Genomic DNA, 115,343 nt, shown 5'->3' with positions numbered 1-115,343 from the left:
CGCGGATACTGCCGTCCACCACTGCCAAGCGGATGCGTTTGCTCTCGACAGGTCGAAATGGATCGTCTTCGCAATGTAGAGCGCAGGATCCATGCCAAGGTCGCGGCCCGGACCGTAATCGCCAAGGATGCAATATTCGCTCATCCAATACACCGCTTCGCGATCGTATTTGTTCAGGTTGGAGAAGAGCAAATCCCGCAAGGTGCCATAACGGTCATCCCCGGCCTTGCTGTAATCCGACCAGTAGGAGTGAGAAGCGATATGGTGGCCCACCGCTTCCTGAAGCTCCGGATCGCCAAGCAGGTCCTTAATATATTCGCGGTATTTGCCAACGCCAAGGCTGTTGGAGCCGCCCATATATTGGTCCTGCCCGGAGAAGGTTTTGAACACTTCATTGTCCAGCAGCGCCGTAATCTCTACGCCGTCCGGAGCGCTGATTTGCGTGCTTAGTCCTTTCGCCTTCAGCTCGTTGTACAAGGCAAGAATAACCTTTTTAATATCGTCGTTGTTATAACGGTTACCTTCTTGTCCTGCTTTATTCCAATCCCAGGTTGGTTCGTTGATCGGGCTGATATAGTTCAGATTAATGCCTTGCTTCTTGAAATGTTCGATCACGTCCGTCAGGAAAGTTGCAAGCTCATCCTCGTACCCTTCTTTCAGGTTCGTAGAGCCCACGCTTGCATCCGGCTGGGCATGGCCGTTTTTGGTCATCCATACCGGCGGGCTGTTAACGAAACCGATGAGATCTTGCACGCCCCGGTCCTTGGCCGCCTTAAGGAACCACTGCTGTCCGGCCTGCTTGCTCCAATCATAGGGGCCATCTTCCGTAGCTTTGAACGTCTCGACTCGCCGCCACGGATCGGTAATAATCGTTTTATCCGTTTCCGTTGAGCCGGCTCCAATATTAAACCGCCATGCGGTCAATCCAATTCCCTTGTCTCTTGAGAAGAGCAGATCCGCAACGCGCGACTTATTCTCCTCTGTCCAGTTCTTGCCGAGCTGTTCCATGCTCCATGCGTCAGAGGCGCCGAAATTATCGATTTGCTGGAATGTAGTTGAAGCATCCAATTGAACAACGGCATCGTACGCGACCGGTGTTTGGACGGCTTCCGCCGCATAAGTCGGACCGGTTAGCGAGGTCAGGCTGATGACGGTACCTAACATCGCGGCTGCGGTTTTTTTCTTAAGCTTGAACGGTTTCAATCGTCTTCCCCCTTAGGTTGGATTAGACTGGACTTTTAAGAAAACGGTTTCATGAAACCGGTTTCTTCTTGTTCCAAAAAGGTGGAGCTCGTCATCTGATGAGGGGCTCCACGCTCTCGATTGTACTTCCTGCCACTGCCCGCCACATCCTACCTCGCGCCTAAAAAATCCGGATTCATGCCGGTTTTTTTGTCTCGCCATGGCATATTTTGTTGAATTAACAAACAGAAAAAGCAGCCGATGGCTGCTTCTCATCCGATTTCCGTTTCGGTTAATCGTGATAATTCCTTCTCTTTGCGATTTATTCCCTGCCCGTAATTCTCAATCTTAGAATCTAATCGGGCCAGTGTATTGGTCATTTCCTCGATCCGCAGACGAAGCTGTTCCCGCTGCTCGATCAGCAGCTCTTTTCTCGCCTGCGTCGTATGGTCGCCTTGCTGGAACAGGTTGACGTATTCGATTAAGGCTTCGATTGGCAGACCGGCATTCCTCATGCATTTAATAAACTCTACCCATCTGAGGTTGTCTTCCGTATATTCCCGGATGCCGTTATTGTTGCGGTTAACGGGCGGGATTAATCCAATTCGTTCGTAATAGCGGAGCGTATCCTGCGTCAGATCAAACTTCAAGCTCACTTCAGCCATTCTCATAAGGGGATGACCTCCTTCGCGATCATTTCGGGTAATTCTAATTTAACGCTTGGAGTGAACTCCAAGTCAATGAAAAAAAGCTGGAACTGCAATCAGGGCAGTCCCAGCTCCATTCCTTACAATCCTTACAACGTCGACATATCAATAACAAACCGGTAACGAACGTCACTGCGGAGCACGCGTTGATACGCTTCATCTACCTGATCGGCGTTGATTCGTTCGATTTGCGGCTTGATGCCATGCTCAGCAGAGAAATTGAGCATCTCTTGCGTCTCGCGGATGCCGCCCACAAGCGAACCCGCCAGACTGCGGCGCTGCATAATCAAGGAGAATGCGTGATAGCTGTCTGGTTCGGATGGCGCGCCCACGTTAACGAGCGTACCGTCTACGCGAAGCAAGGACAGATAAGCATTCACATTCAGATTGGCGGACACGGTGTTCAGAATCAGGTCAAAGGAACTCGCCAACTGTTTGAACGTGTCCGGATTGCTTGTCGCATAATAATGATCCGCGCCAAACGCCAATGCTTCTTCTTGTTTGCTCATCGACTGGCTCAGAACCGTTACTTCAGCTCCCAAAGCATGGGCATATTGCACAGCCAGATGGCCAAGGCCGCCCATGCCAACGATCGCTACTTTTTTACCCGGACCGGCATTCCAACGTTTCAGCGGCGAGTACGTTGTAATACCCGCGCACAATAGCGGACTTGCTACATCAAGCCCTAGGTTGTCCGGAATACGGACAACAAATCGCTCGGTCACTACGATCTTCTGGCTGTAGCCGCCATGCGTCGGCTGGCCGTCGTAGTCGAGAGAATTGTAGGTGCTGACTACGCCTTTTGTACAAAACTGTTCTTCGCCTTGAAGACAATATTCGCATTCCCCGCAAGAATCTACAAAGCAGCCTACGCCTACGCGGTCGCCAACCGCAAACTTCGTAACCGCTGATCCGACAGCTTCTACGACACCCGCAATTTCATGACCGGGCACGAGCGGGAAAATCGTCTCTCCCCATTCGCCAAAAGCGGTATGGATATCGGAATGGCAAATTCCGCTGAATTGTATATCAATCTGAATATCGTCGGGACGCAGCGCTCTACGTTCAATCGTTGTTTTCTCGAATGGCGCTTTGGCGCTAGCAACGCTCAACACATGAGATTTACACATAAGGTTCATCTACTCCTTTTTATCTAGTCATTCGAACACATTCGGAGTATACATGCTGGAGTGAACTCCAAGTCAACCTCTTGGGCAAAAAAAGAACCGCTCCCTCGCGAGAGCAGTTCCTCCAATAAACCTTACAGATTCGCATACACGATATTTCTTAACCGCGGATGGCTATAAGGCTCCTGATTATTCAGCAGATGTTGGGCATACATGACAGTCAGCCCGGAGTCCGGATCAACGATGGCCATGCAACCTCCCGCCCCGCTCCAGCCGAACTCGCCAAGCGGACTAAGCGATCCGCTAACTGCTTGGGAGACATGGGTTCTGACGCCTAGTCCATAGCCATACCCTTTCAATTGTTCCCAGCCAAAATCCCCGCGCGTACGTTCGGTCAAATGGTCGGTCCGCATCAGATCGATCGTTGCCGGCGATACGATGCGCACTCCGTCTGGACTTGTTCCTTTATTGGTAAGCGCATTGAGGAATAAGGCATAGTCGCTTACGGTCGATAATAACCCCGCCCCGCCGCTTTCGTATTCGGTGCCAAGACGGTAGCCGTTCCCGTCCTTACGCACGGGCTTGCCAAGCTCATCCTTATATTCATATTGGGGAACAAGACGGCTTAGTTGCTCGGCAGAGAGATCGAAGCCCGTATCCCGCATGCCCAGCGGCCCCGTAATCTCCTCCTGAATGTATGCGCCAAACCGCCGTCCGTCGACAACTTCAACTAGCGCCGCAAGCAGATCATGGCACAAGCTGTAATTCCAACGGGTGCCAGGCTCGAACACAAGCGGCTCTTTGGCCAACGCTTCCGCAAAAGCACGCAAAGGCAGTTTGCCTTCGGTTTGCTCCACCGCCTGTTGAATGGAGGGAGATCCAATGTCATAGGATAAGCCCGCGGTCATCGTAAATAAATCGCGCACAAGTATTGGCTTTTCTGCCTTTTCAAATACGACTCTGCCGTCTGGAAGCCGTTTGCGGACGTTCATTTGCGCAAATTCGGGAAGATAAGCTGACAACGGATCGTTCAGCAGCATCTTGCCTTGTTCTACAAGCCGAAGAGCCGCTACGCAGGTCATGATCTTCGTCATGGAATACATCCGGAAGATACGACCCTCTTCTATAGGCGTCTCCTCTTCTAGATTGGACAGACCGCTTCGATAACGGAAAACCGTCTCGTTGCGGTGTATCACCATAACCTCCGCCCAAGGAATCCGCCAGGAAGTCAGCCGGTCGATAAAGTCGCTAAGCGCTTTCATGTTAGCACATCCAATCTGCGAGATAAGCTTCTATTCATAATCAAGAACAACCATTTGGTGGCATTCCAGCTCAGGCACCGTATAAGAAGACACGCCATCTTTGGAGCTGAACGGAATCGGCGTCAATTGCGGCGCCAAGTACACTTGTTTCACGGGACTGCCCGTCTGAACGGATACCTGAACATTGCGGAGCGGAATAATATCCTCAATGACTTCAACGCCATCCCCCCTGCGTACCGGAGAAGCGTACAAGAGATGGTTCACGAGCCGCTTATGCGCCTTCTGCTCTTGGAGAGTAACAACTCCTTGCGCAGGCAGACTGGTCTCCAGCGTCTTGCCCGGCAGCAGACGATCAAGCGCGTGGAGGACGGTTTCTTTCAGAATCAGGCTGCCCTTCTTCGCGTAATCCTCGAATACGTTCCAGGCGATATAAATTCCGTTGTTGTTCTCCACCATGCCCGGCCCGCCGTCATTATGGCTGCTTGGCGTATGTTGATGGGAGCAGAAGGTAAATACATCCCGGTTAAAATACGGATCTTCCCGTTTGCCAAGCTCAGTTCCCCCTGCAAGCCCGATCTTTTGTCCCTGGGAATAAAAGATGAAGGACGCTTCTCTTAAGCTCTGCGGAGCAAAGGAAGGACGGAAATAATCCGGTTGGTAAGGATTAAGGCCTTCATACCGCACGCCGAGGTCAATGGCAAATTCGTTCCCTTCCGGATCAAGCCCGGACCAGCCCGTAGCGAGAACTTTGCCGCCGTGTTGCAGGAATCCCTCCAGCTTGCCCCGAAGCTCATCGTCAACTGCCACATAATCCGGCAGAATCATCACTTTATAAGCGTTAAAGTCATGTTCTTTATCTATCACGTCAAACAAGTAGTTCCCCTCAAGCAACATCCGTACGGCTCCCGCGTCGGAAGCTCCTTTGGACTTCCCATCCCGCGCCTTCTCATGCACGCCGGTTGCTTCGAGAGACAGTAAAGCCACATCCGCCACATTAGTCGCATGATCGCACCAGGCTTCTTTGCTCTCCACTTCGCTATACGCTGCTCCAATAAGCGCATACGTCGCTTTGTCCATATAGCCGTCCGGATGCAATTGATCTCCGATCGAGCATTTTGCTCCATTTGCAATACTCAGTGCCGCCTCATACCGGAGCGCATTGGGATGCTTATAACCGCCAAATTCTCCCCAAGACGTATGGAATTTCCCGGTCATACCAAGGAAATCAACGCCGAGGGTTTGCGCGTAACGCGCAGATAGCGGGAAGTGGTCATACCCCCAGCCGCCCGTCGGCAACGACTCCAGCTCCAGATGGGTGTTCATCATTGCCAAATCTCGCCGGCCCCGCTGAATATGACCGCCGTTATGAAAGATCGGCAGGCCCGGCTTAACCGATTCCACGGTCTCTTTCACTCTATCCGTATAGTTGGCATACGTGCGTTCCCAGAGGTCCCGCATCTCCTGTTCTTGCCTTGGATCTTTGCCTTCCCGCATCGCGCTATCGACGCAATTGTGGCAATAACACTTGCGCACGCCTACAATATCGAGGAACAAGCCGTCCGCATCATAACGGGCCAACATTTCATGAATCTGATTGATAAGAACATCAAGGTACGGAGAGTTCATGCAAAATTGATGGTAACCCGGCTCCATGAATCCTTTCACCCAGCCGGTACTGTCATTCTTGTCGCGGATCAGCCACTCCGGATGGCGTCTGGCTAGCTTCTCGTCCAGACCGGCGGATATGTAGACCGGCGTCTTGACGCCAATCTCATGCGCGGCTTCAATCTGCGCGGCAAGCAAGTCAAAGCCTAACCCCGGATGAATTTCGTTTGCTTCCGAAGGATGGTAGGCCCAGCCGTGATGGCATTTGGAGAATACCGTAATGGAATCCACATGGCCTAGCTGCAGCATCTCCTGGAATTGTTTTTTGTCAAACCGTTGACCAATCGGGTTAATGGCTTCAGAGGTATGAAAGTCTAGATGGACTTGGCGAAATCGCATAAGTTGTCATCCTTTCCGGTTCGTTTACCTTAACTATATAAGCTCCGCGGATTGCCGGACAGGTTCATTAACGACTTTTTATAGCACATTTTCTACCTTCCGCGCTTAGGGCATGATACAATCTGGTAAGCGATTACAAGGCAAAGGAGTTGTCTTCATCATGCAATGCCTGGAATTAATCATCCCTCCTCTTCCCCAATTATTGACGATTGGCCATTCCTCGTGGATGCCGGGACAACAACATGTGGCAAGATCGTTTAATGTGTATGACATGTTGTTTGTCACGAAAGGAACTTTATATATGACGGAAGACGATATTCCGTATGAAATCAAAGAAGGCTCCATGCTTGTGCTGGAGCCAAACCGTATGCATATCGGGCATCGCCCGTGCGAAGAAGTGACGGAAATCTACTGGATTCATTGCGCTCATCCGGCACCATCCCGCATAATGGACAGCGGGCAAATCTCCTGGTCCATGCCTTTTACGAAAGGAACCAACGACGATCTTGCTCCTCATCATCAAGTGATGTACATTCCGAAGTTTACGAATATTCACATCCCCGACATTCTCCCGATCCTGCAGCAAATGCTGGAGCTTCACCATGCGTTATCGCCTGCAAGCTCGTTATCGCTCCAGACCCTGTTAGCCAATCTGTTTGTTGAACTACAAACGGCAGCGCGCACCGGGTATGCTCCCAGGTCCAGACTGCTGTGCGACCAGAGCATCGCTTACTTGCAGCAGCATCTGACTCGCCCATTCGATGCGAAACATATGGAGCAAACCTTGCATTTCCATTTCGACTATCTCGCCCGCTGCCTCCGAAAATATACGGGAATGAGTCCGCTTCAATATTTGCACGACCTGCAAGTCAGAAAGGCCAAATCGCTGCTTGAGAACACAGAATTATCCGTAGCGGAGATCGGCCAGCAAGTCGGCATCGACAACGCGAATTATTTCATCCGGCTGTTCCGGAAGCTTGCCGGCATTACGCCGGGGCAATACCGGTCCGTCCGCATCGGCAGAGTATAAGCCGAAGGCCTGGCTACTTAGCCGCTTCATGAAGCGCGGACCTGTAGTCCAGCGGCGTCATCCCTTTATGTTTCTTGAACAGCTTGCAGAAATAAGGGGCGCTTAATCGGCCCGTCTCGTGGGCAATCTGCCGCACCGGCATGTCGGTACTCCCGAGCAGCGCGCAAGCTTCGCGTATTCTTCTGGCTGTTACATAATCCGTCAACGTCACTCCCGTATATTGCTTGAAGAGATGCGAGACGTAATAAGCGGACAAATGCAGCTCATCCGCGAGTTGCTCCAAGCGGAAAGGCTGCCTGAACTCCCTTTCGATCCAATCCATCATCGCTTCGATATGAACGGTTTTGGCGGCAGACCACTCTTCCGGGGAAAGCTCGGGCTGAGGGATCACCGACGTTTGAAGATAACGGAGCACGGAAATCAGCAATAAGATGCGGGATTCCTGGTCCTCCCCATTGTCCTGTAGCGACGCCATATGATGCTCCATTAATGGGAGGAACAGATCGTCCGCAAAGGCAAACTTGGGTGTCGATAGCGCTCCTCTCGACAAATAACGGAGGAAAGATCGCAGCTTTGGAAAAGAGGCCAGATAAGGCTCCAAATATCTCGGATCAAAGGTCAGATTTGTCCGGACATACCGGGTATCCTTGCGGCGGGGAATTTCCAGCTTATGAAGTTGATAGGGCTGGAAGCAATATAACGAACCGCCGCTTAGTTCGTAACGATTGCCTTCCACCTCAACCACCCCGTGGCCTTCATGAATAAATAGCAATTCCAAACCTTGATGGGCATGGAACCGAACAAAATGATCTTCCGCCAATTCATCCCGGAAAGCTAGAAAAAAGCTGCTGTGACCCGGGTCCACATGCTCGATATGAGACGCCACTACTCCCTCACTCCCAAGCTATAATCGCAATTTAGTTATATCTTAGCACAACAGAGAATAATCCGTCCGGCTATATAATGAAGGCAGCAATGAGATGAACGGCATTATCGTTGAACCTTGCTCTGCAAAGGAAACCGGAGGTGTCTTATGTACCGTTATCATTATTTGGCGCAATGCCGATCTGTTATCGATCCGGAAACCTACTTTCGCGAATGTATTCCGTTACTCCATGACCGGATGAAGGAATCCAGCATCCATCACCTCAGCTTGTTCCACTCTAATTCCCGCTTGTTTCTTTATTATGAAAGCCCTCTCAAGGACGCCGATCCCCACTATCTCTTCCAGCCATGCGAGTCCGGACTGGAGTGTTGGCCAGGTGCGGACATGCCCCGGAGATGGGTGCCGATGATGGACATTTTCCATTACCTACAACCTGTCAGCGAGGAGCATTGGCGCCGTACTGAGCCAGTATCAAAACCTTTTGCCCGGATAGCCCGGCTGAAACCCGAGCAAGTGGCCAGTTATATTTTTTACCACTATCAGTACCAGGAAGAGCGTCCCGGAGACGGCGACAAATACGGCATGATTGCTCTGCATGAGAATCTTATGTTCTTCTATTCGGAATCGCCAGCCACGATCGAACCGCCGCCTTATGAAGGCAAGTTGACGACCTCGCATACGCCTTCCGAATGGCAGGCAGCGATGGATCCCCACTTCATTCCGTGGGAAGAAGAATCCGGCCACTCCTTGATCTGGCTGGAGATTCCTCTCCTATTTCAACTGCAAGGCAACGAAACAATTGGCGGGGAGCAGGTACGATGAGAGAAACGTATAGTTTGAACGGTGAATGGGATTTCATGCCTCTCTATGAACATCAATCCGGGTTTTCGCTTCCCCAGCACATCGTCTTTGAACAACATAAGGTGCAGGTCCCTTCCAGCTGGCGGTCCTCCTATGTACGGGCATCCGGCAAAAGTTTCGGAGAAATATCCGAGCACGAATACGCTCCTTACGATCTATACGGTTACCCGAAAGAGTGGGCGCGGGCGGATGTTGGCGTCCTTCATCGGGTATTTCAAGTGCCGGACGCCAGAGATGAACAGGAGTCACGCTATTTTCTAAGATTTGACGGCATTATGCAAAAAGCCGCCATCTATCTGGACGATCAGCTGATCGCGGTATGGGAAGACGGGTATCTCCCGCTTCGCGTGGAAGTGACGGGCCGGATTCAAGCGGGAAGCAGCCATCATCTGCATGTCGTCTGCGGCAACTTCGACAAGGTGAAGTTGCCTTCCGGCCAGCTCAAGGTAACCGGGCTTGTTGGATCTTGGTTTGGCGCTTTAGCCAGGGGGATCTGGCAAGACGTTTATTTGGAAAACGAGCCCGTCATAGCGCTCTCGAATGTCACGATCCGCACTTCCGTCCGGAACGGCAGGCTTGACGTTAACGCCCAAGTCAGCAGCCCGCATGCGGATTCGGAGCATTCCTCGCTAAGAATCGAGCTCCATGTACGGGATAACGGCTTTGGGGAAGGCTCTCCTGCTCTATCGGCAGAGGTTGCTTCGAACAATTGGAAGAGAAATGGTTCGTTAAGCGTGGCTGACTTCTCTATGGATTGGCCCGATGCCAAGCTATGGGATCCGGATCACCCCCATCTGTACCTCCTTGAGCTGGTATTACTGGATGGCGACCGCATTCTCGACCGGCGGGAGGAGCGGTTTGGGTTCCGCGAGATTACTTGCGTTGGTCCAGCGTTATATCTCAACGGAATTCCGATTAACCTGCGGGGCGATTCCTGGCATTTCCAAGGCGGCATCCAGCAAACGAAGGAGTACGTCAGGAACTGGTACCGCATGTGCAAGGAAGCCGGCGTCAATTGCGTTCGCCTTCATGCGGAGCCGCATCCAACCTATTATCTGGATATAGCCGACGAGGAAGGCATGCTGCTCGTTGACGAGACCGCCATCTACGGCTCTAGCAAATCGATGCAGGCGGATCACCCTGCTTTTATAACGAACTGCAAAGATCATATCCGGAGATTGGTAGAACGGGACAACAATCATCCTTCCGTTATATTGTGGAGCTTGCAGAACGAGATGCGCTGGGTTGACGGCCGAGACGGCTTCAAGCAGCATATTCCGTCTATGATGTCGATCATTCGCGAGCTTGACCCTACCCGCCCGATTATTCTTGAAGGGGATAACCGGCTTCTGGCCCAAGAGCTGACGGAAGTAGAAAGCCGGCATTATAACATTGATGGCACGATTGACGATTGGGATCGCAAGGCGCCACTCGTATTTGGCGAACATGGCGGGTGGTGGTATATTTGCCCGCAGAACAGCAGCATGTACGTCGGGCACCTTGCTTACAAGGATACGGAAGAGTGTTCGATTGGTCTAGCGGAGAAAGAACGCTTGTTTCTTGAATATGGGAGACGGCACGGGGTAACCGGTCTGTCTACCTTCAACTTCGCCCATTATTTCATGCGAGCCATGCCCGAACGCGATATCCCGGTTCTATCGTCTACATTAGAAGAAATAAGCCCGCAACTGAAAATGATTCCGCGGTATTCCTTAACCTTGAACAACGGCCTCCTGCCGGAGGAATACCCGATGTACCGGAAAAATGCTTCATTTGATAAGCTCGCCGCTGCTTTTAAGCCTGCAACGATTATTCCGGCGGAGTATAATCACTCGTTTTTTGATGATGAGCCAATCGTTAGAAATTTCGATGTCTATAACGATACGCTGTATAACCAGCAAGCCACTGTTATCTGCGAAGTGTGGCAGGAAGGCAAGCTTATTCATAAGGAGAGGTTCGAGTTCAGCCAAGCACCGGCCACACGCGTGACGGTTGCAACAACTTGGAACCCGGAGCCCTTAAGCGATATGTCTCCGCTTCAATTCCGGGCGGTATTGCTTCACGGCAACGTAACGGTACATGAACTGGATCTGAGCTTTAAGCTATATCCGTCACGATATAAATACGAACCTATTACTCTTGCAAGGCCAGTCGCATATACGGGCGGCAAACAAGACTACCTCACCATTCGCGAGTTGATTCCGTCCTGCAAAGAGATCGCACCGGATGAGATCAAACAGCTAGACCCCGGGCATCTTCTCGTAGTGGGCAGCTTTTTGGAAGATACGGACGGACGGCTTGAGGAGGCGCTTAACCGGTATGTCGAGCATGGCGGACGGGTAGTACTACTCGAGCAGTTTCATCTGTCCTTCGGGAATCTGGCAATCTCACGGCAGGACTTCATGCGGGCCCATGCCGGCGATTACAGTCACCCTGTTCTTCAAGATCTCAATAACGATGACTTTATGTTCTGGCACGAACAATTGCGGGAAGACGGTCCGCTACCAATCATCCATGCCGCGTTCGAGAAACCCGTATTGGGCAATTTCACGATGCTTCTGGAATGCAGCTCTGGCGACTTTGGTGACGGCGGAGATTTATGGTCGCCGCTTCTGGAATACCGAAGCGGGCAAGGTCTCTTTGTTGCCAATCAGCTTGAGCTGATGGCTAATTTCTATCGCGTGCCGCAAGCTTGCCTCCTGCTGCGCAACTTGCTCGCTTATGCGGGAAGCATCAGAACCACGGCTGCCAGCCGTACTGGAGCGCTCATAGAACCAGGTGGTGCGTCTGATATTTTCCTGCGGACCATTAAACTTTCGTTTGATGAGCTCTCTAGTATTCCGACTAGCAGTTTGGATGAGTACGAACTGCTGATCGTTGAACCTAAGCTTCTGACGAGTTCTGAATTCGCCCTAGGGTTACGAGAATACGCGGCAAAAGGCGGTCAAGTTGTTATCCTACCTGTGGTAGATGGACCGGATGAAGCAGCTTTGTCCTACTTGCTTAATCGACCTGTTATTGTCACGGAACAACAGACTTATCACCTCGAAGCGGATTACTCCTCGGCTGCGATGCAAGGCTTTAGTCCGGTTGATCTGTTTGGCTATGACAAGGTTTTCTTGTCTCCGCGTGATGTTGTTAATCGCCCGCTCGCTTCGCATAACCTCTCGGCAGACGGCATTGACGTGTTGTGCCAAAGCGTTGAGGGCACCGCATGGTACGATTATTTCATAAACCAGCATACCGATGAATATAGCAGACTGGCGCTTGTAGAGCTGAATCGGGAGAAGGAGCAGCCCGCCGGCCATTATGTCCTTCAGATGCAAACGGGGCAAGGCACGGTTGTGCTTTCTCAGCTCCTAATCGAACCGGAAAGTGATAAGGCAATTCGGCTCTATACCAGATTGCTGGCTAATCTCGGCGCCGCCTTTGAGGATCAACTCCTGTCAGCCGTTAAAGGCAGCAGCGAATGGGCAGTCGAGAAGATCATGGCCATGCCGTGCCCGCCTTATGTCGATTTTGAAGCGATGAAAGCTTATTATATCGATCCCGAATTTTCGCTTAACAATCTGGGAGAAGGACTGTACGGCTGGATGCAGAAAAAAGAGCGGCGCGTGGGCGACGGCACGTTCCGTATCCTTCATCCGAATGGAGACCGCTGGTTTCTCAGCTGCTTCGTCTATTTGGTTGACCCTTCAGCGGAAACGAAGGTTGGCCAACTCGAATTAACAACAAATTGCGCGTGCGAGATTTATATGAACGGTAGTCTAGTGCCCAAGCCAGAGAAAGAGATTAGACTACAAGCCGGCATCAATCGACTGATTGCGATCGTGGATGGCGCGGAGGAACATATTCGTCTCGCCATGGTATTTAAGAACTTGGACGGCACTCCGATGAGGCATCTCGGGTACAAGCTGACTCTTGACGAAGTGCAGCCCAAATAGAACAGAAGGAGAGTATGCAAATGACCAATAAAGATCTCGCAACAGCGCCAAATGCAGCCGTTAAGACGGAACTTCTCCGCATAGCCGAGGAAAGTTTGTCCGCGAGCTGTCATGCCGTTCCCGTCTGGCATATTCCCGGCTTTTATTTCGATACCGCGGGACATTTAGCTGCCAAGCAGCTAATGGAGGCCGATGCGCAAGCTGCTTATACGACGGCTCTAGCTTACCGGCTGACTGGCCGACCCGCTTATGCGGACAAAGCGGTGGAGTTGCTGCAAGGCTGGGCTTCGGTGAACAAGGAGCTCGCGGATAAGGACGGTCCGCTAGTCTCCGCTTATTTGGGAGCCGGTTTTCTTCAAGCAGCGGAGTGGTTGAAGGCTTATCCAGGATGGCTGAAAGCCGATCAGGATCAGTTCGTCTACTGGGTCACACATGTGCTCCTGCCTTTGTGGGATCGTATCCCGCTTCGGAACAACTGGTGGAGCTGGAGCCTATACGCTCAGCTATTGTTCTATCGTTTCCTCGATGATCAGACCGGGTTCCAGGAAGAAGTTGTTCAACTGAAGTCGCATATCGATTCCTCCCTGTCGCTTAGCGGCTACATTCCGGAAGAGACGTTAAGAGGCACGAATTCGATCTGGTACCATTATTTCGCCCTTGCTCCGCTTACGGCTGCCGCCAAGCAAGTGCTGGATTATACCGGCGAAGACTTGTTCCATTGGACCTCGCCTAGCGGCAACCATATTAAGAAAGCGCTGGATACGCTATTGTATTATGCCGACGGCCGCGCCGGAGAATGGCCTTATGAGAAAGGGCAGAACTTCCCTGCCCCACTCACCTCCCAAACTTGGCCAGTAGATTTGTACGAAGCTATGTTCAACATATACAAGGATCCACAGTACGATAGATTCGTCTCCCCTTACCGCCCGATTATCGGCAACCGGAACAAAAACAGCGGTTATTTTCAATCGTACGCTTGGGTGTTCCCGGAACTTATATAAATATAACGAGGGCTATTTCGCGGTCATTTATGACGTTGGAATAGCCCTCGTTTGTTAACTGCGAGAGTTGAAAGTACTGCCATCTATTTGTTCGCTTTTGATTGGAGGAAATCCAACGTGGCTCATTAAATGCTGCTCTAAGCAGAATTCTATTGGAGAAAATCCAATGTACGCATGGAAAAAGCGGTCCAGAGGTTACCTCTGTACCGCTTTTTCCCGATTGCCCTCACGGTTAAACTACGTTTTCCGTTCCTGTCCCTTGCGAGATCCATTCAGCATCCCGCAGTAAATAGGCGGCGGCTTCCGCCTGAATATGTTTGCCGCTTTGCGCTTCGACATGATGGATAAAGGCTTCAAGGCTGTCATTATCCAGCTGCTTCGTCAAGCTGTTCGCGATTCCGTGATTGTCAATCCAGTCCATCCCGTAGAACTGAGCAACAAGCTCCTTCAGCGTACCGGCATCCGCATAAGTAGTGAAGGTGACCGTACTCTCCCCCGTATTGCCAGCTATATCCGTTACGGACAAGGTGAACGTATGAGGCCCGGCAGCCAGCGTATACAGCGGGATGGTTGTTCCGGCAAGTACCGGCTGACCGTCCAGTTGCGCGATGGTTTTCCCTTCGTCCACTCCGGACCCGGCATCCGAGACCGTCCAGGACAGATTCAAAGTTTCCGTATTGGCATACGCTTTCTCTTCGATCCCCGAAACAGAAGCTTGAGGTACTAGACTATCCAGCTTGAAACCGATCGTGTTGTTGTCCTCCCTATTTCCCGACGAGTCTACGGAATGATAGAGGATTGAATAACTCCCGTCGTCGCTGAATACAAGCTGGCTCTGGTAGGGCTGCCAAGTTGCACCGCCGTCGGTGCTATATTCCGTTCCCGTTACGCCAGTTCCTTCGTCCGCCGCTTGGAGCTTAACCGTGACGGGATGCGTATACCATTCCCCGCCTTCGCTCGATTGTTCGGAGGACAAGGTAGCCGTCGTTACCGGAGGCGTCCGGTCAATCAGCGTAAACTTAACGTCGTCAAACCAGAACTCGCTGAAGCCGCCTACATAAAAACCTACCGTTCCCGATGCGTTATGTTTGGTGTCCGTGCCGTCCAGTCTCAGTTCGCCATTCACATATACCCGGATGCTCGCCCCGTCGACCACGACTCTGATCGTGTAATCCGTGTCTGGCTGCAAATCCTGACCTGCAAAGTTTTTCGTTTGCAGCACGGTCCAGCTTGGATTGTACAATACCCATTGCGACGTGCCATCCGCCAGCTTCCGGTAGCCGACCTTGCCGGATGTTCCGGATGCGGAGCGATCATAAATATAGAAAGTACCTTGAGCCGGCATCACGGCAGGCGTCTTCAGCTTGAAGGTCAAATCATAATCGGTAAAAACCTTCGGATGAAGAGCCGAAGCCCCTGCAACAATCCGGTACATCTTATTGCCGTTTACCGTAACGATACTTCGGTTCGGATCAACCGGCCAACCGTTTGCTCCCGAATCAAAATCCGTAAATTGCAAAATATCCGACACGACTATTCGAACGGAAGCCGTTGCCGCCGGGTTGGCAACAGAGGTTACCGTAACCGTGGTTTCTCCTTTGGCCAAAGCCGTTACCTTCCCGTTCTCATCTACGGACGCAATATTGGGATCGGCGGAATGCCAGTTAACAGACCGGTCGGCGGCGTCCGACGGATCGAATTGAACCTGCATTTGCTGATTTTCGCCGATGACCATGTTTACGCTGCTCTTATCGAGCAACAAACCGGCCACGTTGGTAGTAGGTACGTTGAACATAATATCGTCAAATAACAGATAGTCAAAACCTCCGGCATAAAAGCCGACTTTACCCGAAGCATTAAAGCCCGGATCCGAAGCTTTCAGCTTCAGTTGCCCATTGGCGTAAACGCTGACCTCCTGTCCTTTTACAATAATCTTGATGTCATATGCGGTATCGGGAAGCAGATCTTGAGTAGGCAGCGTATTTTGCTTAATCGTTGCCCATGCAGCATTATATAGAATCCACGAGGAGGTTCCGTCCGCAAACTTCCGGTACCCGATTCTTCCTCCGCTGCCGCTTGGGTTCAACCGGTCAAACACATAGAACGTAGCAAGCTCGGGAATAACGGGAGGTGTCTTCAGCTTGAAGTTCAGCTCGTAATTGCTATAGTCGTTATCGTTCAGCGCGGTTGCACCTTTGAGCAGCTTATACATGTGATTGCCGCCGCCAACGTCTACAATGCTCCGGTTCGGATCGGTCGGCCAGCTGTTCCTTCCATTCTCGAAATCCGTATCGTCCATAATGCCGTCTCCGACCTCAACGGTCACTTGAACCTCATCTTGAATAAGCGGATTGTCTGCGGATACAACCGTAACGGTCGCGCTTCCCAGATTAACTCCCTTCAGGGTGCCGTTTGCATCGACCTTCACAACGGATGGATCGCTGGATGTATACTGAAGAGCCGTATTCGAAGCGTTCCAAGGAAGCACGGCCGGATGCAGATCATACGATTTGCCGATCCCGATCGTTAGATTGTCATCGTACAGCTCTACGCCTTCGACAGGAATTGATTCGGGAGCCAAGTAGGTGCCCGCTTTGTCAGTCAGTCCCATCTCGCTGAACGGGACATCCGCAAAGCCCGGGATTTGCTGGAACACCGCCGCGTCGGCCTTCAAGTTCAGATCTCCGCCAGCCAGGTTCACAAATCCGGGGTCCACATTCGTCACCCAGTTGTTGGCGTATTGAACCAGATTGCGCTTATCGGAAGCGCCGTTTGCGTTTGTTGCGCTGCTTATCGTCTTAGTCGGATTATAGATGACGTTGTTCTGGAACGTATTAGTGTCCGGATAATACCTGTTTTCCGTGAAAAAGTCCGCCAACTCCGGATATTTCGTCAAATGAGGCATGCCTACGAAATTATTGTACTTGTCGAATAAAGCATGCCACGGACCCATGTAGTTTTTCGAGATTTGCTGATCCGGCCCGTCGCCGAGGTACATATCCGAATATTCATAAGGAACCTTGGCGTCTATAAAAAGGTTATTGGTTGTGCGGATATGGGCGCCGCCATTGTTCAGAATCGCGGAATTGCCCATCCGGTAAAAAATATTTTCCTCAATCGTAATGCCCATCGTAAAATTGTCTGGGTAAACCCCTTGCACGCCGGCTTTGCCTTCGCCAATATTATGGAAATAGTTTCTTCGGATCACGGTGCCCCGTTCCTGCGGCGATGCCCCTAGATTCATATAGATCGCGCCAAGATCGGAGAATGTTTTGCACACGTCATAGATATTGTTGTATTCCACGACATGATCGTTGCCAAAGATAAGGATCCCGGGATGAGGGGCGTCATGAATTTCGTTGTGAGAGATTCGGTTTCCGGCTCCTGTAAGGATGACGGCGGGATTATAAGCTTTATGGTAATAGGCAAAATCATGAATGTGGCTGTCCTCCACCACGTTATTGCCCGGCTCCAGCGTCAGCCTGTCGCCGCCGTTTAATATAACGCCCGTTCCTCCGATATGATGAATATGCGTGCCAATAACGGCATGATTCACCCCGGACGCTTTGGCGAAATCATCGTACAACCACCGGCTTTGCGTATTGATGCGCACGCCGCCCTCGGTGAAGTTGCGGATCTCGCAATGCACGATTTGAACATGGTCGCCGCCCATAATGACCGCCGCAGAATCGCGGCCGTTCTCCATAATGAGGTCCTCAAACGTCACGTAAGACGTATTAACGGTGTTGACCATCGGCGTTTTCAGCATCGTTACCGTAATTTCGGGATGATCCTTCTGCAGGAAAGCAGCGGTAGGCATGAAATACAGAATGCCTTGGCTGCGGTCTACGTAATACTCCCCTGGCATATCGATCTCTTCTAATAAGTTCTGCGCAAAATGAAAGTCCGGGTACCAGTTCTTGAACAACCCGCTCATTTCCCCATAAGCTAACGTAATCGTTTTGTTGGCGGTATCGATCGAAGCCACCTTGTTATACGACCATTCCCAGCTGTATCCGAAAATCCCGTCCAGCCAAATATCGTCCGCTTGCGTCCATAACGACGGCCGGTCGTACGTATATTTGAACGTGCCGCCTCTTGTCTGCAGATCAGCGTCCTTGCGGGTTGGACCGGGATCAACAATATCGCCCATCTGCACCGTTCCGTTGTTTGGCCATCTGGCCAGCGTCATGCCTTGGCCTTCGACATACAGCTCCATCGGCGGGGTCTGGCTGACATCGTTCGCTTTGTAATACCCATGCCGGCTTAATACGCCGTAATCGGTAATGCCGTGCGCGCTCAAGTCTACTTGCATGACTTTCGTCCGGGCATCCGTGCTAATGATTCGGTTTAATACCGCTTCGTCGGTTACGGGCTCGAACCAGCTTTTGTCCAGATTCTGCCCGCCGCTCAGCCTGACCGCTTCCCCCGGATAAGCCTTATATGTAATTGGCTTATCCGCCGTACCCGAATCTTGCTCCTCAAGCTGAAAACTTCCGATCCGGCTGTAGACGCCACCTCTTAGATAGACCGTAACGCCGCCATCTGGCAACCCCGAGCTTTGTTTCAACTGACGAATCACGTCCCTTGCCTTCTCCAAAGTTAGAAAAGGAGCCTCTTCCGCGCCAGAATTGGAATCGCTTCCATTTGGCGAGACGTAAAAGGTCGCACCGGCGTTTTCACTCGAGCTGCCGCTTGAGCTGGAGGCTGTGCCCGTGCTCTTAGCTTCCGCCGCCTGCACGCCCATGGCCGGCAGCCCGCCTAGCAGCAACGCCAATAGACATACCATTGTCATCATTTTCCTCATCATGCTTGATCTACTCCTCCTTGGTTCTACAAATAGAAAGGGAACCTTGTGGTTCCCTTCGCTTAGCCTTTTACCGATCCAATCATCGTTCCTTTCTCGAAGTATTTCAGCAGGAATGGATAAACGACAAGCACGGGCAACGTACACACGATGACGGAAGCCATCTTTAGACTTTCCGGAGCCGGTGGCGTCAAATTGGTTGCCGTCGTAAACGGATCTACCTTGTTTTCAATTAGAATCTGCCGGACGACTTGCTGCAGCACAAACTTGGATTGGTCGGTTACATACAGCAAATTGTCCATAAACGCATTGATATGGTGAACCATCGACCATAACCCAATCGTCACGAGCGGCGGAATCGACAGCGGCAGTACAATGGTGAACAAAATACGGATATCTCTCGCTCCGTCAATACGGGCCGCTTCGATCAGAGCATCGGGCAGCGAACGGAAGAAAGACAACATAACCAGCACCTGAAACGCATTTGCCGCAGTCGGCAGCACATAAACCCAGAGAGAATTGAGCAAATGCAAATCCTTCATGAGCAAATAATGAGGCACGATTCCGCCGTCAAAAATCATGGTGAAGAGCAACAGCAACGTAAGCATCCGTTTGGCCGGAAAATCGGGGCGCGACAACGGGTAAGCTGCGCACACCGTTACGATCAGCGTCAGGAACGTACCAACTACCATGCGGAATATCGTGTTCGAATAACCGGTCCAGATAAACGGATATTGGAGCAGCTCCTTGTATGCGGTCCACTCCGCATCCCGCGGGAAGAAATGAAATCCGCTTCGGAGCGCTTCCCCGCGTCCGCTAAACGAAACGGAGATGACATGTATAAAGGGATAGACAACAATAACGGCTAATGCCGCGAGTACGAAATAAATAATGCCGGGGGCGATACGATCCTGCCATCTGGTGGCCCTCATGAACATTTCCCTCCTGTCCCTACCATAAACCGCTCTCCCCCCGGCTAGCTTTTCTGACAAGCAGATTAGCGCCGAGAATAAGCAGAAGGCCAACCAGCGATTTGAACAAACCAATCGCGGCCGTGTAGCTGTATTGGAATTGCTGCAGGCCTACCCGGTAGACATAAGTATCGATAACATCGCCGGTCTCGAACGTAACCGGGTTAAGCAAGTTAATGATTTGTTCGAAATTCGCGCTTAAGAAACCGCCCAAGCTTAGAATAAACATGATGGAAATCGTGGGCATAATCGACGGGATGTTAATCTTGATCATGCGCTGCCAACGGTTTGCCCCGTCGATAATCGCGGATTCTTGCAACTCCGGATTAATCCCCGTCAAAGCTGCGAAATAAATAATCGAGCCCCAGCCCAAATCTTTCAGAATGGCGGAAATGACAACGATGGAGCGGAAATATTCTTTTTTGCCCATATAGAAGACGGGCTTTCCTCCAAACCAGCCTACGATCTCGGCCAAAACCCCGGTCGTTGGCGATAAGAAGTAGATGATAAGCCCCGACATGATGACCCAGGATACGAAATGGGGCAAATACATCGTCATCTGAATAAAGCGCTGGAAATAGCGCGACCGGACCTCGTTCAGCAGCAGCGCCAAAATGATCGGCGCGGGGAAAGCAAAAAGGAGCAAATATAAATTAAGCAGAAGCGTGTTTTTGAGCAGTCGGTAAAAGTCGCTGTTCTGGAACAACTCTTGGAAATGCTGAAACCCTACCCACGGGCTTCCCCAAATGCCGTCTACCACTTTGAAATCTTTAAACGCAATGATCACGCCATATAGCGGACCATATTTGAAAATAAAGAAAAAGAGAAAGGAAAATAGAAATAACGAGAACAGCTCTCCGTGCTTGCGTATCGTCCTCATGCTACACTTCCTTGCAACCTTGCCCGGACCGCTCGCAAGAGCAAGCCTTTCACTCTTGCGGGACCGCGGAACAGGTTAATTTTTGAATTGCGCCTGGTACAGCTCATTGGCTTCTTTCGTTAACTCGTCGCCGCCTCTAGCCTTCCATTCCGTTACAAACTTATCGAAGTCGTCAAGCGGAATTTCGCCGCTAATAATCTGGGCGAAATATTTCTGCATAAGCGAAGTCAGGTCTGCCTTGTATTTGCCGTCGGATGGCAATACCGAGAAGAGCAGGGCATCCGTCAGGTTCGGAGCGGAAGAATAGGTCTTGATCGCTTCGTTCAGCTTCGGATTGGAATATTTCTGACGGTAGGCTTGCGTTGTAATGTTGCCGAGCGAGAAGAGACGAATGCCTTCCTGATCGCGTTGCTCCTGCTTCTCAAACGACGGAAGGAACTTCGTTGCGCCGGAAGCGGCTCCGCTCTCCGCAAAATCCCAATGCGTTCCCTTCACGCCAAGAGTCGTCATATTGATCGTCTCTTCATCGTTGCTCTCCGCGCGCAGAATTTCGAACAGCTTCGCGAGCTTCTCGGGCTGGTCTTTCACTTTGCTGCCGATGACAACGAAATTGCTCTTTACGCCCCAGTCCCATGAACCTTCGCCGCCCGGGCCTTTCGGATTTTTCGAGAAGACCAGCTCCGCGTTTGGACTTAAGGATTTCATCTCCGTGACGGTACCGCCTTCCGGCAGCGCGCCTTTCGCAATCTGCTCTTCAATTACGCCAATGCGGTTGTTGTAGAGCTTCTTGCGGTATGAATCTTGCGTATCGGTAATAAATTCCGGATCAATTACGCCATCGGCGTACCATTGCCGAAGCTTCGCCAACGCTTCCTTCGTCTCCGGCGCAACAGAGCCATTGACGATCTCGCCGTTCTTCTCATGCCACATCGTTGGCTCCACGCCAAACGCCCCGAAGATCGAATAGAAACCGGAGGACCAAGTCGAGGTGGCTGTACCGGTCAGCCCGTACGTATCTTTTTTGCCGTTCTTGTCCGGATCCTTCTCCGCAAAGGCGTATACGGCTTTCTCGAATTCATCAAGCGTCTCCGGAACCTTCGTAATCCCGACATTGTCCAGCCAATCTTTGCGCCAAAGCATGCCCAGATCGTAAGGCTTCTTGGAATCAATATACATTGGAATTGCCCATAGCTGATCATTAAAGGTAACGGTTTGGAACAGCTTGCTGTTATTCTCGATATCGGCGTAATATTCCGGCATTTGTTCCTTCAGCATCGCAGGATCAATGCTCGACAGCACGCCTTGGTTCTGATAGGCCGAGACGTTCGCCGGATCCCCTAGCATAAAGATATCCGGAACATCGCCGGACGCGATGCTGGCATCGGTTACTTTCACCGGCTTGATCTTCACGTTAAATTTCTGTTCCAGCCATTTCTGAACTTGTGTGTTCTCAACAACACCGGCTGCCTGGAAATGGATCCCCCATGTAATTTCGATCGGCTTGGCAGTTGCTTCTTTCGTCGCTGCCGGTTCACTCGCGTTGGCGCTTGGGCTTGTGTTTGATTCTTTTGTATTATTAGTTGTATTGCCGTTATTCGAGTTGGAGCTGCAGCCCGCGAGCAAGCCCGCCGCCACGATTGCCGCCAAAGCGGCCTTTCCCATCGTCTGTCGTCTCATTTGCAATTCAATCTCCCCCTATTGATTCGGTATAATGGACCGCATCCAGGCTCTGGCTCCCGGCCGGGTTATGGGAGCGGTTACAATATTTACGATAGCCTTCTCCACCGGCGTTCTCAATCCTCTATTCCGATTCTCTTTTATGTTTTTCCGCTTATTTGCCGTTTATATGGCCTTATGTTTTTCTCTTTTTTGTATGTTTTTCGCGCATCCGCTATCCATCAGGCCCAACTGTGATATAATCCCCGTATTAGCGTCTATGGCTTGGCGCTTCATTATGTAAGCGCAAACATTGAGACAGGGGGAGTATGCAATGCCGGGCTCAATCAAGCAAAATAGCATGTTTGTAAAGCAACTGCTTGCGTTAACGGCGATTGCCGTCATTACTGTAGTTCTTATTGCAACCGTTACGTATTCCATCTCGGCGGATAACAGCATTCAGAATGCGATTACATACAATGAATCTGTCCTCACTCAGCAGCAAGAACTCATCCACAAAGAATTGACCTCCATTAAATACAACGCGGCGGGCATGATTTCCACCCAGTCGTATCTTTACCAGACGAAAGGCAGCAAGTTAAGCGTCAGCTCGCTCATCGACTTAACCGGATTTGTTGCCGAGCAGAAAAAAATTAGCCCCTACATCGATTCGGTCTATGTGTATTACGAGCCTCTCGATCTTGTCCTTACTTCGCGCCAGGAAATTCGAACTTCTCCGATCTCTACTTTTGCAGACCAATCCTGGCTGGATCTCTATAAACAACCATCCGCAAACCGCTCGCTTTGGATTACGGGAAGAAAAGACGGCTTCGCGCCTGACCATCAAGCGGCCAGCCTGCTTCAAAAAATGCCGCTCATCGGCCAGGTGAACGGCGCTATTGTGATCAACTTGAAGCTGGATCTTCTGTTTAACGACTACTTGAGCCATTACCATAACAAAAAAGGCACAACTCTCGTTCTTGGCGCAAATTCCGAATTGCTGTATTCGGATTCTGCTGACGGAGACCGTCTTCTTCACGCTGTCGACCTAAATCAGCTTCATGCGGCTAACGGATCTTATGTCGACGACTCGGACCGAATTATCTCCTACACGACCTCCGAGTTAACCGGATGGAAGTTTATTGACGTGACGGAGAAGTCCGCTCTTCTTCAAGGGATGAGCCGTATCAAGACGATTGTCATTGCCGTGGCGGCTGTTTATTTGACCGCTGCGATCGCGATCTCCTTTTTCGTATCCCGAAGATTGTACCGGCCGCTGCATAGCGTCATCTCTTATATCGAGAATAACGCCGGCGATCAGCGGGAAGGCGCAGCCAAGCTGCTTGCGGCCAGTGACGAAGCCGGGTTCATCCGCCAGCGGTTCGATCAGATGATCCGCAGCTGGGAGACGCTCGCCACGGAGAAAAGGCAGGTTGACTCCCTCCTTACCGATAACCGAACGGCTATTAAAGAGAAATATTTGAACGATCTTATCCAAGGCGGCGGCGGAAACGGTCAAGCCGCGGAGCTGCTTGGACTCCGGATTGATTTCAGCCGGTTTGCCCTGTTAACCCTTGAACTCGAGGAGCCCTATCCGGTTAAAGACGATGTCTTCCATTTTCATTTGCTTCGTTATGGCTTTATGGATGAGCTTGGAGCGGATATCGACGGAGAGGTGTTTGCCAAGGACGATAAGAGAACGGTGATCCTCTTGGCCGTTCCCTCGGAATCCGAAGAGTTCCCGCTCGATTATGCCCGAAACCTCAAGCAGCATATGTTGACCCAATACGGGCTTACGGTTACGATTGCGGTCAGCCGAATCTGTTCCGGGGAACAAGCGGTGCGACTGGCCTATGAAGAGACGATTGCCGTGTTGAACCTGAAAATTTACATCGGCAAAGGCGAAGTACTGTCTTATTCCATCTTGAGCGATTGGAAATCGGAGGAAGAGGAAGCTTATTACTATCCGTATGACCTGGAAGCCAAGCTGCAGCAGGCGCTACTTCAGACGGATAAAGAGGAATGTTTCCAGACCATACGCGAGATTACCAAGGCCGCCATTGACAAGAAGCTCAGCAAAGCCAATATTCAGCAGCTCTTCTTCCAGCTTAGCGGAGAGATTGTCAAGACGCTTGTCCAGTCCCGTGGCGATGTGGCTTCCGTGTTCGGCAGCAGGTCCGCCTACGCCGATCTGTTAGCCCGCGCAGAGACGCTCAAAGATATGGAACAAGGTTTAATGGAGATGTGCGATAAAATTACCGATTACCACCGTGACAAACGTTCCAAAATGACGGATGTCACGTTGCAGCTGGCGATCGGATACATGGACGCGAACTTTAATAACAATATTTCGGTGGACACCGTTGCCGAATACGTAGAACGCAGTACTTCTTATCTAAGCCGTATCTTCAAAGAGTCGACGGGGATGACCATTAATGATTATTTCATCCAGCTACGCATGAAAAAAGCGATGGAGATGCTTGGTCAAGTCAATGTAACCATCGAGGAAATTTGCCATGAGATTGGTTATGCGAACGTCAGCTATTTCAATAAAATCTTTAAGTCCCGCACGGGACTTACGCCGGGGCAATACCGGCAGCAGCAAGCCGCCGAGAAGTTGCTCTCCCACGATCACATTTGATATGCTTTATGAACCCTTGCCTTTTGTTGGTGGTAATTCATTAAGTTAATGCTTACGAAGCATGAATCACCACAAACGGCTGAACCCTTGCCTTTTTGTAGGTGGTAATTCATTTTAGGAGGAACTGTTCATGCAACCGGTTCGTTTCGGATTGATTGGATTTGGATGGCGGGCTGAAGCCTATCTTCGGATCGCCAAGCAACTCCCGCACTTATTTGAAGCCGTTGGTATTGTCGTAAGAGATATTTCCAAATATGAGAAAGCCGCCGCTAAATGGGGCTTGAAACTGTATAGTTCGGCTGCCGAGCTGGCGCCGCATTGCGATTATGTGATTGCTGCCGTATCCAAAAACGCCGTTCCCGAGCTGCTCGAAGAGCTGGTCTCCTTGCACATTCCCGTATTGGCCGAAACGCCGCCAGCCTTTGACGAGGAAGGGATTAAGCGAGTATCTGACCTGGCTGCCCGCGGCGCCTCGGTCCAAATTGCCGAGCAATATCCGCTGCAGCCGCATCATGCGGCTCGGACCGCCCTTATCCGTTCCGGTGTGCTTGGCGAAGTGAAGCACGTGCAAGTATCCGCCGGGCATGGCATTCATGGGATCGGCTTGATTCGGCAATGGCTGTCGGTTTCAAGCGCGGCATGCGAGATTACCGCCCGACAGTTTGAGCTTCCTATTCTGGAAGTGCCGAACCGCGGCCGTGCCGTAGAGGACAAGCTCGAGACCGAGATTCATGATATTGCGATCCTTACTTTCCCTGATGGAAAAAGCGCCGTTCTCGACTTTGCCCGCTCCCAATATTTCTCCCCGATCCGGCATAACCGGATATTAATTCGCGGCTCTCATGGAGAAATCCGGGATAACGAAATTACCTATAGCCTTGGCAGCGGAGAGTTCGTTACGGATACGATCCGAAGAGTGCAAGATGGCATGGAAGGAAGTTTGGCTCCGCTTTCGCTCCGTGAGCTGCGGACAGGTTCGACAAGTCTATTCCGCAATCCGTATTATCCGGCCTCTCTCTCGGATGAAGAGATTGCAATGGCGCAAAGCATGTCGCGTATGTCGGATTACGTGCGGGAAGGCATTAGTTTCTACTCCCTCTCCGATGCTTTGATTGATGTTCGCCTCTCCATTGCGATCGACGAAGCGGTCGCATCCGGACAACCTGTTGTGATTCAAGGCGAAACGGTTTAGGCTGCATCCAAATGCAATGCTTTACTTATTGTCGCAGCGTCTCAAAAGAGGTTTGCTCGAAGCAAATTATGGGCAAGCGAAAGCCACCAGACCGGATGTTAACTATCCCTTTTAACAAGGGTCGGCTTCTTTTGGTTTGAGCATTTTATGACCAGGTTAAGGGTAGAAGGAGCATTAAATGATTCTGGAGAAGCAAAGCACATGCTTACGAAGTAGCTTTCTTTCAGAAAGCTTTGAAGCGTTCGCTTTTGTGAAGGGATGCCAACCATACCTCATTGATTCAAAGGAATCCCTGAGCAATGGCGATCGGAAGAACATTTAATGCGTAAGCTACTGTTTAACCCAAATATAAACAAAGGGGTGTCCCATCGTCATTTACATGACTTATGGGATACCCCTTCCATTTGGAAATGCTAGAATTGCAAAATAATATCGCGTCCCATCGCCCGGCAAGAGATACCTGCGTCCGGCAGGAATACCGGTGACTCTGCACCTATAACTTGAACCCGATAATCGTGATCATGAAATGCAAATTGGATTTCATCGTTGCGAAGCAGCATCTTCGGCAGCTCCGATGAATCACTCCATAATAGCTCAAGTCCCCACGCGGAACTGCTGGCAGTAAAGCAAATATTCTGCTCCGAGCAGCGGATTCGGATCGTCTCCCCTCCATCCGCGCTTATCAGAATAGCAAGCTCGCCTTCTACCGATTCATCGGTTTCGACCGACTGTACCGTCACAGGATGCACCCGGCCTTCCTGATCATAGAAGACGGGCCGCAAACCTGCCGGCTTATCCCCTTCACTCCAGCGGGCGCTATCCACGACTGGCAGCGTATCGTAGTGGCTGAACTTATTAGGACAGGTTTCGGTCAAATACCGCTCCTTATATCGCTCGTCAAACAAATGAATGTCGCGGATCCATAGCTCGCCGTCATTATTGAGCAGATTGAATCGATAAAAGCGATTATAAAACCAGACCGATTGACGCCCCTCCTCTCTCCAATCCGTAAGCGCTGCTATCGAGGAAGCCGGCGTGAGGGGATACTGCTCCTTAAACCAGCGGGCGGAGTCAGCTAGCGTCTCGACTTGCAGCTCTCCTGCCGCCTGACGTTTGGCCAGCTGCTCCACTTGATCCACAAGACCGTCCTTCATCAGGTCCCACCCGAAGGAATTTTCCTGGCCTACCTGCGTGTACCCGAAGGCTACTTGTTCCTCACGGAAATTAACATCGAGGAACCACCGGACCCAATTGGGTATGCCGCCTCCGCCTTCTGCTCCCGAATAGACGGGCTCTAGCGTAATGACGCTCTGGCCGTTACCGCCAAGCCGGGCATCATATTGGTAGATCGGATCACTGCCCAGCATGCGGAACACGGGTACCGGAATTTGGAGCTCCTTCGTCTGCGCCGGCATAAAGCCGTTCAGGCGGCTAGGATAATAAGCCTGATTATAATAGCCTCCCCAAAGCGTATAGCCGTCCGTCCCCCACTGGTCCTTGCAATTGCAGGAAGCTTGAATGCCGTATTTATCGGATAAATACCCCAGCACATGCGCGTCGAGAAACCAGGAGCCAACCGATTTCGGATAATAGCCGAACACGGATTTGAAATCTTCCATTAGTACATCGGCAATCCTCTCCCGTTCGTTCGGCGTATAACCAACCGTAAAGGCGATATGCGCATGCCAATCCCAAGGGAAGCGGCCTCTCCACGGAATGCCGGCTTTTTCCGCCAGCGGTTGCACGACCTCGAGCCATACGCCGATTTCCTGCGATTCATCTGCGCTCTGAAGAAGCAAGCTCGTAAAATCAGGATTTATTAAAGCATCATATTGAAGCAGCCAGGTCGCCGGCAGCCCGTGCTTCTGCACAAGCGCCAGCTGCTCTCTCACCGGCTCAATCAGGTCGATGGGATCTCTTGGCTCCACGCCTCGAATGAAGTTAATAATATTAACTTGATTATGCGGTTTCATGGTCAAAAATCACGCTCCAATCGTTATTCCCCAATAATAGCCGGTTCGTCACTGTAGACATTGCGAGGAAGAGTCTTCTTGATGTCTACGGTAATTTTGCCTGCCGGCGTATCGCTGTAAGCCTGATAAGCCTTGTTGAACTCGGCGATCGTCTCCTCATCGTGGCCACGAACCTTCATTTCATCAAGGAATTGGCTATAAGCGGTTTCGAACTCTTTATCGCTCTTTGCCAGCAGCATTTTTGCGTAATATTTCAAACGAATATCGCCCTGAACGGGACCGTACTTTTCAACCGTTCCGCCGATGGTCGGCTTAATGCGGGCTGCCTTTGGCGTCAATCCGAATGTCCCCTGCTTATGGTTGATTTCTTCCGCCTGGTAGAGCATCGCGTTGTAGGCTGGCCATGGCGATTCCATCGTCTTAATATGCGAACTGCCTACGCTAGCCAAGTTCTTCCACCACCAGAAGCCATATTGCGTAACGCTCGCCATTCCGCCGTTGTCTCCGCCCCAGTATTTAGGACCTCGGAATACTTCATAATTCTCAACGGCCGCGCCATCCTCCAGCTTGTACGCTCCCATGCTTTCAGGACCATACTCCATGAGAACAAACGCTTCATTGGTCTGCATCCAATCAAGCCCCTTCATCAGCCGGTCAGGATCTTTAATTGCCGTGCTGAGTCCCGTTCCGTTCGTTCCGAACGGATTATAATTCGCATATTGAGCCAATTTGACATCCGGATTCGTTGGGAGGGCTACCGGATAGAACCAGCCGTCCGGGAAGCCTTGCTTCTTCAGCTCGTTATAGGTGATCGCTTCGGCAATACCTTTGTTCTTCAGCGTTGTCACGTTCGGGTTATCCCATCCGCCAAACAGCATGGCTCCAAAGCGCAGATTATTCACTTTCTCCTTGAATAGATCCTTCTTCTGGAAGGAAGTCTCCGGGTCAATGAGTCCTTCCTGGTTAAGATGATTCAGCCATTGAAAAGCTTGCTTGAAGCCCGGAAGCTTATAATCCGGTATAACCGTACCGTCCGGCTGCTCGTTGTAACCGTTATCCGTGCTTCTAACGCCAAACATCGACATGACGATTTCCAATCCGGCGAAGTTCTCACCGCCGAGAGAGAGCGGGATCAGCTTGCGGCCTTGGTCATCCTTCAAGTCTTTTACCGCGTTCAAATATTTCTCGAAGCCGTCAACCGTCTTTAAGTCATCCGTTGTCATACCGGTCTGATCCAGAACCGTATTCTGTATCCATAAGCCTTGCGCATTGCCCTGCCAGGCAGACGGATTATCGATAACCGGCTCATAGGCAGAAGGCACGAAGTAAATATGACCATCGCTTGCGCGCCAATAATCGATAATTCGTTTGTCGATCTTGGCCAGGTTCGGATATTGATCGGGTTTGTTGAAATAATCATCAAGCGGAAGAAGTTTCTTCTCGTTTATGAGGCGCGACCAGACGAGACTGTCGGACGGCAATATGATGGCATCGGATAGACTGCCGCCAGCAAGCTTAAGGTTAATTTGCTGTGACAAATCGCCGCCGTTGCCGATCTCGACTTTATCCCAATGTACGCCGGATTGCTTCATAACCTCCTGCGTGATTGGGCCATCGAGATTAATCGGCGTCGTCATAGCCGGCGCATACAAGCTATAATGCGTCTCTTGCGCCGAATTAGTAGCTTCACTGCTCTGCTCGCTTGGACTCCCGTTACTGTTGTTGCTTATTGTACAGCCAGCGGCAAGTAAAGCGTTCAGCATAACGACCAATGTCATTGTACCGGCGTTCTTCCATCTTTTTTTCATCGGACAAAGTCCCCCTATCGGAATTTACTCTTTGACAGAGCCTATCAAAACACCCTTCACGAAGAAGCGCTGAACGAACGGGTAAACAACAAGAATCGGCAGAACGGTAATCATAATCGTCGCCATCCGGACCGACTTTGGCGTAATGGCATCCGGATTATATAGCCGGGTCTGATTAATCGTGGTCATCTGGCTGGTGCTGATCACTTGACTGGCCTCAATCGTACTGAGCATGCGCTGCAAGTAGGTCGGAAGCGGCTGCAGCTGAATATCGTTCACGAAAAAAGCGCCGGTAAACCAGTCGTTCCATTGCCCGACTGCCGTGAATAATCCGAGAGCAGCAAACAATGGCATTGAGAACGGAAGCACGATATGGAAATAAATGCGCATATAACCTCCGCCATCAAGCTTGACCGACTCTACTACACTCTCGGGAATCGTGTTCTGGAACGAGGTTTTCATCACGAACATATTCCACACGCTGAATAAGGATGGGATCACATATACCCAGAAGTTGTTGATCAGATGCATATTCATTAGTTGAATGTAATACGGAATTAGCCCGCCGCTGAACAGCATGACGATCAGAAATACGAATAAAAGCGGCTGCCTGCCCGGCAATTCCCTGCGGGATAAAGCAAAGGCGACAAATGACGTAATCAGCAAGGAGCCTGCCGTGCCTATTACTGTGCGCTGCACGGTAATCCAGAAAGCATTCAGTATGGTCATATCGGAAAACATGACGCGATAATTATCAAAGGTGAATACACGAGGCAGCCAGTAAATGCCGCCCATGCTTGTATCCCTCCCCTCATTAAGAGAGAGAATCAGGATGTACCAGAACGGATAGACGCATAACAGCGCAAAGACGGTCAGCAGTACAGCATTGCCCCAATTAAAGGCCCGTTCTCCTGTCGTAGATCGACCTAGCTCCATATCATCACCCTCTTCCTACCATAAGCTGTCGCCGCCAATACGTTTAGAGATCATATTACTAAAAATTAGCAGCACTGTAGAGATAACGCTCATAACGAGTCCAATGGCCGTCGTTTGCGAATATTGGGCCTGTCCAATACCCAGACGCAGCACATACGTATCAATAACTTCCGCTACGCCCATATTGGCGGGGTTAATCATGGCATAGATCTGATCGATGCCAACGCTAAGCAAGCCTGGCACGGTCAGAATCAGAACGATTGAAATAATCGGAACGATGCCCGGAAGCGTGATGTAACGCATCTGAGCGAAACGGCCTGCCCCGTCCATCACCGCCGCTTCGTACAGCACCGGATTGATGCCTGAAATGGCAGCTAAATAAAGAATGGTGCCCCAGCCGACTTCCTTCCACATGCTGCTGACGATAAAGATGGGACGAAACCATGTCTCCGAGCCCATAAAAGCAATAGGCTCCACTCCCAAGCTGTGCAGAAGAGAGTTGGCGCCACCTCCATCAATGGACAAGAAGGCATCAAGAAATCCGATGACAACGATCCACGATACAAAATGCGGGAGGTAGCTCAAGGACTGAATGACCCGCTTGAAGCGAGCTGCGCGTATTTCATTGATGAGCAAGGCGATGACAATGGTCGTTGGAAACACGAACAGCAGTCTTAGAAACGTAAGCAGCAGCGTATTCCCGGTCGCTTTCCAAAAATCATGGCTTGCCGTGAACTCCTTGAAATTTTGCAGGCCGATCCAAGGGCTTCTCCAAATACCGTCCGTAAAGTTGTAATCCCTAAAGGCCATCTGCAGTCCCAGCATCGGGATGTAGTTAAACAAGACGACTAACGCGATGCCCGGCAGTAAAATGATATACAGCGGCAGGAAGCCTTTTTGCTTGAGAATCCATAATCGGTTCATGGGTCCATCTCCTTTCCCAACGTAATACAGTGCTTGCTTAAACTATAATCGCTATGTAAAGCGCTTACAATTGTCCTGAGACGCTATTAATGCTGTTATGGCACGATTATAAGTAGCCGTGAATATCCCGATATTCCTTCGGGCTGAGCCCAGTCATGCGCTTGAATAATCCCGTGAAATAGCCGATATTCTGATACCCGACCTGCTCCGCTACCTCATAGAGCTTAAATTCCGGATGCTTCAGCATTTCCTTGGCCTTCTGGATCCGTATGCGAATCAACCGGTCCGTGAAGGATTCTCCTAGCTCTGACCGGAATAAGGCGCCCAAGTAATTGGGACTTAAGTATACGGATTCGGCAACGGAGCGCAACGACAAATCGTCCCTGTAATGCATACTCATATAATCGATCGCTTTCTGCACAACAATCTGACTATGGCTCTTTTTCTGTTCAGCATTTTCTTCACCGCCAAAGAGCTGCGGATTCGCTGCTCGCAGCGCGTCTATCTGCTCCTTCAGCTGCGTTTCCTCTTTGCTTTTCAGCAGCTTCGACTGCTCCTCCTCGCCAATTCGCGCTAGCGCCGCATTTAAGTCTTCGAATATAACCGGCTTGATCAGAAAGGCATCAACTCCAATATCCAGAGCGGTCTTCGCGTAGTGAAACTCTTCGTAGCCCGTAACCATAATAATACGGATGTTCGGATTAAGCCTTCTCATGCGAGAGGACAGCTCTAGACCGTCTGTTCCCAGTAATCGGATATCCGTTATCAATAGATCGGGCACGCTTTGCTTGGCAGCTTCAAGAGCTTCATTTGCCCCTTCCCAATCGCCGGTGACCTCCATCTGATATTGCTCCCAGGACACATGCCTTACAATGGAGCGGCGCTGCCTCTCTTCGTCATCCACTACAAACACCTTAATCATGGTCGACCTCCCGTTTAGCTTATCGCTTGATTTGACATCTGATTTTGAGGAATGACCAGCTGAACGATCGTCCCTTCCCCCGGCTTACTCTGGATAAGCATCTGACTATTCGGTCCATAATACCGCTTCAAGCGTTCATTGACGTTATAGACGCCAAAGCCGCCGCCCACTCTGTCACCTTGCGCATTCTCCAGCAGCCGATGGAGCTGCTCCTCGCTCATGCCCGATCCATTGTCGGCTATCGTAATGCATAACCTATCTTGCCGCATAGAAGCGGCAATCGTGAGGCAGCCTCTCCCACCGGTATGAACAAAAGCGTGAAGAAGCGCATTTTCCACGATCGGCTGTAGAGTAATCTTGATAATACTGCAGGAATAGGTCTCTTCATCAACGTCAAATTGAACGGTAATTCTACCCGGATAACGAGACTTATGAATTTCCAAATAGGCCTTCACATGATCCATTTCATCCGAGAATGGCAAAATATCGGTTCCTCGGTTCAACGCTAATCTGAAAAATTTAGCCAAAGCGTCAACCGTGCTGCTAATTTCGGAGGATCCAACGTCCATCGCCATGCTTTTGACAAGCGCCAGCGTATTATAGAGAAAATGCGGGTTGATCTGAGCTTGCAGCAGATTTAATTTCTCAATCTCCACCCGGCTTCTCGCTTCGGCTATTTCGCCAAGAGATTGCTCCAGCCGCAAGGACATCGCGTTGAATTCCTCTTCAAGATCAGCAAGTTCATCTTTACTGTGCACCTTGATCGTCAGCCCCAAATCCCCGCTTCGAACTCTTCTCATGCTACGAATGAGAGAGTTGAGTCGATTCGTTGTTCTTATCCCAAAGCCGGTCAATACGCCTACTGTCAGCACGACGAAGAGGATACTCACCGTGACCGCTGCTTTCTTGACCAGCTGAAGCTTCTGCCAAATCTCCTGCTGGCTGACGATCGTGACCACCTTCCAGTCCAGCCGATTTGTCTCGAATACGACAAGGCTTTTCGAACCGTTAACGGTTGCCCAGTACCATCCCTTGCTGGATTCATATACCTTCGCCAGATAATCAGGCCGGGCATTGCCGTCACCATCCTGCTTGTTGACAAAATTAGCGAGAACTCTCCCCTTGTTATCCAGTACGATAAATCCGCCTTTCTTTAGCGCAAGCGGATTGGAAATCTGGTCGAACAATGCCCGGTTGGATACTTCTGCGTGAATGAAGCCGTATTTCTCATTCGACAAATAATCAACCAGCCATTTGCTAATATAAAGAGTAGGCTCGGAATAATCATCCTTCCAATTGAAATACCAATAGAACGACTGGTCATTATCCAGCATCGGCGAATACCAGGCTTCCTTCTCCGCGCGTTGCAAATTCAGCACCGTTCCTCCATCCTCATGCAAGGTAGGATTCGTTTTATAGAATTGAATGGACTTCATTGGGAAATACGAACGGACTCGATTCACCGCCGCGTTCAGCTGCTGCAGCCCCATAACTTCCTCCTCCAGTGAAGAATAGGATTGCGTAAGCGTCGTTGTAATGCCGGAATCCAGAGAAAGCTGCATCAATATGTTCTGATAGCCCACAATTCGGTATTCGATGTTCTCGTTCAATTGATAGACGACTTCCTCCAGCATCTCGCGTCCTTCCTTCTGAGCAAGCGACAGGCTAGTTGAGAATAAGTAGTATCCGATCAACAAGACTGGAATAATAAGGAACAAAATAACCATGATAATAAGCTTTTGCAATAGTCTAATCCGTTTCCAATAGCCAGCAATCATTCCGCTTTGTCCCCCGATGCAAGATATAATCTAAATCAGCCGCAAATGCTTCATAACCATTATTGTAGGACGATCGGTATTTTCCAATATGCTGAGAAGACTATAAAATGCTGTTCTATTTGCCAATATCTTTGTCGTTTGTGTCGAACGAAGGCGTTATTTGAATGTTTTTGACAAAAGCAGCATCAACAAAAAAACAGCCCGCCGAACGATGCCGGCAGGCTGTAAATTTGAATTAGTGAAAATGCGAGATATATTCTAGCGCCGTTGTGCCGTAGACGCTTTTGAAATGTTTATTCATATGGGTCAAATCTACAAACCCGCATGCGGCTACCGCCGTATAAATATCTTTGCTGCTCTCGATGAGCTGCTTGGCGCGTTCGATTTTGCTATTTAGAAAATACTGATAAGGCGAAATACCCGTATGTGCCTTGAACAGGCGTATGAACTGGTATTTCGATAAATCCAGCTCCATGCAAATTTCATCAAGCTTAAGCACTTGCTCCAGATTGGCATGAATCTTGTCTTTTGCCTTCCGGATTAGAGCATGGTCCTGTTTCCTCGCGTCAGCAGACAGACTAGAATCCGCTAGCCGGTCCGTAAGCGACAGAAACAATTCGCTGCATAACGCTTCGTCCTTTTCGCCTAAGATGGCATTCGTCAGATTTAATACCCTTCGCTCCAATTCCCGGTCGTATACGATAGGGTTTGAGAAACGCATAACCTCTTTTTTCTCCATCACTTCAAGCAGCAGCTGCGGCTCAATATACAACATGACGTAATCCAATCCCGCCTTGTCATTAGCCATGCCGTCATGGGTCTGCTCCGGATTAAAGAGCATAATGCCGCTTTTATGGGATAGTTGAAGACTGCCCTCCAGGTTATATCGCTGAGTGCCCCGCAAGGTTACGCCAATCGCATATTCTTGGTGTGCGTGCTTCTTATATTTAAACTCCGTCATGCTTGCCGACAACGCTGTAATGCCGGCCGCTTTTTTATAAACAAATTTCTCCATCCTACTCACCTCGGCAAAGCTATGTCCAAATCATAACAGCAGCGTAGGCCAAAAATAAAGCCATTACCAGATTGGCAAATTTTTGATGCTTCTGTAAAAACGTCCTTAAGACGGAACCAAATAAAACCCATGTAAGAAAAGCAGAGAAACCAATCAAGGTAATAGCGGCAATATGAACGGATACCGCGGCAAATCCGCTATAAGACGGGATAATAAACGCAGGTATGACGGTTAGGGCAAACAGGACGGTCTTCGGATTCAAAAACTGCAGCAGTACACCGAATCGGAAAGTAGCCGTCTGCTCCGCGGTTGCTTGGGACGAATGGTTGCTGACGATCTTGTAAGCCAGATAGACCATATACGCGCTGCCGATGATTTGAAGAATCGTGATGACCTTCGGCATAACCGCCATCAGCATCGAATTCAGAGCAGCGGACACAACAAGCAATAATCCAAAGCCGATTGTCGCTCCGTAAGAGAACGTCATCGCTTGCCTCGCGCCGGCATTTTTTACGGTGGACAAAATCATGATATTCGTAGGGCCCGGCGTAAACGTTGCAATCATGCAATAAAACAAAAAAGATGTAGTATCCAAGAGAAGTCGCTCCTTTCGCGCTCTTCTCTTATCCTACATCCGAATGGAAATGGCCTATAGTATATTATTGCAGGAACAACGTCGAATTGATGACCACCTTCTCATCGGGACTTGTGCGTCCGAGCACCCGCCAGCCTTGGCTTGTGAGCGTATCTACCTCTATCGATTCATACATGATCTGCTTCATTCCTTCAGCTGTGCGAATCGCAACTAGAGGATTCGATGAGGTGCAGCGAATTTGCTCCAGCACCGCTTGTTTGTTTTTCACGAGACTGGCCACAAAGACCCGCCGGTACGGACCGTAATCGAACCTCGAACCATCCTCCAATACGACCTTCACTTTCGCCCCAAATCCCATATGCTCTAACAAAGCGCGGGAAGCCTCGTAGGCTGTCGCATCCTTCTCCACACAGATGACCTCCACGCCGCCAAACAGGTGCAATAGGATTGAACTTAACGGCATCGGTCCGCTTCCGACAAACACAATCGGCGATTGCTCCGATTCGCGGTTAGCCTCCGTATACTGTTGCAGCGTGAATAGTTCCTGTTTAACCAGCTCTATGTAAACAGGCCAATTAGGAAGCCATTTCACGGCATCGAGACCGGAATCTCTCGATTCGCAAGCCTTGCGGGAATCGCTCAGCTCCGTCAGGAATTCGGCTTCCGACAGCTTATCCTGCAACTGCCGCTGGTTGGATTGAATATACTCATGGCTCAGGACGGCTTGTACCTCTTCCGGCGAATAACGGGACCTCAGCTGCACGAACAAGAGGTTGATTACGCCGGTGACCGTTGGATTGGCAGGAGATAAATCACTTTCTTTCTGAAGAAGCTCATTGGTTTCGCGGATAAAAGCAATAAAATCGTTAACCATCAGCCATCTTGGCAGTCCATAACCTTCCATTTGCCCCGTTCCTCCTTCACCACTACCACTACTGAGAAATATATTCATTCAGAACGGGATGTAGAAGGGGAAGGAAGGACTCGTTAATTGGTTCCTTAAATCATGTAAATGACGATGGGGCTAAACAGCAGCCTGCGCATTAAATATTCTTCCGATCGCCATTGCTCAGGGATTCCTTGAATTAATATTTCAGAGGTAGGAAGCCCTTTACAAAAGCGAACGCTTCAAAGCTTTCTGAAAGAAAGCTACTTCGTAAGCATGAGCCTTGCTTCTCCAGAATCATCTAATGCTCCGTCTGCCCTTAACCCACTCATAAAATGCTCAAACAAAAAGAAGCCGACCCTTGTTAAACTGAAGGTACCACTGCCCAGATTTCCGCACAATTAACCGTTTCCGTTACGGATAAAGACCATTGCCGAAAGTCAGCTCAGAGATCGGGTGTGGCTTTCGATTGCCCACAATTTGCTTAAGAATGCTACAAAAGATCAAAAACGAAAAATAGCCATGCAAAAAATAGCTCTTTGCATAGCTAATTTTATTAAGAATCACTTCTTTAACTATACTGAAGCGAGCCATTCTCTAGCGAGCAAACCTCTTTTGAGAAGCCCCTTGGTCGTTCTTTTAATTGCGATAGACCTCAAACTCCCATAACGAGTATCCCCATCCCGCATTGACCCTTTGCGTTCCGTACATTCTGACATATCTTCCGCTTGCCGGGCTGAACGTGACGTCATCCACGCCGCCGTCTCCCGTGGTTGTCGAATAGACGGTCGTCCAGTCTGTTGCGTTATTGGATACTTGGATCTGATAACTTTTTCCGTATGCCGCTTCCCAGCTTAACTTTACGCGGCTAATCGATTGCGAAGAACCCAAATCCACGTAGATCCACTGGGGATCGCCGTAAGCGGAAGACCAACGCGAACCCGCATTGCCATCAACCGCTTTATCGGCCGTTCGGCTTGCGGCGTCATCCGTAGAGGAAGCCGTGGCGCTTTTGTTCAATGCCAAATTCGGTGATCCAAGATTCAAGTTCACGAATCGGGGTCTGTAATCGTTCGTATTCGTTGCTCCGCCTATCCGATTCACGTTATAGGAGATGAGCAGTTGCCCCGGGCTAGACAGATGTGGATGAGCCTTGGCATTGTAGGTATAACGCTGGCCGGCGCCGGTGCCTTCAAACTCGGGAGCGGTATAAAATTTGACCGGCGCAGCGAATGGTCCCGTTGGACTGTCGCCAATCGCATACATCATATCAGCGGTTTGCACGGCCCTTGTATAAACAGCTATATACTTGCCGGTGTATGGCCCGCTCGTAACCGGCGTAACGCTGAGTTCTGTCGAGACATTGCTTAGCAAAGACGCCGAATCGGCTATATTGGTGCTCCAGCTGCTTCCGTTCCAATACTTTAGATTAGTGAAATTAGGGAACTCCGAGCGGAGTACTCTCGACACGATCAGATCCTTCTGTCCTCCAACAAGCGTATCTCTGTACCCGTACAAGTAAATATATCCATCCGGATTCGGAGCACCTGCTTGCGTGGAATTGTTCATGATGCCTACGCCATAATCGTACAGATAGGTCGAGTTCTTGTAATAAAGCTTGGAGACGGCCGAGGTTTTCGTAAATGCCGCATAATTGGGTTCGCCGCTCACGATAGGAATCGTGATAAGATCAACCTGCTTTGGCTTCCAATCTCCGTCAAACGGAATGCCAAACACATACACATTCCCGCCAATGGCCAAAGCTTCCTGCATCCAGGCCGTATAGCCAAACAGGTTGTTGCCCCCGGCCGTACTCAAATTCGCCTTATCCCCATATTTAAAGCTCATATTTGCGGCAGTAGGACTGTTGCCCGTCAATATGGCCGAGGAATGGTTCTGATAAGCCATATTGCTGATCGTACCCGCTGCATTAGCAGAACCAAGAATTGTATCGCTAAATATGAAAAAAGTTTTGGAACTGCCAGTTGCGCTTCCTATTGAATCCAATTCATTCAGCGGCGCGGAATAAATACCGTCTGCGTTCAGCCAGGTGTTGGCATACCCTGCCCGGTTGAACAGATTCGTCCAATTGTCGGCTGCCGTTGCGGTCAATACGGGGTCAGCAGCTGCTGCCGGTTCAGAATGGTTAACCACACCTGAAGATAACAAGACCGTCATTACTATTCCTGCAGCGATCCTTCTTCTCATTGGATTTATCCCTCCAATTGTTCAGCAGCTTCAGCTTCCGTCCCCGCAATGCGTCCAAACACTTTGAATTCATATAACGAATAGCCGTACATCGTGCCTCTTTGCGTCCCGTACATTCTTACATATCTGGCGGAAACTTCATCAAAGTTCGCGATATCCGATCCTCCGTCGCCCGAAGTCGTACTATACACGTCGGTCCAGTTCTCGCCGTCGCCCGATACCTGGATCTTGTATGCTCTTCCGTAAGCGACTTCCCAATCAAGCTTCACGCGGCTGATCAAACTTGGAGCACCAAGATCGATCTGGATCCACTGCGGATCGGAAGAATCGGATGCCCATCGCGTTTGGCTATTTCCGTCATTGGCATCGGCCGCTTGATGCGCGCTTTCCGAAGAGGAAGCGGTGACCGCCTTGCCTTGAGCAAGTTCCACCAGCTCCGGTCCGGTTGGCGGCGCCAAATTGAGCTCCGGATTGGCAAGGTCAAGCTTATACATCATCTGATTATAGTTATAACGAGGCATGGCGGGAGCTTTTGTATACGAATTGGTGAAGGTCGCCTCGAAATAAAGATAACGTCCGCCGTCCTTGATGAAGTATTCATGCTGAGAAGGGTTATAGAAGGAATATTCGTTGTGGGTAATAATTTTTTTGGCTACTGTCCATGGACCGTTAGGCGCAGGCGCTTCCGCGAACCAGATTTCGCCCAGCAGCGAAGTTTTGCCAAACTTCTCTTGGCCGATCATCACATAACTGTGGCGGTATTCATTCCATTCCACGGAACTTTGGGCAATTTGAACCTCGTCGCCCGAATCCGCGTCCTTGAGCTGGAAATACCGTTCATCGCCCGCTTGAATCAAGCCTAGTCCAATCAGCTCTTTCTCCTGCTCTTGCGTTAGCTGCTGCGTGTTTTTCTTCCAGCCCCATACGAGCTTGCCGTCAGCGCCCCGTTCAAGCTGCGTGTTCGCCCCTGCATAAGTCGTCCCCGGCACCAGCGGGGTGAAATACTCGTATTGCGTGTAATCCACAATGGCATCCATCTTCGCTTCAACCCGGATATTCGGATACTCATGCTGGGTGAAAATATAATAACCTTTGCCGTTATCCTCATAGTAAGTTCCTTGACCGCCCATTCCGGCATAACGCCAGTCGCTTACGCCAGGGAATTGGACTAACTGCTCGAATTCCTGCTTCTCATCGTTAAACATCAAAATGCCAAAGGAGTGAGGGTTCGGATCATGCGTACTGTAAGCAGCCAACAGCCGTTCCTCGCCACTATTGTCTTTCACCGTCATGAGACCAAAAATCCAAGCGATACCCGCGCCATCCGATAGCGGAGGAACGAGGCTTTTGACAAAACCGTCTTCGCGCGTAATATAGTCAAGATCCACGCCTGCATCAAGGTCAAGGCCTTGGCTCGGCAGCTTCGACGTAGCGCCTGTCACGCGGAAATTGCCAAGAGGATAAGAAGGCCGGTCCGTATCGCCCCAGAACCAATACAACTTATTCTTGTAAGCAATCGTCTGAACGGAGTCTTGCCCCATCACTTTTCCATTCAGGAGAGGTTCTTCAATAGGCGGCGTTTCGCCCAGCATAACCGTATCCCTGTATATCCCTTGGCCGGTCACCCGGTACAAGCGTTCAGCGATATTGATCCGGTTCATTTGGATCGTAATGCTTCCTCCAGGGGTTACGTTAACCGCTTGCCCGCGATAGCCGAACATATCCATGGGAACTTCGTAACCATGGCTCGAGAGATGGAAAAATACCGTCTCATTCATAAGACCCGGCTCGTCAAAAGCCACATTGCCGGCACTATCCGTGTAGAAGCGGATATTATTGGTCGTCTTCAGCTCCACGGCGGGAATCCCTCTGCCGGTTGCCGCGTCAACGACGTGGATTTTGAACAATGGCTGATTGTAAATCTGCGTTTGGACCGGTTTCTTTGCTGCATTGCCGTCTGATGCGCTAACCGGCGTAATGGCACCGGGCAATAATACCGCGGCCAACATAACCCCGGCGATTACTCCCGATAATTTGCGAAGATGGAATCCCATACGGTTGATCTCCTCCATTCATAATTAATCAGGTATTGTTCGCCGAACCGTACACTTCGAAATCCCGTACGGATAAGAGAGTTTTTGGCGCACTGTATAACCGGACATATCTAGCCTCGGCTTCCTTAAAAGTGATCTCATCCACGCCGCCATTTCCGGTTTTGGTGGCGTATACGTCTTTCCATTTCTTGCCGTCGCCGGAAATTTGAATTTGATAGGCTTTGCCAAACGCCGTTCCCCAGTTCAGGACAACGCGATCCATACGGCTAGCAGCGCCAAGATCAATCTTCAGCCATTGCGGACGGTTCGAAGCGGAAGTCCAGAACGTCTCCGGATTGCCGTCATTGGCAAGTTCAGCCTGGTTATCCTTCTTGCTGGATGTCGAAGTAATCGGTTTGCCCTTTGCTAGATCCGTCGCCGGAAGCGTCAGTCCGAGGTCTGGACTAGCAAGATCAAGCTTATACATCATCTGATTGTAATTGTAACGCGGCGTAGGTTCGTGATCCGTGAAGGAATTGGTGTAGGTAGCTTCGAGGTAAATATATCTGCCTCCGGCTTTATCGAAAAATTCGTCATGAGCCGGATTATAGAAGGTGTAGTTGCTATGCGTAATAATTTTTTTGGCCGTTGTCCACGGCCCTTGCGGCGCGGGCGCTTCCGCATACCACATTTCGCCTAGTCCCGACGTCGTTCCGCCCATCTGCTGGCCAAACATAACATACTTATGGCGGTAGTTATTCCACTCTACCGAGCTGCCGGCAATCGTGACATCAGCGCCCGTATCCGCGTCCTTCAGCTGGTAATAGCGGGCATCCGTATCCTTCATAACGCCCAGATTGATAAGCTCCTTCTCTTGATCCTGCTTCAGCGGCGGCGTATTTGGCTTCCAGCCCCATACTAGCTTGCCTGAAGCATCCCGTTCGAGCTCGGTGCTCGCGCCGTTATACGTCGTCCCCGGCTTCATAGGCGTGAATGCCTCATATTTCGTATAGTCTTGAATAGCTTCGTAAGTCGCCGGGACGCGCAGGTTTGGCATCCGGTGCTCGGTAAAGATCCAATACCCTTTGCCGTTGTCCTCGTAATAACTCGCTTGACCGCCCGGGTGGCGCCAGTCGTCTTTATCCGGGAATTGGACAAGTTGTTCGAATTGCTTCGTCTCGTCGTTGAACTGAAGAATGCCAAACGCCGACAGATCCGGGTTATGCGTACTGTAGCCGGCCAAGAGACGCTCCCGGCCGCTTGCATCCTTGGCCGTCATTAAACCAAACACCCATGCGATATTCGCGCCGTCCGGCAGCGGCGGCACAAGGCTTTTGACAAAGCCGTCCTCTTGTTTGATGTAATCCAGATCGACGCCAACATCCGGATCGAGCCCGCCTTGTCCCGGAAGCTTAGAGGTCGCGCCCGTCACCCTGAAGTTCCCTAGCGGATAGGCTACGCGGTCTGTATCGCCCCAGAACCAATACAGCTTGCCTTTATACTTGATCGTCTGAACGGAGTCCGAGCCCATCACCTTGCCGTTCAAGAGCGGCTCCTCAATCGGCGGTGTTTGCCCGAGCAAAATACTGTCCCGGTAAATCCCTTCGCCAGTCAACCGATACAGCCGCTCCGCGATATTGACCCGCTCCATCGTGAGGGTAACGCTGCCGCCCGGCGTCACATCGACGGCCTGGCCATGATAACCAAAGAAATCTGCAGGTACCTTATATCCGTCGCTGGACAGATGGAAAAATACCGTTTCGTTCATCAGCCCAACCTCTTTAAAAGCTACATACCCCGCGCTATCCGTATAAAAAGTCATGTTGTTGGTCGTTCTCAGCTCCACGGCCGGAATTCCCCGTCCGGTCTTCGAATCGACAACCCGGATCCCAAAAGGCTGTTCACTGCTATATTGGCTTGGCGTTAGCTTTGGCTTAGCATTATCCGCAGACATCGTCCCCGGAAATATAGCCAAACTGAGCAGAATCGAAGCTGCGATTCCGGTTGTTCTCCGAAATTTCATCATTTATAATCCTCCAATCGCCATAATGTTGAATATCCATCGATCAACAACCACATTATTGCATCGCATCACCTCCCAATGGTCATAAAAAAAGAGCAGCATGCTGCGAAGCAAACTGCTCTTGAGGTCTCTTACTTCACCGCACGCTGCGCTGCATCATTGTAGATTTTCAGCACTTTATCGATGTCGCCCATTTTTTTGAGTTTATCTGTAAATTTAGTCCAGTCGTCGAAGTTTGCTTTGCCCGACACAAATTTGGCTTGCTCCTCCGTAACAAAGGTTTTGACCGGGTTCATGACTTCGGAGATGGTCTGGCTCTCTTCCGGCGTGAATTGAATGCTAGGCTCGGTGTAGGAAGAAGGAACGTAGTCGTTTTTCGGCATTGGCAAGCTGGTCAAGAATGGCGATTTCTCAATCGGCACCTCTTCGTATTTGCCTCCGAAGTAAGTGTAATCCTTCGCCGCAAAGTCTACGAAAGCTTTGGCATCGTTAACCATTTGCAAGCCGGGGTTATAGTTCTTGCTTGCCCGGATTCCGTATTTATCCCCTACAATCCAAGGGTCCGGCGCGCTTTTGAACTCATCGTTGAACGTCTTGACTCCGTCTGCCCCTTTCGTGTAGGTCGTGCCTTCAATCCCCCACGTAATCAGGTCCATCATCTTGTCCGTGTATTGATAATCAATGAATTTGATCAAATCTTTTGCAACTTTTGTATTGGCGTTAATGCAGAATTGCGCCCAGCCAAGATCCGGCGTATTTCCGTTGGCCACTTCCTGCCAGGACTTCCCGTAATTCGGATTGTCCGGATACAACGTGACGGCGAATACTTTCCCGTCATTTACCGTTCTCGTATACTCCGCGGGAGTCGTGAACCACTGGGTCAACCACATAAAGTTATCGCCGTTTAAAGCTTTGCGCTTCAGAGTATCGTCGGTATCGATCGTATACTCCGGATCAAGCAGCTTCTCCGCGTATAGCTTATTCGCGAACTGGAGCGCCTCTTTGTACCCGTCCTGAAGAACGCCGTATACGTATTTGCTACCGTCCCAATAAATATCGTCTTTCACATGGTCAGCGGCGAACAAGGAGCGCAAGCTGTTCCATCTTGTCGCGATCGGATATTTATCCGGGTACAGCTCTTTCAGCTTTTTCGCAGCCTGGTAAACATCATCCCAAGTTTCGGGAATTTTGATATTGTTTTGTTGGAATAGATCATAACGGTAAGAGGACGTGTTCTGAATGAGCATGCCTTTGTCTTCCGGGTATCTTGGCGTTGACGTTTCTTTGAACGTGTACATCTTGCCTTCGGCATTGGTCACCCGCGTTAATCCGTTCTTCACCTTGCCCAAGTAATTCATATAGTTAGGCATCAAGTCTTTGTATTGGCTTAACTCCAGGATTTGGCCCTGCTCCGCCATTTCGGTCGTATCATAGAACAACGGGGTTACGAAAAAGTCCGGCAGATCGTCGCTTGCGATCATCAGCTTGAGCTTCTCGTCATATTCGGAGGAAGGAATGTAGTTGAAGTCGATATTCACTTTCCTGCCCATGTAGGCTTCCATTTCCTTCTGCCATTCTTTCCCCATCATGCTGTTCTCGTTATCAACGCCATTCGATGGCAGCGCCACCGAAAAACTTAAAGGCTTGCTGTCTGCCGCGTTTGTATTTGAACTAGCCGAATTAGCCGGTGCGTTATTTGCATTGTTTGTATTGTTTGTACAGCCTGCTACTGTGAGAGCCAACATGGAAGCTAAAAGCAAAGACGTAGTCTTTCTTTTCATTGAAACCCCTCCTGATTAATGTTTGGATGACAGCATGCCATAAGACTAAACTTGCCGGATCTTGCATGAATGAAGCTTGAAGCTTGATCACCTCCATGCGGAATTGCTGCAGAGCCTATCCTTTAATCGATCCAACCAGAATTCCTTTCGTGAAATGCTTCTGGAAGAATGGATAGATGCACATGATGGGAAACATCGTGATAATGATGACGCTCATCCTTACGGCTTGCGGATCAAGGGAATCCCCCGCCTGATTAATCGCAACGTTGCCGGCGCCAACTCTTCCCGCGATCGCATTGGTATCGAGCGTGAACAAATAGTTTCGCAGAACCATCTGCAGCGGGTATTTATCTTGATCCTGCAAATAAACCAATGCTTCGAACCAGCTGTTCCAGCTCCCTACAAGTCCAAACAAAGCAAAGGTGGCAAGGAGCGCCTTCGATAACGGCAGAATAATCCGGAACAGAACAACAGGATCATTCGCACCGTCCATCAAAGCGGATTCCCTCAGCTCTGACGGAATATTCATGAAAAACGTTCGGAACAGGAATACGTTATACGCGCCGATCGCGCCCGGAAGAATCATGACCCATACCGTATCCAGCAAATGCATGCTCCGCATAAGCAAGTAGGTAGGAATCAATCCCCCGCCAAAAAACATCGTGATCATAAGAAAGATCGTTAGAAACTTTTTGCCGACAAATCCCTGAACGGTTAACGGGTAAGCCATCAAGGAAGTAAACAGCAGCATAAGGCCGGTGGAGCCAACCGCGTAAAGGATAGAGTTCAAATACCCTTTGAAAATATAGGGATCCTTGAATACCGTTGTGTAAGCTTCTATGTTGAAACCTTGCGGCCATACGGTAACGCTGCCTGTCGAAATATAACGGGAGCTGCTCACCGACGTCGCGATAATGTTCAGAATCGGATACAGGACAGCGACCAGGATTATCAGCATAAACAGAATGTTAACCGTATCAAAAACTCTAGAACTTAAGCTAACCTTTCTCATTGCAACTCATCTCCTAGAACAAACTTGTATCCGAAACCTTGCGGCTGATCCAGTTGGTCAAGTACAGAATAACGAAGGAGATCATGGACATGAACAAGCCGATGGCCGTCGTATATTCGTATTGCGCTCCCAATATCCCCTGCCGGTACACATACGATCCAATGACGTCCGCCACGCTATACGTTTCAGGCGAATAGAGAAGGATGATCTTCTGAAAGTCTGTCCCCAATATTCCTCCAACCGCGAATATAAGCAAAATGACGGTTGTAGAGCGAATGGACGGCCAGGTAATATGTACGATTTTTTTCCACCGGTTGGCACCGTCTACCTCCGCTACATCATACAGAGTAGGATCTATTCCGCTTAATGCGGCCAAATAAATAATCGTGCCGAAGCCTACCCCCTGCCAAATGCCCGATGAGATGAAGATGGTTCGGAAGTAATCCGGTTCGAGCAGAAACATGATTGGGCTTCCGCCAAAAAACGAGATGATATCGTTAAAAAGTCCGTCTCTCGAAGTAAACTCCTTAATCATGCCGGCCACAATGACAACCGATATGAAATGCGGAAAATACGATACGGTCTGAACGATTTTTTTGAATCTCTTATTTCTTAGTTCGTTAAACAACAGAGCTAGAATGATCGGTGCGGGAAAAGACCAGAACAACGTGAATAAGCCAAGCAGCAACGTATTCTTGAGCACTCGGAACGCCATCGGATCATGGAAGAACGTTTTGAAATATTTGAGTCCGACCCAAGGACTGTCCATAATTCCTTTGGAAGCGCTGTAATTCTTGAATGCAATGAGGATGCCGTACATGGGGAAGTAGTTAAAAATAAGGACCGTTAGAAACCCCGGCAAAACCATTAGATACAAATATCGATGCCTCATCATCCGCGACCACAAGCTTTTATTGGTTGTTTCCAAAAAAACACCCCTTCAAGAGCCATTTTAAATTAGTATACCAACTAACTTTTTTTCTGTACGATTCTATAATCCCGACAACTTCATTTCACAATTACGACAAACTGCATTTTGGAAAAGTCAGGTTACATCAGTACATGGAAGCGCATTCATTTTTGAGCCGATGCAACAACTCATCTCGTCCAATCTTCGCGAGGCAGCGAATAAATACTACGGTTTGCCCAGAAAAGAGCCTAGCGGTAAAGCTAGCGGCAAAGGTATCCAATTCACAAGGATCGATACTTCCTCCTCATTTCATCTTGTTATACTATGTTAAAATTAACACATACTTTTTAGGACGTCAATATAGTTTTTATCCTATAATTTTCTAATTTTATAGATGAACTTAGCATAAGTTAGTATGCAAACCCGTCCCCCGATAGAGCGGAATACGCGATACGGAAATGGCGCCTTAGGATGTCTCACCAAGGCGCCATTTCGATTAACCTTTCATTCTTTCCCAATCAAAGCCAATCTCTTGCAGCAATGCCCGCGCTATAACCAAATGGCCGGATAATCCGGGATGCACCCGGTCCGAAGCGATAGCCGTAGGATGTACGTATTCGAATAACGGAGCAAAGGCCGCTTGAACGTCGATGAACCCGGAGCCCGTGCGTTCCGCTACTCTTCTGGCAGCCTGGCCATACTCATCCATCCGTTTGCGCATCCGGTCCTCTGGATTAGGCTCCAAATAAAACGGAGTCATAATGACAAGTCCCTGCACGCCTTGCTTCGCCGACTTCACCAATTCCTCCAACGTTTGTTCGTATTCCTCGAGCGAAATATGTGACTCGCGAATATTTGGCTGATCGAATTGCCGCCATACATCATTAATGCCGATCATTACCGCCAGCCAATCCGGCTCCAAACCAAGCACATCGGATTGCCATCTGGCTTTCAGATCGCGCACGGTGTTGCCGCCGATTCCCATATTCGTCACGCGTATGGCCAGCTCCGGATAAGCGGTTTGAAGCAGCGCGTCCACTAGCGCAACATAACCTTTGCCAACTCCTTGAAACAACCCTTCCCCATGCGGGAATCTGCGCTCGCAATCCGTAATGGAATCACCAATTACAACAAATCTTTGCTCTTGCTCAAGTTTCATAATGTGAACCTCCTAAACATAATTGTTAAATACCGTTAAATGCCTATTTGCACAAGACGAATGGTCTTGACTTCAAATGGCCGGAAATGCAGCTGTATGCGATCATCCACGGCCGGCAGCTCCGCTTGATTTTCTTCCAGCATGTTCGTTTCCATAACTTTGGAATAGGACAAGCTTGCGCGAACCTCGCAACGCGTCGCGGAACCCGTGCTTTCGTACAACCGTACGATCCAATCTCCGGAACCATCCTCAGCCAGCTTTACGGTTTCCGCTAGAATACTAGACCGGTCGATCTGGATGAGAGACAGCTCTCCGTCCGGACCAGCCCCTCTTACGGCACTAAGCGGGTAATTAAGCTCGTAGGCTTCCTGAATAACCCCGCTCTCCTGGAAGGACCCCTCCCAGAACATAAAGGCGTAAGTGAACTGATGGGTTCCTAGATCGGAACTTTCGTCCGGAAAAGACGGCGAACGCAAAAGCGCCATGCTGAGCGTATTCCCTTTGACCGCTACGCCGTATTTGCAATCGTTCAGCAACGCAAAACCGCGGCCCGTCTCCGCAAGCGCCGTCCATTTATGCTGATTGACCTCAAACCGGTCCGCATCATGCGGCCTGGAAGCATGAGTAGGTCTCTTGACGTAACCGAATTGAATCTCTTGCATCGATTCATGGGCATGCAGCCGGACCGGAAAATCGACGCGCAGCATTTTGTTCTTCTCCTGCCACTCGACGGTAGTATGGAATTCGACGCGGCGGCTTCCCGCTTCAATGCGTATATCCTGAATGAGCGTTGACTGGTTAAGCCTCCGCACGACACGGACGCAAGCAAAGAGAGGGCCATTTGCCGTGACCGTGATTTCCGCCGGCTCTTCCAATTCTACTTGCGAATCCCGATAGCGGCGGTCTATTTCCCATGCATCAAAAGCCGACGGTTGGTCGCGGTACATCGCCATAACATTGCAAGGCCCCGCCGCCCATTCCATCCCCGTCTTCTTGTCCACCATATTGACGATTTCACCGCGGTTGTTCATGTCAATCGCCATAAGTTCATTCTCAAGACGCGAATTCGTGGCACATACAGCCGCCACAGAATCAACGAGTTCCGCTTGTGTTTCCGCGATAGAAGCATAAGCCGTCCATCCCATGGAAGGCGTCTCCAACCGGGCATATCCAATGCCGTCATGCCATTGAACGGCAAGCGGTTGACCGGAACGGCCAGCAATGGCACTTACCCCATTCGGCAGAGCGACTAACCCCTTCCGATTCCAGGAAAGAGGATTAAACACCGTAACCCCGTCTTGCTGTTCATCCACTAGCGAAGCTTTCGCTTCATCCGCCATTTCATAGATCGTCTCATGCAGCTTGACCAGCTCTGCTTGCGCTTCTTCGTGAACGCGGTGAATCGAAGTGCCGGGCAATATATCATGGAAATGATGTAGCAGAAGCTGCTTCCATAAACCGTCCATCTCTTTGTACGGATACGGGTTTTGCCGGAACAGCTGCGCCGCGGCTGCCCATAGCTCAAACTCGCGGAAGCCAATCTCCGTCTTGCGGTTGAACCGCTTCAGCTTGGCTTGCGTCGTATAAGTCCCCCGATGGGCAGGATAATACAATTCGCCTACATATTTCGCATCAGGAATCCCTCTATTGATCTGATCCTCGAAATAGTCAATCGGCGAACCATGTTTCGTCCGGGGAACACCTTCCAGATCGCCAAGTCTGCGCAGGAACTCCAAATCATCCCGGTTAGCGCCGCCTCCGCCGTCTCCATGGCCAAATTGGACAAGTCTAGTCGAAATGCCATCCTTCTGCATGCGATCGTTCCACTGCTGAATAAGGAAGGACGGATTTACCCGGATCGGATAATCGCCATAGTCCAGCAGATGGGTCAGAATTTCCGATCCGTCAATGCCTTCCCATAGGAACGTATTATACGGGAAGGGATCCGCGGCATTCTCATAGGTTTGGAACATCTTGACGGAAGCAAAATAAGCAATGCCGCAGCCTTTCATAATTTGCGGCATATTGCCCGAATAACCAAATACATCCGGCAGCCACAGCATGTGATTGTCCTTGCCGAATTCCTCCATGAAAAATCTCTTGCCATGCAGGAACTGACGGATCAGGCTTTCCCCGCCCGCTAGATTCGTGTCCGATTCCACCCACATGCCGCCTTCCGGAATGATGCGGCCATCTTCTACTTTTTGCTTGATGCGGGAATAAAGCTCGGGATAAAGGTCTTTCACGATCCGGAATAAATAGGGCTGGCTCTGAACGTATGTATAATCAGGATACTCGTCCATTAGCGCCAGCTGATTTGACATCGTGCGCGCGATTTTCCGTTTTGTTTCTTCGATTGGCCATAACCATGCAATATCTAGGTGAGATTGTCCCATTAGGAACAACAGAGGAGAGGTAGACCCGTTTACACAGGCGAGAAGAGGTTCCATCCGCTTACGGCAGTTATTGGCTTGATCAACAAGCTTATCATCTTGCAGCCCAAGATCAAATGCGGCAATAACTTCCGTCAAGCAGCGGTTAATCTCGGAAGCTCGCAAAGCATTGGCATCCGTATGTTGGAGTACCTGCCACAAGCATTCCAGATCGAGAAAAAATTGATAGACTTCCTCTTGGAAGAGGCATAAATACGATGTCCCTAATACCGGTTGCCGATCGCTATGGCCGGCATAGGCTTCGGCGGCAAGCTCAAATGTCTCGCCTTCCCGGGCGTTTCTCGTTAACGTCACGTCATCATGCTGCAAATCCAATGCTCCGCTAACCTTGCCGTTCACATAAAGCGTCGCTTCCGAACCAAAATCCGCAAGCACCACCAGCCGTTTGCCCGCAGCCTCTTTGGGCGTTACGATCGTCCCGCGCAGCCAGGCATACGTCCAATTGCTGCCCCAGCGTTCGCCGGGGCGGATCGTTTCAAAAGAATGCGAACCGATATCGGAATAAGACAGACGTTCTCCCGTAACAAAATACGCAAATTCAACGATTGATAATTTCTTATAGAAATAGTTCTGCTTAAGTTTAAGCAACTTCTCAACCTGATACTGAATTTCTTTTCTCGTATTCAATTCCCGTTTCACATCCTATGGTTTCGTCGTTTGTGCGATAACGAACATCGGGGATCCGAAGGGTTGCCAGTCCTTGACGCGGCAACGATAACCGAACTTCGGCACCTCCGTCAGGCAATAAGCTGTGATGCAGCTTCTCTTTAGGTTGTCCATCCAGTTCTACGGCTGCAATGTCGCCGCATTCCAGGCTTGTGATCAGGGAAAAGCCGGAGTCGCAAGATCCGGAGTTATACAATCTAACGAGCAAATCTCTTCCATCGCGCTGCAAGGAGCTAATCTGAATGGAAGAATCGGTCACTTTCATGAAAGATTGTGACATTGGAGCAGCGCATCGAATAAGCATTGGCAGCAAAGGCTCCGACAGGCGTTGCGACTCTTGCGGAATACCCGCCTGATCCCATCGGTTCTTATGAGGCAGAATCGCATATCGCATCTCCTGCACGCCCTCCAGCGGACGTTTCCCCCACCAGAAACCGCCTTCCCCTCCCCAACCTAACGTAAGGGCAAGAGGATCTTGCTCACCGTGCGTATAATCCGTCGTATGATCGCTCAAAATCGCGAAGCCGCTGTCACTCTCTTCCTCGTATACATCCACCCAATTGAGAATGATATTATGCTTGATCTCGTCCCACCGCTCATAACGCGTATCCGTATGGCGGCTTTCCGTAACGTCAAAAGCAGAATTTTTATATAGCTTCCTGTTACTAAGGGCAACCGGAAACCGTGCTTGCAGCTTATAACGGGTATTATGGTGTGATTTTCGCCGCTCCGTGCTCCGGTTCTCCGGCGCCATTGCCCAAGGATCTCCGATCCACGTTTCTTCCCCATAATGGAATTGCACATGGAAATCGATCGCGCGCTGCCCTTTGCCAACCGATAAAGCCATAACAAAGCGGGTACCGGCAATCTTGCCGTCCATCTCGAGCACAACCCGAAGTGGTCCACTTTCCTTCACTTTCACCGCAACCCGCGACTCCATGCTGCTCACAAAGCGCGCTTCCGAGATGAAATAACCCGTCAGTTCATTTAACGGCTCTTCCGGCGAGACAAGCGATCGGCTCTGCGAACGATCGTACAACTCCGTTATAACTCCGCCTCGCGCCGTATCGATTCTGATCCGGTACAAGTCTGTCGTGATGTCGACGTGATTCTCATGGATTACCGCAGCAACGTCCAGAGCGTCTGCATGGACGGTTGCCGTGTCGTTGACATGCTCAATCCGGTAATCCCGGTAACCCATTGCGGGAACGTCCGCTTCGAAAATCAGCTTCCCCGCATAGACGCATCCATCCTCCGGGGATACCCGCGTCCCGGCCAATTGGCTTGGAATCGTTCTACCGTCAGCATCCAGGAGCCGGATCGAACGAGTCCCTCCCGCCGCGGCAACTTCCAGTTCGGTTAGTTCTTTCCTGTCGCAGCCGGATGAATTAAACACGCGAACGCCATAGGTCTGTACAGCGCTTTCATTATTTGATTCCGGAATCATACCGCGCATCGCTTGATCACGGATACCGTCAGCAAGCTGCTCCGCCAGCCAGCTTTGCGCGCCGGCTTGCCACGCCCATTTATCCCGCCCCGTTCTTGTTGTTGCGCAAATCCAGGCATCATGGTGCTGAGATAACAACAATTGATCCCAAGCCTCGCGCAGCTTCTCTTCCGGGTATGCTAATCCGCCCGTCACGCTTGCCAGCGAAGCGAGCTTCTCCGCCGTTATGACGGCTTGCTCCGCCGACCGCACCTCGCGTGCCATCCGCTGAAGAGTCCCTTCCCCCCATGGCAGCGTACAGCGAATATCTTCCTGGGTGAAATGCCATAACTCCTTCGGTTTAGCCGCAATTTCTTCTATGTATTGACGCCAGGTTACGTACTCGATGTAATCCTCGTCAAGCCAAGGTTTGGCCATCCAGCCAAGATCCTGAAGGAAGCTGCCAACCGGATGCTCGATTCCGTGCGCCTTGCATTTCTCCACAAACTCCGGGCTCATATAACCCGCTTCCGATTCCCAACAATTAAGAAGCTCTTCGCATCCATACCTTGGCACGCAAGGGATGGAAGTTCCATCCGGACCAACCCATAACACCATCTCGTAATTGATGCCCGAAGCATAACCTCCCCAACCCGTTCCGGGGTTCTTAAGCACGGCGCGCTTATACCCTAACGAACGGAGTATTTGAGGATAGCTGCTGCTCCAGCATGGCTCCTGGGTGGCATACGTATCCACGGTCACTCCCGGAAAATGCTCTTCGATTATCTCTTTCCCGCGTAATAAATGCCGGATGTTGCTCTCGCCGCCGATCACCCAGCCATAAGGCTGGGCGTAACTTCCCGCTACAATTTCAATACGGTCGCCGGCTTGCAAGTGCCGTTTAATCGCGTCATAGGAATGCGGATCCGAGCGGCGCAAGGCTTCCCAAGAGATCGGTTCGATGTCCAGTGAAAGCCTCCACTCCGGATTTTGTTCCAGGCGGCGGATAACTTCCGCCCACGACCCTAATGGCATATGGCCTTTAATGCCACCGTGATAGCCGTCTACAAAATAAGCTTTCTTGGCCTGGTTCAACCTGATCACCCTCCTGCAAATTACAGAGTGCGTGCACGAACCCCTTCGAAGCTGATCTTCACGGGACGAATCGTATTGTCTTCATTAAACTCAAGGCTGTCGATACAGACCACGCGATGATTCGCAGCTGTTTCGCTCAAGGGACGGCGATGATACACGATGTAATACTCGTCGGTACCCGGAATTTGCAGATAACCGTGATGACCGGCTCCCGTTGCCACTTCAGGATCCTGCTGCAAAATCGTATCAATCCGTTCGAACGGACCAATCGGGGAGTCAGCCAGCGCATACGCCACGCGGTAGTCCGGTCCGCCCCAACCGCCTTCCGCCCACATGAACACGTATTGTCCGTTCCGCTTGATCATGCAAGGACCTTCCACATAACCTTTTGGCGTAATCTCGCGGTAGATGCTGCCGTCTTCAAATGGAAGCAGACTGATCATATCCTCGCCCAGACGAACAACATTGCAATGTCCCCAGCCGCCGTAGTATAGATACACTTGGCCGTCTTCATCTTGATAAACATGGGGATCGATCGGTTGTGCGCCGAAATGGAACTGGTCAATCAAAGGCCGTCCAATCGCATCGCGGAACGGTCCTTCCGGACGATCGGACACGCCAACGCCAATTCCGCCAAATTCTTCATTGCTCTGAATATCGTTTGCCGAGAAGTAGATGTAATATTTGCCGTTAATTTCAATCGGAGACGGCGCCCATACCGCTTTATGCGCCCATTCGAAATCTTTGCTGTCCAAAATCCGTTCCGCCTTGGTCCAGTTGACCAAATCGTCGGAGTAAAAGGCATCAAAAAACAGCTGCTCTTCATATTTCGCGGAGTAAGTAGGATAAATCCAGTATTGCCCCTCAAAAATTCTTGCTTCCGGATCGGCATACCAGCCAGTAAATACGGGATTGCCGGATGTAAGCGTCTTGTTCATTGTTATTCCTCCTGTTAGTAAATTCTTGGTAGAATTCGAATCATTAGGCAAGGTAAGTATACGAAGAAGGTGAAAAGTGATTAGAAGTGTCTCGAATTCCAATACTTATTGTCGTTATTTTATAGTGGATAGTCGTTTCTTTTCTTCTGTTAAGCGCTTTCATTCGAGTTGCATGAAACATTCTATCCTAACTTCTTTCCTTCTCTTCAACTTTTCACCTTTGACTTATTATGCTAAGCCTAACAACTTCACACACTATCTCGGAACCTATAGTAATACGAACTCCTAAATTTTTCAAACCTTTTTTTGGATAAATAGGAGCTTCTGACTACCCTCCTGTCGAATCTATCAACAATTTTTTAAACTGTTTTTATCTCTGAGCAAAAAGTTAGTATACCATTTCAACCTAAGTTAAGTTATAATCAAGGAAATGTTGTTATGAGGTGACTCCATAATGAGCGTAAAAGAGCCTGGTTTGCCGAAATATCAAATTGTTAAGGATTACGTCTTAGCTCAAATCGAAAACCAGGAAATTTCCAAGGATGACCGCATTCCTAGCGAATCGGAATTTTCCAAGATGCTTAACGTGAGCTCGATTACGGTTCGCAAGGCGTTATCCGAGTTAGTGAATGAAGGGGTTATTTACCGCGTGCGGGGGAAAGGGAGTTTCGTGGCCGCGAGTCAACCTTCCGTATCCGAGAAAGCATCCAATCTGGTAGCCTTCGTTATTTCCGGCGTTGAGATGTACGACAGCTCCTATATGCAAATTATGAAAGGCATTCAGTCCTTTCTAGGCAAACACGACTGCAAGCTGATTATTGAATTTGTGGAAAATAATTTTGAGGAAGAACGCGACCTTATTTGCGTCTGCTTCAGTCTGATATTAGAGGAATACTCATTTACTCTTCCGATCCGGTTGCCGCGAAAAGCTATCTTAATGATATTCGAAAGAAATCGATTCCTTTTGTTATGCTTGACCGTTCGCCTGCCGGGTATCCGGTTAACGTGGTCACTTGCAACAATCATGACGGCGCCTACGAGGCGGTGGAATATTTAATCCGCAATGGCCATCAGCATATCGGGTTTGCCGCTTACGATTTCCATCTCAGTCCAGAGGTGGACCGGTACAATGGTTACAGCAACGCGATGACTAATGCCTCTCTGCCCATAAATAAGAAGCTGCTGTATTTGGACAAAGAATTAGACTACGACGTATTATCCGGTCAAATCCAAGCGGGAGAAATAACCGCTTTGTTCTGCACGAACGACAAACGCGCTTTGGAAGTGCTCGAGCAACTAACAAGCCGCGGAATTCGCATTCCCGATCAAATCTCGCTAATGGGCTTTGACGATTTCGAAAGCTCCAAATTTGCGAAAGTCGCCCTAAGCACGGTTAAGCAGCATTTCGATGTTCTTGGTTATGAAAGCGCCAAGTTGTTGCTTGAGATTAGCGAAGGCAATTCCTATGGCAACAAGAAGGTTATGCTGCCTACGAATCTCGTCATTCGCGATACCGTCAAACCGATATAACAAGAAAGACTGCTCACCCGCACAACGTTGGTGAAGCAGTCTTTCTTGTCATTGATGCAGGTTTAAAACCAAACCGTTCGGTTAATGCTGACTCCGTACCAATTATGAATAGGAGATGCTCTCATGGATCTACGGCACAACCCGCTTGTTCAAAAAGCTTATGCCAACCCCAGGCTAAAACAAAATATCGCGAACTCGGGGACCATGTTCCTGTATTGCGATTACGCGGGTTTCGCGTCGCAGAACGTTCATGGCATAGCTTGCTGTACCGTTTTTAATCATTCCGTCGGCTTATACGCGAAGAGGCTGCCCCTGATTAGCGACCACGGTTCCGTTTACGGAGAATTGATGGCCGTCCTTTTCAGCCTGGAAACACTTGCAGCATCGGCAGCGGCCGGAGAATGCGAGCATCTTCCGAAAATCGCCGTTATCTATTCCGATTGCAGCCGCATCTCGCATCTGCTGGCGCAAGAACAAATCACGCATGCCGAAGTAGCACGCGGAAGGGAAGAACTATTAGCCGCTTTGACCCGTATTAACGACTCCTTCCCCCGTCTCCGCGTTCAAATTAAATATATAAGCAGACACAAACAAAACAACTACCTGCATAGACTAGCTCACAATGCGGCCCGGGAAGCTGCGCTTGCGGGCGAAGCACAACAAGACCCGCCTATTTTGTAGTAGACCCATAATCCGTTACATTAACGTGGATATCCAGGTTGACCGTCGATTCGCTAAACGTTTCATCCCAATTGGATTTTACTTTTTTCCATAGCTGCGGCTTCTGGATTCTTACGATTTCACAGAACTTGGCTACATCCACCTTATACCGGTCTTGCATAGAGGCAAGAAGATGATCCATCATCATCGATAGTTTCTGCTCGAATAACTTCTCTGCTTCCTTCTGGTAAGAGCTGAGCGACGGATTGCCTTCTACGCTCCAGTCCTCGCTGATCCTTCCCTTGCTTTCCACGCGGACTTGGAAGATAAGACGCCCGTCTTGTTCTGTATGAACCCGAATACGGGTTTTCATGCCTTTTACCTCGTAGGCAATGGAATCCCCTTCTTCATTGTTTGCCTTAATAATTCCGCTGGAACTTGCATTCGTAAGCCAGTTGATACATTCCACGTCTTCCTCCGTAAGATGGCCGATCCACTTCCCGGTCTCCCCTTTAATAATGCCAGCGCCTGAAAAGGCAAGTTGTCGTTTGGCTTGCACAATTGTCTGCAGAATAAAGCTTTGTTTGGAGTACATGAGCGCATCCAGATTCGTCATCTGGACAGGATCCATAATTTTGCTGGAACGGAATTGATTCTTAACGATATCATTTATGAAAAAGGAAGGAACTTCGTCGGGAAGTTTGGTCGTTAATATCTGCATCGCTTCCCCTTGACTCACAAAAATCTTAACATTGGGACGAATATCGTTGTCCCGGAGCATAAAATCCGCTACTTGCTTAATATTTCGCTCTTTCAAGAGCTGCGAGGAAATCACGATAATTTTCAAGTGATGGCCGATTATCGGTTTATTCAATCGCAGGGAAAACTGACGGAAAATCTCAAGGAGCGAGTCTCCCGCTCCGGATATATTGGTGTAGGGAGACGTTTTTCCTTTCACCTCGTCTTTAGTCCCTGCCTTAAGCGGAACAATCTGAACGGTTGCCGTAATTTTATTTTGCTTGGAATAACTTCCGCCCTTTTCTTCTAATCCTCGCTCTACCTCGCTAAGATCGCCTTCGTCAATGGCCACGCCGGAATAGATCGCCAGATCTTCAATTTCATTGCTGCTCCAGCAACCCGGCAACGTCAATAGGCTCAAAGCCATGAACAATATCGACGCTGCTTTAAGACTTCTCATGCCGAGCACCTCCTCCGCCTCCAAACCGCATGAGAGCAAGGAGAGATAAAAACACCGGAAAGAGGAGGAACAACAAGATACTCAAATAACCGATGGCATCCCCAAGCCCAAACAACTCATTCATATTCTGGGGAATCATCGTCACCAAGAAAATAACAGGTACCAGCGCAAAAATAACCGCTTTGTACGGAAGTTTGAATAGCTGCGACAACCCTAGCGAGGAATTGTAAAAAAAGCAGCTGTAATTACAAAACATCTGCATGAGCCAAATGACCATAAGAAGAAATTCGAAACGTTCGAACAGAAATCCGGTGACCTCGAAGCTTCGAACCAGATCGATGGTTGGCCAAGTACTTGTAACCGCCGAATCTACGGACACCCCGCCAATCACCATAATTACGGTGAACAAATACAGCCCAATCGGGATCCCTACCCCGGTGAGCACTGCTTTGAGCGCTTGTTTCGGATTTTCTAATTGAGCGGTCAGCGTCATGACAACCTCACAGCCCGAGTAAACAAGTACCGTTGACTTCAATCCATGAATAACCGGCCCTAACCCGTCACCTAGAATCGGCCGCAAATTGTCGAGCTCAAATAGTCGCAAACTCAGCAAATAAGACAATATCAGAATACATAAGCTGATCGGAAATACGATTTGGGATACCCGCGCAATGGCATCAATGCCGCCAATTACCAAATAAGCGCCAAGCCAAATAAACGGAATCGTAATCGCCCATATTGGAGTGCCCTCCAGAAGGTAATACATCGTTACTTCCGCCATGGCACGAATCTCAAAGCCCGCAATCACAATGTAATAGAAAACCAAGATCAGACACCATATCATTCCGGGATACCGGCCAATAACCGCGGACGTATATTGAAATACGGTCTTGCCCGGAAACCGCAAGCTTAGTTTCAGCATAAGCACCACGACAAGAATAGCTATTAGACCGCCGACAAGAACGGAAATCCAGCTGTCAGGAGTTTTCACCGATTCGCTGACACTTCTCGGAAGCGTCAGGATTCCCGCTCCAAGCATCGCATTGTTTAGAAAAATCGCGGCTTGCGATGTTGTAATTTTGTCATTCGGACCCAGGAATGATTTCGAAACAGCCATTTATTTTCCTCGCTTCTACTTGCGTTTGCTTTGCATGGTCTTCATCAATTTCGGTCTTTTTTTCATGAGAAAAATCGGAACGCGCACGAAGAAATCTTTCCAGTCACTCCAACGGTACGGGGTGAAGGGGCTTATATACGGGACCCCAAAGCTTTTCAGCTTGGACAAGTGACAAACAATCAGCAAGAAAAATAAGATGGTGCCGTACATGCCCAATATAGCGGCAAACAACATGGCCGCGAAGCGGAGTATACGAAGCGTAATCCCCGCGCTGTAGACCGGAATCGAAAAGGACGAAATAGCCGTCGCCGCCACAACGATAACCAGAAACGGACTTACGATCCCGGCTTGAACGGCCGCTTCGCCAATAACAAGACCGCCAACAATGCCCATGGCAGGTCCAATCGGTTTAGGCAGCCGGATTCCCGCTTCTCTCAAAATTTCAATGGAAATTTCAAGAATTAACACTTCGATCAATGCCGGGAACGGTACGCCCTGGCGAGTCTCAATAATGGTTAAGGCAAGCTCCGTCGGAATAAGTCCCGGATGAAACGAAATGAAAGAAATATATAAGGATGGCGCCATTAAAGAAATAAAGGCCGCCCCAAACCGGAGCATCCGCAATAAAGTGCCCGGCAACCAGCGCTCGAAATAGTCCTCCGGAGATTGGAGCAGCATGCTGAACGTGACCGGCACGATCAACGCAAACGGCGTGCCGTCAAGCAGAATGGCTACTCTTCCTTCCAATAAGGCTGCAATAACCCGGTCGGGACGCTCCGTGTTTTGCACTTGCTGAAACGGACTTAAATAGTTGTCTTCAATAAATTGCTCGATATAGCCGGACTCCGCAATATAATCGAGCTTGATTTGAGCGACACGGTCATTGACTTCCCGAAGCAAATCCGGATTGACAATATGGTCCATATAGGCAATCGCAAGCTCTCTTTGTATGGTTTGGCCTACCAAACAGCTTCTGATCTGTAAATCTTCCGATAAACCCTGTTTGCGCAACAAAGCCGTATTTATGCTTAAGTCCTCCGTAAACCCAATCCGCGAGCCGCGCAGCAGCGATTCGGATACCGGTTCGGAGACTTCTCGGGAAGGACATTGGGGCGGCGTAATCAATAACCCTTCCTTGCGTCCATCTATAATTAAGGCCATAAATCCAATTAGGATTCCTTGGCTGAACTCCGTCGCGGAAGAAACGGCATGCGCCGAACTCCCTGGGAATCGCTCCATGATTTGTTCAGGGATTTGAGCGTCCATCTCCTTCAACGATTGGATAATCCGCATATTTAATAGATGATCCTCCTGCATCCCCTTCACGTAAATAAGGGCCGCCTTAACAACGCCACCTACCGTCACTTCACGGATCACGACATCGCTGTTTGCTCCAATCCTGGACTTTATTAACTGCATATTGTCATCATAGTCAGCAACTAACGGATCGCGGGAAGACTCTATATTAGCAGAACCCGAGGAGCTCAGCTTGTCTTCTCCTAAGTTGTCCAGCCTAACGTAAACCCGGTAGATGAGGATGGGAATAACTAGAGCAATAAAGGCTTGGAAGAACACCGTCCAACTTGGAATATGGGATTGAATCGAAGATAACATCCATAATCATTCCTTATTCGTTAACTACTCTTGAATAATATTCCTTATTTGGTTTTTGAATATGCCCTAACGAAAAAAAAGACAATTCCCTTCTGTTGAGATACAGAAGAAAATTGTCTTTCGCGTGCGCAAGCATTATGGCGACTTTACTTGGTTTGACCGTAATAGGCATTTGCTCCATGCTTCCGAAGGAAATGTTTATCAAGCAATGCTTGATCCATCGGCTGGATGTCCGGATTAAGTTGATAAGCGCGAAGCGCCATTTTTGCCACTTCTTCAAGCACGACCGCATTATGAACCGCTTCATGGGGATCTTTGCCCCAGTTAAATGGCGCATGGCTGTTGACTAGCACGCTAGGGATCATCATAGGGTCTTTATCCTTAAACGTCTCGACGATCACATTCCCCGTCTCCAGTTCATATGCGCTTTCGATTTCCGCGCGCGTCATCGCCCGGGTTACCGGAATTTCGCCATAGAAATAATCCGCATGGGTAGTGCCAAGCGCCGGAATTCCTTTGCCGGCTTGCGCCCAGCTTGTCGCCCACGGAGAATGCGTATGGACGATGCCGCCGATATGCGGGAAAGCTTTATATAACACGAGGTGAGTTGGGGTATCCGACGAAGGTTTCAACTCTCCCTCTACCTTATTCCCTTCAAGATCGACAACAACCAGATCTTCCGCCTTAAGCTTATCGTAAGGTACGCCGCTTGGCTTAATGACAACAAGACCGCTGTCCCGATCGATCCCGCTCACATTCCCCCAAGTAAACGTAACAAGACCATATTTCGGCAAATCCAGATTGGCTTCCAACACTTCTTGCTTTAACCGCTCCAGCATGATGCTCATCCTTTCCCCGAACTCATTTTTCATTGCCATTATACACTTGTACGTACATGTTTTCTACAATTATTTTCATTCACGGCCAACTTGTCATTACATCTTGCGGGTTGATTCCCTAATAATTAAAGTCGGCTTATACGTCTTGGATTCCGGAATAACGGCCCCGCCGCTTTCAATTAATTCGAATAACAGGCTCGCGGCATCTTCCCCCATCTCGGCCTTCGGATGAACAAGCGTCGTCAGCTTCACTTCCGATGCGGTTGCAAGCGGCGAATCATCAAATCCAACGATCGAAATGTCTTGCGGCACGGTTAATCCGGCTTGCCGGATCACTTCAAGAAGCTGTAACGCAAGCTCGTCATTGTAACAGACAAAAGCGGTTGGACGTTCCTCTTCCGGCAGCCCGAGCAGTCTGGCCGCTTCCGCAACAGGTTTGTCCTCTTTCTCTTCCGTACGGTAGGCAACGACGAATTCCGGCGGCAGCAGGCAGCCTTCCTGCTGATGCGCGCGCATAAATCCTTTGAGCCGCAGCACCCCCTGCTGGTCATCCGTCTTGAAAAATCCGACGATCCGCCGGTGCCCAAGCTCCAGCAAATGTTCAGCCGCCGTCCTGCCGCCTTCTTCGTCATCGATAACAAGAGACGGGCAGCTGATCTCCGGATATCTCGCGTTGATCATCACATAAGGAATTCGCCGGTTGTTCAGCGCCAGGAAATAAGCGAGATTGGGATTCCCTTCCGCGCTTTTTGTCGGTTCGATGATCAGTCCGCTAAGCGGCTGGCTCGTTAACATCGACAAACTTTCCCGCTCCCTGCCCTTATCGTTGTCCGTGCTGGAGAGCAATAACCGGTAACCTTTCGCGCGAATAGCCGCCTCTGTCCCCCGTACAATGTGCGGGAAAATATAATCCGAGATATACGTCGTAACCAATCCGATGGTTTGCGTCTCGATGCGGGGTTCGCTCTCCCGCGCATCGGCTACGAAGGTACCTTTCCCTTGAAGGCGGTACAATCTTCCTTCCTTCTCCAGTTCGCCAAGCGTTTGGCGAACCGTCTGCCGGCTTAGTCCAAACTGTTCGGATATTTCATTCTCCGACGGCATTTGCTCATTCGGCTGAAGTTTGCCCGTATCAAGCCATAACAATATTTCTTTTTTGAGCTGAATATATTTCGGCAGCGATTTTTCTTTCATGAACTTGCCCCTTTAATTAATCTGTCTAACCTATAGATTAACAAATCAGAGCCAGGAAAAACTACTCCTGGCTCTCCTTCTGTTATTTCAAATATTCAACGGCAGCTCTTTCGATCGCAAGCCCTGCCGTATAACGTTTCATAAAGGCTTCAAAACCTTCTACGTCCTTGGCGTTTGGTTCAACTTTCGAACCGGCTTTGCCAGCAAACACTTTGTCATTCAAATATTGCTCCAACGTTTCATTGTCCGCTTTGTTAAGCGTATACGAGGCGAGCAAAGCAATTCCCCACGCTCCGCCTTCACCGGCTGTTTCCATAACGGATACGGGCACATTGAGCGCGCCAGCCATAATCGTCTGGCCAACGCCTTCCGTCTTGAACAAACCGCCATGTCCCAAAATCTGATCCAGCTTAACTCCCTCTTGCTTAAGAAGGATGTCCATGCCGATCTTAAGGGCGCCAAGCGCCGTAAACAAATGGACGCGCATGAAGTTGGCCAAGTTAAATTTGCTCTCGGAGGATCGAACGAACAAGGGACGGCCTTCTTCGAAATGCGTCATATGCTCGCCCGAAAGATAACCGTAAGCCAATAGACCGCCGCCGTCCGGATCGCCTTGCAGCGCCAGATTATATAAAGTGCCGTATAATTTATTCGCGTCTACGTCCAGACCCATCGCTTTGGCAAACTCATCAAACAGGCCCACCCATGCATTCAGATCGGACGAGCAGTTATTCGAATGCGCCATCGCCACCAAATCGCCTGCCGGAGTAGTCACTAGATCAATCTCTTCGTAAGCTTTAGACAATTCCTTCTCGAGGACAACCATCGCAAATACGGAAGTACCTGCCGATACATTGCCCGTACGTTTCGCGATGCTGTTCGTCGCGACCATCCCCGTGCCCGCGTCACCTTCGGCCGGGCAGAACGGAATACCCGCCTGCAGCTCGCCCGTTACGTCAAGCAGCTTCGCGCCTTCTTCCGATAGCACGCCCGCGCGCTCGCCGGCAACCAATACTTGAGGCATAATTTCCTCGAGCTTCCAAGGAAGCTGGTTAGAGGCAGTTAATTCATTAAATTGGGTTACCATCGTTTGATTAAAGCCGTTGGTATGAATATCAATCGGGAATACGCCGGAAGCTTCGCCAACGCCAAGAACCTTTTGCCCGGTCAATTTCCAGTGAATGTATCCCGCAAGCGTAGTCAGGAAATGAATATCGGAAACATGCTCTTCCCCATTCAGTATCGCTTGATACAAATGAGCTATGCTCCAGCGCTGAGGAATATGGAAGTTGAACAATTCGCTCAGCTTGGCGGATGCCTGTTCCTGCAAATTGTTGCGCCATGTACGGAAAGGAACTAGTTGGTTGCCGGCCTCGTCAAACACCATGTATCCATGCATCATGCCGCTAAAGCCAATCGCGCCAATCGTTTGCAAGGCTACGCCATATTGCTCTCTAACGTTGCTAGCCATCTTCCGATAGCTGTCTTGAATGCCTTTCCAAATATCCTCGAGGCTATAAGTCCAACTATTATTAACGTAGCTGTTCTCCCAGTCATGGCTGCCCGATGCGATTGGGGTATTGTCTTCTCCGATAAGAACCGCTTTAATCCGAGTGGAGCCAAGCTCAATTCCAAGTACCGTTTTGCCGCTTTTTATAGCCTCTCTCACATCAAGACTCATGTTTGTTCCTCCGTTATGGTTAATAGAATTCGTATGAATGCTCTAAATTAACTTGTATGCAGATATTATACCATCCGCGCAACTTGTATGTACATGTTAAATTGATTTGCCATAGGCTTAACCACAAAAAAAGACAGCCCTCTTCCAAATTTAGAAGAAGACTGTCTTATAAACTGCTTATGTCTAATGTTAGCCTGCAACCACGAGTTCAGTTTTACCGGCTAATTCAATAACTTCCTCGGCTTCACCCAAGCAAATCTTAAGATTAACAGGAGATTCGCTTGTAGCCGTAATCACGTAAGAACCATCTTGTTGTTCGGTTGCCAGCAGATCAATGGTGTTGCCTGCAAACCAATAGCGGTTACAGCCAACCGTTCCTTGACCGGGCTTCAGCTTCCAAGTGATTTCGTTCTTCGTTGCGTCCCCTTTAATACCAATGCCGTACTCCACTAGATATAAGATTGGAGCAATACCGGACCAGCCTACAAAATCGGCTTTATCCGCATTTCCCGAATCAATAAAGTCCGGAGGATAGTTCTCCCAAATCGTACCGGTATCCTTGAAAATGGTTACGACATTATCCAGATGGTTGACGGCAATCTCTTCCGCAAGCCCGCTATATCCGTATTTCTCCAGCCCTTGGATGACCATTTCATTCGTAGGCGCCCATACGGATCCCCGCCAGTATCCACCGCGCGGATCAAACCCCGGCTCGTCAGCTGCGCATACGGGTACGCGATGCTTCCGATTAAAGGTCGCAGGATCATTCAGCCATTCCACCAAACGCTCTGCTTGTTCGTTATCCGCAACACCGCTGATAAGAGCCCAGTAGGCAGCAATGGTCTTCACCGGCGCTTGCTCTCCGTTGTCCTGCACATCGAAATAAAATCCTTTGGCCGGGTTCCACATCATCCGGTTGATTACATCCGACAACTGCCGCGCATCTTGGTCCAGTTGATCCATCCGGCTTCTAATCTCATCGGCGTTACCTTCAGTATGATCAAGAAGAACCTTCCCGATATCAATCAGATTGCGGGCAAAGAGGACCATCTCGCAGCTTATATCCAAGCCGCTGCCCAAATAGCTGTTTCGCGGGTTATTGTCCATGCTCGCCCAATCAGTCACATATAGACCGGACTGGTTGCGAATATGATATTGGAGCGATTCATAATAACGGAATAACGGTTCAAATACAGTCGCCAGCCGATCCACGTCGCCGGTATGCTTATAGCTGACCCATTCGGCCCATGCCAGAATCGGGTGGTTGAGATTATCCAAAGTAAGATACGGAGCAACCTCAACCGTTCGTCCCAGATCCGGCTTGTACATCTCTTCAAACGCGGGACGTTCCGTCTGCATCAACCGTCTGTGTCCGTAATGATTGTGGAAATACGAATGCAGCGGCAACCGCTCGAGATTCACCCAAGGCATAAAGTCTTCACCGGTATCCCTCACCATCTCGCGCGGAATTTCGCCGTCGTCAAATTGCTTGCAATAGAAGTTATCCAAAGAGCGGATTCCCGGAATATATGGGTTGGCTAGATTGCAAAACATCGTAATAAACGCCGTATCCCACAAGAAAATATCTTTGTTAAACGCAGCGTCGATAAAGTTGCTCACATAACCGCTTTCTGCCGTCGGAATGTGCAGATTCCGGTAAGCAATCTCCCACGCGAACCAATACGTTTCAATGTAGTCCGGGCGCTGCTCGAAGATCGGCTGCGGCAGTTGATCCCTTACTTCTTCAAAGCGAGGAAGCGGAATATCGTCATACGTTTTCTTCGGGAAATACATTCCTCGAGGCAACGCTTTGTGTTGGTCAATTAGGTTCATTCGCTCTCGCTCCCTGACTGAATGAATTTATGTTGCTTAATTGCGCTGGCAATCTGCTCGGCAACCAGCTCGTAAGTGTACCGGCTTGGATGAATATGATCATTCTGGTCGATAAACCAGCGGATTGGTGTGCCGCCGGCTACCTTCTCTTTGACAAGATCATAGACATTAATAAGCGGTAGACCTGCCGATGTCGCAAAGTCAACAGCGGCCTGTAAATACGTCTCGCTTCCAAGTCCCCATTTGCGCCTCAAGTCGATATGAACATCCTTATAGGTCGGAACATGGTCAAGGAAATGGTCGACGTCCGGCGGAATCGTAACCAGGAATAAAATTTGAGCCGGCATGGTTTGCCGTATTGTCGCAATCAGTTCTTGCAGAACGTTCTTATAGTTATCAACCCATTCCGCTCCGTCCAAGCGGTGGTTGTAAGCAAATGACTCTACAACGACAATATCCGGGCTGGCCGATGACAAGCATTTCTGCATCGGATCGCCAAACGAGCTCGGGAAATCATGCGTTAAACGATAAATGCCGTATTCAGCCCGGGTTCCGCTTACTCCGTAATTCAATAATTCGAAAGGTTGCTGAGGGAAACGGGACGCCAAAGCATGCTTAAGTTCCGGCATCTCTTGTCCCCAAAACGCCGTCATTGAATCTCCGAGGCAAGCTATTTTGATTGTGCGTTTCATGCAGACGCGCCTCCTGCTCTATTCCACATTTCATTTAATAAGGGATAAATGCCCGTATACGTACTAACCGAAGTATCCTTCGAGAAAACAAGTTGCGCATTTGTACCCGCAATGCCATCGCGCAGCTTCTTCTCAAACAGCAGATGGCTCTTTGCGATTTGCCCGCCGATGACAACGGCATCCGCATGGAAAGAACGAATGAAAGGCATAAGCAGCTCCGCTAATTCTTGTCCAAACAAATCGAATACGCGAATAGCCGGGGACTGTCCCCGAAGAGCGGCATCCGCGATCTCTTTCACGTCCCACTCGCGCGGCAACCCTTCTTCGCTGGCAAGCCGAAGAATTCCTCTGCGGGAGATGTAATCGTCCGTGATCGAATCCCGGAATGGCAAAGAGTATAACCAGCCGTTTGGAGGAACGCCTTCGCCTTCTTTCACCAGGCGTCCCTGTTCCAAAAAGGCCGAACCTGTCCCTGTTCCGAGCGTCATGCAAATGGAACGTTTGTACGAAGCCGCTTGTCCCGCGTTATATTCGCCAAGCGCAAACAGGGCGGCGTCATTTTCGAACACGATACCGAAACCTTCGGCGAGCCGTTGCTTTAAAGAGGATGCTTTGATCCTATTCAGCAGCTCGTCTTTTACATTTACGCCGTATAGGGATTCATATTTATCCGCTTCCTTCACGTAACAGATCCCGCGTTCGTAATCAAACGGTCCGGGAAAGGCATAACCAATCCCCGCCAGTTGCCCGTCTGCTACCGGAATTTGTTCCGACTGCAATCGGATCATGTCCATTAATTGCGTCAGAATCTCTGCCTTTGAAGCTTTTGCATTAGCCGGAAAGCTGGTAATCGTTGACGGGATGACTTGTCCTTCCGGGTCCAGCACGGCCGATTTGACAAAGGTTCCCCCTACATCGAAGGCTATGGCATAGTTACTCATGGCACCATTCTCGTCGTCCAGTTCGGCGACACGCCGGCTTTGATCAGCTTGCAAGGGCCGGTTCCCATATTCACCAATTTGAATTTACCGAAGACAGCCGGCAGAATGTAAGATTCCGCGTAATTTAATTCAACGTATACGGATTCGTCTTCGATGGAAACAATGCGGACCTTCTCGCCTTCGACCAGATTAAGCATCATGAATTCGCCGTTCGTAACGTCTTCGTATTGGTCCTGCAAATGAATGCGGCGAACATAGAACAGCAGATCGTCTCTTTGACCTAGCAAATACTCTTCGTTCCCGTTCACTTCCCGTACCAATTGCGGTCTTGCGATCAAATTCTCTTTGACCCAGTCCGTTTTCTTATGGAAATCAAGGTTTTCGGCCGCGAAATCAATATTAATCGGTCTCGGCTTGCCATCCGTGTCTTTTCTCACATAGTCATAAACCTTAAACGTAAACCACCAAGTAGTCGAAGAGATTTCAAGAACCAGGTTATTGTTGCCGGAGCAGTGAACCGTACCTGTCGGAATGAGGAACAAATCGCCTTTTTTACAGTCCCATTCCTGTACATAATTCGTAAAATCAATCGGTACGCCGGTTTCTTGGGATTGCTGAACCGCTTCAATAAAGGTCTCTTTGTCGGTATTCTCGGTGAACCCAAGGTAGGCTTTGGAATCGCCTTCTTGTTCCATGATGTAATAGGATTCCTGCTGCTCCATAAACTCATTGAAATGCTTGCGCACGAAGTCCTGCTTGCCATGAACCTGGCAAGATAGATTCGACCCGCCAACCGTATCCAGATAGTCGAAACGGACGGGGAAGTAATCGTCGAACAAATCGCTAATCCGCTTGCCCAGAATGTCCTCGTAACCGTTCGCCATCACGATAAGAAACGGAATTTCGATAATTTGCTCGCCTTGTCCGATCAAGATGGAGTTTTCCGGCGCGATCGGCTCGAAACTCCAAGCGCAATTGACCATATCGCGCGGCAAATCGGCAATTTCCTTCAACAACTGACCGCCCCAAATGCCCGGCGCGAAGAAAGGTTTTACTCTCAGCGGGTAACGGATAATGTCTTGAATAACCGTAATCAGATCAGAGACCGCCGTCACGACAGGCGTTTCCTCATCATTCATGTCGAGGTAATAATCGAAATCCGAGAAATGGCGTTTTCTGTACGTTTCAAGAATCGGCCATTCAACAAACAACGAAATCTTGTACTTCTCAACGTTATCCAGATTCGAAGCAAATCCGAAATTCAACATTCCTTGCTTGTGTTTAATTTGCTGCAGCTCTCTGGATACGTCCGCAAACAAAGTAAAGTCGTAATGCTCTTTGCCAAGCCAATGGGCGCCTGTACCGATGACAACAATCATTTGGCTGCCCGCTTCAGCTGCTTTATTCAAATCCGCCGCAAAACGAACCTTCGCGTCCGCTTCGAAATAGCTGTCGATTTGTTTGTCCGTAAAATAACCAAAAGCCCTATTGTCCGTAATATTGTCTTTGAAATATTCGCGGATCTCTTCTCCGCCCAATTGATAGGATGCTGCTTGCAAGTAGGCGGCGTCCTGCTTCGAATAACGCTGCTGCAGCGCTCCTAGCAGACGGTCAAATGCCGCGCCATGCGTACCGTCAATGCCTACGACAAACGTTTTATTCGTATTTGCTTCAAGCTTGCGATCTATTAATGAAAGAATAGCTTCATATCCGCTTTCCAGACAGGAAGGAAGCTCCCGGTTTCTTACAGCGTTCACTGGTCTTTTGTTAAACATAATGATCTCTCCTATCCATGTAGAAGGCGGATCCGGCTAATGCCAATCCGCCCCTTTATAGTCTCTAGCCTTTTACGGCGCCTGCCATTAAGCCGGCAACAAATTGTTTTTGCATTGCGATGAACAATGCCAGTACGGGAAGCAACGTCAGCACGTTGGCCGCCAAAATTTTCGACCAAGGGATGGACACGGATTCCTGCGCCATCAACGCAAGCTTCAGCGGCAAGGTGAAGTTGTCCTCGCTTTGAAGCAGTACTAGCGGCATGGTGAACGAGTTCCAGTTCTGCACGAAATCAATAATAATCAATGCCGTTAACGTTGGCCGAAGGAGCGGCATTACGATCTTGAAGAACGTGCGGAAGTCTCCGCTGCCGTCTACTTTGGCCGCTTCCAGCATTTCATTCGGAATGTCGTCGATGCTCTGCTTCGTGAAGAAGATCGCAAATACGGTTACCGAGAATGGCAAGATTAGACCAAGCAACGTATCAAACATGCCTAGCTTCGTAATGATGAAATAAAGCGGAAGCAGCAATACGGTCGGCGGAACGGTCATGGTCGCAATTAACACGACAAACATGGCGTCTTTACCGAGAAACCGTTTTTTCGAGAAAGCATATCCCGCCATGCTGGAGAACAATACCGTAAGAATGACGGTCGGGATCGCTATGGTCAAAGAATTCAAAGCCGTAACGTTAAATTTCAGCAAATCCCAAATTTCGGGATAGTTTTTCCACACCATTGTGTCTGGCCATAATGTAGGCGGGAATTTTGTAATTTCGGCATCGCTCTTCAGGCTGGATGCAATAAGCCAATACACCGGCAGAAAGAACAGAATACCGAATATCCACAATACAATGGTAGGCAGCAACTTTTTGGCATACATGATGTGATTCCCCTCCTACCCCAGCCGCTTGTCGACGAATTTTTTCTGAATGATCGTGATGATAATAACGATGACGAACAAAATATAGGACATTGCGGCTGCCTGTCCAATTTCAAAATAGTGGAATGCCCGGTTGAAAATCAGGAACGGAACCGTTGTGGTGGAATCCGCCGGACCACCGCCGGTCATAATGTATACCTCTTGGAATACGTTCAGCGAGCTGATTAACAGCAATATCATAACGACTAACGATACGCGCCCAAGCAATGGCCAAGTCACATACCGGAACTTTTCGAATTTAGAGGCTCCTTCAACGTCTGCCACTTCATACAGGTCCGTCGGAATGCTTTGCAAACCGGACAAATAGATCAGCATGAAATAGCCGATGTTGCGCCAGCAAGTCATAATCGCGATAACCGGCATCGCCCAAACCGAGCTTGCGAGCCAGTTCGGCCCTGCAATCCCTACTTGCGATAGCAGCGCGTTAACAAGTCCACGGTCTCCGTTAAACAAGAATACAAAGATCAGACTGGCACTAACGACCGAAACGATATACGGGATAAAAAACACGGTACGGACAAAATTCACGCCCGCCAGCTTCTGATTCACGAGCAAGGCCAATAATACGGAACCAAGCATCGTGATGGGAACGAAGATAACGCCAAAATATAACGTGTTAACAAGCGCCTTAATAAATAGCGGATTTTGAAGAGCATCTACATAATAGTCAAAACCAACAAATTGACCTGGAATTCCAAACAATCCCGATTTCTGCAAAGCCATGGGCTTAATATCTTTAAAGCTTGCTATAATGGACCAAATGACGGGGTACACCAAGAACAGACCTAAAATTAAAAAAGCCGGTAATATAAATACGTACGCGCTGAGGTCGCCCAGCCTTCTTCTTATATAACTCATCGTATTCCCCCTAGCAGGAGGGAGCACCCCGGCAAAATCAGAGTGCCCGCTCACATCTTTGTTACTTCGATGCCTTGATAATAGCATTCCCTTTATCTTCTACCATTTTCAGTCCGTCCGCTGCAGAGATTGAACCCGAGACAACTTGGTTCAACGCGCTTTGGTAAACTTCATCGCTTACTTTCTGCCATTCCGGGATTGGAACCAGCGTAAACGGATAAGCCAAACCTTTTTGGAACGTCAGGAATTCAGGATGATCTTTGAAATAAGCCGTGTCCGTCATGTCTTTGCGAATCGGAATACGGAACGGATAGTATTTGCCGTCATCGCTTTTCTCGCCCTTCATGATCATTTCTTGGGCTGGTTTATCCGTAAGGAAGGTAATAAGCTTCTTCGCTGCGGCAAGCTTATCGCCCTCTACGCCTGTTGGAACAGACAAGAGATACGCCGTTACTTCCGTTGCTTTGCCGGCTGGACCGTCCGGTACTTCGGCTACGCCAGGTTCAAATCCGGTATCGCCTTTCCAAGCATCCGATACGCCCCAAGGACCTTGCAATTCCATCGCGACCACTCCGTTGCGGAAATCGGCCATAATGGCGCCACCGTCTTTATTCAAAGAATCCGGCGGAGCAGTATCCTTCATCAATTTCGTATAGAACTCAAGCGCTTGTTGCCCTTCTGGCGAGTTGATGGCAACTTTGTAGTCCCCATTGGCATCTTGATCAACCAGCTTCGCTCCCGCTTGTTGAGCAAACATACCGTACATCCAAGTCAAATCCGGTCCTTGCTTACCGGACAATCCGATTCCGAACTGATCCGGCTTGCCGTCGCCATTCGTGTCGATCGTCAGCTTTTTCGCATCTTCATAAAGCTCGTCCCATGTTGTTGGCGCTTCTTTGATGCCAGCCTTCTCGAACAATTCTTTGTTATAGATAAGTTGGATAGAGTGGCCAATCCATGGCATGCCGTACAACTTCCCGTCCGTTTCGGACAAGTTCCAAATCTCCGGCGCATAGTTGTCTTTCTGGCTAGCGAAATCCGCGCTTAAGTCTACGAATGCGTCTTCCTTAGCCAAAGCTTTGACGTCACCGTACGGAACCTGCAATACTTCAGGAGATTTGCCGCTTAAGATTTGGGTAAGCAATTTGGAACCGTATTGAACGCCGCCAAGCATATTTACTTTAATATCCGGATTTTGCGTCTGGAACTCATTCAACAACTCTTGAATAGCAACGCCACGGCCGGAATCGCTTGCCCAAGCAATTTGCATGCTGATCTCCGTTACTTTCCCTTTATCATTACCCGCGTTGCCAGCGCTTTCATTTGCGGCATTATTTCCGCATGCTGCCGTAACTAGAAGAACACCCAATGAAGCCGCCGTAACTGTACGTTTTAACATGATCTTACCTCCTCGAATATTGGCACCAATAAAGCATGTAGAGATTCATAAGAAAAATGTTTGCTTGCGGTATTAAAATTGTTGTTCACGATTTGCTCATATTGAGCAGGATCAGTCAGCAATGCCATCATTTCGCGAGCAGCTGCCTTCACGATTGCTTCATCAACTTGAGCGAGTCCATCCGGGCTTGTCTCATAACGGTTCCCGAGCGAGACGAACTGGAATCCATATTGGCGGATATCATTCTCATAGACCGGATATTCAAATATGATCATCGGCTTGTTTGCGAATACCGCTTCAAGCAGCTGATTTCCCCAGCTCTCCAGAATACTTGGATAGGTGATGAAATCCGCAATGACATAAGCATCCCAGAGCGAATAAATATTGTGTCCGCCCGTGTGTGTTCTTGAATAGCCGATAACCTGGTTCACGAAACGCAGGTCCACCTGCAATTGTTCGGCGCGCTGCCGCAGCTGTTCCGTATATTCGTAAGTCGACTCCGGCATTCCGGCAAGAAGATAGACCAATCTGCTGTTCTCGCTGAGCGGCTTTCCGTTATACAGCGTAACGCCCTGCTCTTTAATAAGATTTAATTCTTCTTCCAATGCGGCTACCACATCAATTCCAAGCTCGATCGTCTTCCGCTCCGTCACGCGAGTGGCCTGCAGAATAACGATATCTTCTTCCCGGATTCCCACTGCCTCGCGCAATCCCTGATTGTAAGCATCGCTTGACCAGCGCGGCTGGCCAAAGTCAAATACATTAGGGATGACGTAAGAGTTCAGATTCCGCCGCTCAAGCAAACCGTCATGCGATAATTGATTGGTTACCGCGTGACGGACGCTCGGCAGTTCGGGCGGGAAGTAGGTTTGAAGCCAATCCTTGACGATTGGGCAAGTCGGTTTGCCGTATAGCTCCCTTTCCCAATAGAAGTTGTGGTGAAATCCGAGACACGGAATTCCCGTCTTCCGGACGGCGTTGCCAAAAGCAATGCCTGCCGGAAGACTCCATCCAAGCGACCATATATTAAAGGGAATAAGCATTTCAATCTGTTCGGATTCCACAAAATCTAGAAGTTTCTTCTCGATTAGCTCGGTAAAACCAAGCACGTCATCCGCAAAATCTTGTTCCGATTCGTAGTCCAGCAGCTTATCGTATGCATTATAGACAAACTTTGCGTTCCTCGGATGTTTATAATGAAGCTCCGGTATTAAATAAGCATTCGTCAAACCTTCGCTGCCGGCTAAAAAGATAACATCATGCCCCATTTGAATCAGGACGTCTTTCCATTTGTCCATTTCCAGAGATACACCGTCTGTTTCCCCGCTTCTAAAGTGGGCAAGCGCAATCTTCACTCCACCACCTCCTCCAATAATTCATCTGAATCAACCTACAAAACTTTCTTTCGTTAGTCGAATCGTTTCAAAGAAACGCTTCACCGACCGGAACAACAGCGGTTTCCCTTGAACCATCGCCTGATCGAGCGTCATAGCCTGGTCAACGATCGGAATGACCATTCGAATGCCTTCCATTTGCGCGTTAGAAGCATTCCCCTCAATCTTGCCGGTGAACACGACAACCGGAACTTGATACGGCATAGCCATCCGGGAAATCCCTACCGGAACCTTGCCTTGATAGCTCTGACTGTCGAATTTGCCTTCTCCCGTAATGATCAGGTCAGCCTGCTTCATCAATTCTTCGAGATGACTAAGGTTTGCAATAAGTTCAAAGCCGCTCATGACTTGGAGTTTAGGCAAGAAGGACATAAGTCCAAACCCTAGACCGCCGGCCGCCCCCGCCCCTGCTTGATGACGTTCGTCCCGGCCAGTCGATTGTTTGACTTGATCCGCGAAGCTCCTCATCTTATTCTCGTATTCATCCAGATTTGATGGCTGTAGCCCTTTCTGCGGTCCAAAGACGTAGACAGCCCCTTGATCTCCAAGCAAAGGATTTTTGACATCGGATGCAATGACGAAATCAACTTGATGAAGACGCGGATCTATATCGGCAAATTCTATTCGTTCGACCGTGGCGAGCATCTGGCCGCTCCCCTGAAGCTCCTTGTTATCTCCGTCAAAGAACTTGACTCCTAATGCTTGCAGGCAACCTGCCCCGCCATCAACGGTTGCGCTCCCGCCAAGACCAAGGATGATTTTTGCTGCCCCTTGGTCCAATGCGTGTTTAATCAGTTGCCCGGTTCCATAGGTTGTTAAGCGTTCCGGAACCCTTTCCGATTCCGGAACAAGCGTAAGTCCCGAAGCCGCAGCCGTCTCAATAATGGCTGTTTTGCTTTTTTCCGACCAGCAATAACTCGCTGTAATGGGGCGTCCGCAAGGATCATGAACATGGTGCTTGATCTTCTCTCCTCCAACAAGAGCAAGAAGCGTATCGACCGTCCCTTCTCCGCCGTCGGCCATAGGGATTTTCCACGTCTCGGCTTGCGGATATACCGCCCTTATGCCTGCTTCAATCTGATCCGCAGCATCCATGGTCGTCATGGATCCCTTGAACGAATCCGGGGAAATGATGATCTTCATGCCTACACCGCCTTCCCGGAACGTTTGATCCATTTCACTTGGTAAGGTTCCAATGTCAGTGCATCGGAAATGCTTACCAATACGTCCTCTCCTCCTAGTAATTCGGATACGGACTGACCTTCCGTCCAGCCAAGCTGGGCAACGGGAATTGTCGTGCGAACCGGCTCATTGGATACGTTGATGACCACGAAGATCTGGTCTCCGTTCTCTGCTTCACGAACCAATGTAAAGAGCTGATCATGAAGGTAAAGAACACGTTGTACCGAATTCGGATGAAAGGCTGGTTCTGCGCGCCGGATATCAAGAAGCGTTTGGAACCCTTTCAATACTTGGGAACGCAAGGAATCGGCTTGTCCAAGCTCATCGCGAAGCTTGTTGTACTCGAGCTGCGCGCGGTTGATGGAGCGATAACGTCCTGTAGCTTTAACGCCTTCCAAATCGTTGCGCGAACCAAGCAAGCTGTGGATATAGATCCCCGGGACGCCGATCATCGATAACAGAATGCCGTTAGCCGCCATAAACCGTTTTACCTTTAACCCATATTCTTCATCCGGATGGGATAAGGCATCCAAATAGTTAATATTTAGTTCGTAAGGGCTCTTCGTTCCGTCGCCGTTGTCTTTGTAGGATACAAATCCGCCGTGGTTTTGCACCCGGTCCACCAAGGACTGAACTTCTTCTTTCGTTAAAATCCCTTCAACCGGACGTACGCCGATCCCGTCGTGGGAAGCCAGGAAGTTGAAGAAGCTTGTCGTTTCGGTTGTATCCCCAAGCGATTCCGCCCATTGCAAGATCTTTGTGCTGTTCCCCGTCGAAATCGTATGCAGCGTCAATGGAGGCAGCGGGAATTGGTAGACCATATGCGCTTCGTTATAACCGTTGCCGAAGTAGCTGATATTATCTTTATGAGGCACGTTTGTTTCCGTAATGATGATGGTGCCAGGCGAAGCCAGATCCAACACTTCGCGAATGATCTGCACAATCGCATGCGTCTCGTCAAGGTGAATACATGTTGTCCCTAACTTTTTCCACATAAACCCGATGGCATCCAAGCGGAGATAGCGAGCCCCATGCGATGCGTACATGAGAAGAATATCCAAGATCTCGAGAAGAACGTTCTCATTCTCGTAATTAAGGTCAATCTGATCGTCGCTGAAAGTTGTCCATACGTGCTTGTCGCCTGTTGCCGTAGCAAACTTCGTAAGCAGCGGAAGCGCGCGAGGACGAGTTACCTTGCTGTAGTCTGCCGACGGATCGGATTCCACGAAGTATCCCGTATATTCCGGATTGCCCGCAAGGAATTGTTTGAACCACTCGCTATGCTGAGAAATATGGTTGATTACGCCGTCAAACATCAGATCGAATTGTTCGGAAAGCTCTTTAATGCCGTCCCAGTTGCCGACGCTCGGATTAACTTCCCTGTAATCGATAACGGAGAATCCATCATCCGAGGAATACGGGTAAAATGGCAACAGATGAACAGCCGAGAATAAATTGTGCAGATATTCGCGGCCGAACCGGTTCATCGTCTCAATCGGCTGCTCTCCTTCGGAGCGAAGGCTGTCCGCATAAGTAATGAGCATGACATCGTTCTGGGAGACCCACTTTGCTTTTGCCGTTCCCGTTTGATAGTTGGAAATAAGCTCATTGATTCGATTTAGAATAAGCGCAGCTTTGTGCTCGCCGTATACAAACGCTAGTTTATTGGAAAGCCCCTTTTGATCAGAGGTCATTTGCATTTCACTTACCGCCTTTATGTGTGAATTGGAGTGACTCCATCATACAATTACACACCTAGGCGCCTCTATGGTACGGATACCAAAATGTAAGCCTATACCCGGCCTTCATTTTGGTACATGTAACAATTCGTTATTTGCCGGAGATAAAATATAACGCCAAATACAATAAAACGCCTTCCTCAAACACCCTTGGATCATATCCGGTCAGTTCTTTAATTTTGTTAAGGCGGTATTGCAGCGTGTTTTTATGTATGAATAAATGATCGGCCGTTTTGTTGATGGATTGGTTATAAATAAAAAACTGTCGCAACGTCTCGAGCATTTCTTCAAGCTGCGGATTTGCTCCAACATCCAGTATTTTATTGAGATATTTGTCCCGAAGCTCTTCGGGAATGCCGTCAAGCAACAACTCCAGCTCCAAGTCATCGAAAAAAACGAATTTGGAATCATTGGCGCCTCTGGCGTGAATGCCGGCTTTCTTCGACTCTTGGTAGGAATGCGGGATACTCTTGAAGGATTCATAAAATCCTCCGACGCCTACTTTCACGGAATAACCTTTAAGATCCGCCAATTGCCTAATTAAATATTGAATTTTATGCGAGATGAAATCTTTTTTCTTATCCGCCCTGTTCTCGGGCCACGTGAGCAGAACAATGAACTGCATCATCCCGATGGGGACGATAATATCCTGATCATTAAATTTGATTGCCTCTCGAAGCTGGGTGTAGAACTGGTTCTGATTCTGCTGAAGTTGTACGACTTGTTGATTTTCCCTTAATTCTGAGGGAGAAGTGAACAAAAAAGTAACGGCTACTCTTGGCAAGTGAACGTTGATGTTAAGCGTCCAGCCTCTCGCCGACAAGTCTTTGTCATCGCTCCATTGTCCTTCCAGCCACTCCCTGATAAATACTTCGCGCGATTGATTGACGAGCTCGGATTGCCGATCGATGATCTCCTCTTTCACGAGAATTTCAGTCATCTTGCGGATAATCTCGCCCATCTTAATCACTTCTTGGTCCGTGCCGGTAATTCCGATGACGCCAATTACGCGATTCTCGAAATAAACCGGCAAATTAATCCCTTCTTTGGTTCCTTCCAACCGATCATTCGTGCCGATAATCAGTTCTTTTCTCGTTCTCAGCACGACAGAAGCTCCTTCATGAACCGAGCCTATGCGGAATTTATCCGTACTCGCTATAATAACGCCTTGGTCATTCATGAAATTAATGGGACGATCGATAATTTTCGTCATTTCCTCAACGATGTATTGCGCTTTTTTTCCCGATATCATTTGGACTCACCAGCCGCCGTCTGAAGTTACTTTCATGTAGTTTTTACCTTTTTATGAATAAACATAATAAAAAATCCGACCTCCAAGGGGAGATCGGATGAATGCTAGCTATTATAGCGGAACAATCTTATTTTGACAAAAAGGAATTATTGTACGACCAGAACATCATCCAAACGCGCAACGCTTGTATGCATCCGAATGCCGATTTTGCCTGCCGCAATTGGCGAAGAGTCGGTCCACTGAAGAAGCTGCGCGTTATTCAAGTAACCCGTAATGGTGCTTCCGCTTGCGGTCACCTTCAAATTGACCCATTGCCCAGGCGTAAGTGTTGCGCTTGCGCTGCTGATCAGAGTCAAAGTACCGGCGCTTTTTTTGTACAACTCCACCTTGTCGAGGCTGTCGTTCAAGCGAAGCATATAATAGTTGGAATTATCCGCGTAACGGAAGACTAGTCCGGCATTCCCCGAAGCCGTTAGCAGATTCAAACGTGCGGAGTACGTATAATCCGTCCAAGATGCATTGCCGGCAACGGCAAGCGCTTCGCCTGAGGCCAAGCTTTGGGACAGAACCAGATTCCCGTCCGTCATGATGCTCCAAGTGCCGCCGGAGGTTGTCCAACCGCTATAGTCATTGTCCTCGAAATTATCGGAGAAGATCGTAACCGGCTGCGCAATTGCGCTTTGATGCTCGTATGCACCGATATCCGGAACGCCGTAATAGATCGGGTTGCCGAAGAAATCTTTGCCGCCATTGCCCGTCACCTGAACACCTGCGTTAATGAGAGGGGAATTGGTCGCCAGCTTGAACCCTGCAGCCGTAGCCAGGCTAGTTGCCGTGCTTGGATTAACGAATTTAGGATCTCCAACGATTTTGTAAGGATCGCTGGCCACGCTCGAATTCAATCCGTAGAAGCTGTTATGGTCATAGGTCATTCTAGGGCTGTTCGTGTATTGGCCGCTTGCTCCGTTATAGAAAATGTTGTTCGAGTAATAGGCCATTCCCGTGGAGCTGGCATGCGTCAGCGCTTTGTTCTGCGTCCCCGACCGGTAAATGACGTTATTATAGACGTATAAATTCCCGCCGCCGCTAATCAGATTAAAGGCACCGTTCGCATCCAGGTCATTATTGCTGATATTGTAGCGGAAAATATTATTATTCGTATCATTCATCACAAGAAGCGTTCCGCCTTGATTGTTGCTGCTGTAATTGTATTGATAGACGCTGTTGGTAACCATCACGTCGAAGTCCCACGGCTGACCGTCGCCGTCAAGCTTTCGCGTATCGTAAGCTTCATTGTATTGGAACACGGCTCCATCCGTGTAATAAGCCCATTGAGCCGCTACAACCGCTATATTGTCCAAATAATTGACGATACTCGTATTCACATCACAAGCTTCGCCAATGGCATTCGTCCGGTTGTATTCTATCAGCGGCGATTGTGCTGCCCGGACAAGAATACCGTCCCGATGGATTTTCTCCACGTTATTTCCTCGGATAACAACATGCTTGAATGCGTCAAGCTTATGGGTCCAGGCGCTATTGGAGAAAGCGTCCGTCATCGTCTGAATGCCCGTATCCGCCACATTCGTAATTGTATTGTTCTCGATTAATACATCGTCCCAGGTGCTCTCGATCGACGCATTTGTTCCTCTGGCATGGAAGTTGATGCCGCCTGTTCTCCGGTCCGTACCGAAAATATCGTGGATATTGAGATTACGGATGTATATATGCTTGAAATCTCCGGCACCGGTACTTTCGCCTACTACCAGAACACCGTGCCTTCTCATATCGGTAGACTGCTCTCCGCTCGTAATCTCCAAGTTGTTGATCTCCCAATAAGAGACATTACGAAGCCGAACGCCAAATCCTTCGCCGCTTACGCTTGTATTATTAAATGCGATGCGGGGTTTAGCGCCTGTTCCATACTGGTCCACGACAATCGGATTGCCTTCGCTGCCCGAGCCTTTCGCGTCCAAGTACTGATCATTCCACACGCCTCCGGCTTTGAGCAGGATCCGGTCTCCGGGACTAAAGGTCATGCTGTTTACTTTCGTTAACGATTTCCATGCCGCTCCTTCGCTTGTCCCTGCCGCGCTGTCCCTGCCGCCGCTGGAATCCACATAATAAGTGTTGCCCGCGGCTTCCGCCACCTGACCCCCTATACCTGACAACAACCCTGTTAGCAATAAGCCCATCGTCACAAGAAACGGCCATACAGCGATCCGGCGTCTGTTTCTTTGCACTTTCAATCACTCCTTCGATGTATGAAGTTTTGAAGCGATGTCTTCCCCGAGCCAAGCTCCTTGCCGCAGAAGCTCGATTTGCAGCTTTGTTATATCCACATTCCGGCTGAGGCCATCCGTTTCGGCCGCCATTGATGCGGCCAATCCCGATGCTTGGCCCATCGCGAAGCAATTCGGCATAACCCGAAGCGAACCTTACACGACGCGGTCTGACGAAGCCGCGCGCCCGGCCACCCACACGTTATCGAGTCCAAGCGGCAGCATGCAGTGATACGGAACCCCATGCGATTTGCCCGGCGGAAGGTGATGAATATGCATGGCGCCGGAACTGCGAGCCATGTGAATATCGATGAAATAAGCATTGCGCGCAATATCGTCGTCAAACGATGCCATATTCATGAAATCTTCCTGCGTCAGCACGTAGTCGCCAACGATCCGCCTTGTCTCCCGAATTCCGATTTGTTCCCCGCTGGACACGAGATGGGCATGTTCAAAACCCGGTACATAAGCGCGGAAGAAATCTAGCTGGAGCTTGATCAGCTTGCGGCCTTCAACAGCGCCTGTCGTCAAATCTTCCGCCCGCGAACCGTCGACTCCAAACACATGACCGAAATTCACCCCTACAAGATAGTCGGAGATCCACGCCAGACCGGATACGGAATCACGACCTTGCGGCAGATCTCCTTCTGCCTGAGCTCGCTGAACCGCCTTATGAAGTTGATCCGTATCCCCGTTCTCCAGCAAATATTGCAGGAACCGAGGACGGTCGACGTTCGTCAGCATATAGCACATGGTAGCAGCCTGAAGCTCTCCGGCTTCCCCGCCTTTGTGGAACGGCGCTCCTGCCAGAGCAGCCAGATCGGCATCTCCCGTCGCATCAATAACCGTCTTCGCCCGGATAAAACTTCTGCCTGACTTGTTGACGATGACGACCCCTTCCATTCGGCGGCCATCCGCAGCCAACACGGTTTGGCTTACGAAGGTGTGCAGCAATACATTGGCACCGCTTTCAAAAACAGCTTCGTCATATACGCGCTTCAGCACTTCCGGATCGATCGGTACCCAATCCAGCTCAGAACCAAACCGCTCTTGATAATCCGGCTCGCAACCTGCTTTCATTCGCTCTAACAGTTCTAAACCAATTCCCCGGATAATGGCTTTCTCCCCGTCACTATACGGACAAAAGGCGGGAACAAGAGCAACTGTGCCCATCCCGCCAAGAAATCCCCGCTGCTCAATCAATAACGTACGCGCTCCCGATCTTGCCGCGGATATAGCGGCCGCTATGCCTGCCGGACCGCCTCCCGCCACTAGTACGTCTACATCAAGCAATACGGTCAGCTCTTCGGCTGGCAATGCTATTTTTCTCTCGAACATGGGTATCCTCCTTGGTACATCCAACCTTATCTATCCATTATAGAAAGGCCGGCCGGAGGATAGCGTGTAACCTCATTACCTGTTCTTATGCAAAGTTTTGACTTCTGGCTTCCGAATCGCCGGTAATTTGATTTTTGTACTCGCTTGGACTTTTGCCGCTGTACTTCTTGAACACTTTCGAGAAATAAGCCCGGTCGGAGAAACCAAGCGTATAGGCTACGTTCTCTACGGTCTCATTTTGCCGGCCCAGCATCGTGATGGCGATATTAATCTTGTACTGATTCACATAATCCGTGAAATTAATGCCAGCCAGCTTCTTGAAATATCTGGAGAAGTAACTAGCATTCAAGTGCAAGTGTTCCGACATTTCCTGGGACGTAATCATCCGGTCAACATGCGCATCCAGGAATTGGTCAATCTCTTGCAGACGGCTATCCTTCTCTTGAACCGACACCGGCGCATGCGTATGTTGCCGCCACAAATTGCGCAGCTCCCGCTTCGTCAAGGCGGCTGCCTCATTGATGTGGACAGCTTGTCCCAACCAGTTCAGGAAGTTGTTCTCGGCGACTCCGCTTGACTCCAAAGACATTTGCCGCACAAAATCCCCGCATACTTCTTTCGTTAGACGAGGCTGCAATTGTTCCGTCCCCGCTTGTTGAATCCACTGATTAACAGCCATGTCAATCCAGGCTGCATTTCCTTCTTCAAGCGCTTGGGACAACATATTCCGAACCTTATCCCATCTCCACTCCGTTGCTTGCCGAAAGGCCGGCCGTGGATTGAGAACATCAATCGGATTGATCAACTGAGGAGTCTTATAAAAATAATCGTCGCGGCATTCTCGCCATGCGCGGTACACTTGGCCGAATTGCCGGAGCGTAACGGTCTGCGTTGCATAAAAGCCGCGAACCGTAATTTTCAAGTAATGCTCTACTTTCTCTTGAAGAGAAGTTAAAAATGCGAGGAGCGGCTGATAAGAACAATCCGGATCCGGCACATTCCAGACGAAGCAGATGCCTTCCTCTGTCAAAATCGGCGTGATCCCATCCGATTCTCCGGATAACTCCATCGCAATATTGTATACGGCAAATTGGATTAACGGCATATCGCCGTAGCTGTACCGCTCAAACACGGAATCAGAGTCCAGATGAATAAAGCCTTGGCGGAAATACGGCAATCTCCAATTAATCCCCAAGCTCTCGCCGAACAGAAGCGTTTGGACCGATGGTCCTTCCGGGGACAACAATTGCTTGAAAAAGCTCTGCCGCAGCACTTCTTTGTTATGTTCAACCGTTTGCCGGAATGTATAATGCTCCAGCAATTCCTCCCGGCTGCGGTAGCGGCTCATCGCCTTGCGGAGACTGTGCATGAGTTGTTCGGGAGATAACTCGTCCTTGATCAGATAGTCATCCGCTTCCAACTGGAAGGCTTTCTTCGTATATTGGAAATCCTCATAACAGGTCAGAAATACGAGCCGTACTTCAGGCTTGATCATACGAAACGTCTCCGCGAGTTCCAGTCCATCCATTCCGGGCAGCCCAATATCAACAATGGCCAGATCAGGCAGCGTAGCATGGAAATCTTCAAGCGCCTGATCGCTATTGGAAGCGGAAGCGACAATGTCCAGCCCCAAATCCAATGACTGAAGCAAATAAGCCACATATTCCAACATAGGTACATCATCATCAATTAGCATCGCCTTCATGAATGACAGCCTCCTTGCTTATCGTCGTTATCGGTATGTTAAGAGTGAAGCTTAAGCCGTCGCCGTCTTCCCGTGACGCTGCCGTTAACCGAGACTGATAGCCGTATAACACCTGCAGCCTTCGGGCCGTATTAATCAATCCTACTCCCCTCTCGTTCTGCAAAGGGAGGTCCTGCTCCAAGCCATGAAGCTTCCGGTTAAGCCGCTCGATCTTATCCCCGCTCATTCCGCGCCCATTATCGCTGACGGTGATCTCCAGCCATTCCTGAGTAAGCCTGGCTGTAATTTGTATAGCCGGATGCTGAGGGCGGGCAGCAAAACCGTGGTAAATCGCATTTTCCACAATAGGCTGCAGCAATAATCTTGGCATTTGGAGCGACTCCGTGCCTTCTCCGAGTTCATGGGTAAAGGATATATCCATGCGGTTGCGGATTTGCATAATCTGAACGTAGCTCTCCAGTACCTTGCAGTCATCCGCCAGCTTCAGCGGCTGATCGATATGAACGTATGCGCGCAACATCTTCATCAAGGCATCAATCATGTTCCCATGCGGCTTGTCGCCAGTCATCAGCAAGCTGACTTTGATCGAATTAAGGGTATTGAGCAGAAAATGCGGCCGGATTTGCGCGGCAAGCGCCTGAAGTTCTAGCAAACGTTTCTCCTCTTGCTCGCTCTCTACCTTTTCCAGCAAGCCGTTAATATCGTCCAGCATATGGTTAAAAGCTGAAGACAATGCTGCTACCTCGTCTTTGCCATGAACCGGAATCCGGATATCCCGCTTGCCTCCGACATATTGCTTGATACTCGAGCGAAGTAGGCTAATCGGCTTATTGATATAACCCGCTAAGAGCATGGACAAGATTAAGAAGGTCAAGAAAAACAAACCGACGACCGAAAGCGTCACCAGAAATTCCCGGTTAATCTGGCTGTCGATGAAACTTCTCTTCATCTCTGCGCTTAACAGCCAGCCCGTCTTCGGAATCGCAACCTTGCTAACGAGCCTATTCTTGGCATCGCCGCTCTGCCCCCCGCCATTCCTCGCGATCATTCCGCCGGACTTGTCGGTTAAAGTGAAAGCGATGTCGGGATTGCCCGTATCCAGCAAGCTATGAAAATATGATTGCGGTATACCAATATATAAGGTAGCCAGCTTGGCATGATTGCGGGGATCGATAATGAAACGGACAGCGTAATAGTATTCCGGTGCGGCATTAGCCTCACCGGATGGGAACCATTGCAAAGCCGTCGTTTCCTTCTCGTTAAGTCCGATTGCTTCCTGCAGGAACGACTCCGGCAAGCTTGCAAATACGGGCGCCGAGCTATCGCCCATAATCATTTTGTTCTTCCGGTTCACCAGCATCATCTTGAGATTGGCATCTGCCGATTGCATGAGCAAAATATCCGCCATCGACATCAGATTGGAATAATGGTCGTACGTCTGGAAACTAGCAAAGCTTTCGGCATCTTTAAGATACCGAAAGCTTTCCAGAATATCAGGATTGTACGACTCCGAGAAATAGACGGAGGCAAAAGAAATGTTATCGATCGTTTTCTCGATCTGGTTCCCGATAACCGTAAGGGTCTCCATATTGGATCGGGTAAACTTATCGCTCACATTCTGCTTCAGAGAGGAGTACGACCAGAACGTTACGGCGATAAAAGGAAACAAAATCAGGATCAAGAACGAAAACTGCAATTTGCGATGCAGAGAAAATCGACTAAGCCATTCCATGAAGTGATCATCCTTGTCCCAAGCGTGTGCATTTTCCTTTTATTATAAAGTACTCCTCCGCACTTTTGCCTGTCAGTATTTCCTATTTATTCGCCTCGACGACTTTGTTTACTTCGTCTGTCATCGAAGCTTTCACTTCGTCAAAATCGCGGTTATCGAGCATATAGCTGGAGAAGCCGTCTTCTACGATTTTCTTCAATTCCGCGCCGTAAGGAACGCTGAACGCATCCGGCATTTTGTTATTTGGATCAAACAACGTATTAGCCAAAGAAGTGGTATCAATCAAATCGGTATTGTCTTTGAAGAAATCATTGATCAGCGCCGCGCCGTCTACGCCTTTGAAAGATGGAATTTCTTTCGTGTACTTATAAGCTTCTTTCGAAATCCATCTGATGAAATCATAAGCGGCTTCTTTATGCTCCGATTTCGCGCCAATCGCAAGTCCGCCGCCCGAAATGTTTGTCATGCCGACTTCCGTCGCATCGACAGAACGAGGAACCGGAGCGTACATCATTTGGAATTCATGCGGGAATTTCTCAAGGTTAAGACCGGCTCTTACCGCATAGCTTGGTACAACAAGCATACTCGCGTTACCTGCAAAGAACTGCTGCAATACGTGGTAATTCGATGCCAGCACGTCTGCATAAGGTTCTACGCTTTTGTCTTCCTGCTCCATCGCGCGGCGCAGTTCAAAGAAATATTTGAAGGAAGGATCATCAAAGATTGGTTTCATGTCTGCATCCAATTGCGGATTCGGACGTTCGGTATAAGCGATGACATCGGCGTATTCGCCCCATGTATGGAAGTACGTACCGTAATGCCCGTCCATGGTAAGTTTTTTGGCATAACCTCTGAAGTCATCCCACGTCCAGCCCATCTTAGGAAGCTCAAGACCCGCTTTCTCCAGATGATCTTTATTGAACACGGTGAACCATTGCGTCGAGCTTGTCATCAGCCCGTAAATATCGCTGTTTAATTTAATCACCTTGTTATACTCTTCTTCCGGTTTAACCGCTTCTTTCTCCAGGTACGAGTTAAGCGGTTCAACAACGCCACGCGATGCGCGCTCCAGCAATTCTTCCTCGCTGCCGGTCATAAATACGTCAACCGCTTCGCCGCCTGCCACGAGAATATCAAGCTTCTTCATGAAATCGGTACTATTGCTGTTTTGCACAAGCGACTCGTATTCCACTTCTACTTTGTCCTGCGATTCATTGTAAGCCTTTACAGCTTGGAACATCGGTTCTTCCTCAGTGCTGGCCTTAAAGGTATAGAATTTGATTTTCTCTTTGCCTGCCGGCTTCTCCGATTGTTCGGAAGCAGCCGGCTTGTTGCCGTTAGCCGCAGACGTATTGTTACCGTTGCCGCTATTGCCTCCGCATGCCGCAAGAGAGAACACTGTCAATGCGCTTACAAGTGTCAAAGCTATCTTTTTCATATTTAACTCCCCCTATAATTGTTTGCTGCAGGCTAATTATACAACTCTCATTTTTCTTATACCGTGTACAGATTTGAGATAAGCGCGTAGACATTTTTGACTTGTTATCCTTTGACCCCGCCGATCGCTATCCCTTCAATAACTTGCTTCTGCAAGGCCAGGAATAGAACCAATAGCGGAATAATAGCCGCAACGGAAGCCATCATCATGACGGCAATACGCGTGCCGAATTCCTCTTGGAAAAACTGCATGCCAAGCGGAATCGTAAACAGCTTCGAGGAGTTGAGCATAATAAGCGGCCCTTGGTAATCATTCCAGGTCCAAATGAACTTAATGATCCCAACCGTCGCCAGAATCGGCCGGCTAAGCGGCACCATGACGCTGATGAATACCCGGAAGAAACCCGCTCCGTCCAGCTCTGCCGCCTCCAGCATATCGTTATGGATACCAAGCATGAATTGCCGCAGCAGGAAAGCGAAGTAACTCGAGAAAATCCCCATTAGAATGAGCGCCCCATGGGAGTCGTACAGGCCTAATTCTTTGATCATGATATAGCGAGGCACAAGTGTCGCCTGCTCCGGAATCATCATGAAAGCCAGCATTAAGCTGAATACGGCTGCTTTCCCTTTAAATTGAAGCTTGGATAAGGCATAACCGGCCATCGCCGAGAACAATACCGTCGCAAGCGTTGAGATAACGGCAATCTTGATCGAATTCATATAGAACAGGCCAAACGATACATCGCCCATCCATACTGCCTTGAAGTTGCTGACCCAGTTCCAATCTTTCGGTATCCATTGGATCGGAAACGTCCATACGTCGCGCTCTGTCTTCGCAGAAGCAGACAACATCCATATTAACGGCAATAAGAAGAATAAAGATAAGACGGCGAACAGAAACGTTAGAATAATATTGCTTAATTTAAACTTTTGAAATGACATCGACCTAGCTCCTTTCTTCCGTGTTAGTAATGGACCTTCTTGCTTTGCGTCATCCAGGTAACGGACGTAACCAGCAGAATAATGAGGAACAGCACCCAAGACATCGCCGAAGCGTAACCCATCTGGAACCGTTCGAACCCTTCCTCATAAATCTGATACACAATAACCGTACTGGAGTAATTCGGCCCGCCGTTTGTTAGGAACTTGATCATGTCGAATACTTTAAATGACGAAATCGTGCTCGTAATAACGAGGAAAAAGGTTGTTGGACCTAAGAGCGGCACCGTAATCTTGCGGAACTGCTGCATGCCCGATGCCCCGTCGATCGTAGCCGCCTCATACAACTCGTCCGGAATGTTCGTCATCCCGGCGAGGAATATAATGATCTGGTAGCCAAGAATCTGCCAAATATAAATAATCATGATAGCGATCAGAGAGAAGCCCGTGTCTACCAGCCAACGCGGCGGATGGGACATTCCCATGTCCATGAGCAACTGATTCAGCGGCCCCTTGGAAGGATGGTACAAAGCTTGCCATACCGCCGCAATCGCTACCGTCGAGCAAATATAAGGGATGAAGAAAGCGGCTTTGAAATACGATTTGAAATGCAGCTTCTTATGGATCAGCGCCGCCAGAATGATACCCATCACAATCGTCAGCGGTACCGTTCCAACCGTAAACAGCACATTGTTCTTCAAAGCTTTAATAAAGTGATTATCCTTGAACAGATTAACAAAGTTATCGAATCCGATAAAATGAATGGCCGAAAAACCGCCTACTAGATTCCATTCCGTTAAGCTCAGGAACAAGCTGCATACTAGGGGGAATACGGATAGAATAAGCATGCCAATGACTTCCGGAGCTATAAAAATCCAACCCGCCCATTGCTCGCGCCGCTTGCGGGTCCAGTATGTTTTCTTCTCTGTTTTTGCCGCGGTCGCCTTCTGTACCATAACTTGATTACTCACCGGCATTCACCTCCTGCATGATCTCGGAAATCTCCGGTAAATAAGCGCCCTCTTCTTGTAATCTGCGGCGAAGCGTCGCAACATTCACCGCATGCACATCGTTATTCGCCTCTCGAGCAGCAAGCGCAGCGGCAAGTCCCGCCGCTTCCCCCATCGCCAGACAAACCGGCATAACCCGAACGCTGCCGAGCACTTGACGATCACAAGAGATACTGCGTCCGGCAACAAGCACGTTACGAAGTCCGCGCGGTGTCAGGCAACGGTACGGAATGCCATGCGAGTCGCCAGGGCCATACAACGTTAAGGCCAGATTCGAACCTTTGCCTCTCTGCTGCTCCGCCTTCGTGCCATGAATATCGAGGAAATAACTATTCCGGCAAATTTCATCTTCGAAGCTTTTGCGTTCCATATAATCCTGTGCCGTCAAAACGTAGTCGCCAATAATGCGCCGTGACTCCCGTGTGCCAATTAGCGTACCTGTCGTCATGACGAATGCATTCGCGAAGGCAGCAGGCTGAACCTTTGCCAGCATGTCCCGATAGTCTGCCGCCATCTTGCGTCCTTCGATCATCGCATCGGATACGCTGAACGTATCCGTGTTGTCTACGCCCCACAGATGCCCCGCATTAAAACCTACAGAGCCCGGCGCAACCATGTTGTTGCAAATATGCTTGTCCGGAATGCCAGGATATTGGCCCGATTCAAACACTTCATGAATAGGGCTTGAAGGATTTTCGGCGTGCAAATTCACCCCGTTTATATATGCGTAATCATCCACGTTGCCAAGGATGAAGCAATGGGTGGCAGGCTGAAGCTCACCGGTCTCCGCGTCCCCTTTCTCATACTCCGCTCCGGCCCAAGCCGCAACATCGCCATCTCCCGTACAATCGACAAATACTTTAGCCTGGAAAGCTTGCAGTCCGCTTTTATTCAGAACGACGATTGCCGTTACGTTGCCCTCTTCATCTCTCTCGACATCTGCCAGCGAGGTCAGGAACAACACCTTTGCTCCCGCTTCCGTCACCAGGTTATCGTATACCCGCTTCAGCTTCTCCGGCTCAATCGGCACCCAGTCGAGCGCGTCTTTGCGTACATGCGGCATTTGTGCTTTCAGCGTTTCAAACACTGTGGCCGCAAGACCGCGGTAGACCATCTTTTGCTTATCTGAAAATGGGCACCACGCAGGAACAAGTCCCGATGTCCCCATGCCTCCAAGACTTCCCGTCGCTTCGATCAGAAGCGTTCGCACTCCTTCTCGGGCCGCCGCAGCAGCAGCGGTACAGCCCGCTGGCCCGCCTCCAACTACAATGACGTCAAAGGAAGAATTGAGCGGGATCTGCTTGCTTTTTAGCGTAAATTGATTCATCTATTTAGCCCCACATTCCCGGCTGTCGATTATGCCTGATCAACTTGCCGATCTATTATGGAGCTAATTCTAGCATGGGATATCCGCGATTACGGTATAGCCTTGCGACTCGTTCAGGAGTAATATTTTTACCTTTTGCTTGTTTGGTGAAATGGAATCGAAAAAATAAAAACAGCGACGGTCCAAGACTCGAAAAAGTCTTAGACTGCCGCTGTTTGGATGAAACTTACGTTTACTCGGATATTGCTCGGCGAGCTATAAATACGAATTCCAGCCCCGGCCGATCCGGCGCGTCCCGAATTTCTTCGACAACAAATCGGGCTTCTGATAAGGCGTCCATTATTTCTTCCTTACTTCGGAACCGCAGTGTAGAGTCTGAAGTAAGCTCCTTGCCTTCCCTGCAAAATATAAAAGTATGCCGAAACGTTACCCACGGAAGGTTCACTTCCAAGAGATCGACCCATGTCTCCACTCTCCCGAAATCCGAACGTTCAAGACACTGGTAGGTGCTCTCCCGATTCCAATTGTTCCAAGCTTCCATAGCAGGATCCCTAACTTCAAATACCAGCCTTCCCCCCGGACGAATCGCCTCTTGGCAAGCACGGAGCATACCCGTCCACTCTTCGTCTGTTATAAAAACCTGCGCAACGTTCCCCGTCATCGTAACGAGATCTACCTGCATTCCTTGAATAGCATCAATTGTCCCATGAAGCCATTTGACCCTAGTACCGTAATCCTTGCCTTTTGCAACGTTAAGCGAAGCCATCGCCGGATCGATACCAATAACCTCCTTGCCCATGCTAGCCAATCTACAAGCAAGATTACCCGTCCCGCAGCCAAGATCAATAATGGAATGGGCCTGAAACTCCGTTGCCATCGAAGCATAATGATCAAGATCCGGACGGTCGGGAGTATCAAACCAGTCATATAATTCTGCAAGCCTAGGTTCCTCAAATATTTTGTCAGCCATCGGTAGACCTCCTGTTTGTTCTTCCCCATACACGAAGCGGTCCTACAAATGTCCAGCCCGATTTAAGGGCTGCGGTAAGGTACGTACCGCTTTCGTAACCCACCATAGGTAAACCCGGAAAATCTGATGCAACTATATGATGAATGTCCGACCATGTATGATCGATGTCAGCACTTGAAAACACGTTGGATATCCCTACCGCGCTGGCGCTTAGATTAGCGATAAATCCTGACACTTCACCCTTGTTCCTATATAAATAAATCTTTACATCTGAGCGCTTCATAAGGTCAGGTTTTATCACATTTTCTAAACCATGGGCGGAATTCCACTCTGCGAACTCATTGTCTGTTGTAACATGAATCCATCCAGACGGAATAGACTCCAACTTAACCACCGGTTCATGATAGATCCAGTCGGCTGTAAATAACAGTTCAAAATCATAAGGAGATAAATCTAGATTAGCGAAACTATCCTTGATCCCGCTAATTTCTTTATTTGTGATGATATCCATTACCTCATCAACAATTACATGCCTGCTTGATGTAATCATGTCTGGGTAATATGGCGGAGATTTCGATGTTGTCTTCCATATATGTTCGCTTGAAGTTGCAGTAATACCGTGCGTCTCGCATACGATTCCACACCAAACGATATTATTTAGTACAGCTGCATCAACTTTTTCACTCATAATGGCTTCCCCCTGCCTTTCTAGATACTCGGAACAATCACCTAACCTATTCTTATTGCTGATATGATGAATTCCTGCGCTTTAGTCAATAAAAAACAGCCGGACTCTATGCCGGCTGCTTGAACGTGAACTAGATCTTGGGGTAATCAACGACTACAACATTCTCGAGCAGACCGTCTAGCGACTTTACAAATTCCTGATGGAGAGGATGAGGTCCATATGCGCGAAGTGATTCAAGGCTATCGAATGTAACCCGCAATCCAAGCGTGTATCCGTGTATATTTTCCGTTTCTTCGGTTACGTTGAGACCTGCGCTCATATCGAGAATTCCGGGAATGTGATCCTGAAACCCCAGCAATTGATCCAGCAGTTCCTGGTGTTTGGCAGGCGTGATATTCGTATTAAACTTGAAAACGACGAGATGTTCATACATAGGTTTTACCTCCATTTATGTTAATTGCTCGGTAACTCTAATATCAGTGATTGTCCAATTGTTGATGAAAGAACGAGACAATTTAAAATAGAGAGATCCATGGATAATACCAGTCACATTATTCTCTTGATTATAATTGATTTTTTCAATATATACCAAGAACTCTCTCTTCTTCCATCCCGCTTCTACTCTTTTAATGGAATACTTAAATCGCGTTGTTTCATTAACGCTAGACCAGAAAGATTCTAATACAGCATTGTTGGTTGCATCTAATTCCTGAATCGATTCTCCCTGTATTGAAGCATCTAGTACTTTACTAACTGTATGATTGGGCGTGTAGAGCATAATGTAATAATAACTCGAAGCGATAGCAATGGCTGCTGCCAAGATAGTAATGAAAATGCTCGTTTTTCTACCCAAATCAACTTCTCCTTAGGTGTACGTTTACTTATATTCATTTACCTTCTGTCACGAATTTTTCAATGCGACTTCTAATGGCGTCACGCACTTCGCGGAATTTTGCCATGATTTCATCTTCCGAACCGGTTGCTTTGGCTGGATCCTCAAAGCCCCAATGCCATCTTTCGGCTTTGTCATTATGCACAACAGGGCAATTATCGTTGGCATGACCGCAAAGCGTGATAATGAAATCCGCATCTTTCAAAATTTCAGGGTCGATCACATCGGAAGTATGCCCCGAAATATCGACGCCAGCTTCATTCATGACTTGTACTGCCCGAGGATTTAGCCCATGCGCCTCAAGGCCAGCGCTTTTGACCTCATATGTCTCGCTGCCAAGCTCCTTCAAAAATCCGTCCGCGATTTGGCTTCTGCAAGAGTTGCCCGTACAAAGAAAATAAACTGTTTTTTTACTCATCGTTTTTGCCCCTTTATTCATTCTTCGCCCCACAACAACTGCTGCTACCTGTTCGAGCCGGCTTGAACATACAGCAAAGCTCCTCAGAGAGAATGTGGCTTACCTGTTCTTGATTGATTTCGTAATAGCTCCATGTGCCGCGCGTCTCCTTCGTGATAAAACCGGCATCCAGTAAAATCTTGAGGTGATACGACAGCTTGGATTGCGACATTTCGAAAATTTCAACGAGATCGCAGACGCAAGTATTTCCGCGTTGGGTCAGTTCATACATGATGTGAAGACGTTTTTCATCAGCAAGCGCTTTGAATTTCAATTCGTAATCTGCGAAAGAAAGTTCTGTCATGAAGCGCCCTCCTTACATTAAATCAACTTTTTTTGATTTATTTTATAAACTGAAATTACCATTCCTTTTCGCGCTAGTCAATCTGTTAATCAAAAAAAATTGATTAACATGAAGCTGCTGCCCTTCATGTCGGCAAAAACCAGCAACAGATCAGCGATCTGCTGCTGGTTTTTTATTTTGCTTTCGTTCTCCTATGACGTGCAAATTAGGTAATTGCAAGTACTTCACTTCTAAGTTTCCAAGACTCTTCTGCCAATTCAAGCAGTGCCCGAGCGACAAATAAAAGATGTCTTGATTTTTCTTCCTGTTTTTTTCTATCGACCTCTACTAAGTTACTTATCAACTTATCAATTACCATAATAAACCTAAGTGATGCACTGGCAATAAACCCAAATCTAACAAGTATGGGATTACCGTCCCACCCTTGATCTCTAAGTCCTTGTAAATAGTGTTGTAACAACTTTTCCTTGTAATCTGCAATCTTGTTAACTGGAATTTTATTCTTTATTAATGCATATCCAAACATTCGGCCCAGCTCTTCTCCTACACCTGAAATGCTTGCAAACTGCCAATCGATTGCTATTAAGGAATCAATGCCATTCAATTGCTCTATAAAAATGTTATCCCAGTGTACGTCTTGATGGGCGAATACACGAGGTAATAATTCTATTGTTTGCAATAAGCTATTTACCCGGTTTCTATTAATATGATAAAGCTCCCACATATAGCTGTTACCATCAAAATCCTCCAAGCAAGAATCCCAAATAACTTTTTGCTCCTCAATAGGTTTTGCATAAGCAGCACAAACCTCTACCCACGAACGAATCCAAGAGTGACATAAAAAAGACTCAGTAGGAAGAGGAGTTCCTGTTATGTACACTCCATTGAATTTTCCAAGTAAGCAGGAAATTTTTTGCATATGCTCTAACGACCAGTCAATTTGAAGTTCTTCAATTGCCATGTCCTCGAGCCAAATCCATACATTTTCTTCAGGATGCTCTTCTACTGCATAGCATAATGGCGCCCTTATACTATTTGGCAACTGATTCAGTATACCTGAACCATAAACCAAAGCTTCACGTTTCCAGTAGTAGTAGTGATCGACCTGATTGCGCAAATAATCGGGTTTTAATATTTTGAGTATTAATGCATAATTCCGCTCTCTATCGTTGTCTAGAAATGAACAAGAAACTCTATAAACCGAGCTCTCTTCCTTGTTGTTTCCAAGTGGACTGCAATTCCACGATAATAACTGTAAACAGTTAGAAGGTACGATTCTTCTTAAAAGGGATTGCAAATACGCAGAATCAATTATAAATTCATCTTTTGTATTTTCGGTTGTCTTCATTTTTTGACCTCTGTTTCTTCTAAACTATCTGTTCGATCTAAACAAACCATCATTATAAAGAGAATCTGCTCTTAATGATTTCAGCAACCTCATCAGCAGTTAAATTCGTATTGTTGATTCTAATGTAATTCGCTCTTTTTATTTCTCCCTCGAAGGAGTTTAACCGATGTTTCTCCGTTGTCTGTATCAAATTCCGCTCAGAACGGGCGACATCCCTTTTGGTTGGTTTATGCTCTAGTCTATGTGGCGTTTTGTTACGCTCCAATCTTTTCTCAAGATCGGCTTCTAACTCCACCAAATACACTTCGCCGTCTTTTTCTTCGATCGTCTTGCAAATCGCATCAACATAGTCCCAGTCACCATGCAAATCAAATCCCCATACATAAGTAAAAATCATTCCGTACATATCACAAATTTCATCCAACCATCCCCTCAATCACGAGATCTTGAAGCCTCTTCAGCCTAGCATAATACCCATCTTTATCCAATAGTTCCTCATGAGTTCCCATCTCAACGAGTGCGCCCTTATCCATGACGAGAATGCAATCGGCTTCCTTAATCGTCGCCAGCCGATGAGCGACCACTACGATCGTTTGGTGACCCTTAATCCGCTCTATTGTGTCTTGGATATATTGCTCAGAGATGGCATCGATGGAAGAAGTAATTTCATCAAACAATAAGATTGGAGCCTCTTTAAGCAAAGCGCGCGCGATGGAAATTTTTTGCCGTTGTCCGCCCGAGAGTTTCACGCCCGACTCTCCTACCCATGTCTGAAAGCCATCTTGGAAATGCTCGGCAAACTCGGAGACGCCCGCCCGAGAAGCCGCCAGATAGACGTCTTCTTCGGATGCGTCCTGACGGCCGAGAGCAATATTATCGAAGATCGTACCTTCAAACAATGGGCAGTCCTGCGGCACGTATGCCGTTTTATCGCGGAGATTCGCAAGCGGCGTGTCCGAAATTTCCTTCCCAAGCAAGCTCAAGCTTCCCTCGTATTCGTATAAACCTAGCAATAACTTAAGCAACGTGCTTTTGCCGCTTCCGCTCTCGCCAACTATGGCTAGCATCTTGCCTGCAGGGAGCGCGAACGAGACGTTGTCCAGTACTTTTCTATCCTTATAGCCAAACGACAGTTGCCTGCAAACAATCGCATTCGAAGGTTCTAAGGGGACTGTCTGCTCGTCTGTTGTTACTCCTTCTTCCTGCTGTAGATCCATTAACTCTAGCACCCGAACGCCACTAGTTAGACTACTTTGCATATTCGCCATCATAAACCCGATACCGGCAAGCGGATTAACAAGCATGCTGCCCATATTCATCAGGATTGGAATTTGCTCGATCGTAATGACCTCGTTCCTCCACAAAATGAAACCAATCCCTATACTGAAACAAACAACGAAACTCGCCTGAACTTGGCCTAACGTGTTTTGCAATGCCGTAAGCCGGACCGCGGCTACTTTCTTGCTCTGAAGTTCTCGGCAAACATGCTCGTATTGATCCAGCATGACAGACTTGCCGCCATAGAACCGAAGCATCTCGGCATTGGTTAACAAGTCGGATAACCCCATTACCGATTTAGACACCTGGGCTCTTGCGATACTATGCCTAACCCTGGCCGGAGCGATGAATTTAACATTAATCCACAGCATGAGTAAGCCAAGCAACGTAAGGATGATTCCGCTCAGCCAACTCACAGAGAATACCGTCACGATAGAGGCAATTAACGTAAAAAGCAATCCGCTGGCGTTCTGTATCGTTTTCTTGAATACCTCGGAAGCGGCATTGACGTCTCCGTCCAATCGGACGAGCGTATCTCCGGCATGTTTGCTCGCGATCGCGCTCAATTTGGATGTCAAGATACCCGAGAATGCCTTCAGCCGCATGCTTTTTGTTGCACGCTCTGCGTCTCGGTTGGCAACAGCATTCGAAACCGCAACGATAATAAGCAGAAGGACATACATGCTCGCATACCGGATCATATCCGTTATCGCCGCTTGGTACGTACCGTTCGTGACCGCGCCAAGCACCTTGCCAAGCAACAGCGCCATGATTAAATTCTCGAAATAGCTTGATACGGATACTACGATCGAACTGGACGCATAGCTTCTTTTCCATGGCAGGATGTAAGCGAATAAAGGTTTCATTTCTCTAATTAGCTCCATTGCATAACCTCCGCACGGTCCTTAAAGGATTGAAGTTTCAGCATTTCCAGATAAGGGCCATTACATTGAATCAATTCATCGTGGGTTCCGCATTGCACGATTTGTCCTTGTTGAAGCACATAGATACGGTCCGCGTTCTGAATGGTCGCCATACGATGGGCAATCGTTATCGAAGTTTTGCTTTTCGTCAGCAACTGTAAGCATGCCTGTACCTTCTCTTCCGTAACGGCATCCAATGCCGAGGTAGGTTCGTCCAGCAGAATCAGTTCGGCATCCTTCAGTAATGCGCGCAGAATGGTAATTCGTTGCTTCTCGCCGCCGGATAACTCAATCTCGGATTCTCCCACATGCTTGTCCAATCCTTCGTCCGCCAACATATATTCCAAGCCGGCTTCTCTACACAGGTCAGCAAGCCGTTCGTCCTCCAACTTCACCTGGCCGGGCAATAAATTGTCCCGCAGCGTGCCAGGGAACAGCTGGTTTTTCTGACTGACGAACGCAATATGCCGACGCATGGCTTCCTTCTCCCACTCATCCGTAGTCAACCCCATAAACTCGACGCGACCACTACCTGGCTCAACAAATCCGCATATTAATTTCATCAGCGTTGATTTGCCTGAACCGCTGGAGCCGACAATCGCTATGGATTCCCCTAGGCGTATTTCCATCGAGACGCCCCGAAGAACCTCTTTCTCCCCCGGGTACGCAAAATGTACATCCTCCAGCTTAACGACGCAGCCGCTGTCCCGATCAGGCTTGGCCCTACTGCCATTCTCTTCTTCAGGCAAGGACAAAAAGCCATAGATCCGTTCGCAAGCAACTTGAGCTTTTCTGAGATAAGCTACGATATCCGGCGTGTCCTGCAGCCAACCAAAGAAACCGCCGCTGATCGCGACAAGCGACAGCAATTCGCCTTGCGACAATGTCCCCTTGGAAATCCGCCATACGCCTAGCGCGATAATCGCGATCAGCGGAATGAATCCGATTGCTTTTCCCGCCGCCGCGACATAAGCAATGGTTCTGCCATTCTTAATAGCCGCATCTGTGGATTGTTGAACGGCTTGCTCATACTGGGCATAAACCTTGCGCTCCAGACGGAACGATTTGATTAAGGCGATAAAATGTATGCCTTCTTTCGCTCGCTGCTGCGAATGCGCCAACTGGCTTCTAAATACGCGCTCATGGGCACGGACCTGCTTGGTCATTAGGATGCTTAGGGGAAGAACAACCAAGGAAAGGGAAATAAAGACGATGGTGATTTCTATGTCTACCGATAGCATAAATGCCGTTACGCCGATCAGCTGCACGAACAGTGTCGTGATCATGGATAGACCGTAATAGGTAAAGCCGTTAAGCATATCCATTTCCGAGCCCAAATGGGAGATAATCGTACCGCTATCGTGGGTCTCCAAATAAGGCATGCGAAGTTTTGTCGTCTTCCTGCCGATCGCTAGCCGCAACCGCAGCATGACTTCTTCGGACATCCGGCCCTTCGTATAGGTCGATATGCCGTGAAATGGGGATGCCAAGAACGCAGAGCCAAGCAATAATAGAAACGACGCCATAAACGTTTCTTTATGGTCAAGAATATCGTCAGCGACCGTTCCTATCATCTTTCTCATATAGAAGTCCATTAACAAATACGAGATTGTGGCCAAAATGCTCGTAAGATAAAACCCCCAGCTCCTAAATACGTCTTGCATTAGACGGGCAGCGGGGCCTGAAAAGCTTGTCCGATTATTCACTGCGATCACCTACATTCCTTGTGGTAAGTGGCATGTAATCCAACTGAACAAATTCGATGAAGCCATTCTTAGAAGGTTCCAAAAATAGGAAGCAATCTCATTACTCTACCATATAAAGGAATTACTCTACTATCCTCGTAAACGACATGATCTATGTAATAACGCGACATTTAGGAATGTAAAATTACATTTCAGCTGAGGGCAAACTTGAATGCAAAAAAAACCGCGTAATCCGCGGCTTATAATCCATATATTTCTCTGTCTTTTATTTCCGGCAGATAAAGATTAGTTCACGGTGGTCTGCGGTAGCCCGTTCGTCGCTGAAATCGCCAAAGATCTGTATGTCGTTAAATCCAGCGCGCTCCAGCATCAATACCAACTCGTTCTTCGTATAATCATCTAGCCTTTGCGTGTGAATTTCCTCTTTGATAAGTTCACCTTCTTGCCATAGCCGGAGTCTCATCTGACGGGTGGCGACGTTCTCCAAGGGATCTGTCTCAAGTGATCGGGCAGCTATTTCCAGCTCCGTGCCGTCGGCCAGGCGCTGGCGTTCACTGGATGCGGGCCATTCCTCGGGCCCAGCCTGCCTGTACTCAGGCAACCTCGCCAGCCAAGCGGGTGGGTCATTCCATCGCGCCGCATAGTTGAATGCGAACACGCCGCCTGGACGTAGATGTTCATGGCAGCACTGCATGGCCTGCATAGTCAGACGATGCTCTCCACCTATACCAATGACTCCACATGCAAATATAGTCCCGTAGCGCCGGGGCAAGTCCAGCTTGTGCATGGCCTGCGCATAGAGCCGGGGTGTAAGGCCTTGCTGGGCTGCTCGCTCCTGACAGACCGCAAGCATATCCTCCGAATAATCGCAGCCATCCACATCCAGACCAGCCTGCAAATATTGGATCAACAAACGTCCACCACCGCAGCCCAGATCAAGCGCCGGTTGCCCGAACGACTCAATTAATTTTTTGAAGTACGCTGCTTCCGGACCGGATTCCGTCCACAATTCGGCATGCGCCCGCGCGACTAGGCCATAGTGCCATATCTGAGGTTGTTGCATATTTGAATGGCCTCCTACAAGTTGATCAGGGGCATACAATGCCATGCATTGTTCGAACTAAGCATGTGGATGCCCGTATTTGCTTTATTCTATTCCGCGTTCTCTGTAGGATTACTGACTGTTTTTATAAAACCATTTTTTCTCAATGGCTTATTAAAAGAAACAGCTGCGATTCGCCGGCTGCTTCTTGGGTTGTGTTGAGTAGGTTCTCCGTTCATTAAATGCTGTCGGTATTCGATCCGTACAGGCTACCAATTCAAAGAGGCCAACCGATAGATTCGGTTGGCCTCTCCTCATTAATAACAGTTAATTTGGAAGATACGGGCGTGATCCAAGCCGTTGGTACCTTCAATGTCAAATCGAAGTTTACGAACATCGTCCAGGCTCACTTTGAACACAAGCTGCCGCTGGTAATTATCGCGGACAGATACAACTTCTTGCGGTACTCGATCGCAATCCGCGAACGTTGCCGTTACCCGGAAGTCCTTCACCGTCTCCGGTTGCGCTCTCCACTCGAACAACCTTAACACCTCGTCCGAGTGGGTTAACGTTAATCGGCGATGCATGCCGGTGTCGAATACGATAACGATTTCCTTAATGGACACTGGCGATTCCCACTCCAGCTCGATCCAGGGTGCAGGATCGGAGGCTTCAGACATCCAGCGGTGCGTTCCAGGGACAGCTAACTCCGACTGTACGCCACCCGCTCCATGCATAGCACGCGTATGCCCGTCAATGACGTTAACCGCATGGCCATCCTGCTGTTCGGAAGAAGCTCGAATATTGGCAGCTGCGCCCAAATTATCCTGTAACGGTGCAACTCCTGGCAAATAAGCGTCTTGCAATAATAATTGCTGTTGAACGTTCTTCAAGAACTCACCGTCCCGGGATAAATCATGGAGGTGATCCTCTTCACGAATAGCTAAAGCGGCAGCCGTTCCTGCTCCTTGCCCCATAACGGCACAAGTTCCCATTACACGCGTGCTCGAAAAAGCAATATGCGTTGCGGAGATGTTGCGTCCCGCGAACATCAGGTTTTCTACATTGGCGCTAATTAACGCGCGAAGCGGAATGCCGTATACATACGGACTAAACGGCTGATGGGCGGGATCCCGATCCTTCGCGTCAATCCCTTCCGGCGGATGGGTATCCATCGGCCAGCCTCCGAAAGCAATGACATCTTCAAATAGTGTCGCTTGCTCCAAGTCCCTCTGCGTCAGCAAATATTTCCCGAGAAATCTCCTTGACTCCCGTTTGCCCGGAACAAAACCGAACCAATCCAGCGCCCAATTGTCCGATTCCGGATGGTTGCCGCTATTCTTGATATGGTCCCATACGCCAAGCATGATACCTAACAGTTCATCCCGTATGAATTCATTATCCGCAATCGTATCCATCATGCCGCCAAACTCTACCCACCAATAGCCATATTCCCATGTACTGTGGTTGCGGAATTTCAAGTCTTCTTCCGTAAACTTCTTCGCCCATGGCGGCGGAGCGAAACGCATAGGGCGACCCATATCGCGGGTCGTAAACAGCAGAGACGAGCCAAGCCGGTAATCATCTCCCCGTTCGCGGGCTAATGTCTCCTCGTATTCCCCGGACGCTTCGCGGCCGGTTTTGTAGAGAGCGCCCGCTTCCTTGCCAAGTCTGCCGTCTCCCGTGCAATCGATATAGATGCTGGCGTTGATTCGGAACAGATGCTCGGTGCTCTCCCGGGCAGCAAGCGCGGATTTAATCCGCTTCCCTTCCATATCCACGCCGATCAGCGTTGTATTGAGCAATAGCGTCAGATTGGATTCCGCCCTGCATTTCTCGTACAGAATCAAGTCGAACATGGAAGCGCTCCGCTGCGTGTTGCGGACGGCATTCTCCAGCAGAATCTCCTCAAGAATGCCGCCTTCCCTTGCTTCCGTCTCAAGTTCCTTCCCCCGTTTGGAGTTGGCCGCCCCAACAATGTGCATCCTGATTTCCGAAGAGGCATTGCCGCCAAGGACAGACCGGTCCTGTACCAGTACAACCTTCGCTCCATTGCGCGCCGCAGCAAGTGCCGCGGCCACCCCCGAAATTCCTCCGCCAGCAACCAAAATATCGGTATCCATATGTACAAGCTTCTCAGCACTCATTTGAAAGATCCTCCTGTCTACAACATGTGACCCTATTGTAGCAAGGGAAAACGGGAATCACGGTATAGCTTTCCTACTCGATGACGTGTATTATTTTGACCCTTAACCTTGAATCGCTTTGTCAATCGGGAAAGGCATTCCAGACCACGCTTTCTTGGAAGTCCAATCCGCTTCCCCATGCCAGAAGGGATGCTCCGGAGTCAGACCAAGAGGCAGGAATACCGCTGCGCATAAATACAAACTCCCAGTCGAAATGTACCCTTCCCCAATCTCTTCCTGATCGCCGCAAAAGCCTATGCGCAGCCAACCGTTCTCGTCAAACGTTCCCGGCTGCTCGATCATCCGGCGGATGACGAGCGTCAGCGCGCAACGCACTTGATTAGGCGTTATCTCCTCAGGGAGCCATTCCTGAAGAGCTGCCTGCGACAGCAATTGAAAGGCACCGAAACGATAAGCCAAAGAACGGCCTATCGGAGGAAAAGTCCCCTCTGGCGATATAAGCCTCTCCTGCTGGGCGGCATGGCGCGAAGCCCGCTTAATAACCGTTGCCGTTAACGACTCCCATTCCGGTATTTCCGCGCCTATTGTCCGGACAACATCAACCAGCATCGGTTGAATGACAAATCCGTTATAGTAGTCCCAATGAAACGCCGGTCCATCTCCATAAACCCCGTCACCCAAATACCATTCCTGATGTTTTCTCAGGGCATAATCGATGCGCATCGGATCCCAATCCTCATCCAGCAAATACAAGGCGGTTTCCGTTGTTGCCGCAAACAAGAGCCAGTTGTTATAAGCCGGCTTTCTGGATCTTGTAGCCTTCAAACAACGAATGACATTTTGTTTAACCCGCGGATCCAATTTACTTAGCAGCTCTTTCGGTGCACGAATAAGCGCGTGAGACAGGAAAGCAGCATCTACAATCGGTTGATGACCACTCGCAAAATTCATAAAGTCCGGAGAATCGGAGTCAGTCGCAGCGTCAATAGCTTCTCTTGCCAATTGCGCCATAGCACTCCGTTGCTCCTCTTCCTCACCCGTTAACCCCGTCCGTTCCAGCCAAGGAGCCATTCCTGTCAACAATCGTCCCAATGCTTCCAAGTAGGCATATTCGCTGCGATCGCCGGATTTATCTTGAACGGGCATCCGTTCTTTGAGCTTGCGCTCGGCCAACGCTTCCAATACCGGCTTGCCGATCCGCAGCATCCAAGTTAACCATTGCTCCCGATCCTTCTTGACATTATCCATCCTCGCAACATCCTCCCGCTTCAACGATTACCGCTCATACCAATATCCCGGAATGCCCTTCTCAAGCCGCATCAAAGCTTCGAGGTAGAAGTAATCGCCCCATATCGTATAATCATCCGGCGAACTGCCCGAACGCACGGAATAAGACCCGCGGTTCAATAAGCCCTCCGCACCGTCTTCCTCTTTGGTCGAGTAATCGTTTGCAAGCCCCTCTATGGAACGGTTCACCGCCTGCATCAATTTGTTGTACGCCGGATCGCTGTCCGATAAGAATCCGCACACTTCCAGCATTCCGCAAGCGGCGATGGCAGACGCCGAACTATCCCTTTTTGTCTCCGGCACTTGAGGGGCATCAAAGTCCCAATACACGACGCCGTCCTCCGGGATACGATCCGCAAAATAAACCGCAAGCCGTTTGGCCGTCTCCAAATACTCGGGCTTCTGCAGATAACGATAGGCTAGAGCAAAACCATAAATGCCCCATGCTTGTCCGCGAGTCCAGGTCGATCCGTCTTTATAACCTTGATGCGTTCCCCCGCGGTGGGAGTCGCCAGTAGCAGGATCAAACCAAAACGTATGATAAGAGGAATCGTCACCGCGTACAAGATACCGTCGGCTGGCTTCCGTATGTTTGTCCGCAACCTCCCGATAAGACTCATTCCCGGTCTGCTTGTAAGCCCAATGGAGCAGCGGCAAATTCATCAAGCAGTCAATAATTATACGGCCACCATTATCCGGGTCTCCTTCTCTTCCCCACGCCTGCAAAATATTCATGTTCCCGCGCCAACGCTTCATCAGCACGTCGGCAGCTTGAATGGCAGCCTGTCTGGCGTCCTCGTTCCCCTCAACGATCCATTGGGCTTTGGAGGACAAGGAATACAGGAAACCGATGTCGTGATGATCCAAACTCCAATTATTCTGAAGTCTATTCCGGAGACTATTGACAGTCTTGACCGCCGCCTCCCGGTAAATGCCATTGCCCGAATACTCGTAACTTAGCCATAGAATCCCCGGCCAGAAACCTTCCGTCCATCCTTCATTCTCTATTAACTCATATTGGTTGCTGCTATTTATGCCCACATGTGGAAACTTGTCTCCAAACCGTTCTCGTTCAATATTCGCCTTTGTTGTTTGCAGTGCCTGTTCGATCGCCTTCTTATACATCGTCCGACCCCTCCCAAATGGAATTACAGCCTCATTATAAATGCCGAAGACTTTAGAAAGGTTGTGATATAATGTAGCTGAATTGCGATTATCCATTGCTCGGAGGTGCGCCCTATGCCAGCAATCGTTGAGCCGTATGACCTTGGAGCCAATGCCTTTCTCTTAAATGCCAGATATGAGACGAATAGCGAGAACTGGCTGATGCTTCATGCCCACCAGGGAATTGAACTCCTGTATGTCCATGAAGGAACAGGTACGGTAACGCTGGATAACCAGCCATACGAGCTTGTAAATAATACGTTGTTTTGTTTCCAACCCTACCAATTGCATAAAGTGGATGTTCCTATGATCGAAGGATCCACCTATATTCGAACAAACCTAACGTTTAATCCGCGCATATTGGACCCTTACCTGCAGCCGTATCCTAAATTGCAAGCTTTCCTGCAGCACTTGATAAGCGGCTCACTCAAGCGTCAAGTCTTTGCCTTTCATGAAGATCTGACTTTCGCTCATTTATTGTTCGACTATGAAAAGTTGAGAACTTTTGCGGGCGGCGAACCTAGCGTCGAGGATCGGGTGCTCTTCCTGTTCTCCGTGCTTAAGCATCTTCAATTGCATGTATTTGAATTGGATGAAACACCGCTAGCTATGTCCAAAACCGCCAGCCACGTTGAGCGTATACTCGACTGGATTGAAGCGCATTTCCGCCAGCCCGTCACTTTGGAGACGTTATCCCAAGAACTTCATTTATCCCCTTACCATATTTCACACTTATTCAAGCAGCAGACCGGCATGACGATCTCCGATTATGTAAGCGGCAGGCGGGTTCGCGAAGCATGTACTCTGCTCGAGAATACAGATTGCTCCATTAATGAGATTGGCCGCGTGATCGGAGACTTTAGCGCCCCGTATTTCTCTCAACTATTCAAAAAGCATAAAGGCGTAACGCCGGGCAGCTATCGACAGGCAATAAAAAGACAATTCTCTTCCGATTCTTGAGGAGAATTGTCTTCTTGTTCTACCTATTCACATTGTGCTTACCCGCAGCTCATAGAAATACTGAACAATCGGATGCTTAAGCTTAATCGTATCGCGCATGTTAAGAATCCGCTTTTTGCCGACTCGGCGGTCTATCAATGCAAGAATGTTCAATAAAATGTCTTTGCTCTCCAAGCTTTCCTCGATTGGCCCGGATAAGAACCTATTGGCCGCAACCGTAAAGTTTGACTTGCTTAATGCGGTCTGCGCGGATAATAGCTCCTTGGCAAGATCACCGGTTTTTCTGCCTCTTGCCATGACCTTTAGACGGTCCTCCGGGACTTGTCCATTGGTCGTTTTTCTAACCGCTTCGATGTCTTCCTCGCTGATCGGGATATGAAGATTGGGATCATTTTTGATTTCCATTTCGGACTGGTACCATTTAATGAAAGTTGTCGCATCCGTCATATTGAATACTTTCTTCTTATCTACCGCCATATAACTGAGTCCCGCTTTGTCGGGTAAATACCGGTAACTGGTGCCCACATATTCGACTCTCCCGACTAACGCAGGACTTAGAAAACTATCCAGTTGTTGCTTCAATTTGCTCCAGGACATGTCATCCCCCTATGTTCTATAACAATAAACGCCATTATGGCAGTCCTTCTATCATACAATAACGAACGCAACATAAAAAGGCGACGCACCTATTGGAAGGTCGCCGCCTTATTAGCATTTGCATTTGAATAACGTTTATTTGCTGCTTTTACTTAGCTTCTCAGCGAGAGCATTGCCTGATTTGGATATATCATTATAAGCTTCTTCGAGCGATTTCTGGCCGAATAATACGGCATCCATCGTTTTCTTGTAGTTGTCTACCCACTCCGTCCACCCTGCCGCCGCCGGGGAGAACGGCAATGCTTTATCCTTCGCCGTATCGTACAGCTTCTTGCCCAGCTTCTCCTTCGGAGCCAAGCTAGGTTCAATCGCGTTATATACGTCGTCGTAGATCGGAATGCCGAAGTTTGTGCCATACGTTTCGCCGGCTTTTTTATCCGTAACAAACCATTTAATGAATGCTTTGGCCGCGTCCTTATGTTTGGAATCCGTGCTTACGCTTAAGAAGATGGTCGGCTGTGCCCAACCGCCGCCTTCCGGCCCCACCGGAAGGTTAACCACGTCTATTTTCCCAGGCATCAGCTGTTCAAGCGCCCCTACCGATCCAACGGTTGCGCCCCGGGTCATCACTTTGCCGCTGGCCATCGGGTCCGCTTGCGGATCATTCTCCTTGAACGCGCTGACCATGTCCGCGGGAGGAACGATTTTCTTGTCGCGGAATTCCGCGAATATGCCGTAAAACTTCATGAACAAATCTTTGTCCAGATTAAACTTCTTGCCATCCTCTTGGATGATCGTACCTTTGCCATATCCCATCTGATAATACTCGTAGAAGTCCCATGTATCCGTGTCGCTGATCGGATAGACGCCTTCCGGCAATTTGGCGCGGGCATTTCTCGCAAAATCGAAAAACTCGTCCCACGTCCAGTCTTTCTTCGGCAGCTCGATGCCGGCCGCCTCCAGCGCTTCTTTGTTATACGCCATGCCTTGCGCGTTGCGGCTGATCGGAATACCGTACAGCTTGCCGTTTATTTTCAAATTATCCAATGTCTTCTCGTCAATAACGCCGGTGAGATCGATATCCGATAAATCCTCCAGCGTACCTCTCGTCGCATACTCTTGGATGTATGCCCCGTCCATATGAAGGACATCCGGCAGCGAATGGGAAGCGGCTAACGTCGGAAGTTTTTTCCAATAATCATCCCATGCCATATATTCAGGCGAGAAAGTGACCGATGGATTTAAGCCCGTGTACACTTCTTGCGTCTTCAGCATCGCCTGATGCCGGATATCCGCCCCTTGCCACATAATCTTGAGCTTCACCGGAGCGTTAGGATCGCTATTGTTGCTTTTGCCTTCGGCATTCGACTGCCCGTTGTTAGCTCCTCCGTTCCCGCAGGCCGTCAAACCAAGCGTCGCCGCAAGCATCACTAAAGTTAATCCTTTGTATAGTTTGCGCTTCATTCTCATTTCCCCTTTATTTCGGATTTGGTCTCATGCGCTTATCCTTTTAAGCCCGTTGTTGCGATCCCCTCGACGAATTGCTTCTGCGCGAAGAAGAACAACACGACGGACGGCACAACCGATAACAGCGACATCGCAAGCAGCCTGCCCCATTGAATTTCGAACTGATCCACGTACATGCGCAGCGCCAGTCCAACCGTAAACTTGCCTACCGAGTTCAAGTACAGCATTTGCGCGAAGAAATCGTCCCAGCTCCAGATGAACGTGAAGATCGCCACCGTCACCAGCGCGGGTTTAATGAGCGGCAATACAATTCTGTAGAAAATGCCGTAGACCGACGAACCGTCGATTTTGGCAGCCTCGTCCAATTCCCGCGGGATGCCTCTTATGAATTGCACGAGCAAAAAGATAAAGAATGCGCCGCCGCCAAAAAAATGCGGGAGAATTAACGGAATGTAGCTGTCCATCAGCTGCAGCTTATTGTAGAGAATGTATTGCGGCACAATCGTCACTTGCCCCGGCAGCATCATCGTCAGCAATAGAATCGAAAATAACGCTCCGCGGAACTTGAAGTTAATGCGCGCAAAACCGTAAGCGACAATTGCGCTAGTGAGAACGCCGCCAACAACGTTCCACAGCTCCATAAGGAGCGTGTTGCCGAAGAAACGGCCAAACGTAAATTCGGGCGAGAATTGCCAGCCTTTCGTGTAATTTTCCCAAATCGGCGTTGAAGGCCAGATGGAAGGCGAGCTCATCTCCGCCGTCGTTTTAAGCGAAGCTCCCACCCACCAGATAACCGGATACAGCATCAAGAGAGAGAATACAATCAGCATCAAATGGTTGGATACTTTATTGTTTTTTAGCGTTTTGATCATTTTTGCTTCCCTCCGTCCGTCTCGTAGAATACCCAGTAACGCGATACCAGGAAGTTGATCGCCGTCATCAGCGCTACGATTACTAGCAGAATCCAAGCAAGCGCGGATGCATAGCCCATTTGATAATGCTTAAACGCCTTGTCGTAGAGGAACAGCGCGTACATGTAGGTCGAGTTGATCGGCCCCCCCTGCGTTACGATAAACGCGGCGGTGAACGTCTGGAAGGAACCGATAATGCCAAGCACCAGATTGAAAAACATGACCGGCGACAGCATCGGAAGCGTAATGTGGAAAAACTTCCTCACCTTCGATGCGCCGTCAACCGACGCAGACTCATACAATTCGTTAGGGATTTGCTTCAAGCCGGCTAGGAAAATAACCATTGTAGAGCCGAATTGCCATGTATTGAGCAAAATCAGCGTTGCGAGCGAAGTATGCGGATTCGTGATCCATCCGACCCCTTGAATGCCGAACCAGGAAAGCACATGGTTGAAATAACCGTTAAGGTTGAACATATTGCGCCACAGTGCCGCTACGGCTATGCTTCCGCCAATGAGAGAGGGGAAATAAATGGCCGTCCGGTATAGATTCATGCCCTTCAAATTTTTGTTCAGCATCATGGCAACCATTAAAGAGAAGAACAACTTCAGCGGAACAGAAAACAAAACGAAAATGAAGGTTACCTTGAGCGATGTCGTAAAATCGGTATCGTTCTTGAAAATGTTGGCGTAGTTTTGCGTTCCGGTCCAGGTCGGGGCTTCAAGCAGCGAATACTCCGTAAAGGACAAATAAAACGACTGGATGATCGGCCATACCGTAAGCAGTAGAAACCCAAGCAGCCACGGCGAAATAAAAATATACCCTGCCAGATTGTTCCGGTTGGAGCTTTTGGCCTTTTTCTTCGTCAATCGCAGCCTTGCGGCCGCCGGCTTATGTACAGCTTCAGCTTTCATCTTGCGGTCATCCCCCTTTCAGCGGCGTCTATAAGGCTCATTTTATTGAAATCGCTTACATGTGTACATGCGATAGAATTATGAATTGGTTTGTTTTTTTACACTCTTGAAGAGCGTCCCGAACAGATTTCAGGCATAAAAAAAGAAGCTATGCAGCCGCAGCATGCATAGCTTCTCTATTTAACCGATCTTAAGCTCCGGCTTGGCAGGCGACTTCTTCTCCGCCGCCGCAGCCTCCATCAAGCCCTTAATATATCCTACGCCATACAGGCGCCCAAGCGTCTCGTACCCGGGATTCGCGTTGTCTTCCCCTTCCATCGTCGGCACGTGGTCGGGTCTCGAAGGACCGTCAAACCCAACTTCATAATAAGCTTTCATCGCTTCGTACATATCGGTCTGGCCGTCATCATGGAACGTCTCCCGGAAGTTGTCCGGCGTTCCGACCACATCCCGGAAATGAACGAAAAAGAGCTTGTCTTGACGCGCGAAATGGCGGATGACATCCGGGATATGCTCTCCCGCGGTCGCAAGCGTACCTTGGCACAGGGTAATTCCGCTGTATTCGCTCGGAACAAGATCAATCGCGCGCTGCAGCGCCTCCGCGCTTCGAAGAATACGCGATACGCCGCGGATCGGGCTAATCGGCGGATCGTCGGGATGCAATGCCAGCTTGACTTTGGCTTTCTCGGCAATCGGCACGATTCGTTCCAAGTAATAACGAAGATTGTCCCACAATTGTTCCTCCGTAACGATGCCCGCTTCCGTAAGCGGTGCGCTTTGCATCAAGGAATGATTATAGCTGGACACAAGCGCTCCGCCGCGGGTACGCGTTGTGGTCGATGTACGGAACCAATTGAATTGAGCCATGAAATTGTAGCATAAGACGGGAATACCTAGAGCCCCCATATTCGTGATCAGCTGCCCCATCCATTCAATCTCTTCATCGCGCCCGGGCAGACCCAGCTTGATCTTGTTCGTCGGCGGCGCCGATTCGATTACAAGCAGCTCAATGCCATGATTCTCGTAACGCTGTTTCATATGCAGCAGATTCATGTAATCCCAAGGCTTCATGCCGTTCTCTTCCTTAGGCAGCGGACCAACGGCGTAATCAACGCCCATCTGCTTGGCCAAATGCCATAGCTGATTGGGATGGGAAGTGAAAAATTCGGCTAATTTCATAACAAAACACACTCCTTTTGTTTTATTAATTCGCGTCGCGGTAATCGCTTGGCGACAAACCTACCTTCTTTTTGAAAATTTGACTAAAGTAACGAGAGTCGTTATAACCAACTCGTTCCGCGACCTCATAATTTTTCAAATGGGTTTGCTTAAGCAGCTTTTTGGCGTTCGAAATCCGGATGCAGGTCAGATGCTCGATAAACGTAACGCCCATTTTCGACTTGAATAAAGCGCTTAAGTAGGCAGGAGTTATAAACACTTTCTCCGCCACGTAATGAAGCGATGCCCGATCATATTCCTCCTCCATTAATGTAACCGCTTTCTTAATTAAATTGCGATTAAGGCTGTCAGATGCGTAGGGCGTCCCCTCCATTCCGTTAATGGCTTCGCATACTTTGTCTTTCATTCCCGCAAGCGACTGCAGCTGCATGAGCGCCGTAATGTCGGGCGTGCTGCACAAATGGGGCTGGCCTAGGGCGGACTTGAGCCGAAGCTGCAGGCTGACCAAGAGCTGAAGCGTTGCGTCAACAACTTTATTGACCGGCAGCGGACCGCTCTTGGTTAAGGCCTCATAAAAGCCTTCCACTGCTTGCCGTATTGCCACTGATTTCGTAATCGAATGTTCAATTAGCAGATGGAGGAGCTCATCCTCCATCTCTTTCGGGTATTCCGTATCTCTTGCATATTCGGTAATGCTGCTGAAATAAACCGGTTGTGAATGATTTTGGTAGAATCGGTGCTGCATGGCGTGGAGGGCTTGTTCGTATCCGTGATGCAGATCAGATAGATGCGAAACAGGATTGCTAATGCCTAGCGTGACAAGTTGAGGGTTTAAACGGTATTCGTGGCTGCAAATCTTGCTATGTAATTCGATTATGGAGTCGCGGTTGTCCCATGAGAAAATAACGCCGACATGCCCTTTGTCATCCGGTAGGACAGCCGTATTGCCAGGTCCGTAACGCTTAATAACGGCATACAGTTCGTCGAAAGCGTTCCTCCCGGACCATAAATCCATCGCTGCGGTATTAACGCTAAACAAAGCTATTGCCGGGTAAGCATAATAAGCGTGATGCCCGCTGTCTTCCAGGCTTCTCTTCAAATTGCCGGCTGTGCCAGAGAGCAGGTCGCCCAGCGTTCCGGCACGAACCATTACCGCTTGCTTCATCATCGGAACTCCTCTCTTGAGAAAGGATGAATTAAGTAACTAAGCCCACGAGTTACTCTCCGGTGTAATTTTTGTAGAAATCAAATCCCCTGATCAGATTCGTTTCCGACAGCTCAACGTCGCCCGATTTAATCAGATCCAATAGTTCGGTATGGGCGTCGGAAAGGGAATAACCGGGATGATCCTTGTTCGTAACGGTAATAAAGCGCATAATTTTGGTTTTGATGCTGGTCCAAATGTCGTACAGTAGCTTATTGCCGCTGCGCAAATAAAAATAACCGTGAAAGAGCATGTCCAGCTCGACGAGCCGGTGCGGATCACCTTGATCGATAGCTTCCCGCATGCCGTTAATGACGCCTTCCAGATAAACAATATCCTTATCCTCCAGCACCTTCATCATGGCGCGAAGCGCTTGACCCTCTACCATCTGCCTCAGCTCATAAATGTCCCGTATTTCCTGGGCGGTAATCTCGGATACGACCGACCCTTTATTCATTTTGCCAACGATGAATCCTTCTTGCTTCAGCCTCTCGAGCGCTTCTCTGACCGGCGCTTGGCTGACGCTGAATTGCTTGGCAATATCCAGTACGATCATGCGGTGTCCGGGCAGCAGTTCACCCTTCATAATCTGCTTTTTCAAGGAGATGTAGACATGCTCGCTAAGTGAAATGGGACTGTGTTCGGAACTGGCTGTTCGGATGGACACGGGCTATCACCACCTTCTAATTTGGGAAAATAAGGGATTATCGATAATCGATAATTAGATGCTAGTCGCTTCGAGTGGGAATGTCAAGAAAAAAAATAAACGCTTACATTCCCAATTACTGACCGTAAAAAAACAAACAAAATCATAATTTTACGGTATCGCTTTACGTTTCAATCGATCGTTAAGATGGTCATGTATCGCAAAATCGAGTACCGGAGGAATCCATGATTCATGAGGAGGTGTACACGGGTTGCCCAGGAAAGTAGTGTTCATCGCGGATGCCGACAGCTGGTCCGGCGAGGGCTTAATCGCAAGATTCAGTCAAGGCGGTATGGATCTGATTCTAAACAGTCGGCAAGATGACGGGGAATGGGAAAAGGTATTGGCTTCTTGCAAGACCTCTGGCTCGAAAGTGCTCGTTACCCATGCCGATCTATGCAGCAGCCGAGACTTGTCGGCGATGCTGGATGAGGCCGAGAATGGGCTTGGGCCCGTCGATGTCATGATTCATAATTGCTGCGCCATAAGACCTGCTAGTGTCGAAAGCTGCGAAGAACCGGATTTTGTCGAAATCATGCAGCGAAACGCCAAGTCCGCCTTCTTCTGCACGCAAGCGTTTGGTAAACGGATGGCCGAACGCCGCAGCGGAAACTTCATCTTTGCTGGCTCCATTCATAGCGAGAAACCTACCGGTTCCTCCTTCGCTTATAGCGCTTCGCAAGGCGCGGTGAAGATGCTAGCCCATGAAGCCGCCTTGTTTCTCGGTCGGTTCGGTATTCGCGTCAATACCATTGAGATGGGGCCAGTCGAAGGTGCTGACCTTGTTTTTCATAGTCATCTCTCGGGACTTTACGACGATTACCGTTACAAAGTACCTGCCGCAAAGCTCGGAACGGTTAACGATCTGGCGGAGCTTGCCTTCTTCCTTGCCGGGGAGCAGTCCGGTTATTTGAATGGAGCGGATATCCGGCTCGACGGCGGCTTTCTCCTGCATTATATGGATCACCGCATGAACAAGCCCTCCGAGGGGGAGACGCGTTTATGACGAGCCAAACTTTATTGGGAAAAACGGCACTCGTCACCGGAGCTGGAACGGGCATCGGCAAAGGCATTGCCTGCGAGCTTGCCAGGCGCGGCGCGAAGGTTGCGATCCACTACCATTCCAGCGACGCGGGAGCCATTGACACGAAGCTTCGAATCGAGGAGTTTGGCGGATTATGCATGACCGTGCAAGCCGACGTCGCCGTTCGGGATCAAATTACCCGCATGGTCGATAACGTAGCGGCCGAACTAGGCGGTGTCGATATTCTGGTCAACAATGCCGCGCTGCAGCTGAACGTCGATTGGTTTGCCTATACGGAAGAACAATACGACAGCGTCATGAACATCAATCTCAAGGGGTACTGGCAATGCATGCAAGCTGTGATCCCTTATATGAAGCAACAAAATTACGGCCGCATCATTCAGATCTCCTCTGTCCATGGCAAAAGACCTACCGACTTCGACCCCGTCTACTGCATGTCGAAAGGCGGCATCAAGATGCTCGGCAGAGAAAGCGCCATAGAGCTCGCGCGATATGGCATTACAGTCAATACGATCGCCCCCGGCGCCATCGACGTGGGTAAGTTTAAGAGCTCGCATAAGAACCCGAGCCGCAAAAAATTCCCGCTTGGACGCGTCGGACTTCCAGCGGACGTTGCTTCACTCGCCTGTTATCTAGCCTCGGGCGAAACTTCGTTTATGTCAGGCTCCACTATCCGGTTGGATGGTGCAAGCATGTTGCTATAACGCTATTTTCCGAATCTATCAAAATACGAATTAACGTAAAGGAGCCATGCCCGTGACTCAACAGGAAACCTATGAAAATACGTTAGCTTATGTAAATACTTACTCCAAGCCTTCAGAGCTTCGGATCACCGACATTCGTTTTGCCGATATCGCAGGCGCTCCCATGCATTGCAGCTTGATTAAAGTGTTCACGAATCAAGGCATCGTTGGTTTCGGCGAAGTGCGCGACGGCGCCGACAAACAGTTTGCCCTTCAGCTCAAAAGCAGGCTTCTTGGCGAAAACCCCTGCAATATCGACAAGCTGTTCCGCAGAATCAAGCAATTCGGCGGACATTCCCGGCAAGGCGGCGGAGTCAGCGGCATTGAGATTGCCCTATGGGATATTGCCGGCAAAGCTTACGGCATGCCAATCTACCAGATGCTTGGGGGCAAATTCCGCGACCAAATCCGCATGTATTGCGATACCGACGTTGATGGCAAAGATACGGGCAAAGCCATGGGGTTAGCGCTGCAAAAAAGGATGGAACAAGGCTATACCTTCCTGAAGATGGATCTTGGCATCAATCAGATTATTCATGAGCCCGGTGCGTTAAGCGCCCCGCTTGGTTTTCTGGAAGAAATGAAAACACGGTCCAAAGCCTGGTATTCCCGGAAGCAATCGAACTACTCGGAGCATGAACTGCGCGATATACGAAACCGCCATTACGATATTTATAACGTCGCCCATCCTTTCACGGGTATTCATGTGACGGAGAAAGGTCTCGACATGCTGGAGCAATACGTTGCCGACGTTCGTATGGTCGTTGGTTACGAGGTCCCTCTTGCCGTAGACCATTTCGGTCACATCGGCTTGCAGGATTGCATTAAGCTTGGCAAACGCATCGAGAAATACAATCTGGCTTGGATGGAAGACATGATCCCGTGGCAATACACGAATCAATATGCGCAGCTCGCGAGTATGGTAACGACGCCAATCTGCACCGGAGAAGATATCTATCTCAAAGAAAACTTCAAGCCTTTGCTGGAATCCGGAGGCGTATCCGTCATCCATCCCGACGTGCTGACGACCGGAGGCATTCTGGAAACGAAAAAAATCGGCGACATGGCCCAGGATTATGGCGTCGCGATGGCTATCCATATGGCCGAG

85 protein-coding genes and 3 pseudogenes (2 of these 88 cut by a window edge) are annotated in these 115,343 nt (G+C 49.2%); 13 read left to right on the top strand and 75 right to left on the bottom strand.

What is annotated here, in order from left to right:
• From QQK89_RS05370 to QQK89_RS05350, 5 genes are all read right to left on the bottom strand, one after another.
• Positions 1 to 1,203, bottom strand: partial view of a glycoside hydrolase gene (locus QQK89_RS05370; RefSeq protein WP_284237448.1) — the 5' end (the start) only. It extends 2,469 nt beyond the left edge of the window; 1,203 of the gene's 3,672 nt are visible here — the first part of the coding sequence; its start codon is at positions 1,201 to 1,203; its stop codon lies off the left edge, out of view.
• Positions 1,204 to 1,454: 251 nt separating this feature from the next.
• Positions 1,455 to 1,853 (bottom strand): MerR family transcriptional regulator, encoded by a 399-nt coding sequence (locus QQK89_RS05365; protein WP_284237446.1) that lies wholly within the window; start codon positions 1,851 to 1,853, stop codon positions 1,455 to 1,457.
• A 125-nt stretch (positions 1,854 to 1,978) separates the two neighbouring features.
• A complete protein-coding gene (locus tag QQK89_RS05360) occupies positions 1,979 to 3,019 on the bottom strand; it encodes an NAD(P)-dependent alcohol dehydrogenase (RefSeq protein WP_284237445.1) in 1,041 nt (346 codons plus the stop codon).
• Positions 3,020 to 3,150: 131 nt separating this feature from the next.
• Complete coding sequence (locus QQK89_RS05355) at positions 3,151 to 4,278, bottom strand: serine hydrolase domain-containing protein (protein WP_284237444.1); 1,128 nt, start codon at positions 4,276 to 4,278, stop codon at positions 3,151 to 3,153.
• A 30-nt stretch (positions 4,279 to 4,308) separates the two neighbouring features.
• Positions 4,309 to 6,282, bottom strand: coding sequence for a beta-galactosidase trimerization domain-containing protein (locus QQK89_RS05350; protein WP_284237443.1), 1,974 nt, complete (start codon positions 6,280 to 6,282; stop codon positions 4,309 to 4,311).
• 160 nt (positions 6,283 to 6,442) lie between these two features.
• Here QQK89_RS05350 and QQK89_RS05345 point away from each other — a divergent pair, with 160 nt between their 5' ends.
• A complete protein-coding gene (locus QQK89_RS05345) occupies positions 6,443 to 7,312 on the top strand; it encodes a helix-turn-helix transcriptional regulator (RefSeq protein WP_284237442.1) in 870 nt (289 codons plus the stop codon).
• 13 nt (positions 7,313 to 7,325) lie between these two features.
• Here the strand turns inward: QQK89_RS05345 and QQK89_RS05340 are convergent, their stop codons facing one another.
• The gene (locus tag QQK89_RS05340) at positions 7,326 to 8,198 is read right to left on the bottom strand and encodes a helix-turn-helix transcriptional regulator (protein WP_284237441.1); all 873 of its coding nucleotides are present in this window, start codon (positions 8,196 to 8,198) and stop codon (positions 7,326 to 7,328) included.
• Positions 8,199 to 8,345: 147 nt separating this feature from the next.
• Here QQK89_RS05340 and QQK89_RS05335 point away from each other — a divergent pair, with 147 nt between their 5' ends.
• From QQK89_RS05335 to QQK89_RS05325, 3 genes are read left to right on the top strand one after another with little or no spacing between them, the layout of a single operon-like run.
• Positions 8,346 to 9,020 (top strand): hypothetical protein, encoded by a 675-nt coding sequence (locus tag QQK89_RS05335; RefSeq protein ID WP_284237440.1) that lies wholly within the window; start codon positions 8,346 to 8,348, stop codon positions 9,018 to 9,020.
• A complete protein-coding gene (locus QQK89_RS05330) occupies positions 9,017 to 13,003 on the top strand; it encodes a glycoside hydrolase family 2 protein (RefSeq protein ID WP_284237439.1) in 3,987 nt (1,328 codons plus the stop codon). The genes QQK89_RS05335 and QQK89_RS05330 overlap by 4 nt, the downstream gene beginning before the upstream one ends.
• A gap of 20 nt (positions 13,004 to 13,023) precedes the next feature.
• Positions 13,024 to 14,004, top strand: coding sequence for an alginate lyase family protein (locus QQK89_RS05325; protein ID WP_284237438.1), 981 nt, complete (start codon positions 13,024 to 13,026; stop codon positions 14,002 to 14,004).
• 232 nt (positions 14,005 to 14,236) lie between these two features.
• On the opposite strand, the gene QQK89_RS05320 is transcribed toward QQK89_RS05325, so the two are convergent.
• The 4 genes from QQK89_RS05320 to QQK89_RS05305 form a co-directional block, all read right to left on the bottom strand.
• Positions 14,237 to 18,814, bottom strand: coding sequence for an Ig-like domain-containing protein (locus QQK89_RS05320; RefSeq protein ID WP_284237437.1), 4,578 nt, complete (start codon positions 18,812 to 18,814; stop codon positions 14,237 to 14,239).
• A 59-nt stretch (positions 18,815 to 18,873) separates the two neighbouring features.
• Positions 18,874 to 19,743: a carbohydrate ABC transporter permease gene (locus tag QQK89_RS05315; RefSeq protein ID WP_284237436.1), complete on the bottom strand. Its 870-nt coding sequence runs from the start codon at positions 19,741 to 19,743 to the stop codon at positions 18,874 to 18,876.
• Between the two features lie 19 nt (positions 19,744 to 19,762).
• Entirely contained in the window at positions 19,763 to 20,662 is a 900-nt protein-coding gene (locus QQK89_RS05310) for an ABC transporter permease (RefSeq protein ID WP_284237435.1), read from the bottom strand.
• Positions 20,663 to 20,737: 75 nt separating this feature from the next.
• The gene (locus QQK89_RS05305; protein WP_349816710.1) at positions 20,738 to 22,345 is read right to left on the bottom strand and encodes an extracellular solute-binding protein; all 1,608 of its coding nucleotides are present in this window, start codon (positions 22,343 to 22,345) and stop codon (positions 20,738 to 20,740) included.
• Between the two features lie 307 nt (positions 22,346 to 22,652).
• On the opposite strand from QQK89_RS05305, the gene QQK89_RS05300 reads away from it, so the two are divergent.
• Together QQK89_RS05300 and QQK89_RS05295 are read left to right on the top strand one after the other, a co-directional pair.
• The gene (locus tag QQK89_RS05300; protein WP_284237434.1) at positions 22,653 to 24,959 is read left to right on the top strand and encodes a helix-turn-helix domain-containing protein; all 2,307 of its coding nucleotides are present in this window, start codon (positions 22,653 to 22,655) and stop codon (positions 24,957 to 24,959) included.
• A gap of 130 nt (positions 24,960 to 25,089) precedes the next feature.
• The gene (locus tag QQK89_RS05295) at positions 25,090 to 26,151 is read left to right on the top strand and encodes a Gfo/Idh/MocA family protein (RefSeq protein ID WP_284237433.1); all 1,062 of its coding nucleotides are present in this window, start codon (positions 25,090 to 25,092) and stop codon (positions 26,149 to 26,151) included.
• A 413-nt stretch (positions 26,152 to 26,564) separates the two neighbouring features.
• Here QQK89_RS05295 and QQK89_RS05290 read toward each other — a convergent pair whose 3' ends face one another.
• The 19 genes from QQK89_RS05290 to QQK89_RS05200 all read right to left on the bottom strand — a co-directional run bounded on the left by QQK89_RS05290 (position 26,565) and on the right by QQK89_RS05200 (position 54,692).
• Positions 26,565 to 28,124 (bottom strand): hypothetical protein, encoded by a 1,560-nt coding sequence (locus tag QQK89_RS05290; protein WP_284237592.1) that lies wholly within the window; start codon positions 28,122 to 28,124, stop codon positions 26,565 to 26,567.
• A 23-nt stretch (positions 28,125 to 28,147) separates the two neighbouring features.
• The gene (locus tag QQK89_RS05285) at positions 28,148 to 29,932 is read right to left on the bottom strand and encodes an extracellular solute-binding protein (RefSeq protein ID WP_284237432.1); all 1,785 of its coding nucleotides are present in this window, start codon (positions 29,930 to 29,932) and stop codon (positions 28,148 to 28,150) included.
• A 24-nt stretch (positions 29,933 to 29,956) separates the two neighbouring features.
• Positions 29,957 to 30,868 (bottom strand): carbohydrate ABC transporter permease, encoded by a 912-nt coding sequence (locus QQK89_RS05280; RefSeq protein WP_284237431.1) that lies wholly within the window; start codon positions 30,866 to 30,868, stop codon positions 29,957 to 29,959.
• A gap of 15 nt (positions 30,869 to 30,883) precedes the next feature.
• Entirely contained in the window at positions 30,884 to 31,792 is a 909-nt protein-coding gene (locus QQK89_RS05275) for an ABC transporter permease (RefSeq protein ID WP_284237430.1), read from the bottom strand.
• A gap of 106 nt (positions 31,793 to 31,898) precedes the next feature.
• On the bottom strand, positions 31,899 to 32,714 hold the full coding sequence (locus QQK89_RS05270; RefSeq protein WP_284237429.1) for a response regulator transcription factor: 816 nt from the start codon (positions 32,712 to 32,714) through the stop codon (positions 31,899 to 31,901).
• A gap of 14 nt (positions 32,715 to 32,728) precedes the next feature.
• Positions 32,729 to 34,492 (bottom strand): sensor histidine kinase, encoded by a 1,764-nt coding sequence (locus QQK89_RS05265; RefSeq protein ID WP_284237428.1) that lies wholly within the window; start codon positions 34,490 to 34,492, stop codon positions 32,729 to 32,731.
• 235 nt (positions 34,493 to 34,727) lie between these two features.
• Positions 34,728 to 35,507 (bottom strand): AraC family transcriptional regulator, encoded by a 780-nt coding sequence (locus QQK89_RS05260; RefSeq protein ID WP_284237427.1) that lies wholly within the window; start codon positions 35,505 to 35,507, stop codon positions 34,728 to 34,730.
• Positions 35,508 to 35,526: 19 nt separating this feature from the next.
• Positions 35,527 to 36,102 carry a LysE family translocator gene (locus QQK89_RS05255; protein ID WP_284237425.1) on the bottom strand — a complete coding sequence of 192 codons (576 nt, stop codon included), beginning with the start codon at positions 36,100 to 36,102 and terminating at the stop codon, positions 35,527 to 35,529.
• Positions 36,103 to 36,166: 64 nt separating this feature from the next.
• The gene (locus tag QQK89_RS05250) at positions 36,167 to 37,006 is read right to left on the bottom strand and encodes a nicotianamine synthase family protein (RefSeq protein WP_284237424.1); all 840 of its coding nucleotides are present in this window, start codon (positions 37,004 to 37,006) and stop codon (positions 36,167 to 36,169) included.
• Positions 37,007 to 37,627: 621 nt separating this feature from the next.
• Complete coding sequence (locus QQK89_RS05245; RefSeq protein ID WP_284237423.1) at positions 37,628 to 39,196, bottom strand: galactose-binding domain-containing protein; 1,569 nt, start codon at positions 39,194 to 39,196, stop codon at positions 37,628 to 37,630.
• Positions 39,197 to 39,201: 5 nt separating this feature from the next.
• Entirely contained in the window at positions 39,202 to 41,250 is a 2,049-nt protein-coding gene (locus QQK89_RS05240) for a discoidin domain-containing protein (RefSeq protein WP_284237422.1), read from the bottom strand.
• Positions 41,251 to 41,278: 28 nt separating this feature from the next.
• Positions 41,279 to 43,255, bottom strand: a complete 1,977-nt coding sequence (locus tag QQK89_RS05235) for a discoidin domain-containing protein (RefSeq protein ID WP_284237421.1) — start codon at positions 43,253 to 43,255, stop codon at positions 41,279 to 41,281.
• Positions 43,256 to 43,383: 128 nt separating this feature from the next.
• Positions 43,384 to 45,033, bottom strand: coding sequence for an extracellular solute-binding protein (locus QQK89_RS05230; protein WP_284237420.1), 1,650 nt, complete (start codon positions 45,031 to 45,033; stop codon positions 43,384 to 43,386).
• A 115-nt stretch (positions 45,034 to 45,148) separates the two neighbouring features.
• Complete coding sequence (locus QQK89_RS05225) at positions 45,149 to 46,045, bottom strand: carbohydrate ABC transporter permease (protein ID WP_284237419.1); 897 nt, start codon at positions 46,043 to 46,045, stop codon at positions 45,149 to 45,151.
• Positions 46,046 to 46,058: 13 nt separating this feature from the next.
• Complete coding sequence (locus tag QQK89_RS05220) at positions 46,059 to 46,973, bottom strand: ABC transporter permease (RefSeq protein WP_284237418.1); 915 nt, start codon at positions 46,971 to 46,973, stop codon at positions 46,059 to 46,061.
• A 478-nt stretch (positions 46,974 to 47,451) separates the two neighbouring features.
• On the bottom strand, positions 47,452 to 48,114 hold the full coding sequence (locus QQK89_RS05215; RefSeq protein WP_284237417.1) for an SGNH/GDSL hydrolase family protein: 663 nt from the start codon (positions 48,112 to 48,114) through the stop codon (positions 47,452 to 47,454).
• A gap of 35 nt (positions 48,115 to 48,149) precedes the next feature.
• Positions 48,150 to 51,194 (bottom strand): alpha-mannosidase, encoded by a 3,045-nt coding sequence (locus QQK89_RS05210; protein ID WP_284237416.1) that lies wholly within the window; start codon positions 51,192 to 51,194, stop codon positions 48,150 to 48,152.
• On the bottom strand, positions 51,160 to 53,754 hold the full coding sequence (locus QQK89_RS05205) for a glycoside hydrolase family 38 C-terminal domain-containing protein (RefSeq protein WP_284237415.1): 2,595 nt from the start codon (positions 53,752 to 53,754) through the stop codon (positions 51,160 to 51,162). The genes QQK89_RS05210 and QQK89_RS05205 overlap by 35 nt, the downstream gene beginning before the upstream one ends.
• Positions 53,755 to 53,774: 20 nt before the next feature.
• Entirely contained in the window at positions 53,775 to 54,692 is a 918-nt protein-coding gene (locus QQK89_RS05200) for a glycoside hydrolase family 43 protein (RefSeq protein ID WP_284237414.1), read from the bottom strand.
• A 454-nt stretch (positions 54,693 to 55,146) separates the two neighbouring features.
• Here QQK89_RS05200 and QQK89_RS05195 point away from each other — a divergent pair.
• From QQK89_RS05195 to QQK89_RS05185, 3 genes and pseudogenes are all read left to right on the top strand, one after another.
• Positions 55,147 to 55,308: pseudogene (locus tag QQK89_RS05195) on the top strand (GntR family transcriptional regulator); the annotation flags it as partial.
• A 245-nt stretch (positions 55,309 to 55,553) separates the two neighbouring features.
• Positions 55,554 to 56,222, top strand: a complete 669-nt coding sequence (locus QQK89_RS05190) for a LacI family DNA-binding transcriptional regulator (protein ID WP_284237413.1) — start codon at positions 55,554 to 55,556, stop codon at positions 56,220 to 56,222.
• A 123-nt stretch (positions 56,223 to 56,345) separates the two neighbouring features.
• Positions 56,346 to 56,903 carry a hypothetical protein gene (locus tag QQK89_RS05185; protein ID WP_284237412.1) on the top strand — a complete coding sequence of 186 codons (558 nt, stop codon included), beginning with the start codon at positions 56,346 to 56,348 and terminating at the stop codon, positions 56,901 to 56,903.
• On the opposite strand, the gene QQK89_RS05180 is transcribed toward QQK89_RS05185, so the two are convergent.
• From QQK89_RS05180 to QQK89_RS04990, 39 genes and pseudogenes are all read right to left on the bottom strand, one after another.
• Positions 56,893 to 58,080 carry a Ger(x)C family spore germination protein gene (locus QQK89_RS05180; RefSeq protein ID WP_284237411.1) on the bottom strand — a complete coding sequence of 396 codons (1,188 nt, stop codon included), beginning with the start codon at positions 58,078 to 58,080 and terminating at the stop codon, positions 56,893 to 56,895. The two genes, QQK89_RS05185 and QQK89_RS05180, sit on opposite strands and share 11 nt — an antisense overlap.
• The gene (locus QQK89_RS05175) at positions 58,067 to 59,197 is read right to left on the bottom strand and encodes a GerAB/ArcD/ProY family transporter (protein ID WP_284237410.1); all 1,131 of its coding nucleotides are present in this window, start codon (positions 59,195 to 59,197) and stop codon (positions 58,067 to 58,069) included. Before QQK89_RS05175 ends, QQK89_RS05180 begins: the two co-directional genes overlap by 14 nt.
• 15 nt (positions 59,198 to 59,212) lie before the next feature.
• Complete coding sequence (locus tag QQK89_RS05170) at positions 59,213 to 60,811, bottom strand: spore germination protein (protein WP_284237409.1); 1,599 nt, start codon at positions 60,809 to 60,811, stop codon at positions 59,213 to 59,215.
• Positions 60,812 to 60,957: 146 nt separating this feature from the next.
• The gene (gene araD, locus QQK89_RS05165) at positions 60,958 to 61,650 is read right to left on the bottom strand and encodes an L-ribulose-5-phosphate 4-epimerase (protein ID WP_284237408.1); all 693 of its coding nucleotides are present in this window, start codon (positions 61,648 to 61,650) and stop codon (positions 60,958 to 60,960) included.
• Positions 61,651 to 61,746: 96 nt separating this feature from the next.
• The gene (locus QQK89_RS05160; RefSeq protein ID WP_284237407.1) at positions 61,747 to 62,844 is read right to left on the bottom strand and encodes a GntR family transcriptional regulator; all 1,098 of its coding nucleotides are present in this window, start codon (positions 62,842 to 62,844) and stop codon (positions 61,747 to 61,749) included.
• An 82-nt stretch (positions 62,845 to 62,926) separates the two neighbouring features.
• On the bottom strand, positions 62,927 to 64,525 hold the full coding sequence (locus tag QQK89_RS05155) for a xylulokinase (RefSeq protein ID WP_284237406.1): 1,599 nt from the start codon (positions 64,523 to 64,525) through the stop codon (positions 62,927 to 62,929).
• A 189-nt stretch (positions 64,526 to 64,714) separates the two neighbouring features.
• Positions 64,715 to 66,358 carry an MGH1-like glycoside hydrolase domain-containing protein gene (locus QQK89_RS05150; protein WP_284237404.1) on the bottom strand — a complete coding sequence of 548 codons (1,644 nt, stop codon included), beginning with the start codon at positions 66,356 to 66,358 and terminating at the stop codon, positions 64,715 to 64,717.
• Positions 66,355 to 67,050 (bottom strand): SGNH/GDSL hydrolase family protein, encoded by a 696-nt coding sequence (locus QQK89_RS05145; RefSeq protein WP_284237403.1) that lies wholly within the window; start codon positions 67,048 to 67,050, stop codon positions 66,355 to 66,357. The genes QQK89_RS05150 and QQK89_RS05145 overlap by 4 nt, the downstream gene beginning before the upstream one ends.
• Positions 67,047 to 68,045: an ROK family protein gene (locus QQK89_RS05140; protein ID WP_284237402.1), complete on the bottom strand. Its 999-nt coding sequence runs from the start codon at positions 68,043 to 68,045 to the stop codon at positions 67,047 to 67,049. The genes QQK89_RS05145 and QQK89_RS05140 overlap by 4 nt, the downstream gene beginning before the upstream one ends.
• Positions 67,988 to 69,766, bottom strand: a complete 1,779-nt coding sequence (locus QQK89_RS05135) for a class I mannose-6-phosphate isomerase (RefSeq protein ID WP_284237401.1) — start codon at positions 69,764 to 69,766, stop codon at positions 67,988 to 67,990. Before QQK89_RS05135 ends, QQK89_RS05140 begins: the two co-directional genes overlap by 58 nt.
• Before the next feature lie 64 nt (positions 69,767 to 69,830).
• Positions 69,831 to 70,649 (bottom strand): carbohydrate ABC transporter permease, encoded by an 819-nt coding sequence (locus QQK89_RS05130; protein ID WP_284237400.1) that lies wholly within the window; start codon positions 70,647 to 70,649, stop codon positions 69,831 to 69,833.
• 15 nt (positions 70,650 to 70,664) lie between these two features.
• Entirely contained in the window at positions 70,665 to 71,567 is a 903-nt protein-coding gene (locus QQK89_RS05125) for a carbohydrate ABC transporter permease (RefSeq protein ID WP_284237399.1), read from the bottom strand.
• 61 nt (positions 71,568 to 71,628) lie between these two features.
• A complete protein-coding gene (locus QQK89_RS05120) occupies positions 71,629 to 72,966 on the bottom strand; it encodes an ABC transporter substrate-binding protein (RefSeq protein ID WP_284237398.1) in 1,338 nt (445 codons plus the stop codon).
• Entirely contained in the window at positions 72,960 to 74,321 is a 1,362-nt protein-coding gene (locus QQK89_RS05115) for a glycosyltransferase family 4 protein (protein ID WP_284237397.1), read from the bottom strand. Before QQK89_RS05115 ends, QQK89_RS05120 begins: the two co-directional genes overlap by 7 nt.
• A 30-nt stretch (positions 74,322 to 74,351) precedes the next feature.
• The gene (locus QQK89_RS05110) at positions 74,352 to 75,503 is read right to left on the bottom strand and encodes a glycerate kinase (RefSeq protein ID WP_284237396.1); all 1,152 of its coding nucleotides are present in this window, start codon (positions 75,501 to 75,503) and stop codon (positions 74,352 to 74,354) included.
• A 2-nt stretch (positions 75,504 to 75,505) separates the two neighbouring features.
• Complete coding sequence (locus QQK89_RS05105) at positions 75,506 to 77,242, bottom strand: alpha-amylase family glycosyl hydrolase (protein ID WP_284237395.1); 1,737 nt, start codon at positions 77,240 to 77,242, stop codon at positions 75,506 to 75,508.
• A 130-nt stretch (positions 77,243 to 77,372) separates the two neighbouring features.
• Complete coding sequence (locus QQK89_RS05100) at positions 77,373 to 78,533, bottom strand: CdaR family transcriptional regulator (RefSeq protein WP_284237394.1); 1,161 nt, start codon at positions 78,531 to 78,533, stop codon at positions 77,373 to 77,375.
• Positions 78,534 to 78,679: 146 nt separating this feature from the next.
• On the bottom strand, positions 78,680 to 80,776 hold the full coding sequence (locus QQK89_RS05095) for a family 16 glycoside hydrolase (RefSeq protein ID WP_284237393.1): 2,097 nt from the start codon (positions 80,774 to 80,776) through the stop codon (positions 78,680 to 78,682).
• A gap of 6 nt (positions 80,777 to 80,782) precedes the next feature.
• Positions 80,783 to 82,153: pseudogene (locus tag QQK89_RS05090) on the bottom strand (FAD-dependent oxidoreductase).
• Positions 82,154 to 82,238: 85 nt separating this feature from the next.
• Positions 82,239 to 83,858 (bottom strand): response regulator transcription factor, encoded by a 1,620-nt coding sequence (locus QQK89_RS05085; protein ID WP_284237392.1) that lies wholly within the window; start codon positions 83,856 to 83,858, stop codon positions 82,239 to 82,241.
• Positions 83,839 to 85,590 (bottom strand): sensor histidine kinase, encoded by a 1,752-nt coding sequence (locus QQK89_RS05080; protein ID WP_284237391.1) that lies wholly within the window; start codon positions 85,588 to 85,590, stop codon positions 83,839 to 83,841. The genes QQK89_RS05085 and QQK89_RS05080 overlap by 20 nt, the downstream gene beginning before the upstream one ends.
• Positions 85,591 to 85,672: 82 nt before the next feature.
• On the bottom strand, positions 85,673 to 87,028 hold the full coding sequence (locus tag QQK89_RS05075) for an ABC transporter substrate-binding protein (RefSeq protein WP_284237390.1): 1,356 nt from the start codon (positions 87,026 to 87,028) through the stop codon (positions 85,673 to 85,675).
• Positions 87,029 to 87,132: 104 nt separating this feature from the next.
• On the bottom strand, positions 87,133 to 87,969 hold the full coding sequence (locus QQK89_RS05070) for a carbohydrate ABC transporter permease (protein WP_284237389.1): 837 nt from the start codon (positions 87,967 to 87,969) through the stop codon (positions 87,133 to 87,135).
• 23 nt (positions 87,970 to 87,992) lie between these two features.
• Positions 87,993 to 88,922, bottom strand: coding sequence for a carbohydrate ABC transporter permease (locus QQK89_RS05065; RefSeq protein WP_434481628.1), 930 nt, complete (start codon positions 88,920 to 88,922; stop codon positions 87,993 to 87,995).
• Between the two features lie 7 nt (positions 88,923 to 88,929).
• On the bottom strand, positions 88,930 to 90,303 hold the full coding sequence (locus tag QQK89_RS05060; RefSeq protein ID WP_284237387.1) for an FAD-dependent oxidoreductase: 1,374 nt from the start codon (positions 90,301 to 90,303) through the stop codon (positions 88,930 to 88,932).
• Positions 90,304 to 90,535: 232 nt separating this feature from the next.
• Positions 90,536 to 91,273 carry a class I SAM-dependent methyltransferase gene (locus tag QQK89_RS05055; protein WP_284237386.1) on the bottom strand — a complete coding sequence of 246 codons (738 nt, stop codon included), beginning with the start codon at positions 91,271 to 91,273 and terminating at the stop codon, positions 90,536 to 90,538.
• A complete protein-coding gene (locus tag QQK89_RS05050) occupies positions 91,266 to 91,961 on the bottom strand; it encodes a hypothetical protein (RefSeq protein WP_284237385.1) in 696 nt (231 codons plus the stop codon). Before QQK89_RS05050 ends, QQK89_RS05055 begins: the two co-directional genes overlap by 8 nt.
• Before the next feature lie 130 nt (positions 91,962 to 92,091).
• Complete coding sequence (locus QQK89_RS05045) at positions 92,092 to 92,394, bottom strand: Dabb family protein (protein ID WP_284237383.1); 303 nt, start codon at positions 92,392 to 92,394, stop codon at positions 92,092 to 92,094.
• A 15-nt stretch (positions 92,395 to 92,409) separates the two neighbouring features.
• Positions 92,410 to 92,814 carry a hypothetical protein gene (locus QQK89_RS05040; protein ID WP_284237382.1) on the bottom strand — a complete coding sequence of 135 codons (405 nt, stop codon included), beginning with the start codon at positions 92,812 to 92,814 and terminating at the stop codon, positions 92,410 to 92,412.
• A gap of 34 nt (positions 92,815 to 92,848) precedes the next feature.
• Positions 92,849 to 93,271, bottom strand: coding sequence for an arsenate reductase (thioredoxin) (gene arsC, locus QQK89_RS05035; protein WP_284237381.1), 423 nt, complete (start codon positions 93,269 to 93,271; stop codon positions 92,849 to 92,851).
• Between the two features lie 13 nt (positions 93,272 to 93,284).
• The gene (locus QQK89_RS05030; RefSeq protein ID WP_284237380.1) at positions 93,285 to 93,614 is read right to left on the bottom strand and encodes an ArsR/SmtB family transcription factor; all 330 of its coding nucleotides are present in this window, start codon (positions 93,612 to 93,614) and stop codon (positions 93,285 to 93,287) included.
• Positions 93,615 to 93,819: 205 nt separating this feature from the next.
• On the bottom strand, positions 93,820 to 94,962 hold the full coding sequence (locus QQK89_RS05025) for a hypothetical protein (protein WP_284237379.1): 1,143 nt from the start codon (positions 94,960 to 94,962) through the stop codon (positions 93,820 to 93,822).
• A 52-nt stretch (positions 94,963 to 95,014) separates the two neighbouring features.
• A pseudogene (locus QQK89_RS05020) lies at positions 95,015 to 95,371 on the bottom strand (shikimate kinase); the annotation flags it as partial.
• 7 nt (positions 95,372 to 95,378) lie between these two features.
• The gene (locus QQK89_RS05015) at positions 95,379 to 97,124 is read right to left on the bottom strand and encodes an ABC transporter ATP-binding protein (RefSeq protein WP_284237377.1); all 1,746 of its coding nucleotides are present in this window, start codon (positions 97,122 to 97,124) and stop codon (positions 95,379 to 95,381) included.
• Positions 97,115 to 98,827, bottom strand: coding sequence for an ABC transporter ATP-binding protein (locus tag QQK89_RS05010; RefSeq protein WP_284237591.1), 1,713 nt, complete (start codon positions 98,825 to 98,827; stop codon positions 97,115 to 97,117). The genes QQK89_RS05015 and QQK89_RS05010 overlap by 10 nt, the downstream gene beginning before the upstream one ends.
• Before the next feature lie 307 nt (positions 98,828 to 99,134).
• Positions 99,135 to 99,932: a class I SAM-dependent DNA methyltransferase gene (locus QQK89_RS05005; RefSeq protein ID WP_284237376.1), complete on the bottom strand. Its 798-nt coding sequence runs from the start codon at positions 99,930 to 99,932 to the stop codon at positions 99,135 to 99,137.
• Positions 99,933 to 100,228: 296 nt separating this feature from the next.
• Positions 100,229 to 102,058 carry an FAD-dependent oxidoreductase gene (locus tag QQK89_RS05000; RefSeq protein WP_284237375.1) on the bottom strand — a complete coding sequence of 610 codons (1,830 nt, stop codon included), beginning with the start codon at positions 102,056 to 102,058 and terminating at the stop codon, positions 100,229 to 100,231.
• Positions 102,059 to 102,160: 102 nt separating this feature from the next.
• Positions 102,161 to 103,306, bottom strand: coding sequence for a DUF2264 domain-containing protein (locus tag QQK89_RS04995; protein WP_284237373.1), 1,146 nt, complete (start codon positions 103,304 to 103,306; stop codon positions 102,161 to 102,163).
• A 27-nt stretch (positions 103,307 to 103,333) separates the two neighbouring features.
• Positions 103,334 to 104,470 carry a glycoside hydrolase family 88 protein gene (locus QQK89_RS04990; protein ID WP_284237372.1) on the bottom strand — a complete coding sequence of 379 codons (1,137 nt, stop codon included), beginning with the start codon at positions 104,468 to 104,470 and terminating at the stop codon, positions 103,334 to 103,336.
• 114 nt (positions 104,471 to 104,584) lie between these two features.
• Here QQK89_RS04990 and QQK89_RS04985 point away from each other — a divergent pair, with 114 nt between their 5' ends.
• A complete protein-coding gene (locus QQK89_RS04985) occupies positions 104,585 to 105,469 on the top strand; it encodes an AraC family transcriptional regulator (RefSeq protein WP_284237371.1) in 885 nt (294 codons plus the stop codon).
• Positions 105,470 to 105,496: 27 nt separating this feature from the next.
• On the opposite strand, the gene QQK89_RS04980 is transcribed toward QQK89_RS04985, so the two are convergent.
• The 7 genes from QQK89_RS04980 to QQK89_RS04950 form a co-directional block, all read right to left on the bottom strand.
• Entirely contained in the window at positions 105,497 to 106,066 is a 570-nt protein-coding gene (locus tag QQK89_RS04980; RefSeq protein WP_284237370.1) for an SF0329 family protein, read from the bottom strand.
• 135 nt (positions 106,067 to 106,201) lie between these two features.
• Positions 106,202 to 107,530, bottom strand: a complete 1,329-nt coding sequence (locus QQK89_RS04975; RefSeq protein ID WP_284237368.1) for an ABC transporter substrate-binding protein — start codon at positions 107,528 to 107,530, stop codon at positions 106,202 to 106,204.
• A gap of 38 nt (positions 107,531 to 107,568) precedes the next feature.
• Positions 107,569 to 108,405, bottom strand: coding sequence for a carbohydrate ABC transporter permease (locus QQK89_RS04970; RefSeq protein WP_284237367.1), 837 nt, complete (start codon positions 108,403 to 108,405; stop codon positions 107,569 to 107,571).
• A complete protein-coding gene (locus QQK89_RS04965; protein ID WP_284237365.1) occupies positions 108,402 to 109,358 on the bottom strand; it encodes a carbohydrate ABC transporter permease in 957 nt (318 codons plus the stop codon). Before QQK89_RS04965 ends, QQK89_RS04970 begins: the two co-directional genes overlap by 4 nt.
• Before the next feature lie 180 nt (positions 109,359 to 109,538).
• Positions 109,539 to 110,537 (bottom strand): mannonate dehydratase, encoded by a 999-nt coding sequence (locus tag QQK89_RS04960; protein WP_284237363.1) that lies wholly within the window; start codon positions 110,535 to 110,537, stop codon positions 109,539 to 109,541.
• A gap of 25 nt (positions 110,538 to 110,562) precedes the next feature.
• Entirely contained in the window at positions 110,563 to 111,705 is a 1,143-nt protein-coding gene (locus QQK89_RS04955; protein ID WP_284237362.1) for a helix-turn-helix domain-containing protein, read from the bottom strand.
• Positions 111,706 to 111,754: 49 nt separating this feature from the next.
• The gene (locus QQK89_RS04950; RefSeq protein ID WP_284237360.1) at positions 111,755 to 112,408 is read right to left on the bottom strand and encodes a GntR family transcriptional regulator; all 654 of its coding nucleotides are present in this window, start codon (positions 112,406 to 112,408) and stop codon (positions 111,755 to 111,757) included.
• A 250-nt stretch (positions 112,409 to 112,658) separates the two neighbouring features.
• Between QQK89_RS04950 and QQK89_RS04945 the strand changes: the two genes are divergently transcribed.
• The 3 genes in view from QQK89_RS04945 to QQK89_RS04935 are tightly spaced (at most 52 nt apart) and all read left to right on the top strand, a layout consistent with a single transcriptional unit that may run on beyond the window.
• Positions 112,659 to 113,453 (top strand): SDR family NAD(P)-dependent oxidoreductase, encoded by a 795-nt coding sequence (locus QQK89_RS04945; RefSeq protein WP_284237359.1) that lies wholly within the window; start codon positions 112,659 to 112,661, stop codon positions 113,451 to 113,453.
• Positions 113,450 to 114,196 (top strand): SDR family NAD(P)-dependent oxidoreductase, encoded by a 747-nt coding sequence (locus QQK89_RS04940; RefSeq protein WP_284237358.1) that lies wholly within the window; start codon positions 113,450 to 113,452, stop codon positions 114,194 to 114,196. The genes QQK89_RS04945 and QQK89_RS04940 overlap by 4 nt, the downstream gene beginning before the upstream one ends.
• 52 nt (positions 114,197 to 114,248) lie before the next feature.
• Positions 114,249 to 115,343, top strand: partial view of a mandelate racemase/muconate lactonizing enzyme family protein gene (locus QQK89_RS04935; RefSeq protein ID WP_284237357.1) — the 5' portion only. The gene runs 291 nt beyond the window's last position; 1,095 of the gene's 1,386 nt are visible here — the first part of the coding sequence; it begins with the start codon at positions 114,249 to 114,251; its stop codon lies off the right edge, out of view.

This window comes from Paenibacillus glycanilyticus, from assembly GCF_030161375.1.
Classification (GTDB): domain Bacteria; phylum Bacillota; class Bacilli; order Paenibacillales; family Paenibacillaceae; genus Pristimantibacillus; species Pristimantibacillus glycanilyticus_B.
This window is presented reverse-complemented; position numbering and strand designations above follow the sequence as displayed.

Bases quoted from the DNA above. Each gene is read 5' to 3' on its own strand.
- QQK89_RS05365 (WP_284237446.1), bottom strand. From the start codon at position 1,853: ATGAGAATGGCTGAAGTGAGCTTGAAGTTTGATCTGACGCAGGATACG.
- QQK89_RS05360 (WP_284237445.1), bottom strand. From the start codon at position 3,019: ATGTGTAAATCTCATGTGTTGAGCGTTGCTAGCGCCAAAGCGCCATTC.
- QQK89_RS05355 (WP_284237444.1), bottom strand. From the start codon at position 4,278: ATGAAAGCGCTTAGCGACTTTATCGACCGGCTGACTTCCTGGCGGATT.
- QQK89_RS05350 (WP_284237443.1), bottom strand. From the start codon at position 6,282: ATGCGATTTCGCCAAGTCCATCTAGACTTTCATACCTCTGAAGCCATT.
- QQK89_RS05345 (WP_284237442.1), top strand. From the start codon at position 6,443: ATGCAATGCCTGGAATTAATCATCCCTCCTCTTCCCCAATTATTGACG.
- QQK89_RS05335 (WP_284237440.1), top strand. From the start codon at position 8,346: ATGTACCGTTATCATTATTTGGCGCAATGCCGATCTGTTATCGATCCG.
- QQK89_RS05330 (WP_284237439.1), top strand. From the start codon at position 9,017: ATGAGAGAAACGTATAGTTTGAACGGTGAATGGGATTTCATGCCTCTC.
- QQK89_RS05325 (WP_284237438.1), top strand. From the start codon at position 13,024: ATGACCAATAAAGATCTCGCAACAGCGCCAAATGCAGCCGTTAAGACG.
- QQK89_RS05320 (WP_284237437.1), bottom strand. From the start codon at position 18,814: ATGATGAGGAAAATGATGACAATGGTATGTCTATTGGCGTTGCTGCTA.
- QQK89_RS05315 (WP_284237436.1), bottom strand. From the start codon at position 19,743: ATGAGGGCCACCAGATGGCAGGATCGTATCGCCCCCGGCATTATTTAT.
- QQK89_RS05310 (WP_284237435.1), bottom strand. From the start codon at position 20,662: ATGAGGACGATACGCAAGCACGGAGAGCTGTTCTCGTTATTTCTATTT.
- QQK89_RS05300 (WP_284237434.1), top strand. From the start codon at position 22,653: ATGCCGGGCTCAATCAAGCAAAATAGCATGTTTGTAAAGCAACTGCTT.
- QQK89_RS05295 (WP_284237433.1), top strand. From the start codon at position 25,090: ATGCAACCGGTTCGTTTCGGATTGATTGGATTTGGATGGCGGGCTGAA.
- QQK89_RS05290 (WP_284237592.1), bottom strand. From the start codon at position 28,124: ATGAAACCGCATAATCAAGTTAATATTATTAACTTCATTCGAGGCGTG.
- QQK89_RS05285 (WP_284237432.1), bottom strand. From the start codon at position 29,932: ATGAAAAAAAGATGGAAGAACGCCGGTACAATGACATTGGTCGTTATG.
- QQK89_RS05280 (WP_284237431.1), bottom strand. From the start codon at position 30,868: ATGGAGCTAGGTCGATCTACGACAGGAGAACGGGCCTTTAATTGGGGC.
- QQK89_RS05275 (WP_284237430.1), bottom strand. From the start codon at position 31,792: ATGAACCGATTATGGATTCTCAAGCAAAAAGGCTTCCTGCCGCTGTAT.
- QQK89_RS05270 (WP_284237429.1), bottom strand. From the start codon at position 32,714: ATGATTAAGGTGTTTGTAGTGGATGACGAAGAGAGGCAGCGCCGCTCC.
- QQK89_RS05265 (WP_284237428.1), bottom strand. From the start codon at position 34,492: ATGATTGCTGGCTATTGGAAACGGATTAGACTATTGCAAAAGCTTATT.
- QQK89_RS05260 (WP_284237427.1), bottom strand. From the start codon at position 35,507: ATGGAGAAATTTGTTTATAAAAAAGCGGCCGGCATTACAGCGTTGTCG.
- QQK89_RS05250 (WP_284237424.1), bottom strand. From the start codon at position 37,006: ATGGAAGGTTATGGACTGCCAAGATGGCTGATGGTTAACGATTTTATT.
- QQK89_RS05245 (WP_284237423.1), bottom strand. From the start codon at position 39,196: ATGAGAAGAAGGATCGCTGCAGGAATAGTAATGACGGTCTTGTTATCT.
- QQK89_RS05240 (WP_284237422.1), bottom strand. From the start codon at position 41,250: ATGGGATTCCATCTTCGCAAATTATCGGGAGTAATCGCCGGGGTTATG.
- QQK89_RS05235 (WP_284237421.1), bottom strand. From the start codon at position 43,255: ATGATGAAATTTCGGAGAACAACCGGAATCGCAGCTTCGATTCTGCTC.
- QQK89_RS05230 (WP_284237420.1), bottom strand. From the start codon at position 45,033: ATGAAAAGAAAGACTACGTCTTTGCTTTTAGCTTCCATGTTGGCTCTC.
- QQK89_RS05225 (WP_284237419.1), bottom strand. From the start codon at position 46,045: ATGAGAAAGGTTAGCTTAAGTTCTAGAGTTTTTGATACGGTTAACATT.
- QQK89_RS05215 (WP_284237417.1), bottom strand. From the start codon at position 48,114: ATGAAACTTGAGCAAGAGCAAAGATTTGTTGTAATTGGTGATTCCATT.
- QQK89_RS05200 (WP_284237414.1), bottom strand. From the start codon at position 54,692: ATGAACAAGACGCTTACATCCGGCAATCCCGTATTTACTGGCTGGTAT.
- QQK89_RS05185 (WP_284237412.1), top strand. From the start codon at position 56,346: ATGGATCTACGGCACAACCCGCTTGTTCAAAAAGCTTATGCCAACCCC.
- QQK89_RS05180 (WP_284237411.1), bottom strand. From the start codon at position 58,080: ATGAGAAGTCTTAAAGCAGCGTCGATATTGTTCATGGCTTTGAGCCTA.
- QQK89_RS05175 (WP_284237410.1), bottom strand. From the start codon at position 59,197: ATGGCTGTTTCGAAATCATTCCTGGGTCCGAATGACAAAATTACAACA.
- QQK89_RS05170 (WP_284237409.1), bottom strand. From the start codon at position 60,811: ATGTTATCTTCGATTCAATCCCATATTCCAAGTTGGACGGTGTTCTTC.
- araD (WP_284237408.1), bottom strand. From the start codon at position 61,650: ATGCTGGAGCGGTTAAAGCAAGAAGTGTTGGAAGCCAATCTGGATTTG.
- QQK89_RS05160 (WP_284237407.1), bottom strand. From the start codon at position 62,844: ATGAAAGAAAAATCGCTGCCGAAATATATTCAGCTCAAAAAAGAAATA.
- QQK89_RS05155 (WP_284237406.1), bottom strand. From the start codon at position 64,525: ATGAGTCTTGATGTGAGAGAGGCTATAAAAAGCGGCAAAACGGTACTT.
- QQK89_RS05150 (WP_284237404.1), bottom strand. From the start codon at position 66,358: ATGAACCTAATTGACCAACACAAAGCGTTGCCTCGAGGAATGTATTTC.
- QQK89_RS05145 (WP_284237403.1), bottom strand. From the start codon at position 67,050: ATGAAACGCACAATCAAAATAGCTTGCCTCGGAGATTCAATGACGGCG.
- QQK89_RS05135 (WP_284237401.1), bottom strand. From the start codon at position 69,766: ATGTTTAACAAAAGACCAGTGAACGCTGTAAGAAACCGGGAGCTTCCT.
- QQK89_RS05130 (WP_284237400.1), bottom strand. From the start codon at position 70,649: ATGTATGCCAAAAAGTTGCTGCCTACCATTGTATTGTGGATATTCGGT.
- QQK89_RS05125 (WP_284237399.1), bottom strand. From the start codon at position 71,567: ATGAGTTATATAAGAAGAAGGCTGGGCGACCTCAGCGCGTACGTATTT.
- QQK89_RS05120 (WP_284237398.1), bottom strand. From the start codon at position 72,966: ATGTTAAAACGTACAGTTACGGCGGCTTCATTGGGTGTTCTTCTAGTT.
- QQK89_RS05110 (WP_284237396.1), bottom strand. From the start codon at position 75,503: ATGAAGATCATCATTTCCCCGGATTCGTTCAAGGGATCCATGACGACC.
- QQK89_RS05105 (WP_284237395.1), bottom strand. From the start codon at position 77,242: ATGCAAATGACCTCTGATCAAAAGGGGCTTTCCAATAAACTAGCGTTT.
- QQK89_RS05100 (WP_284237394.1), bottom strand. From the start codon at position 78,533: ATGATATCGGGAAAAAAAGCGCAATACATCGTTGAGGAAATGACGAAA.
- QQK89_RS05085 (WP_284237392.1), bottom strand. From the start codon at position 83,858: ATGAAGGCGATGCTAATTGATGATGATGTACCTATGTTGGAATATGTG.
- QQK89_RS05080 (WP_284237391.1), bottom strand. From the start codon at position 85,590: ATGGAATGGCTTAGTCGATTTTCTCTGCATCGCAAATTGCAGTTTTCG.
- QQK89_RS05075 (WP_284237390.1), bottom strand. From the start codon at position 87,028: ATGAAAAAGATAGCTTTGACACTTGTAAGCGCATTGACAGTGTTCTCT.
- QQK89_RS05070 (WP_284237389.1), bottom strand. From the start codon at position 87,969: ATGTCATTTCAAAAGTTTAAATTAAGCAATATTATTCTAACGTTTCTG.
- QQK89_RS05065 (WP_434481628.1), bottom strand. From the start codon at position 88,922: ATGGTACAGAAGGCGACCGCGGCAAAAACAGAGAAGAAAACATACTGG.
- QQK89_RS05060 (WP_284237387.1), bottom strand. From the start codon at position 90,303: ATGAATCAATTTACGCTAAAAAGCAAGCAGATCCCGCTCAATTCTTCC.
- QQK89_RS05055 (WP_284237386.1), bottom strand. From the start codon at position 91,273: ATGGCTGACAAAATATTTGAGGAACCTAGGCTTGCAGAATTATATGAC.
- QQK89_RS05050 (WP_284237385.1), bottom strand. From the start codon at position 91,961: ATGAGTGAAAAAGTTGATGCAGCTGTACTAAATAATATCGTTTGGTGT.
- QQK89_RS05045 (WP_284237383.1), bottom strand. From the start codon at position 92,394: ATGTATGAACATCTCGTCGTTTTCAAGTTTAATACGAATATCACGCCT.
- arsC (WP_284237381.1), bottom strand. From the start codon at position 93,271: ATGAGTAAAAAAACAGTTTATTTTCTTTGTACGGGCAACTCTTGCAGA.
- QQK89_RS05030 (WP_284237380.1), bottom strand. From the start codon at position 93,614: ATGACAGAACTTTCTTTCGCAGATTACGAATTGAAATTCAAAGCGCTT.
- QQK89_RS05025 (WP_284237379.1), bottom strand. From the start codon at position 94,962: ATGAAGACAACCGAAAATACAAAAGATGAATTTATAATTGATTCTGCG.
- QQK89_RS05015 (WP_284237377.1), bottom strand. From the start codon at position 97,124: ATGGAGCTAATTAGAGAAATGAAACCTTTATTCGCTTACATCCTGCCA.
- QQK89_RS05010 (WP_284237591.1), bottom strand. From the start codon at position 98,827: ATGCAAGACGTATTTAGGAGCTGGGGGTTTTATCTTACGAGCATTTTG.
- QQK89_RS05005 (WP_284237376.1), bottom strand. From the start codon at position 99,932: ATGCAACAACCTCAGATATGGCACTATGGCCTAGTCGCGCGGGCGCAT.
- QQK89_RS05000 (WP_284237375.1), bottom strand. From the start codon at position 102,058: ATGAGTGCTGAGAAGCTTGTACATATGGATACCGATATTTTGGTTGCT.
- QQK89_RS04995 (WP_284237373.1), bottom strand. From the start codon at position 103,306: ATGGATAATGTCAAGAAGGATCGGGAGCAATGGTTAACTTGGATGCTG.
- QQK89_RS04990 (WP_284237372.1), bottom strand. From the start codon at position 104,470: ATGTATAAGAAGGCGATCGAACAGGCACTGCAAACAACAAAGGCGAAT.
- QQK89_RS04985 (WP_284237371.1), top strand. From the start codon at position 104,585: ATGCCAGCAATCGTTGAGCCGTATGACCTTGGAGCCAATGCCTTTCTC.
- QQK89_RS04980 (WP_284237370.1), bottom strand. From the start codon at position 106,066: ATGTCCTGGAGCAAATTGAAGCAACAACTGGATAGTTTTCTAAGTCCT.
- QQK89_RS04975 (WP_284237368.1), bottom strand. From the start codon at position 107,530: ATGAAGCGCAAACTATACAAAGGATTAACTTTAGTGATGCTTGCGGCG.
- QQK89_RS04970 (WP_284237367.1), bottom strand. From the start codon at position 108,405: ATGATCAAAACGCTAAAAAACAATAAAGTATCCAACCATTTGATGCTG.
- QQK89_RS04965 (WP_284237365.1), bottom strand. From the start codon at position 109,358: ATGAAAGCTGAAGCTGTACATAAGCCGGCGGCCGCAAGGCTGCGATTG.
- QQK89_RS04960 (WP_284237363.1), bottom strand. From the start codon at position 110,537: ATGAAATTAGCCGAATTTTTCACTTCCCATCCCAATCAGCTATGGCAT.
- QQK89_RS04955 (WP_284237362.1), bottom strand. From the start codon at position 111,705: ATGATGAAGCAAGCGGTAATGGTTCGTGCCGGAACGCTGGGCGACCTG.
- QQK89_RS04940 (WP_284237358.1), top strand. From the start codon at position 113,450: ATGACGAGCCAAACTTTATTGGGAAAAACGGCACTCGTCACCGGAGCT.